The following is a 115343-nucleotide window of genomic DNA, read 5'->3' on the forward strand; positions in this document are numbered from 1 at the left end:
GCTGGTTGTCCGGCACGGCGATGCGCAGCTTGCCGAGGCCGATCAGCCCGGCCTGCTGCCTGAGCTCGTCGACGGTGGGTGGTGTCGGATCGTCCGGCGGCCCGTTGGAGCAGCCGCCGGCGGCGAGGCCGAGGATGAGAAGAAGGACGAGGTGACGGCGAAAGTCTAGGCGCACCGGTGACCCCCGAATGTCCCGGGAAGCGTGATGCCCAGGGTATCAGCCAGTGACGAGTGTCGAAATCAGCCGACGGTGACGGAACCGGTCAGGTGGGGGCGCCGGGAGGTCAGGGCGAAGCGCCAGCCGTCGCCCTCGCGGGCGGCCTGGAAACGGACCCGGGCCGGCAGCGGCACCGGCTGTTTGAAGGCGACCTCCACGGTGTACGCCTCCGGCAGCCGTCCCTCCAGCGCGGCCAGGGCTCGCGCCTTCGTCCACATGCCGTGGGCGATCGGTCGCGGGAACCCGAACAGCCGGGCGCCCAGCGCCGACGTGTGGATCGGGTTGCGGTCGCCGGAGACGGCCGCGTAGGCACCGCCGACGCCGGCGGGCACCCGCCACACCGCGTTCGACGGGAACGACGCGTCCGCGACGGGCGGCGGCGTGGTCGTGCCCGGCGACGGCCGGGTGATCCGCAGGTAGGTGGAGACGCTCTCCCAGACCGGAACCCCGTCCACCGAGGCGCTCACCACCAGGTCGAACTGCCGTCCGCGTGGATGATCCCGCAGGTCCACCGCCCGGACCGCGAGATCGAGCGGTGAGGCCGCGCCGACCGGGCGCCGCACGGTGATCCGGTTGGCCACGTGCACCAGACCGACCAGCGGCAGCGGGAACCCGGGTGTGGTCATCAGGCGCATGGCCAGCGGGAACGCCAGCACATGCGGATAGGTCGCCGGCAGCACGTCGCCGAGGCGGAACCCGCACACCCGGTCGTACGCGGCCAGGTGCTCCCGGTCCACCACGACCGCCTGCCGGGTAGCCGCGCCGTCGGGCAGCGCCGCCCCGCGCGCCCGGCCCGGCAGCGATCCGAGCGCCGCCCGTACGTAGGACGAACCGGTGGTCATGTCAGGCCCCCAGCAGGCTCTGTCCGCACACCCGGACCACGTTGCCGGTGATCGCCGCGGAGCCCGGTGAGGCCAGCCAGGCGATCGTCTCCGCCACGTCGATCGGCAGCCCGCCCTGGGACAGGCTGTTGAGGCGGCGGCCGGCCTCGCGGAGCCCGGCCGGCATCCTCGCGGTCATCGCCGTCTCGATGAAGCCGGGCGCCACCGCGTTGATCGTGACGCCGCGGCCGGTGAGCAGCGGGGCGTGCGACTGGACCAGGCCGATGACCCCGGCCTTGCTGGTGGCGTAGTTGGTCTGGCCCCGGTTGCCGGCGATGCCCGCGATCGACGCGACGCCGACGATCCGCCCGCCCGGCGGGATCAGCCCGCGTTCCAGGAGGAGTTCGTTGACGCGTTCCGGTGCGGTCAGGTTGACGCCGAGCACCGCGTCCCAGCGGTCCTCGGACATCCGGGCGATGGTCTTGTCGCGGGTGATGCCGGCGTTGTGGACCAGGATGTCGATCCCGGCGCGTGGGCCGGCCGCCAGGTATCCGGCGAGGCGTCCGGCGGCGTCCGCGGCGGTCAGGTCGAGTTGCAGGGCCCGGCCCCGGGTCTCGTTGGCCACCCCGGCCAGGGCGTCGCCGGCGGCCGGCACGTCCAGCGCGATCACGTCGGCGCCGTCGCGGGCCAGGGTCCGGGCGATGGCCGCGCCGATGCCCCGGGCCGCCCCGGTGACCAGGGCGAGTTTGCCGTCCAGCGGGCGTTCCCAGTCGGCCGGGACGGGTGCGGTGCCCGAGCCGATCCGGATCACCTGGCCGGAGACGTAGGCGGACCGCCCGCTCAGCAGGAACCGCAGCGTCGACTCGACGGCCGTCTCGCCGCCCGCCTCGACGTAGACCAGCTGGGCGGTCACCCCACGCCCGAACTCCTTGCCGATGCTGCGGGTCAGGCCCTCCAGGCTCCGCTGCGCGGTCGCCTCCTGCGGCCCGGCGGTGGCTTGCGGTGGGGTGCCCAGCACGATCACGCGGCCGGAGGACTGCAGTGCTCTCGCGTACGGATGGAAGAAGTCGAAAAGAGCCCGCAGGCCGGAGGTCCGGGTGATCCCGGTCGCGTCGAAGATCAGCGCCCCGGCGCCGGTGACCTCGCCCTCCGGGTCGACGACCGTGACACCGGCGGCGTCCAGGAGTTTGCGGACCGGTTCGGCGAGACGGCCGCCGGGGGCCGCGCCGAGCAGGACCGGTCCGGTGGTGAGCGGGTCGCCGGGCCGGTGCCGCCGCAGCCGGGGCGGATCAGGCAGACCGAGCCGCTTGACCACGGTCCGGCCGAGACCGGAGTTGGCGAAGTTCGCGTACCTGTCAGCCATACGGGTAGCCTACCGGTGAGTAGCTTTCGGTCGATGCCTGCGTGCTGAACTATCTGGAGGACAACGTGCCTGACGCACGCCGTGTGGCGATCCTCGGCGGAAACCGGATCCCGTTCGCCCGGTCCAACAGCCGTTATGCCGACGCGTCGAACCAGGACATGCTGACCGCGGCACTGGACGGCCTGGTCGCGCGGTTCGGCCTGGCCGGCGAGCAGCTCGGCGAGGTGGCCGCGGGCGCGGTCCTCAAACACTCGCGGGACTTCAACCTGACCCGTGAGGTGGTGCTCGGGTCCCGCCTCGACCCGCGCACCCCGGCCTACGACGTGCAGCAGGCCTGCGGCACCGGGCTGGAGACCGCGATCCTGGTCGGCAACAAGATCGCGCTCGGGCAGATCGACGCCGGGGTGGCCGGCGGCGTGGACACCACGTCGGACGCGCCCCTGCAGCTCAACGAGCAGATGCGCCGCACACTGCTGGAACTCGGCCGGGCCCGCTCGTTCGGCGCCCGGGCCAAGGCGGCCGGCAAGCTGCGCCCCCAGCACGCGTTCCAGCCGGAGCTTCCGCGCAACTCCGAGCCGCGGACCGGCCTGTCGATGGGTGAGCACGCGGCCCTGACCGCGCTGAAGTGGGACATCGGCCGGGGCGAGCAGGACGAACTCGCCCACACGTCACATCAGCGGCTCGCGGCGGCGTACGAGAGAGGCTTCTTCGACGATCTTCTGACGCCGTTCCTGGGGCTGACCCGGGACCAGAACCTGCGTCCCGACACCACGCTGGAGAAGCTGGCGTCGCTGAAGACGGTCTACGGCAGCGACGAGCCGACGATGACGGCGGGCAACTCCACCCCGCTGACCGACGGCGCCGCCACGGTCCTGCTGGCCTCCGAGGAGTGGGCGGCGTCGCGTTCGCTCACCCCGCTCGCGTTCCTCACCGATTCGCAGACCGCCGCCGTCGACTACGTGCACGGCGACGAGGGCCTGCTGATGGCGCCCGCCTACGCGGTGCCCCGGCTGCTCGCGCGCAACGGCCTGACCCTGCAGGACTTCGACTTCTACGAGATCCACGAGGCGTTCGCGTCGCAGGTGCTGTCGACCCTGGCGGCCTGGGAGTCCACCGAGTTCTGCAAGACGCGGCTCGGTCTGGACGGCCCGCTCGGCGCGATCGACCGGTCCAGGCTGAACGTCAACGGCTCCTCGCTGGCGGCGGGCCACCCGTTCGCCGCGACCGGCGGCCGGATCGTCGCCACCCTGGCCAAGCTGCTGGCGGAGAAGGGCTCGGGCCGCGGCCTGATCTCCATCTGCGCGGCCGGCGGCCAGGGCGTGGTCGCCATCCTGGAGCGCTGATCAGGGCAGGTTCGGGTTGTGCTGGGCCGGGACGTGCGGCAGCGCCGGGCCCAGCACCAGCGTGTCGTCGTCGTCCCCGGGCGGCACCATGAACCGGGACGGGTCGTGCCGGGCGGCGGACAACTGCTGCTGCCGCCAGCGCTGCATCACCGTGGACGCCACCTGCCGCTGCACCTCGACCACCTCCTGCACGTACGCGTCGACGGACGCCCGTTCCGCTGCCTGCCGCGCCTGCCGTTCGTAGGCGGCCAGGTCCTCCTCCGCACCCATCTCCCCGGCCACCCGGTCGTGCACCAGTTCGTCCTTGCGGTCACGCAGCCGGTCGTAGACGCTCGGCACCCCCGCCCCCAGAAGAATCTTGAAGACCACCGGGAGTACCTCGAACGCGGCCAGGAACAGGATCAGCACCAGGTGCGCCAGGCCCATGGTGAGGTCCTTGTCGCCGAGCCGGCCCAGCGCGTTCATCCGGGCGAGCAGGCCGCTGTTCTCCTGTTCGGAGGCGCCGAACTCCTGCTGTGCGGCCTCCTTGGCGGCGACCGCCGCGGCCAGCGTCTCCCGGGTGGCGGCCAGGTCGGCGCGCATCCGGGTGAGGGTGCCGGCCCGGGTGCCGTGCGCGGTCTTCTCGGCCGCCGCCAGCACCTCCCGGCTCTCGGTCTTCTCCTGCGCGAGACGGTTCCGCTCCCGGACCTTCGCCTGGTACGACGGCCCGGTGCCGCGCTGCCTGCTGCCGCACCGGCCGTCCTGTTCGCAGAGCACGGCGTCGGCCGCCTCCTGGTGGGCCTTGCTCGCCGCCTGGTAGGCGGTCCGGGCCTGCGCCACCGCCGGGTCGCCGCTCACGTCCGGCCCTCGGTCCAGGTCGGCCTGCATGGTCTGCACGGTCTCGCTGAGCGCCGGTATCCGGGTGAACCGGGCGTCGGAGGCGAGCAGCCGCGCGAACGAGTCCTGCGCCTCCCGCTGCATCACCCGCAGCTCGGCGTTGATCTCGTCCTGGAACACGCGCAGCGTCAGCGGCGTGGACACCACCAGCCCGATCAGCACGCCGAGCAGCACCCGGGGCGCGGCGAGCAGCATGTTCTGCCGCAGCGTCGCGTGCCGCTGCGTCCCGGAGATCAGCCAGCGGTCCAGGTTCATGATCGCCGCACCCCAGGCCAGCGCGAGCAGCACACAGAGCGGGATCGGCAGGTCCATCGCCATGTTCAGGGCGAAGCCGCAGGAGAGCGCGCTCAGCATCGAGGTGGTGAGCACCGCGCCACCGAGGCCGGCGTACTTGACCCGCTCCCCGTGCGGACAGGCCCGGAGGAGCTCCGGGTCCGCGCCGGACAGCCAGATCAGAGGTTGTGACGTCAAGGATCGTGCCTTTCGAGGTCGCTGCGGCGGGGGAAGGCCGGGCAGGTGGGGCGCGGCGGGGCGGTGGACGGGGGCCGGGCCGGTGGGACGTGGCGGCCGGGCATCGGCGGCGGCGCGTGGTGCCGCATCACCGGCGGTGCGGCGGCCCGCAGACGGCTGTCGCCCGGCTCGCCGCCGCCGGGGGTGAACGCGAGCGGGAACCGCACGTCGGGCATCGGCATCGGCGCCACCCGGACCACCTCGATGCGGCCGGTCGCGGCCTCGATCGCGCCGCACGGGCCGATCGCGCGCAGCAGCACCCGGCGGGGCCGGTCCACGACCACCTCGACACTTCCCGCGGCGGCGCCGGACTCCCGGCCGTCGATCAGGATCCGGTGGGCGAACCGGGTCTGCCAGGAGACCGTGACGGTGTCGCCGGCGAGCACACAGCCCCGGTCGGCGTGCAGGGCGACGATCGCCGGCTGCCCGATCCAGGAGGCCAGCACGGCGAGCCACTCGGCCGCCGCCGGCCGGGCCCGTGGATCGTCGCGGCCCTGCTGGAAGGCCCGGGCGAACAGGGTGACCAGGTCGCCGGGCAGGGCCTGCAGCGCCGCCGAGTAGGCGACGGCGAACGGGGCGAAAGCCGCCAGGCGGTGCTGGGGCCAGGTGTGCGCGGCGAGATACTCGTCGATGGTGCGCGGGCTCAGATCGGCGAGGAAATGGTACGGGTGAAAGCCCGTCAGCAGCAGATGGACCGTCACGGCGAGCGACCACCGGTCGGCGTACGCGGTGATCGCCTCCGGGTGCTCGCCGAGACCGTCGTACGCCTCGGGCGCCAGATGACCGGCGGCCACCCCGGCGGCCAGCGGGGACCGGCCGGGCCGCACCGTCACCGATTCGGTCTCGGCGATCCGCACCCCGCGGTCGGTGACCCGCAGCAGCACGGTGGACGCGTTCAGCCCGCCGAACGCCGCGCCCGCGTCGTGCAGGTCCCGGACGGCGCCGGCCACCGCGTACGCCAGTTCGAGCCGGATCCGCGGCGGCATCCCGTCGAGCAGCGTGTCGTGCAGGGTGCGGAAGCCGTCCGCGTACGGGTCGGGCGCCAGCATCACCGAGCGGGTCCGCCCGTCCGGCAGGTCCACCTCACCGTGCCAGACCGCGGCGGCCGCGAACCCCGCCGGCAGCGGCCCGGTCCGGCCGTCCAGCGCCCGGTGCAGGTCCTCGACGTGGTCGCCGGAGCGGTCACCGGGCACCGGGAAGCCGACCAGCAGCGGCGGGGCCGTCGCGCCGTCCACGGTCTCCAGCTCGTACTGGTAGGTGCCGAGACCGGCCGGCCGGAACCGGAAACCGAGCGTCGCGCCCGGTCCGGGTAGTCCCACACCCCGGCTGGTGCGCACGGACCGGACCCGGGCGTACCGGGTGGTGAGTGCGTTCACCCCAGCAGCTCGATCCGCCGTCGCCCGGCACGCAGCCCGGCGAGCCCCGTCCACCAGCATTCGGCCAGGTCGTCGCCGGGTTCCGCGGCGGTCAACCCGATCCGCAGGTCGTCCGGGCACTCCGGTCGCCCGCCCGGCGCGACCAGGGCCAGCACGTCGACGCTGCCGGGCAGGCCGGCCGGGACCGTGGCCAGGAACTCGGCGGCCAGCCCGGCCAGCGCGACGGTGACACCGTCCGGGTCCGGCCGTCCCGGGCCGGCCGCGCGCAGGTCCCACGGGACGGGTGTGCCGACCGGGATCAGCCGGATCTCGTGTTCGCCGGCGACGACGGCGGCGTACCGGTGGTCGGTGCCACCCGGACCGGCGGCGAGCCGGGCCATCACGGCGCCGGCCGCGTCGGACGCCTGCCGCCGGATCGCCGGGACGGCCGTCAGCGTGCCGTCGAACGCGAACACGACCAGGCGGAACGCGGACGCCGGAACCGGACGGGCCCGCGGGTCAGGCGGGAATCCAGCCATCCGGGCCGCGCCTCCATCCCGTCTCGCGTGACCCGTCGCCGGGCGGCCCCGGGACGGTGCCGGGCAGCGCCGGCATCGGCCGGTAGCCGAGCAGGCCGCGCAGGTGGAACAGCCAGGTCCGGGCCGCGGGACGGCCCTGCGGCGCGCCGTCCAGGGACAGCCGCAGCAGCGCGAGGCCACCCGGGTCGAGCACCCCCGCGGCGGTCTGCCAGTCCCGGTTCAGCGACGCACCGGGGCCGGGGAGCAGACAGCGCAGCACGAAGAGGCCGAGCTTGTAGCGGTCGGTGGCGGCGCTCTGCCCACCGGTCTCCGGCGGGTTCCAGTCCGGGCTGTGCAGCTGCCGGTTCACCGCGGAACTGCCGCTCATCCGGGTCGCGTCGCAGTCCACCAGGAACACCGACGGGTACGGCCGCAGCCGGTACAGCACGTTGCGGGTGGAGACGTCCCCGTAGACGATCCGCGCGCCGTGCAGCAGCGACAAGGCGAACGCGAACCGCTCGCAGATCCGCAGCCGGGTCGTCAGGTCGCCGTCGGCCGGTACGTCCACCCGGTGCCGGCGGGCCCGCGCCGGGTCGGCGATCAGGTGCTGCACCTCCCGGGCCACCCGTTTGCGGGCGCCGGACGGCAGCGTCATCTCCTCGAAGTAGTCGTCCGGGATCAGCCGCATCAGCACCCCCGCCGCCTGCCCGGCCGTGCCGGTCACCACGTGCAGCGGCCACGCCGCCAGCTCGTCCAGGGCGGCCCGGCGCTGCGCCACCATCCGCTGCCGGACACCGACCAGCTTCACCAGGCCACCGAGCGACACGGCCGGTCCGGCCGGCCGGTACTCCTTGAAGACCAGATCTCCGGGTACGCCCGGAAGCCGGAACGCCTCGAGCCGGCGGATCACCCCGTTCGCCCCGGAACTCAGCGTGCTCATCGGTCCGAGCACCGAGGCGTCGACGACCGTGTTCACCCGGGGTCCCGCGCGCCGGACGGCCAGACCGCGACCACCGTCCGGTCGTCGTCGTAACTGCGCCTGCCGAAACCGACCTGCTCGGTGAAGAGCAGCGGCGGGGGCGGGCGCCGCCACCAGCCGGCCAGCCGGGCCGCCACCTCACCCTGCCCCGGGCCGAGCGGGTCGCCGGTGCCGTCGGTCATCACCAGCAGCGTCCAGTCGTCCGGCACCGGGCAGCAGGCGTGCGGCAGGTCGGCCGGGTCCCGGGGGACCTGCGGGAGCGCGACCACACCGGACGAGCCGACCTCCTCACCGAACCCCTTGATCGCGGACAGGTTGTGCCAGCCACCGGCCGGGTCCAGCGCCCAGACCGGCGAGTCGCCGAGCCACGCGACCTGCACCTCCCGGACCGCACCGAGCGCCGGTCCGACCGGGCACACGAGGAACGTCGCCGTGGTGGCCATCGCCGCGGCGACCTCCTCCTCGGACGGGGCGGTCGCGGCGTACCGGGCGGGTTCGGCACGGCACAGGCTGCGGGCGCCCTCGGCGATGATGGTCCCGGCCAGCGCGGTGAAGATCTCCGGCCAGGGCAGGCTCCCCGGCGCGACACCGGAGTCCAGCCGCCGGGCGACGTCGCGGGGGCCGCGCCGGGCCACGAACGAGGCGGCCACGTGCGACAGCGGTCCGGCCGAGACGCCGTCGGCGACGGCCACGATCAGGAACCGCTCGTCGGCGGTGACGGCCAGGCCGTACGCGTCCTGCCGGGGTGCACCGGATTCGCGGTGCGACAGGCCGCGGACGCTCGCCGCCCGCACGTCCAGCGCGCCGGCCGTGCCGTGGTCGCTCACCGTGTCCGGTGGCTGCGACGGGTCGGCGCGCAGGCGGGGGCGCACCTCGGCGTGTGCCCGTCCGGGGTCGCCGATCGTCGAGGGCGGGCGTGACGCGTCCGGGTCGGCGGGCCGGTGCTTGTCGGGGAGCAGCACCGGCCAGATCTCGGCCGTCTCGGCCGGCTCGACGCTCTGCCCGGCCTTCTCGCCCGTCGCGCCGGGACCGGGTGCCGCATGCCGGGGCGGCTCGGATGCCGCGTGGCGGGGCGGGGAGTCCCACGGGCCGGGCCGTGACACGCTGAGGTCGGCCATCAGTCCAGCCAGTCGTCGTCGACGTCGATGCCGGACGGCAGCCGGCTCGCGTCGGGCAGGACGAACCCGGACTCGCCGTCGACCGCGCTCTGCCCGGAGGCCAGCACCGACGAGATCAGCACCTCGGCCATCGCCTTGATCGCCTCGGCCGCGTCGGCGCCGTTGCTCATCATGTACAGCTTGCTCTTGCCGTACGGGTGCACCAGCCGGCGCATCGTGTCCCGCCCGGCGTCGCCGACCCCGCACGGCACCACCACCGGATACCACTGGAAACCGGTGCGGGTGGTCCGGTCGTACGCGGTCAGCGCGGTGAAGTCGGCCTCCCAGCCGTGGCGCGGCTCGCCGTCGCTGAGGAAGAACACGGCCGGCCGGTGCACCTTGAAACCGTCCGCGCGCAACTGGCCCACGTCCTGCTGGATCCGCTCGCGCAGGGTCCGGAACGCGGCGCCGAAGTCGGTGCCGCCGCGCACGGTCAGTTTCGGCAGCACGTCCTCGCCGGCCATGTCGGAGAGCGGCAGCACCACCTGCGCGTCGTCGGAGAAGTCGAGCACGCCGAAACGGACCTTGTCCGACAGGATCGGGGCCTGGGCGAGGGCGTCGGCGACCGCCGGAAGTATCAGGTTCGCCTGGTCGATCCGGTGGCCGGACATCGAGTACGAGACATCGACGACCAGGTAGAACGGCAGAAGGATTCCCTTGTCGGGCACGGCGGAAGCTCCTCGGCGGGCGAGGTCGTGATGGTCATGGACGGGCACGAAACCCTTCGTGGATGCGCTCGTTGATTGAACGTCAACCGTAGAAACGGTCTGGCGCAGCTATGGCGCACACGCATCAGGGGAACGGGTGGCGGTGACCGACGAACCGGGACGGCAGTCGATCTGTGCGTCCCATCTGCGTGACCTGCTGACGGGTCCGTACCGGCATGTCTGGCTGCGGATGGTCGACCGGGAGGGGCCCGCGGAGATCCATTTCAGCGCGGTGGCGAAGGTGCTGGCCCGGACCGCGGAGCGGGACAGTCCCGACGGCGCTCACCATCGTGGACTGCGCGACCGGGTGCGGCGGGCGCTCGCCCAGGACCGGCTCAGCGCGTCCACGCTGGACCTGTTCATCCGCGGGTTCGGCATCCGCGGTCCGGAGGCGGCCCGGCTCTGGCAGCTGCTGCTGGGCGGCCCGGCCGAGATTCCCGCCCCACGCCCGGCACCCGAACAGGCCCGGGTGCGGTGATCTCAGGTTCCCGACGCGATCTGCCGCTGCGGTGATCTCAGGTTCCTGGCACGATCTGCCGCTGCGGCGTCGCAGGTCCGCTGCCGGGCCTGGGTGCCGGTGCACGTCACCGGCTTCACCAGGGAACTCCGGGCACCGGGCAGGGTGCGCCGGTGCCCGGAGGCTCCACCACGTGAGGGGTCAGGCGGGGGTGCAGGTGGGGGTGGTGCCGGGTGCGGTGCCGGTGCCCTGGAAGCCGAACTCGGTGCTGCCGCCCGCCGTGAGCCGCCCGTTGTAGGAGGCGTTCGTGAACGTCACCGTGCCGCTCGTGCCGGCGGCCGTCGCGTTCCAGGTGCTCGTCACGGCGCTCCCGCCGGGCAGCGTCGCCGCGACCCGCCAGCCGGTGATCGCGGCGGTGCCCGCGGTCACCTTCACCGTGGCGACGAAACCGCCGGTCCAGGCGTTCACCGAGACCGTCGCCGAGCAGGCGCCGGCCGGCACCGAGGTGGACGGGGTCGGTGATGTGACCGGCGGCGACGAGACCGGCGGCGACGACGGGGTGACCGTGCCGCCCAGGGCGTTCAGGACCGCGGTGTACGCCGCCTTCGGGTTCCCGTTGCCGTCGAAGAGCAGGGGGGTGCCGCTGGCTCGCCACGAATCGGTGTCCCGGATGCCCCAGACGGTGATGCCGTTGCAGCGGGTCACCGCGAGGCAGGCGCGGGTCACCGCCGCGAAGCTGTCCGCCTGTGCGGTGCCGGAGCCCTCGATGTCGAGTTCGGTGATCTGCACGTCGACGCCCAGGTTCGCGAAGCGCTGCAGGTTGGCCTGGTAGTCCGCGGGCAGCGGGGACGCCGCGTTGAAGTGCGACTGGAAGCCGACGCAGTCGATCGGCACGCCGCGGGCCTTGAAGTCCTGGACCAGCGCGTACACCGCGTTGCTCTTCGCGTTCTGGCCGTCGGTGTTGTAGTCGTTGTAGCAGAGTTTCGCGGCCGGGTCGGCGGCCCGCGCGGTGCGGAACGCCACCTCGATCCAGTCGTTGCCGGTCCGTTGCAGGTTGGAGTCGCGGCGGGCGCCGGTCGAGCCGTCGGCGAACGCCTCGTTGACCACGTCCCACGAGTCGATCTTGCCGCGGTAGTGGGTGGCGACCTGGTTGACGTGGTTGACCATGGCGTTGCGCAGCGCGGTGCCGCTCAGGTTCTGCGCCCAGGCCGGCTGCTGCGAGTGCCAGGCCAGAGCGTGTCCACGGATCTTCTGGCCGTTGGCGATCGCCCGGTTCACGATCGTGTCGGCCGAGGTGTAGCTGAACGTGCCCTGGGACGGCTCGGTGGCGTCCCACTTCATCTCGTTCTCCGGTGTGACCGAGGTGAACTCGCGGTCGAGGATCCCGGCGTAGACCGTGTCGGACAGTTTGTAGGCGGCGACCGCGGTGCCGAAGTAGCGGCCCTGTGCGGCGGCGGCCGCGCCGAGGGTGGTGGCCGCGTCGGCGGTGGGGGTGAGGGCGGCGAACGTGCCCGCCGCGACCAGCCCGGAGGCCAGCGCGGCGAACACGGTGCGGGGACGGGTCATGAGGTTCTCCAGCGGGGGTCTGGAAGCGCCGACAGGCCATCGACGTTTGTCGAAACGCTACCGACATGTTCCGGAAACCTCAACCGGTTCAGTCATGATCGTCCCAGCTCAGCGGCACCGAAAGTTTCGGACCCGGATCAGGAGGCGGCGGACAGCACGGCGGCCACCGCCGCGGCGGCAGCGGCCGCGTCGTCGCCGGTGGCGTGCACGACGACCGTCGTCCCGGCGAGCGCGCCCAGCGCCATCAGCCGCAGAGCGCTGCGGGCGTCGGCGGAACGCTCACCGTGGCGTACCTCCAGAAGAGCCTGGAAGCGGGCCGCGGCCCGGACCACCTCCCCGGCCGGACGGGCGTGCAACGCGGCCGGCAGCACCACCGGGATCTCAGAACTTGCCGACATCGCGGGCCTCCCTCGCGGCCGCGGCGACCGTCTCGAGATCCGCGCCGGTGGAGGCCAGCACCGCCGCGGCGACCGCGCCCTCCACGAACGGCGCGTCCACCAGCACCGGGCCGGGCGGCAGATCCTCCAGAACCGTGCGGGTGGTCAGCACCGCACTGCCCAGATCGGCGAGGATCACCACCCCGGCCCCGGTCTCCGCACGCCGGACCGCGGCGGCGATCAACGACGAACTGGTCCCGAGACCACCGTCGTCGGTGCCTCCGGCCGGCTCCACGCGCACCTCATCGGTCGCGACCTGCGCGAGCAGATCACCGACACCCTCCGCGAGACGGGGGCTGTGCGACACCAGAACGATCCCAACGAGCGCCATGCCACGCAATGGTATTGGCCTGATCGCCCGGCGCGACCATGCTGCAGGGAAAGCATGCTCCACGAGAAGGAGAGGCGCCGACTGTGAAGAAGTTCATCAATGACCCCGCCGACGTGGTCGCCGAGGCGCTGACCGGGCTCGCCGCCGCCCATCCCGAACTGCGCGTCGACCTGACCGAACGGTTCATCACCCGGGCCGGCGCGCCGCGGGCGGGACAGGTCGCGCTGGTCTCCGGCGGCGGCTCCGGGCACGAGCCCCTGCACGGCGGATTCGTCGGCCCCGGCATGCTCGACGCGGCCTGCCCCGGCGAGATCTTCACCTCGCCGGTGCCGGACCAGATCATCGCGGCCACCCGGGCGGTCGACGGCGGCGCGGGCGTGGTGCACGTGGTCAAGAACTACACCGGCGACGTGATGAACTTCCAGCTCGCCGCGGAACTCGCCGCCGACGAGGGGATCGCCGTCGAGACCGTGCTGGTCGACGACGACGTGGCGGTGCGGGACTCGACCTGGACGGCCGGGCGCCGCGGCACCGGCGCCACCCTGCTGGTGGAGAAGATCGCCGGCGCCCGTGCCGCCGAGGGCGCGGACCTGGCCGCGGTGGCGGCGGTCGGACGCGCGGTCAATGCCGCTTCGGCCTCTTTCGCGTACGCGCTGAGCGCCGGAACCACCCCCGCCGCCGGCCGTCCCGGATTCGACCTGCCGGACGACGAGATCGAGGCCGGGGTCGGAATCCACGGCGAACCGGGGCGCCGCCGGGAGAAGCTGCGGCCCGCACGGGCACTGGTGCACGACGCCCTGGACGCCATCCTGGACGCGAAGGAGTTCCCGGACCGGGTGATCGTGCTGGTCAACGGCCTCGGGGCGACCCCGCTGATCGAGCTTTACCTGGTCTACGGCGAGGTCGCCGCGGTCCTGGCCGACCGGGGCGTGACGATTGCCCGCCGGCTGGTCGGCAACTACGTGACCAGCCTGGACATGGCCGGCCTGTCGATCACCCTGACCGCCGTGGACGACGAGATGCTGCGGCTCTGGGACGCCCCGGTGAACACCCCCGGCCTGCGGTGGGGTGCCTGATGGACGTCGCCCTCGCCTGCGCCTGGCTGCGCGCCACGGCCGGTGCCGTCACCGCCGAAGCCGACCGCCTGACCCGCCTGGACGCCGCGATCGGCGACGGCGACCACGGGGTGAACCTGACCCGGGGTTTCGCCGCGGTCATCTCCGGACTGGACGGCACCCCACCGGCAACCGTCGCCGAGGTGCTGGTCAAGGCCGGCTCGACGCTGATCTCGAAGGTGGGCGGCGCGTCCGGCCCGCTGTACGGCTCCGCCCTGCGGGCCCTCGGCAAGGCGCTCCCGTCCGGCACCACGGTGACACCCGAAGAACTCCTGACCGGCCTGCACGCGGGACTCGACGCGGTGCGCGCACTGGGCGGGGCCGCGCCGGGGGACAAGACCATCGTGGACGCGTACGCCCCGGCGCTGGAGGCCTTCGCCGCCGCGGTGGCCGCCGGATCCGGTCTGGCGCAGGCGACCGCGGCCGCGGCCCGGGCCGCGGAGGAGGGCGCGGCGGCCACCACCGCGATGACGGCACGCAAGGGACGCGCATCCTATCTGGGCGAACGCAGCGTCGGACACCAGGATCCGGGCGCCACCTCGACCGCGTTGATCTTCCGGGCTCTGGCCGGGGTCGCCGAGGGCTAAACCACGCCACCCCGGTGCCGATTCATCCCGCCGAGTCGTACGGATGATCTGAGGGGCGAACATATGGGTCTGGGTGGGTTGTTCGACAACCGCTCTCTGCGGACGAAGATCGGTGCTGCGGCGCTCACGGCGGCCGTCAGCGGAGCGATCGTCGGCACGGTGGCGATCTCCACGGTCTTCCGCCTGAACAGCGATGCGGCTCAGGCCCAGCGCCAGACGATGGCGATCGAACAGGCGGTGGGCTCGTTCAGCAAGAACATCGAGTCGTACGTCGGCAACTCGAACTCGATCAAGCTGTACCCGGACCTGGCATCCGACCTCAAGAAGCTGATGACGCAGAACGAGAAGGCCGTCGACGCGGCCCTCGCCTCGCTGGGCACCACCCTGCCGGGCGACGCGACGGTGGCCGGGGCGAAGAAGCACTGGGCGAGCTTCACCGAGCTGGTGGCCACCGACCGGACCGGCGCGAGCGCGGCGGAGCTGACCCAGGCGCTGACCGACTACGTCGCGCTGCACGACGCGCTCACCGCCGACCAGACCGCCCTGCAGGAGAGCGCCACCGCGATCTCCGACCAGAACATCAAGGACGCGGATGCGGCGGGACGGCAGGCCGCGTACCTGATCGGTGGTCTGCTCCTGGCCGGTGTGCTGCTCAGCCTGGCGCTGAGCTGGCGGGTGGCGAAGGTCGTCGGCGACACGGTGCACGGGGTGTCCCGGCTGGCCGAGGGGCTCGCCGAAGGCGACCTGACCCGCACCTCCGGGGTCCGCACCCAGGACGAGATCGGCCGGATGGCCGCCTCCCTGGACCGCGGCATCGCCCGGCTCCGCGAGGACGTCGTGCGACTCGCCGGCAACGTCAGCACGGTCCAGTCGGCGGCCGGGCAGCTCAGCTCGGTCGCGGTGGCCGTCGACTCGGCCGCCAACGACTCGTCGCAGCAGGCCGGCAACGTCGCGCAGGCGGCCGAGGTGGTCAACAACAACCTGCAGGTGGTCTCGGCCGGCTCGCAGGAGATGGGCTCGGCGATCCGCGACATCAGCGCCTCGACCGCCGCGGCGACCGAGGTGGCCGCCCAGGCCGTGCAGGTGGCCTCGGCGACCAACGAGATCGTGGCCCGGCTCGGCTCCTCGTCCGAGGAGATCGCCACCGTGGTCAAGGTGATCACCAGCATCGCCGAGCAGACCAACCTGCTCGCCCTCAACGCGACCATCGAGGCGGCCCGGGCCGGCGAGGTGGGCAAGGGCTTCGCGGTCGTCGCCGGCGAGGTCAAGGACCTGGCCCAGGAGACGGCGAAGGCGACCGAGGACATCTCGCAGCGGGTGCAGACCATCCAGGCGGACACCTCCGGCGCGGTCACCGCGATCGGCGAGATCTCGGCGATCATCGAGCGGATCAACAGCCTGCAGCTGACCATCGCCTCCGCGGTGGAGGAGCAGACCGCGACCACGCAGGAGATGAACCGGACCCTCTCCACGGCCGCGGTCGGCGCCGGCGAGATCCAGAAGACGATCACCGGCCTCAACCAGGCGGCCCGCCGGACCACCGACACCGTCGGCGACACCCGGCACGCGGCCGAGGAGCTGACCACGACGGCGGCCCAGCTGCAGGCGGTGGTCTCCCGCTTCCGCTACTGAGCCTGGCGTAACGACGCTTGTGGATGTCAAGGTGAAGGCATGTACCCGCCTGAGCCTTGGCATCTGCGCGGTCAGATGTACCTCTCGATCTTCCTGGTCCCCCGGGCGGCGCTCCCCGCGCTGCCCGCGGTCCTGAACGCGACGGTCTCCCCGGTGACCGTCGCGGGCCGGGCCGCCGTCGGCGCCGCCTGGGTTCACTACGAACCCGGCGGCGTTCTGCATTACCGGGAACTCCTCAGCGCCGTGCTGGTCCACGAGCGCGGCCGGCCCCGGGTCAGCATCACCGACATCTGGGTGGACAGCATGGCCTCCCGGGAGGGCGGCCGGCGACTGTGGGGCATCCCCAAGGAGATGGCCGAGCTGCAGATCTCCTCCTCGGCGGCGGCGGTGTCCGCCTTCGCCTCCGCCGCGTCCGCGCCCATCGGCTCCGCGACGGTCCGGCTCGGGCGGCAGCTGCCCGGCCGGGTCCCGGTGGCCTTCTCCGTCGCCCAGGCGCTCGGCGGTCAGGTCCGGCGCACACCGGTGCGAGGCCGTGCCGGATTGCGTACGGGGAAAGCGGCGTGGCGTCCCGATCCGGCCGGGCCCCTCGGCTACCTGGCCGGACGGCGTCCCGTACTGACCCTCGCGGTCACCGACTTCTATCTGGTGTTCGGCCGGACCGCCCGGGAGCGCGCCGCCGCCCGGGAGCGCTTCACCCCCTGAACAGGGCCCGCGGGTACGGTTCGGCAGGACAGACCGCCGCCGACCGCGACCGAGGAGCACCATGACCGCCGGCCACGACCACCATCACCATGCCCCGGGCCGGTCGCCGGTCCTCCCACACGCCCGCCGGCTCACACTGTTCCTGCTGATCCCGGCGGTGCTGCTCACCGCGCTGGGCATGCTGCTGCTCTGGCCGCACGACACCCCGCAGGCCACCGAGGGCGACGGTCCGCTGCGGGTCACCGGCGAGGTCGTCCGGGTCGTGGCGCAGGAGTGCGCCCCGGTGCCCGAAGGCGACACCCCGGAGGAGAACTGCGGCACGGTCACCGTCCGGGTCACCAGCGGCGTCGACGACGGCAAAGAGATCACCACCGACGTCCCGAGCGGCCCGGGCGCGCCGGAGGTCGAGGCCGGCGACGAGGTGACCATGCTGGCCCTGGAGAGCGACGACGGCGGCTACCAGTACTCGATCTCCGACCACGAACGGTCCCGCGAACTGTGGCTGCTCGGCGCCGCGTTCGCCCTGGCGGTGGTGGCGTTCGGCCGATGGCGGGGGCTGACCGCGCTGGCCGGGCTGGCGGTAACCTTCGTCATCCTGCTCTTCTTCATCGTCCCGGCGATCCTGGACGGCCGGTCGCCGATCATGGTGGCGGTGGTCGGCTCCGCCGCGATCATGCTGATCGTGCTGTACCTGACACACGGCCTCAGCACCACCACACACATCGCGGTCGCCGGCACCCTGGCCAGCCTGGCGATCACGACGGTGCTGGCCGAGGTGGCCACCGGGGCGGTGACCCTCTCCGGGGTGGCGGACGAGACCTCGAACTACCTGACCATCACCCAGTCCGAGGTGAACATGCGCGGCCTGCTGCTGGCCGGCATCGTGATCGGCTCACTGGGGGTGCTCGACGACGTGACGGTCACCCAGTCGGCGACGGTCACCGAACTCGCCATCGCCAATCCGGCGTACGGTTTCCGCCGCCTCTACGGTGCGGCGACCCGGATCGGCCGCGCCCACATCGCCTCGGTGATCAATACGATCGTGCTGGCGTACGCGGGCGCCTCCCTGCCGTTGATGTTGCTCTTCGCGGCGGGCAACACCCCGGTCGGCGAACTCCTCACCTCCCAGATGATCGCCCAGGAACTGGTCCGGAGTGCGGTCGGCACGATCGGCCTGGTCGCCGCGGTCCCGATCACCACGGCCCTGGCCGCCTTCGTGGCGTCCCGCGAGCCCCTCCCGGCCGCCGCCAGCACCGCCGCCGACGCCCCCGCCACCGGTGGCATCGCGGCGGATGACGCCTCCTCGGCCGAGGTCACACCGGCCGCCGAGGGGAACGGCCGCAGACCGCCCACCGAGGACCCGTGGGCGGCCTTCGTCGACCGCGACCGCTGACGCTGCTTCGATACATGCATCAGTCCATGCCGGTCTTTGGTGAGCTCGTCGCGGCGGTTCCAGCCCCGGTCGCGGACCAGGTGGGAGCGGATCGCCCCGGACGCCGACCGCGACCGCACTGCTGATCGGGCCGCTGTTCTTCTGAGTGCTCAGCGGACGCGACCCGGCCCGCCTCGACCTGGCCCGCCTCGACCTGGCCCGCCTCGACCTGGCCCGCCTCGACCTGGCCCGCCTCTACCCGGCAGAGCCGGCCCGCGTCTTCCTGGCGGAGATCGGCCGGAGCCCGCGGCCGGGTGAAGAACGGGGCTTTCGTCGTCGCCCGGGTGCCGCCGACGGCCCCTCAACGATGATCTGAGAGACGGCACTCAGGCGAGAGCGGCCAGCACCGACTTAGTGGTTTCGGCGATCAGGGCGTCGGCGGAGCCGGCGTTCTCGGCGGTACGGCGGGAGAGGACGGCCAGAACGATCGGGCTGCCGGCCGGCGGGTGGAGGACGGCGATGTCGTTGCGGGTCCCGTACCCGCCCGCCCCGGTCTTGTCGGCCGCCGTCCAGCCGTCCGGGAGGCCCGCCCGGATGTACGGCCCGCCGGTCGTGTTGGCCCGCATCCACCCGTCCAACAGCCGCCGGCGGTCGGGGGTCAGGGCGTCGCCGAGCAGCAGGCTCTGCAGGTCGGCGGCGAGGGCCCGGGCGGTGCTGGTGTCCCGGGTGTCGCCGGGCGCGGCCTCGTTCAGGTCCGGTTCGATCCGGTCGACGCTGGTGGTGGTGTCGCCGAGAGCGCGGAGTTCCCGTTCCAGGCCGTCCGGGCCGTCGATCGTGGCGAAGAGCAGGTTCGCGGCGGTGTTGTCGCTGTACCGCAGGGACGCGTCGAGCAGGTCCCGCACCGTCATGCCGGTGGCCACATGCTTCTCGGTGATCGGAGCGTGGGCCAGCAGATCCCGCTTCCGGTACGTGACCACCCGGTCCAGGTCGGCGTCCGAGGCGATTCGCAGCACCACCCCGGCCTGCAGCGCCTTGAACGTGGAGGCGTGGGCGAAACGCTCGTCCGCCCGATGGGTGACGACCCGGCCGGTGCCGGTGTCCACGGCGTAGACGCCGAGGCGGGCCCCGTAGCGTTCCTCCACCGTACCGAGATCGACAGTGACCGGGCTTGCCGTGACCGGGCTTGCCGTGACCGGGACTCCGGCGGACGGGGCCGTGAAGTCCCGACCGGACACGACCGGCGCCGGTTCGGACGGGGAGTCCGGGGTGGCACATCCGGCCGCAGCGAGTGGGAGGGCGAGGGCCAGAGCGGGGAGCAGGACGGCGTGGCGCATGCCCCGAGCATCTGACGATCACCGGTCGTCGTCAAAACGAGGGCGATCACCGGCCGTCGTTGAACGAGGGGCGCCCACCGGCCGCGACAGAAGGAGGCCCCGGAACAGGGCGCCCGATGCCGCTCAGCTTAATTTGATCAACGCCGTCGCCAGTAGCCATGCGATCCACTTCGCCGCGGCGCCTCGTCGGCCGTTGACAGTGGCAGTCACATCAGGGCAGCTCAGCCGCCTGTCGCAGCGCGGGGTCGCATCCAAGGTCAACGTAAGCTGAGTGGCATCGCGCAATCGCCGGCCGTCGTCCGTGGTCGTTGTCGGTTCGCGGGTGGACCGTTGTCGACGGCTGTGCTGGTCGGGCCGTCGACTGCGGTTGTTCGGGTGGGCGGGAATCAGCTGTGGGTGACGGCTCGGGGTGTCCCGGCCGTCGTCCGTGGTCGTTGTCGGTTCGCGGGTGGACCGTTGTCGACGGCTGTGCTGGTCGGGCCGTCGACTGCGGTTGTTCGGGTGGGCGGGAATCAGCCGTGGGTGACGGCTCGGGTGACCCAGCCGTCGACCACGGTCGCTCTCGACTCGCGGACGGACCATGACCGACGGCCGGGGGTGGCCAACGGCTGGGATGACCGACGGCTGGGATGACCGACGGCTGGGATGACCGACGGCCGGGGTGGACCGACGGCCGGGGGTGGCCGGAACACCACTCGACCTCTTCCGATCTCGGCGACGGCCCCGGGGGAGGCCGCGAGTGACTTCAACGGCGCCGACGCGCGAGGTGACCGGAGACGGCGCTCGGAGACGGCGACCGGAGACGCGACCGGAGACGGCGCTCGGCAGACGTGAAGAGACGTGATGGCTGCCGCAGCGAAGTCGACGGTCAAAATCATGATCAACCTAAGGGGGAGTGACGTCGACAGGGTGCCCGCCGGTGGCCGGCCCGCGCCGGCCACCTTTTCGCGAGTGGTCAGCACTTCTTCCAGGCGACCCGGTAAAGGGTGTTGATGGCGGCGTCGGTGGCGTCCATCGAAAGGAAGCTCAGCTCGCTGCGGGTGTCCGATGAACCGCGGTTGACCCGCAATTCCGTGTTGATGTTCAGGAAACGGCGTTCGCCGCAGTTCAGGTAACTCAGGCTGGTGATCCCGACGCTGTCGGTGTGCTGCCAGTTCCGCTCCATCGGGCCGCGGAAGTCGTGCGCGATCCGGGTGCTCTGGGAATGGCCCTGGAAGTAGTAGTTGGCGGCCGACTGCCCGTATGAGCCGCGCTGCAGACTGGCGAATCCACGGTAGTCGGCGCTGGCGATGGCGAACGTGAATCCGGACGGCACCTTGATGTCCAGGGCGAGTTGGCAGTTCTTGCGGAAGTCGAGCGGTTTGGCGCCCGGGCCGACCTGGGCCGTGTACTCCGAGTAGGTCACGGTGAAGGCCCGGTTGTCCGGCGAGACCGTGATCTGGGCGGTGTTGTCCGGGCAGCCGGAGCCGTTCGCGGACACCACGTCGATGATCATCATCTCGTTCGGTGTCGGGTCGGCCGGGGCCGCCTGGACCGGTGCGGACATCGCCAGAGTGGACAGAAGGGCCGCGCCGGTGGTCAGTGCACGCAACATGAGAATTACCCCCGTGTTTCTCGTGAATCGCTTTTGTGGATGTGAATACTCTTCGAAAAGAACAATCATTTCCACGACTCACCCTAGCGATCCGGGCAACCGGTGTGACGGGTGCCGGAAACAGCCGTACTCCCGTTGCGCAAAGGCGGCCATTCGGTCTGATTTCCCGAATGGCCGCCCAGCTCACGAGGATATGTGCTATCCGGCGTTCTCCGCGGCGAAGTCGGTCGCCTGCTGGATGAACTTGTTGTAGTCCAGGTGCGCGGCGAGACTGGTGCCGCCCTGGCAGAACCGGTCGTTGCGGTTGCAGAACGACCGGGTCCGGTCGGCGACCGCGTCGAGGCTGCCGGCCCGCCGGGCGAAGATGCCCGACCGGTTGCCGTCGGTCACGTTGAAGTCCTCGCCGGCGGTGAAGGTCGGGTCGCCGAACAGGATCACCGACGAGATCTTTCCGACCAGTTCGTCGGAGAGTTCGCCGGTGATCGCGTCACCGACCACGTCGGCGCCCTGGGAGTACCCGGCGAGGACGAACGTCGTCTGTGGACAGGCCGCCGCGGTGTCCTCCATCTTCTCGGTCAGGTCGGTGACGCCCTGGCGGACGCTGGCGTTGTAGTTGAAGTTCGCCGGGTAGTCGACCGGGGTGGCGCGCACGGTCTGCGGCAGGTCGCTCACGATCCGGTCGGCGAGCGGCCCGATCAGTACCCCGAAGCCGGGGCGTTCGGTGGTGCCCCGGGCGCCGAGGAGTTGTACGTCGGCGCATTCGTTGCGGGGTGCCTCGGCGGCGAAGGTGAGCGGGGCGACCGCGAGGCCGCCGACCGTCACCGCACCCGCCGCCACCAGGGTAGCCATCTTGCGCTTGCGCATCTGGACGTCCTTCCGTGGATGACCGACAGTTCTTGCACTCGGTACGCAAAAACTCGGCGCCACGGATCGGTGGTTCACCCGGACGGGTATCCCGATCGATACGCCGGTCCCGATCCGGCGAGGCGGGCAGCAATGGTGCATAAGTGGACGCTTATCCGCGTACCCCTAGAGGGAAAGGCGCTGCGTGAGCGTGGTGTGGCGTCTCCCCGCACCGACCGTGCGCACCGCGGCGGCGAGGGCCCGGCGCGACCCCACCAGCACGACCAATCGTTTGGCCCGGGTGATCGCGGTGTAGAGCAGGTTGCGCTGCAGCATCATCCACGCGCTGGTGGTGATCGGGATGACCACGGCGGGGTACTCCGAGCCCTGCGACCGGTGAATGGTGATCGCATAGGCGTGTACCAGTTCGTCGAGCTCGTCGAAGTCGTAGTCGATGATCTCGTCCTCGTCGGTACGCACGGTGAGCGTCTGCTCCTCCGGCGACAGTGCCGTCACCACGCCCACCGTCCCGTTGAAGACCCCCGCGGCGCCCTTGTCGTAGTTGTTGCGGATCTGGGTGACCTTGTCGCCGACCCGGAACACCCGGCCGCCGAACCGTTTCTCCGGCAGGCCCTCCCGGCCGGGGGTGAGCTGCTGCTGGAGCAGGGTGTTGAGCGCTCCGGCCCCGGCCGGCCCGCGGTGCATCGGGGCGAGGATCTGCACGTCCCGGCGTGGGTCGAGGCCGAACTTGCGGGGGATGCGGGTGCACGCGACGTCCACGGTGAGGCCGGCGGTCGCCTCGGTGTCGTCGCTGGCGAACAGGAAGAAGTCCTGCATGCCGTCGAGCAGCGGCGGCCGGCCCCGGTTGACCCGGTGTGCGTTGGTGACCACGCCGCTCTCCGCGGCCTGCCGGAAGATCTGGGTGAGCCGGACCCGGGGGATCGCGTCGGCGGCCAGCAGGTCGCGCAGCACCTCACCGGCGCCCACCGACGGCAGCTGGTCGACGTCACCGACCAGCAGCAGGTGCGCGCCCGGCGGGATCGCCTTGACCAGCTTGTTCGCCAGGATCAGGTCGAGCATGCTGGCCTCGTCGACGACCAGCAGATCGGCGTCGAGCGGGTTGTCCCGGTCATAGGTGGCGTCGCCGCCGGGCTGGAGTTTGAGCAGCCGGTGCACGGTGGCGGCGGGGTGTCCGGTGAGTTCGGCGAGGCGTTTGGCGGCACGGCCGGTCGGGGCGACGAGCTGGATCTTCGCTTTCTTGGCGGCGGCGAGTTCGACGATCGAGCGGACGGTGAAGCTCTTGCCGCAGCCGGGGCCGCCGGTCAGGACGGCGACCTTCCTGGTGAGGGCGAGTTTGACGGCCTCTTCTTGACCTTCGGCGAGCGAGTTGCCGGTTCGCTGGTGGAGCCAGGCGAGGGCTTTGGCCCAGTCGACGTCGTGGAAGTGCGGCATCCTGTCCGATTCATCGGACAGAAGTTTCAACAAGCTGCTGGAGAGCGACAATTCAGCACGGTGGAACGGCACCAGGTAGACGGCGTCGTCCTCGCGGATCACGCCCTCCTCCTCGACCAGCGAAGCCAGGCACGACGGCACCAGTCCGCCGGGAACATCGAGGATCTTGGCGGCCTCGGCGATCAGGTCGTCGGCCGGCAGGAAACAGTGCCCGTTGTCGGTGGCCTGCGACAGGGTGTACTGCAGACCGGCTTTCACCCGTTGGGGACTGTCGTGCGGGATGCCGACCGCCTGCGCGATGGTGTCCGCGGTCTTGAAACCGATTCCCCAGACGTCCGAGGCCAGCTTGTACGGTTCGTTGCGCACCACCGAGATGCTGGCGTCGCCGTACTTCTTGTAGATCCGGACCGCGATCGAGGTGGACACGCCCACCCCCTGGAGGAAGACCATCACCTCCTTGATCGCCTTCTGCTCGGCCCAGGCCGCGGTGATCTTCGCGGTACGTTTCGGGCCCAGGCCGGCGACCTCGATCAGCCGGTCCGGGGCGTCCTCGATGATGTCCAGGGTGTCCAGTCCGAAGTGGTCCACGATCCTCTCGGCGAAGACCGGGCCGATCCCCTTGACCAGTCCCGATCCCAGGTAACGCCGGATGCCCTGCACCGTCGCGGGCAGGATCGTGGTGTACGAGATCACCTCGAACTGCCGCCCGTACTGCGGATGCGACGACCACCAGCCGGACAGCCGCAGGCTCTCGCCGGGCTGGGCCCCGAGCAGCGCGCCGACCACGGTGAGCAGGTCGTCGCCGCGGCCGGTGGCGACCCGGGCGACGGTGTACCCGGTCTCCTCGTTCACATAGGTCAGGCGTTCCAGCACCGCTTCCAGAACGTGCGGGTCCTTCTGTGGTCGTCCGGGCACACAGCCATCGTCTCGCGAGGTCTGGAATGACGGCGCGGCAGGGCCTAGCGTGATCGGGTATGGCGCTCTTTGACCTTCCGCTTCCCGAGCTGCGCACGTACCGGTCGGCCGGCGTCGAGCCCGACGGGTTCGGCGACTTCTGGACCGGCACCCTCGCCGCGGCACGCCGGGCCGCCACCGCGGCGAAGGTGACCGAGGTGGTCACGCCGTTGCGCGGCATCACCACCTACGACGTGACCTTCAGCGGGTACGCCGGCCAGCCGGTCAAGGCCTGGCTGAACCGTCCGGCCTCGGCGTCCGGCCCGCTGCCGGTCGTGGTCGAGTTCATCGGTTACGGCGGTGGCCGTGGCCTGCCGATCGACTGGCTGACCTGGGCCAGCGCCGGGTACGCCCACCTGGTGATGGACACCCGCGGACAGGGCGGCTCGTGGCGGTCGGGGGACACCCCGGACCCGGACGAGTCGGGCGGCGGACCGTCCTCGCCGGGGTTCATGACCCGCGGTGTGCGGTCGCCGGAGACGTACTACTACCGGCGGCTGTTCACCGACGCGGCGCGGGCGGTGGAGGTCGCGGCGGAGTTGCCGGGAGTGGACGCCTCGCGTCTGGTCGTCACCGGCAAGAGCCAGGGCGGCGGGTTGTCGCTGGCAGCCGCCGGTCTGGTGCCGGATCTGGTGTCCGCGGTGGTGTCCGGGGTCCCGTTCCTCTGTGACATCCGCCGGGCGATCACGATCACCGACAGCCACCCGTTCGGTGAGGTGACCCAGTTCCTGCGGGCCAATCCGCATCTGGCGCGGGAGACCCTGGAAACGCTCGATCACATCGACGTCGTCCACTTCGCCAAGCGGATCACCGCCCCGACGATCGTCTCGGTGGCCCTGATGGACGCGGTCTGCCCGCCGTCGACGGTCTTCGCGGCGTACAACGCGGTCGCCGCACCGAAGCAGATCGAGGTCTACGAGTGGGACGGCCACGAGGGTGGCCGGGGCTTCTTCGACATCGCGGCCCTGGAGTTCGTCGAGGACCGGTTGTCCTGAAAAGATCGGGCCGGCCTCGGCAGAGGCCGGCCCGTCACAGGACTCAGATGATCGTCCGGATGATCCCGATGCCGAGGAACAGGACGATGAACGCCAGGTCGATCGCGAAGCCGCCGACCCGCAGCGGCGGCAGCACCTTACGGATCGGTGCCAGCATCGGCTCGGTGACCGAGTAGACACCGCTCAGCGCCCGGGAGCGGAACGAACCCGGCATGGCCGGCCCGGCCAGGGTCACGCTCCAGTCCAGCACCATGCGGGCGACCAGCAGCAACTGGACGAGCAGCAAAGCCAGATCTATGAGGTAGAACATCGGATCCTCCTGGAGCGGTGACGTGTCTCAACTATGGGGCCGCATCCTGTGCGGTTGCTGTAGCCCTGCTGAGACGATCACTACTAATTGAAGTGGTCCGGATGCGGACCGGTACGCCCATCGCGCTCCAGCGCGTCGATCGCTGCCAGTTCGTCCCCGGACAGCTCGAAGTCGAAGATCCTCAGGTTCTCCCGGATCCGGTCCGGTGTGACCGATTTCGGAATCACCACCCGCCCCTGCTGCACATGCCAGCGCAGCACCACCTGTGCCGGCGACCGGCCGTGCTGCCCGGCGATCGACGACACCACGTCCTCGTTCAGCACCGCCGCCTGCGCCAACGGGCTCCACGCCTCGGTGACCACGCCCAACTCGGCGTTGGCCTCCTGGGCGGCCCGCTGCTGCAGGTGCGGGTGCAGCTCGATCTGGTTCACCGCCGGGATCACGCCACCCCGGTCGGCGATCGCCCGCAGGTGCTCGGGCAGGAAGTTCGAGACGCCGATCGCCCGGGTCCGCCCGGTGTTCTGCAACTCCTCCAGGGCCCGCCAGGTGTCCAGGTACCTGCCGTGCTTCGGGGTCGGCCAGTGGATCAGGTACAGGTCGAGGGTGTCCACCCCGAGCCGGGCCACGCTGGCGTCGAAGGCGCGCAGGGTCTCGTCGTACCCCTGATCGGCGTTCCAGACCTTGGTGGTGAGGAAGAGCTCGTCGCGGGGGATGCCGGCCGCCTTCAGGGCGGCACCCACCCCCGCCTCGTTGTGGTAGATCGCTGCCGTGTCGATGCTGCGGTACCCGGCTTCGAGTGCGGCGGTCACCGCCTCAGCGGTCTCCGCCTCGGGGATCTGGTAGACGCCGAAGCCGATCTGCGGGATGGTGACGCCGTTGTTGAGAGTGATACGTGGCGTTTCGGCCATGGCGTGTCGGTCTCCTCGGAGCGATGCGGGCACACCGGGCCACCCGGCCGGGCGTCGGTGTGCGGACGTATCTACATCTACCCCGAGAGATGGGGGATCAGCACCGAACGTGATGAATCCAGCCCGCACAGCGAACTCCGACCCCTTCCGGGGTGGGCGGGTCGGAACTGTCCGTCATTCTTCCGTCGTGTGGCGCCCGGCCGGGGCCGGGCGCCAGGTGGTGGGCGGGCCGGGTGTCCCGGGGACATCAGGGGGTTGCGGTCCGCGGTTCGCCGCCGGCTCTCTTCTCTGGTACGGGGCTGAGCCTGCCCGTGGTGACACCGGCTCTCCGCGTTCCGCTCCGCCACTGTGTCCCGAAGTGGCGGGGTGTCCCGGTGTGCCGGGGTATCTCGGTGTGACGAGGTGTCCCGGCGTGACGAGGTGTCCCGGTGCGGCCGGGTGTCCCGGTGTTGCGAGGTTGTTTCCGTCCGGCGAACCGTCCCGCGCCCGGCGGCCTTCTCGTGCACGATGGCGAGGGCGGCCGGGCCGAGGGCCGCGAACCGGGGGCGGGCCCTGCGCCGCGTGTGTCCCACGGTTCTCCCGGGGTGCGGGCTGTCGCATGTGGTCCGCGCCGGCGTGCGGAGGGCCGTCGCGGTCGGCCGCTCGCTCACAGCCCCACCAGCCTGCGTGTGGTGGCGGCTCCGCGCCGTAGCGGTGGTGTGCGCACCACAGCGGTGGACGGTTCCCCGTCGTTGTTGCCGTCGTTGTTGCCGTTGCCGTCGCTGCTGCCGCCGTTGCCGTCGCTGCGGCCGGTGCCGGTCGCCGTCTCCGGCCGGTGCTCCGGGTCGGTGAACGGGTCCGGCGTTTGTCCGGCGTTCGCTCCCGGAATGCGTGATGCGGTGTGACTGTGCCTATTCGGGGCCGGTGGCCGGATTCTCAGCATCTGGTCGCCCGGCTCGGCTCCGGAACCACCCGGTGCCGGCGCCCGCAGCCGGAGCGCGTGCCCGCCCGGTCCGGGCGATCCGCCCGCCCGGCCGGCTCCGGAGTGTGGCGGGCCGGCCGGCGGGACGGGTCTGTGCTGGCCAAGGGGTGGATCAGGGGATGGTGGGGGTGGCGCCGGTGGCGAGTCGGCGGGGGGCTCGGTCGTGCTCCGGGATCCGTCGACCGGTATCGCCTCGGCTCGATTCATGGCGCTCATTATTGATGAGCGTGCATTTAACGCAAGCCTCTCGGACGGGCGTTTACCGCACGGAAACAACTTTTCCCTAGAAGGGGTACCCCGGCAGTCGGTCGCGGACGGTGACCCAGCGCGTCTCGGTGAACGCCGCGACGTTGGCCGCCGCACCACCGAACCGGGAACCCGTTCCGGACGCCGCGACCCCGCCGAACGGGCTGTTCGCCTCGTCGCTGACGGTCTGGTCGTTGATGTGCACGATCCCGGTCGGGATCCGGTCGGCCAGGGCGAGACCGTGCATCACGTCGCGGGTGACGATGCCGAGCGACAGGCCGTACTCGCCGGCCCCGGCGAGCCGCACGGCCTCCTCGGCGTCGGCGAACCGCACCACCGGCGCGACCGGCCCGAAGATCTCCTCGGCGAACGCCGGAGTGTCGCCCCGGACGTCGGCGAGCACCGTCGGCGCGTAGAACAGGTCCCGGTACGTGCCGCCGGCCGCCACCCGTGCCCCCGCGCCGGACGAGCGGGTCACCACGTCGTGGATCCGGTCCCGTTGTGTGGCGTCGATGACCGGGCCGAGGGCCACCTGCTCGCGGGCCGGGTCGCCGACCGCCAGTGCCGCGGCCTTGGCGGCCAGCCGGTCCACGAACTCGTCGTACCGGGAGGTGTGCACCAGGTGCCGTCCGGTGGTCATGCAGATCTGCCCCTGGTGGAACCAGGAACCGAAGGAGGCGGCGTCGACCGCCGCGGCCACGTCGGCGTCGTCCAGCACGATCATCGCGGAGTTGCCGCCCAGTTCCAGGTGGGCCCGTTTGAGGTGTTCCCCGGCGAGCGCGCCGACCCGGCGCCCGGCCCGGGTCGAACCGGTGAACGAGACCACCCGCACGTGCGGATCGGTGATCATCGCCTCGCCGACGTCCACGCCGCCGGGCAGTACCTGCAGCACCCCGGGCGGCAGTCCGGCCTCCTCGAAGATCCGGGCGAGCGTCACCCCGCCGGTCACGGCGGTCCGCGGATCCGGCTTCAGCAGGACGGCGTTGCCCAGGGCGAGTGCCGGGGCGACCGACCGGATGGCCAGGATGATCGGCACGTTGAACGGGGCGATCACGGTGACCACGCCCGCCGGGACCCGCCGGGCCATCGAGAGGCGCGGTTCCTCGCTGGCGAGCAGTTCGCCGTAGGGCCGGCTGGGCAGCGCGGCGGCCTCCCAGCACTCCTGTTCCGCGACGTGCAGTGCGAACCCGGCCATCGGCGGGATCGCGCCGACCTCCCGGACGTTCCATCCGGAGATCTCCTCGGCGTGCTCCGCCCAGAGTTGCGCCGCCCGCCGCAGCACCGCGGACCGTCGCGGGTGTGGGGTGGCGGCCCACTCCCGCCCGGCCTCGGCCGCGATCCGCCCGGCCTCGGCCACGTCCTCCGGTGCGGCCAGGCCGGCGCGGCCGAGCACCGCCCCGGTGGCCGGTTCGACGACGTCACGGGTGCCGCCCCGGCCGGGACGCCACTCTCCGCCGATGAAGACGGCGCCGGTCCAGGACTTCTCGTCGAGCAGCATGGTGCCTCCCGTAGGGGCGGGCCGGCCCGCTCCGGGGGCCGACGGCGGCCAGGTGAGGCTGACCGTAGACCGGTGTTACCGGCAGATCAACGGGATGTTCCGGAAAGGGCGTGCGGGCGACGGGGGATCGCACCGCGCGCCTACACAATATGTCCTGTTTGTAGGGTTAAGCTGACTTCGCGCCGAGCCCCACCATCGGGCTGCCGTCCACCTGACACAGTGGGCGGCAGCCCGAGACTCGGGCCCGCGGGTCAGGCGGCCGCCGCGGAGTCCTGGGCCCGCCACATCGTGAGGATCACGGTCATCACGAAGACCTGCAGCGGCAGCGGCAGACCGGGCAGCTCGGCGGAGGCCTCGTTGCGCCACGCGCTGGTGCGCCTGATCAGGCCCACCGGGGTGTCACCGTCCATCAGCTCCTGGTCGTGGCGCCAGAACGACGGGCGGCGGAACGCATAGGTGCGGCCGTCGGCGAGCACGGTCCAGGTCTTGCGGCCGACCCGTTCGGCCTCGGCGACCCGGATGTCGAGCTCGTCGGTCATGGTGAACCTGGTGCCCCAGGCGTTGCTCCGGACCTGGTAGGCGCGTCCTGCCAGCTCGAACCGGCCGCCGGACTTCCAGACGGACGGATCCCAGACCGCGATCGGTGTCCCGTCCTGGGACAGGTCGTACCGTCCTCGCCAGACACTGGTCTGCTTCGCTGTCAGCATGCCCCCAGCCTAGGTAACCCGGGCGACCGCCGCTCAGCGGAGCAGGGGGACGTCGAGCCCCTCCGGGCCGGGACCGGCGGGCGGCATGGCAGGTTGGTGTCATGGACTACCGCCGTACCTACCGCTCCGCCGCCATCGCCTTCGCCGACCTGGTGTCACGGATCCCGCCCGACCGGCTCGACGGTCCCGGCCTCGGCGACTGGACGCTGCGGGACCTGCTCGGGCACACGGTCGGTTCCGGGCTGCGCCAGGTGCCCGCGGCCCTCGGGGCACCGCGGGCACCGGCACTGGTGGTGCCGGCCCCGGAGGCGTACTTCGGAATGGCCCGGACCGCCCCGCCGGCGCTGGTCGCGGCGCATCAGGCGGGGGCGGCCGAGGACGCGCGGGCCACCGGCGTGGAACTGGGCGACGACCCCGCGGACGCGGTCAGCGGGCACATCGGGCGGGCCACCGCGGCGCTGGCCGGCGTCGGCGACGACGAGCTGGTGGTCACCCCGGCCGGTGGCATGCGACTGGCGGACTGGCTGCCGACCCGGACGTTCGAGCTCGTCGTGCACGGTTCCGACGCGGCCGCGGCGACCGGTCTGCCGATCATGCTGGACCCGGAGACGATCGCCGAGTCGCTGGCGATCGCCGCCCGGGTGGCCGCCGCGATCGGCCACGGCCTGCCCACGCTGCGCGCGCTGACAGGCCGCGGCACACTTCCCGACGGCTTCTCGGTGGTCTGACGTACCCCTAAAGCACTTCCCGGACCAGCGGCAGAGGGTTCCCGAACCGGTGGGCGGTGATGCTGATCGCCTGCTCGCGCAGGAACGGCAGCATCTCCACGCGCCCGGCCTCGGTCACCGGACCGGCCCAGACGGCCAGGTCGGGACGCCCGCCGGTGGCCTGCGCCACCGCCTGCGCCGCGGCCCTGGTCGCGAGCCCCGCCGGGGAGACGACCGCGGTCGCGCCCGTCGCCCCGATCGTGACCTGGTCCGATGCGGACCGGCCGGCGATCAGGCGGACCCGGCCCGCGGTCAGCCCGGCGGCGAACGCCGCGTCGTCCTCGACCACCAGGCCGGGGCAGCGGGCGGCGAGTTCCTCCGGCAGCGGCTCCGCGCTGGACACCGTGACCGGCGCACCGGCCAGCATGCCCGCGGCCAGCACCCGTACCAGGTCGGCGACGGTGCCGTCCGCGGTCAGGCGCACGGTCACCGGGCACGGCAGGTACCGCAGCACGTTGCGTTCCGCCGCCAGCGCGGACACGTCCGACGCTCCGATGTCGAACGCCGCGTCGCTGCGGGCCGCGCGCTGCACCGACGCGTATTCCTCGTCGGTCAGCACCGGACGGGCCGCGTTCAGCAGCACCCGCACACCGGGGTGGCTGATCTCCGCGCCGGATTCGGCCGGGCGGGGCGCCCAGTCGCTCAGGCCGATCAGGTAGTTCGGTCCGCCGGCCTTGGTGCCCGGTCCGACCGCTGACCGCTTCCAGCCACCGAACGGCTGCCGCCGCACGATCGCCCCGGTGATGCCGCGGTTGACGTAGAGGTTGCCGGCCCGGACCCGGTCCAGCCAGGTGCGGATCTCGTCGGCGTCGAGCGAGTGCAGACCCGACGTCAGGCCGTAGTCCACCTCATCGACCAGGTCGATCGCCTCGTCCAGGGTGTCCGCGGTCATGATGCCGAGGATCGGTCCGAAGTACTCGGTGAGGTGGTACGCCGACCCGCGCCGCACTCCGTCCCGGATGCCCGGCGTCCACGATCTGCCGGACTCGTCACGCTGCGAGGGTTCCAGCAGCCAGCGCTCGCCGGGGCCGAGAGTGGTCAGGCCGTCGAGCAGCTTGCCGGACGCCGGCTCGACCAGCGGGCCCACCTGGGTACGCGGATCCGACGGGTAACCGACCTCGAGCGACGACACCGCGTCCAGCAGCTGGGTACGGAACCGCTGCGACCGGGCGACGCTGCCGACCAGTACCACCAGCGACGCCGCCGAGCACTTCTGGCCGGCGTGCCCGAACGCCGAGGACACCACGTCCTTGACGGCCAGGTCCAGGTCCGCGCTCGGGGTCACGATGATCGCGTTCTTGCCGCTGGTCTCGGCGAGCAGCGGCAGGTCGGCGCGGAACGACCGGAACAGCTCGGCCGTCTCGTAGGCGCCGGTCAGGATCACCCGGTCCACCGACCGGTGCGCGATCAGTTCCCGGCCCAGGCCGGCCTCGTCCACCTGCACCAGCGTGACCAGGTCCGGGTCCACGTCCTCGGCCGCCAGCGCGTCCCGGACGACACCGGCGAGCACCGCACCGCAGCGCTCCGCGGGACCGGCCGGCTTGATCGCGACGGCGGAACCGGCGGCCAGGGCGGCCAGCATCGAACCGGCCGGGATCGCCACCGGGAAGTTCCACGGCGGCGTGACCAGGGTCAGCGTGGCCGGCACCCGGATGGCGCCGTCCACCTCCTCGGTGGCCAGCTCGCCGTAGTAGTGGGCGAAGTCGATCGCCTCGGAGACCTCCGGGTCGGCCTGGTCCAGCGTCTTGCCGGCCTCCGCCGCCATCACCTCGAGCAGGGTGGTCCGGTGCGACTCCAGCCTCTCGCCGACCCGGTGCAGCACCCGGCCCCGCTCGGTGGCCGGCAGCGCCTGCCAGGCGGCGGCGGCCGCGGCGGCCCGGGACAGGGTCGCGTCGAGCACGGACTGCTCGGTGATCCGGGCCGCGTCGATCGCGGCGACGCCGAGCTCGCTCCCCTCGGCGATCACGGCGCGCAGGGCGGCCCGGTTGACGGCCACGGCCGGATCGGTGTCCGGGGTGTTGACGAACCGGCCGGGCTCGGGACGCTCCACGGCGGCGAACCGGTCGGCCACCCGGTGCGTGCCCGGGACGGTGTCGTCCAGGTCGGCCAGCGATGCCAGGAAACGCGCCTTCTCCCGCTCGAACAGCGCCTCGCTCGTGTGCAGCTCGAAGACGGCGGACATGAAGTTGTCCGAGCTGGCACCCTCCTCGAGGCGGCGGATCAGGTACGCGATCGCCACGTCGAACTGCTCGGGGCGTACCACCGGGGTGTAGAGCAACAGGCCGCCGACCTCGCGCCGGACCGCCTCCGCCTGGCCCTCGGCCATGCCCAGCAGCATCTCGAACTCGACACCCGCACGCACGCCGCGCCGGCCGGCCAGCAGCCAGGCGTACGCGACGTCGAACAGGTTGTGCCCGGCGACGCCCAGCCGTACGTTGCCGATCCGGTCCGGGTGCAGCGCGTAGTCCAGCACCCGCTTGTAGTTGGTGTCGGTCGCCTGCTTGCTGTCGCAGGTGGCCACCGGCCAGCCGTGCAGCTCCGCCTCGACCTGCTCCATCGGCAGGTTCGCGCCCTTGACCAGGCGCACCTTGATGCCCGCGCCGCCGCGTTCGCGCCGCGACGCCGACCAGATCTGCAGCCGCATCATGGCGCTCAGCGCGTCCGGGAGGTACGCCTGCAGCACGATGCCGGCCTCGAGCTTGAGCATCTCCGGCCGGTCCAGCAGCCGGGTGAAGACCGCGATCGTCAGGTCGAGGTCCTTGTACTCCTCCATGTCCAGGTTCACGAACTTGCCGGTGTCGGCGGCCAGCGTGAACAGGGGAGTGAGCTCGGCGACGATGTCGTCGACGGCCTCGTCGAACGCCCACGGGTTGTGCGGGGCGACCGTCGACGACACCTTGATCGACACGTAGTCGACGTCCGGCCGGGCCAGCAGCTTCTCGGTGCTGGTCAGGCGCTTGGTGGCCTCGCCGCGGCCCAGGACGGCCTCGCCGAGCAGGTTGACGTTCAGGCGGACGCCGCGCTGCCGGATCCGGGTGATCGCCCGGCCCAGGCGGGCGTCGGAGGCGTCCACGATCAGGTGGCCGACCATCTGGCGCAGGGCGCGGCGGGCGATCGGGACGACCACACCGGGCATCATCGGCGCGAGCGTGCCACCGAGCTTGACAGCCGCGCGCAGGTGCACGGGCAGGAAGCCGGGCACGTCGGCGGAGAGGTCCTTCAGGGCGCGGGCGCTGACCCGCGGGTCCTCGGGACGGACCACGCCGTCCACGAAGCCGACGGCGAAGGCGAGCCCCTTCGGGTCGCGCAGCACACCGGCGAGCTGCGCGGCGGAACCGCCGACCTTGACGGTCGACGCCTCGTGCAGCCACCTCCGGACGAGGGCGATCGTCTCGTCAGCGATCTCGGACATCAGGGGTACTCCTTCCGTATACGGCCACAGTCTGTGGTCCCGAATCCGGTTAGGAAAAGCAATGCTTTGTGACCGGTAATCTTCAGTTCAGCTAACGTGTGCGCGTGCTGGAGATCCGCCGTCTGATCCTGCTCCGCGAACTCGCCGTCCGGGGCACACTCGCCGCCGTCGCCGAGGCCCTCAACTTCACCCCGTCCGCGGTCAGCCAGCAGCTCAGCCTGCTGGAGAAGGAGACCGGCACGCAGCTGCTGCGCAAGTCCGGCCGCCGCGTCCAGCTCACCCCGCAGGCTCTGGTCCTGGTCGACTCCGTCGGCGAAGTCCTCGACACCCTCGAACGCGCCGAAGCCCGGCTGCAGGCGGCCGCCACCCGCGTCACCGGCCGGGTCCGGGTGGCCGTGTTCCAGTCGGCGGCGCTCGCCTTCATGCCGGCCACCCTGCGATCCATGGCCTCGGCCCACCCCGACGTACGCGTCGAGATGGTGCAGCGCGAGCCCGAGGAAGCGCTCCGCGAGACCTGGGCGCGCGACTTCGACATGGTCATCGCCGAGCAGTACCCGGCACACGCCGCACCACACCATCCCGGACTCGACCGCCGCGACCTGACCACCGACGCGATCCGGCTCGCCCTGCCCCCGACGTCGCTGTCCCTGCACCCCGTCGACTCCCTCGACACGGCCCGGCACATGCCGTGGGTGATGGAGCCGCGCGGCGCCGCCTCCCGCCACTTCGCCGAACAGGCGTGCCGCCGGGCCGGTTTCGAACCGGACGTCCGCTACGAGACGGCCGACCTGCAGGCCCACATGCGCCTGGTCGAGTCCGGCAACGCGGTCGCCCTGATCCCGGACCTGGTGTGGGCGGGCCGCCCGACCTCCTGCCGCCTCCTGGACCTGGACGAACTGCCCCGCCGCACGATCTTCACGGCGCAGCGGACGGCGGGGGCGGCGTCACCGGCCGCCCGGGCGTTCCGCGAGATCCTGTCCCGGGCGGCCGCCTCATAGCCGCCCGCTCGGAGGGTGCGCTGACCACGGGAGCGGCTCATCCCGCCGGGCGACCACGATCAAGCGGGGCAGGCGGGGAATTCCGATCGGGCGCCGACGGTGAAGCGGCAACCGAAACCGGGGGCGGCCACGGCCCGGCGGTCCAGGATCGCGTCGCCGGCCGGGCGCCTGCCCGTCTGCGTCCAGCGGACCAGGTCGTCGAAGCCGCGCTGCAGTTCGGCCTGCGTGAAACCGCAGTGGGTCACGTCCCGGACGGCCCGGGAGACGAACAGGTGGGAGCGGCCGTTGTGCTGGGCCTCGCGGGCGTACTGCTGTTCCATCGAGAACGGGACGAACAGGTCGCCGATGCCGTGCAGGGACAGGACCGGGATCGACGGCCGGCCGTCGACGCGCGGAACGCCGCCGAGGCCCGGGTCGGCCGTCGCGGTGCGGGCCACGCGCAGGACGTCCGTGTTGAGCCGCTTCTCGGCGGCGGTGAGGCGGCGCGAGTCGCCGATCCGGTAGACGGTGTGCCGGTTGTCGGTCAGGTTGCCGGGGGCGATCCCGGCGGTGCCGCCGCTCAGCCCCGGCCAGAGGCTCTGCAGGAACGGCAGCCCGTCGGAGGTCACCGCGCTCCAGAAGGCGAACGCGGCGTCGAAGCCGGGACGCTCACCACCGGTGCGGCGTTCCAGCACGTCCGACCAGGTGCCCTCGTCGAGACCGGTCATGATCTGCTGGACCTGGGCCGCCCACCGGTCCGGATAGTCCGCATCGGGCCGCAGCGGGAACGCGATGTCCACATCGGCCAGTGCGGCGGCGCTCACGTTCGCGTCCAGAAAGTAGTCGAACAGCTCGACGTCGCCGAGCACCCCGCAGGTCGGCATCGCCCCGGCGAACGAGCGGGGGAACTCCTCGATCGCCACCGCGGTGATGTGCCCGCCCATCGACTCGCCGGTCATGAACACCTGGCGTGCCGCCCGCCCGGTCAGGTCGCGGAACAGGCCGATCAGCGCGTGCGAGTCCCGGACGCCCTGCCCGACGTCGTAGCCGTTCGTCGCATAGCTGGAGGCGGCCCACGCGAAGCCGTTGCGGACGTAGTGTTCGCGCAGGTCAGGGGAGTCGACCAGCACCGTCGTGCCGCTGCCGCGGTAGCCGTGCGCCCACAGCACGAGCTTGCCGTTCCATTGGCGAGGGATCTCGACCCGGTAGGCGGCGTCGCGCAGGATGCCGGTCCGGACCGTCGCGCCGGGCAGGGCGGTGAAGTCCGAGCCGTCCGCCTCGCAGTCCGGGTCGCCGATCAGGTAACCGGGCTGGGACACGCTCGGCGTCGGCGCGCCGCAGGTGGGCGCGGCCTGCGCGGCACCCACCGGGCTCAGCGAGCCGAGGACCATCAGCGCCACCACTGCGGCACGACGAACGATCATGGCGTTACCTCCCGGTAACATCCAATGATTTACCCACGTCCATGTCAAGGCGGGCGGCGGGTCGCTCTTCCTCATCGGGTACGAGCAAGCCGGGAGCCCCCGGACCCGCGGCGGACGGCCCGGCTGCCACACCGGGCCGTCGCCGGGCGCACGCTCATGTGCGCCCCGGAACGGGACTCAGCGACTGGTGTAGATGAAGCCGACCTTGTCCACCTCGTCACCCGCGCGGCCGTGGAAGCCGGCGATCTGCCAGCCGCTGGGTGCCGTCCGCGTGACACAGTCCGATGTGGTGGTGCCGCCGGCGATGCTGCGTCCCAGGTTGGTGGTGAACTTCGTGTAGAAGATCCGGGTGTGCGAGTCGTACTGTCCGCGGCACAGGGTGCCCGCGGTCACGTACTCCGACGAGGAGAGCGTGAGCGACTGGGCCGTGCCGCCGGTGCCGCCGTGGGTGAGGGTGCCGGTGGCCGACGTCGCCGAGATCTGGTCGACCCGGGAGCCCGCGCGCAGGCCGATCGAGGTCAGCCGACCGGCGGCCGGGACCGCGTCGATGTCGGTGAAGTAGTCGCCGTGCGGGCCGCCGAACTGTTCGCTGAGCTGGTACGACGAGTTGGCCGTCCAGCTCATCGCGGTGCTGATCGGGAAGTGGTCGGAGAGCATCAGGCCGTCGCTGGTGATGAACCCGGCGTGTTCGTTGTGGTAGTCGGTGGCGGTCAGGGTGACGAACCGGCTGCTCCGGTACAGGATCTTGTCGACCACCTCGCAGGTGTCGGTGATCGCCGCCGCGTCGCAGAGCAGCGCGTCCGAGCCGGCCGCCGGGGCGCTGCCGCCGCGTTCCAGCTCGACCCAGGCGTCGGTGAGGCCGTTGGCGCTGACGAAGGTGCGGATCGTGTCGGCCGCCCGGGTGTAGCGGGTGTTGGTGTCACCCATCACGATCACCGCGTTGCCCCGCGAGTGGGACGCGATGAAGGTGGTCAGCTGGGCGAGGTTGTCGGCGCGGGAGGTCTGGTCGCCGTCGCTGGTGCCCGCGTTGGTGTGCAGGTTGTAGAAGTCGACGTAGACACCGTCGGCCAGCCGGTGCCGGGCGAACGTGAAGCCTTTCGGGGTGAGACAGTCGCCGGAGTCCCACTGGCAGGAGTTCCAGCGGACCCGTTCGAAGTCGTCGGTGTCGTACGCCGGTTTGGACAGCGTGTTGAGCCCGTCGCCGATGCCCGCGCCACCGCTGGTCGGGGTGCGGTACGCATGACTCGTGTCGGACGCGTACAGATAGGCGTGGTAGTTGAAGTCCTCCTGCACCTGGACCACGTCGTAGGACGAGATCCGCTGGCCGATCGCGGTGTGCGCGCTCTGCCGGTCGGTCTCGGCGCTGGAGATGATGTCCGGCAGCCCGGCGACGTTGTAGGTGAGCAGGCGGAAGGTGCCGCTGGGGGCGGCCGAGGCGGGAGTGGGGACGGCCAGGACGGCCACCGCGGCGACCGAGGCCGCGACAAGAGATCGAAGCATGGGGGTGCTCCTCCATCGGGGGTTACTGGACAGTAGGACTCGGCCGGTCCGAAGAGAAGGCCCGTTCGAGGAGTGTTCACGTGCACAGCACGGTCAGTTGGCCGGGTTGTCGCAGGCCGCACCGAAGCTGGGCCGCGATCTCACCCCCCTGAAAAGAGTTCTCACGATGGCATTGAGCCGCCGGTCCCTCCTGAAAGTCTCCGCCGGATCCGCCGGCCTGATCGCCATCGGTGGCGCCCCGGCCGCCGCGTCCGCTGCGACGACGTCGACGACGGCAACGGCCTTCGTCGATGCCTATCGGACGAACACCACGGCCAACCTGACCGTGGACACCAACGCCGCGGTCCGGATCCTCTCCGGCATGCAGCAGTTGTGGACCACCGGCACGGCCTGGAACACCGGCACCGCCCTGGACCGCGCCTTCCTGCGCGCCAACGTCCGCTACTGCGTGCAGACCACCACGCACCGGACCGCCGCGCAGGCCGACCGCGCGTTCGTCGTGGACCGCCAGCACCAGAGCTACTCGGTGATCGCCGGCCTGGGCCCGCTCGCCGACGTCTACAAGGCCGGCGCGCTCGCCGTCACCGGCATCACCTCGGCGCCGTCCACCACCCCGGCGACCACGGTCAGCGACGCGGTGCCCGCCGACGCCCCGGCCGGTTCCGCGCTCGGCGCCGGCTCCGCCACGTCCGAGCTGGGCAAGGTAGTCACCCTGGTGAACACGCTGCGCGGCAACTGGTCGTCCGGCAACCCGAGCAAGTTCTCCTTCCAGTACCCGCGCCCGTGGCGGATGACCGCGGACAGCCGGGTCGTGGACACCGGCACGGTGGACGCGTTCGGCTACCCGGTCTACGACGCTGACACCGTGGTCGTACCCACCCTGCTGCGTCAGCGCAGCAACACCCCGGCCGAGGACGGCGGCTACGTCAGCGGCCACACCAACGCGCTGTTCCTGGCGTCGCTGGCATTCGCGTACGCGGTGCCGGAACGTTTCCAGGAGATGGTCGCCGCCGCCTACGACCTGGCCGAGACCCGGATCATCGCGGGCATGCACTCACCGGCCGACGTGATCGGCGGGCGGATCCTGGGCACCGCACTGGCCGCCGCCATCCTGGGCGACGCGGACAACGCGACCCTCAAGGCCGAGGCGCGCGCCCAGGCCGCCGCATACTTCCAGGCCAAGGTGGGTGGCGACGTCTTCGTCTTCGCGCACTCCCAGAGCAAGGCCCTCGACGGGTACGCGGACCGCACCGTCAACGCCGCGAGCGTCCGGGCGAAGCAGACGTACGGCCTGCCCGGTCGCCGGTCGACGGCGAAGGTGAGCGTGCCGAAGGGTGCCGAGGTGCTGCTCGAGACCCGTCTGCCCTATCTGGACGCCGCCCAGCGCCGTGAGGTGCTCCGGACCACCGGCCTGGCCGCCGGCAACCCGCTCCTGGACGGCCCCGAGCAGTGGGGCCGGCTCGACCTGTTCACCGCGGCGGACGGCTACGGCACGTTCGACGCGACCGTGGCGGTGACGATGGACGGCGCCGCCGGCGGTTTCCACGCCGCGGACAACTGGCGCAACGACATCGACGGCCGGGGCGGGCTGGTCAAGCTGGGCACCGGCACGCTGACCCTGAGCGGCGACAACACGTACCGCGGCGGCACCACCGTCGCGGCCGGCACCCTGGTCGCGGACGGCCGGCACGCGCTCGGCGACGGCGACGTCACGGTCACCGGCGGCACGCTGCGCCTGGCGTCCGCGGCGGTCCGGGTCGGCGGCCGGTTCCGCCAGACGTCGGGCAGGCTCTCTCTGGGGGTACGCGCGGAGTCCGCCGCCGCCCTCACGGTGGACGAGGAGGCGACGCTGGGTGCGGGCGCGACCGTGGAGCTCACGGTGGAGCCGTCGAAGCGGGGCTACCGCGCGGCCGTCCCGCTGCTCAAGGCCCGCCGGATCAAGGGCGGCCTGCCCCGGGTGGCCGTGACGACGCCGGGCTACCGCGCGTCCCTGTTCCTGTCCGGCGGCACCCTGTACGCCCGCATCGCCGGTTGACCCTTTCCGGGCCGGGCCGGCCGGCGTTCAGCGGTTGATGACGGAGCCCTTCTGCACACCCTGTGCGATCGCGTTTGTCCCGACCGCGTCGATCTCGGCCGCGAGGCTGTCGCGCCGGGCGGTGACGCGAGTGGTCCGATTCGCGTCACCGCCCGGCCGCCATCGGCCGAGGCTCTCGCGTGTTGCTGTACCTACGCCGAGAACTGGAACGCCGCCTGCGGCGCCAGAGCCATGGTGATCTCCCGGCGCGAGGACGGCGCCGGAAGCTGCGGAAGTGTTACCGAAGCCCCATGCGACAGTGCGGCATCTGCGGCCGCACCCGCAAGGCCGCGGTCCGCGCCACCGCGACCAGCCCGGACCTATGCCCTACGTGCTCCCAGGCCTCAGCCCATGCACGGCGGTCTGCGCCTCTGGAGATTCGCTAGACACCTTCGCAGTCAGGGTCTGCCTCTGTGGTGATTTCGGGCGCTCAGCACGCCCGTATTCACCACACCCACAACAGCGTGGTGATTTCGGGCGTCCAGCGCGCCCGTATTCACCACACCACCAGGGGTGTGGTGAATTGGGGCGTCCAGCGCGCCCGAAATCACCACGCGGATGGGCTTCGCACCCTGACCACGAAACGTGTCTCTAGAGGCCGAGTCGGACCGGCCGATCCGGAATTCCTGCAGTGAGCAGCGCTGTCAAGGGTGTAGTGAGGTCGCGGGGCGAGAACAGCTCAGGTCCCGTATGGCCGGCGATCTCCGAGAGCTGCCACCAGCGGAACCCGCCCAGATTCTCCTCGGCAGCGAGTCGGTCGTCCGTCAGGTCGCCGCGTGGCTGGAAGTTGTCTGCGCGGATGAGGAAGTAGTCGTTGACGATGCCGCCGGAGGCCCGCGGATGGTCGACGGCCGAGATTTCCTGGTGCCAGATGTGCGGTGGATCGGCGGTGATCGCCAGACCGGTTTCCTCACGCAGTTCACGGCGCAGAGCCGTCAGCGAGTCCTCGCCGGGCTCGATGCCGCCGCCTGGCGCCGCCCAGACCGCCTTCGCTTGCTCGGGTACCGCTGGGTGAGGAAAGTCGAACCGGCAGAGCAGGATGCGGTCGTCCTCATCAAGGATGACCGCGCGGACAGCGCGGCGCAGGTTGGGCGTCATGGCACATCGGACGCGGTAGCGAGGCGGATGATCGGCACCGCCGGAGACTATCAACCGAGAGATCGAGCGATGACTCTGAAAGAAGATCTCGGCTGAGGAAGATCGACGGGAATACGGTGGCGTCTGGATTCGTCGTGAGGCGGCGCGTTGACGGTCAAACGCGAGCGCTCCACATGGCTTCCATCAGCGCCGTGCGTACGGGTCCTGCTGCTACCTGCACGCCGAGTTCCTCGTGCACCTTCCTGGGCGAGCGCAGCCAGCTCCGTCTCGCCGCGATCCGCATCGGCGACCCCTTCGCCCGGCGATGAACCTCCCCTACGCGGCGCACATGAGCGTGCGCCCAGCGACGGCCCGGTGTGGCAGCCGGGCCGTCCGCCGCGGGTTCGGGGACTCCCGGCTTGCTCGTACCCGATGAGGAGAGTGACGGCGGACGCAGAACGGTGTCTCACTCATCGGCCTCGGCTGGCTGCTGCGGGTGTGCCACCGCGCCGGCCGGGAGGCGACGGTGGTCCTCTGGCGGATCCCGAACGTCGGCTGAGCCAGGTGCCCGGAACTGGACCGCGACATGGCGGTCCGGTCCGGCCCACAATCTGATCATGGACCGTTTCCTGGCCGACGACCTGGCCGACCTGCCCGGCCTGCTGCAGGCCACCCGTGACGAAGCCGTGCGGGTGCTCGCCGGCCTGGCCGACCGGCCGGTCGCGGCAGCCCCGGCCGTCCCCGCCCCGGCGCCGCTTCCGGAACGGGGTGTGGGGACGGCCGGGGCACTGGAGATCTTCAGCGAGCGGTGGGCGCCCGGCTTCTCCGGCAGCGCGGGACCCCGGTACCTCGGGTTCGTCACCGGCGGCGCCACCCCGGCGGCCCTCGCCGGGGACTGGCTGACCGGCACCTTCGACCAGAACGGCTCGAACCGGACCGGGTCGTCGGCCGGCGCCCTCGAGGACGAGACGGTCGGCTGGCTGCGGGAGATGTTCGGGCTGACGCCCGCGTTCGGTGGGGCGTTCGTCAGCGGCGCCACCCAGTCCAACCTGGTCGGACTGGCGATCGCCCGGCAGTGGCTCGGCGAGCAGCGCGGCGTCGACGTGGCGGAGCAGGGCGCGGCGGCGCTCGGACCGGTCACGGTACTGTCCGGTTCGGCCCACTCCAGCGTGGTCAAGGCGCTGGCCGTGCTCGGGCTGGGCCGGGGTTCGCTGCAGCCGGTGCCCACGCTGCCCGGCCGGGAAGCCGTCGACGTGCGCGCCCTCGAGGAGGCGCTCGCCGCGCAGGACGGCCGGCCGGTGATCGTGGTGGCCAACGCCGGAACGGTCAACACCGTCGACTTCGACGACCTGCGGGCCGTCGCGGCACTGCGCGAGCGCTACCGGTTCTGGCTGCACGTGGATGCGGCGTTCGGCGGCTTCGCGGCCCTGTCCCCGGCGCACGCCCACCTCGTCGACGGACTGTCCGACGCCGACTCGGTCTGCGTCGACCTGCACAAATGGCTCAACGTGCCGTACGACGCGGCAGTCCAGTTCACCCGGCGGCGGGACCTGCAGATCGCGGTCTTCCGCAACACCGCGCCCTACCTGGGTGTGCCCGAGGACAACCCGGACTTCGTGCACCTCACCCCGGAGAACTCGCGCCGCCTCCGTGCTCTGGCCAGCTGGTTCACGCTCACCGCGTACGGCAGAGAGGGCCATGCCGAGATCGTCACCCGGACCACCGCCGCGGCGCACCGGCTGGGCGATCTCCTCGCCACGCTGCCCGGCGTCCGGCTGCTCGCCCCGGTGCGCCTGAACGTCGTCTGCTTCAGCGTTCCCGACGTGCCGGCGACCGTCCAGGCCGTCGCCGACTCCGGCGAGACGTTCCTGACCCCGACGGTCTACCAGGGGGCGCCCGCGTTGCGTGCCGCTTTCAGCAACTGGCGTACCGCCGACACCGACGTCGACCGGATCTTCGAGGCTCTGCGCCGGGTCGTCTGAATTCACCTGCCGGGGTACGCCGAAAGCCGCAACCGTGGACATCATGGATGCCGACGGCTTCGTCCGGCTTCGGGGCACGGTCCCGGCCGCCGCGGATGTCGACGGCTTCGTCCGGACGGCGGACCAGGTGCTTGCTCTGTGTCGGCTGCCATCGCGTCTGCCGAGAGTCACGTCCGGTCGCTTCATCCGTCGGCGCCGGTCAGTCGCGCGCTGCCTCCTGGACCGTCGCCAAGATCAAAATATGACGGGCGGCATTCTCGGGGCAGCTCGGCCGTCGGTCATGGTTGGTCTGTGGGTCGAGGGTGGCCTTGTTCGACGGCTGGTGGTCGTGAGCCGTCGCTGGTGGCTGGTTTCGTCTTCCTGGCCAGCCGTGGTCGACGGCTTGACTGGCTCGGCCGTCGGTCATGGTTCGTCCGTGAGCCGAGAACGGCCGTGGGCGACGGCTGGGCGCTCTCGAGCCGTTGTTGAGGGCTGGTTTCGTCCTTCCGGGTGGCCGTGGTCGACGGCTTGACTGGCTCGGCCGTCGGTCATGGTTCGTCCGTGAGCCGAAAACGGCCGCGGGCGACGGCTGGCGGTTGCGGGCCGTCATCGGTGGCTGACCGGCGTCACGGGCAGAGCCGCGGGCGACGGCCGGCTGTGGTCTGGCTTCCGTGTGGCAGCCGCGGGCGACGGCGGGCCGGCTTGTGGGGTGGCTCCCGAGCCGCGCGTCGCCCGCGGCGCAGTGTTGATCGATCGCCCGCCGTGTCGGCTGGGGCGACGCTGTGGGACTGCGGGTCCGGGGTGCGGATATCGCCGTCGAGCACGTTCCGCTGGACGTGGAGGCCACGGAACGCCTGATCGGTCTGCGGGACGATCCGATGGAGAGTGGCGAGGTCGGGGCGGCTGCTTTTGCGCGTACGAGAAAAGGAGAAGGCGCCGACGGGGAGTCGGCGCCTTCAGGCGGGGTTGTCAGGCGGTGATGTTCCACTGCTGGCAGGTGTTGCCGAGGGAGGACCATTGGCGGACCGCGGTGCCGTCGGTGGTGGCGCAGTTCGTCACGTCGAGGACCAGGCCGTTGCCGCGGTTGGCGATCAGGTAGCCGCCGTTGATCGGGGTGAGGCTCCACTCCTGGCAGGCGTTGCCGAGGCTGGCCCACAGGTTGAGGGCGGTGCCGCTGGCGGTGCCGCAGTTCACCGAGTCGAGGACGGTGCCGCTGTTGGCGTTGGTGATGCGGTAGTAGTTCGCGGTCGTCTTCGTGAAGGTCCACTGCTGGCAGGCGTTGCCCAGGGACGTCCACTGCTGGATGGCGGTGCCGTTGGCGGTGCCGCAGTTCTGGGCGTCGAGGACCTTGCCGCTGTTCTGGTTGACGATGCGATAGCGGGTGCCGGCGACCGGGAAGGACACCGTGCCGCCGGGGTCGCCGGCGGGGGCGGTCAATGACGCTGTCAGGGCGTCGGGGGTGCCCAGGTTGGGGGTGCCGTCGGAGTTCCAGGTGACCTTCTTCAGCCGGGTGGTGCGGGTGGCGCCGCAGCCCTGCGCGGTGGTCTCGTTGGCGTGGTAGGCCATCCACGTCTCGGTGCCGTCCGGAGACGTGAAGAACGAGTGGTGGCCGGGGCCGAAGACGCTGTTGGCGTCGCTGCGCTGGAAGAGCGGGGTGGACTTCTTGGTCCAGCTGGACGCGGACAGCGGGTTGGTGCCGGTCAGGGTCAGCATGCCGATCTTGTAGTCGGGGGTGTTGCAGGAGCTGGCGGAGAAGGTCAGGAAGGTCTGCCCGTTGCGTTGCAGGATGTACGGGCCCTCCTCGGTGTTCCCGCCGACCTTCTCCCAGTCGTAGGTGGGGTACGAGATCCGCGTGCCGTACGCCGACACCGTCCACGGGTTGGTCATCGGCGCGATGAACAGGCTCTGCAGGTCACCGACCCACGACGAGTAGAGGAAGTAGTTCGCCCCGTTGATGGTGGCGACACTGCCGTCGATGGCCCAGCCGTTGCCGGCCTGCACGTTCAGCTGGCCCTTGAAGGTGTACGGCCCGAGCGGGTTGTCGCCGGAGCTCTCCAGCACGAACGAGCGTTGCCCGTCGCAGCAGGCGGCGGTGCCGGCGCTGTAGTACAGGTACCACCGGGTGCCGTTCGGGCCGGTCAGCCGGTGCATCGACGGCGCCCACACGTTGCAGCAGCTGGCGGTGGCGGTGCCGGTGTAGACGACGTTCTCGCCTGCGCCGGGTAGGGCGGCGACCGAGGTGGCCCGCTTGATCACGACCTGCGAGTTCCAGGTGGTGGCGGCCAGGTAGTAGTAGCCGTTGTAGTAGCCGACCCACGGGTCGGCGCCGTAGGGGGCGGCGGCAACCGGGTTGGTGAACGTGGTGGCCGCCTGGGCGGGTGCGCTGCGGGGGAGGACGACCGCGAGGACGGATGCGGTGGCGAGCAGGACGAGAGCGGCGGCCACGTGCGCGAGGCGCAGGGCCGTCGGCCGGTTCCTGGACATGACGCTCCTTAACGGGGATGGGGGCACCGCGGGGACGGTGGAGGTAAGCATCGTGTTACGTCTATGTTAACGCTCACATAAGGGGTGTCAAGGTTGTCGATTCCCCAGTGGGCTCAGCGGGGGCTCACGCGGTGCCGATGAGAACGGTGTGGCCGCATCCGAGTCCCGCTGGAGGCGCATGCCGCGCTGGCGGCGCCGTCTGATCGTCGCCTTCGCGCTGATCGCGCTGGCCCTCGGTCCGTTCGTGGTCACCAGCGGGGTCCTGGCGTACCGGTTCAACCGGGCGGTGGAACGCGACGACGTGCTCGCCGAGGCGTCCGCGCTGCCCCGGATCACGGTCCGGCCGGAGTACACCGCGTCGCCGTGGAGCCTGGTCGCACCCGGGGCGGGCAGCGCGCAGAACCTGCTCATCCTGGGCGTGGACACCCGCAAGGGCTGGACCGCGGCGGAGTCCCGGTCCGACACGATCATGCTGGTGCACCTGGACGCCGACCGCACCGCGGCGACCGTGGTCTCCTTCCCCCGGGACTCCTACGTCTACGTCCCGCCGGTCCCCGGCAAGTGGTCCGGCGGCAAGACGAAGATCAATGCCGCGTACGCGTGGGGCGGCGCGCCCCTGGTCGTCCAGGTGGTCAGCCACCTCACCGGGCTGAGCGTCGACCACGTGATCCGGGCCGACTTCGCGGCGATCCGGGCCGTCACCGACGCGGTCGGGGGCGTCGAGGTGCGGATCGACCGGACCGTCCGGGACGGGCGTACCGGCTTCGTCTTCCGGGCCGGGCGGCAGGTGCTCGACGGCAGACGGGCCGAGATCTACGTGCGCCAGCGGTACGGGCTCCCGGACGGCGACTTCGACCGGGTCCGGCGCCAGCAGCAGTACCTGCGGGCGCTGGCGGCCAAGGTCACGTCCCCGGCGGTGCTGGCGAACCCGCTCAAACTGAACAGCCTGATCATGACGGCCGGCGGTGCTCTCGTGATCGACCAGGGGCTCGACCTGGCGACCATGGCGGGGGAGCTGTCCGGGCTGCGGGCCGACGACCTGTACTTCACGACCATCCCGTCGGACGGGTTCGTGTCGTCGGCGTCGGGGACCGCCAACCGGCTCTCCGAGAGCGGCTGCGCGGAGCTGTTCACCGCGTTGCAGACCGACGAGATGGCGGAGTACTTCACCCGGCACGAGTCGTTCAGCGGGCTGACCGGGCGCTGAACGCGGCGCGTACCCCGGACGGGGTGGTCAGTCGTTGCCCATCCGGGCCAGGTGGTTTTCGATGTTCTGGCGGACCTGCTCCGGCATGTCGTGGAAGTGCAGGCCGATCTCGGCGTGGTCGTCGCGCAGCCGGCGGCGCATCACGCGGGCCTCGGACGAGCCGGTGAGACCGTTCACCGAGAACTCGGCCCGCACCGCGTCGCCGACCGCGAGCGGTGTGTCGGCCGGCACCGCGCAGCCCAGGCCCTCGGCGCTGAGGTCGAGCATCCGCGCGGTGATCGGCTGGGAACGCCCCACCGCGCGCAGCGTCGCCGTGCCCTCCACGTCGAGCCGGTCGTGCCGGCGGCGTTCCAGGCGTTCGGCGACGTCGGAGAGGTCGCCGATCTGTTCCATCGTCGCGTCCACGCTGTGGTGCAGCTGCAGGACGATGCTCTGCTGCCGGTCGGCGATCTGGTCGAGCTGGCGCATCGCGTCCTCGATGTCGCCGACGTCCGTGATGATCGCGGTGAGCGTGGCGCTCATCTGGGCGACGTCCGCCTCGAGGGTGGCGATCGTGCTGGTGATCTGCTCGGTCGAGTCGGCGGTGGTGTCGGCCAGGCCCTTCACCTCGTCGGCGACCACCGCGAAACCGCTGCCCGCGGCGCCGGCCCGGACCGCCTCGATGGTGGCGTTCAGCGCGAGCAGCCGGGTCTGCGAGGCGATCCCGGAGATCACCCCGGCGATCCCGGCGACCTGCCGCAGGCTGGCGTTCAGCGCGGTGGCCGCCTCCTCGGCGCTGTGTGCGCGCCGGACCAGGGCGGCGGCGGCCTCGTTGGTGGCGCTGACCCGTTCGTGGGTGGCGGTGGCCGACTCGCGGGCCTCGCCGACCTGCACCACCACGTCCTCGAGCTTGCCGCCGATCACCGCGGCGGTGCCGTCGATCGCCTCCTTGGCACGGCGGCGCAGACGGTGGTTGAGCTGGCGCTGCTCGGCCTGGGCGTCCTGGACGCCGGCCTCGACGTCGTCACGGAGCTGGGCGAGCTCGTCGTCGCGTTGCCGGACGGTCTCGGTGAGGGTGGCGATGATCTGGCGGGCGTCCGCCGCGGCGCCGGGGCCGGTTCGGCCGTTCCTGCGGTGCCAGAGGAGGAGGGCGACGGCTGCTGTGGCGACGAGCACAGCGCTGGCCAGTAGGAATATCACGCCAGGACCGCATCCGGGAGCGCCACAATCCCTCCCCGAATCGGGCACGTGGTGGTGTCTCTGACGCTACCGCGCCGGGCGGCCCCACGAAGGCGGTTCGCCCGGCGCTCGGCGTCACTTCAGAAGCTCGTCGATCTGGCCCATGGCCTGGCTCATGCCCTCCAGCATGCCCATCGCGACCATCCGCTCCAGCTGCTCGGCGCTGGTGAACGTGGACACCGTGGTCATCCGGGTCCCGGCGCCGGCCGCCTCCAGGGTCACCACGCCGCGGGTGATGTCGGTGAGGTCGACCGGGTCGCCGTTGTCGTCGGCGAACCCGTCGTCGAACTCCAGCCGGTGCGGCGCATCGATCGCGGTGATCGTCCACCAGCCGCGGGCCTTCTCGCCATCCGGGCCGGTCATGTGGTACCTGACCTGGCCGCCGGGGGTGAAGTCGTAGCTGTCGAAGGTGGCCGGCCAGGTCGGCGGGCCCCACCAGCGCTCCAGCTTGCGGGGGTCGGCCCAGACCTGCCAGACCCGGTCCACCGGGGCGGTGAACTCGGCGACGAACGTGAGGGTCAAGGCCTCGACGTCCTTGGTCGTGCTGATCACGGTCATTTTTCTACCCTTTCGTCGTCTTCTTCGAGTATTGCGGTGATCTGGTCGGTTCGTTGGCGCCAGAGGTCCTCGTAGGCGTCCAGTAGGCGCGCGATCCGTCGCAGGGTCTCGTGCTCGGCGTGGACCATCTGCTCACGTCCGCGGCGTTCCTTGCCGACCAGGGCGGCCTTCTCCAGGACGGCCACGTGTTTCTGCACCGCGGCGAAGCTCATCGGGTAGTGCCGGGCCAGGGCGGAGACGGACTGCTCGGAACGGATCACCCGGATCAGGATGTCGCGCCGGGTGGCGTCGGCCAGCGCGTGGAAGACCCGGTCGGCGTCCGCGGCGGTCAGATGACCTACAACCATGTTGTTGTACGTTAGCCGCCGCCCCGACAATGTGCAACCGTTTGGTTGTAGGTTGCTTCCGGGTTGCTGATCTTGGATTTCCTGACGGGACGGGTGGGACGGCCGATAGGGCGAGTCCCCGAAACGCCACGGTCCCCAGGGAGCAGCCATGATCAGCATCGGCACGTCGACGCCGGCCACCACCCGCAACACCCACGCTGCCTGGCTGCGCCGCCGCGAGGACGCCGCTCTGCGCTTCACCGCCGCCGTCACCGCACACCGGGAGGCCGCCGCGCGGGAGAGCCGGCCGGTGGCCGTCGCCCTGCCGGCGTGAACCCCGCCGTCAGCCGGCCGGCAGGATCGCGGCCGTCACCGGGCCCAGCCGCAGAACACCGTCGTCCAGGGGGACGCAGCGGATCCCCCCGTGCCCGCGCAGGGCCCGCATCGCCCCTGGACCGACCGTCACGTCCATCCACCCGCACGGGTTGGCCGGTCGCCGCGCGTGCAGCCGCACCGGCCCGTCGCCCGAGTCCAGCACCAGGATCCGGCCCACCAGGTCGTCCACCGCGATGCCACTGACCAGCACGTTGCGACGTACCTGGGCGAGGCCGGTCCCCGGCGGCAGCGACTCGGCCGCGATCACCGTGATGCTCGCGTCCTTGTGGGCCGGATGACCGAAGTACCGGTCGCCGGTGATGCCCAGGCCGGCCCGGATGTGGATCGCCGGCACCAGTTCGCCCTCGGGCGCCGGAGCGGGACCGTCCGACGGCCGCCCCTCGAACCGGTGGATCGGTGACGCCAGCATTTCCAGAATCTCCGGCATGACCGGAGTCTAGGGGCTCAGTGGAGTGTGGCGAGTGCCTCGGCGAGCACGTCGGTCGCGTCCGCGACGTCCACCTCGATCTTCTGCAGAGGGCCGCCGGGTTCGGTGAGCCAGGCGGCGTGTGCGCCGCCCGCGTAGAACGGGGCGAACCCCAGGTCCCGGATGATCTGCGAGGCGAGGGTCCGGGCGTCGGTCTCGTCCGTGCAGACGAACTCGGCGAGCAGCGGGTCGTGCCCGCGCCGCCGGGACAGCACGTCGGCCGGGATGGTGTTGAACGCCTTCACCCAGTGCGCCTCGGGTGCCCACTCGATCAGGGTCTCGAGCCCGCTCTTGCCACCACTGTCGTGTCCGGCGCCGCCGGAGAACGCGCCGGTCCCGTGGTACGCGTCGCCGTCGCCGGACCGGTCGTCCGGGTTGGTGGTGTCGATGACCACCTTGCCGGCGAGCTCCGCCCGGGTCACCTCGACCGCCTCCCGCGCCGAGCACCAGTTCGGCGCGAACACCAACAGGTCGCCGAAGGCCGCGGCCTGCGGCACCGACATGACGCGCAGCTGCGCGCCGGACCGGTCGGCCAGGTCCTGCAACCGGTCCGGGTGGCGCGACGTCACCGCCACCTCGTGTCCACTCTCGGCGCACCACGTCGCCAGCGTGCCGCCGAGCCGGCCTGCCCCAATGACACCGATCCGCATGCCACCAGGGTGCAAGAAGTGTCAGGCGCGTGCGGCGGGAATCGGGAAATCCCCGTAGAGCATCCGCAGTTCGACGACGACCAGGTCGTCGACCGCGGCCTCCGGGTCGGTGGCGGCGGCGAAGGTGGCGCTGCGCAGGTCGTCGATCATCCCGGCCAGCACGGTGGAGTCCGGCCCCGGCGGCGCGGTCCCGGCGGCCCGGTCCCGGTCGATGCGGGCGGCCAGCCGGGTCACGTGGGCGTCGCGCAGGGCGGAGCGCCAGGCGGCGATCGGCGGGCAGCCGGGGGCGGCGGCCAGTGCGCCGGCGATCAGGCGGCCGTGGCTGCGCCAGAGCCCGGCGAGGCCGGCGAGCGAGCGGCGCAGGGCCGGCGCGTCCGGCCCCTGACCGTCCAGCCAGGGACCGGAGTCGACGACCAGCTCGCCGGTCAGGTCGTGCAGGAGCGCCACCACCACCGCCGTCTTGGAGTCGAAGTAGAAGTAGAAGCTGGACCGGCTGATCTCGGCCCCGGCGGCCAGCTCGTCGATGGTGATCCCGGCGAGCGGTTTGCGGGCCAGCAGATCCCGGGCGGTGGCCAGGATCGCCTTCTCCCGCAGGTCGCCCTTGCTGGGCGCGCGGCGGCGTCCGGCCGGCGGTGGTGGGGTCATGCGGCAACGGTAACGCGGCTAACACCGCGTAATCGACACTGTGTCGAGTTTTTCGACATACTGTCGATCACACGCTTCCAGAGGAGAACCACTGTGCAAGAGATCCGGCTCGCATCCCGTCCCACCGGCTGGCCCACCGCCGACAACTTCGAGCTCGCCGAGACCACGACACCCGAACCCGGCGACGGCCAGGTGCTGGTGCGCAACCTGTTCATGTCGGTCGACCCGTACATGCGGGGGCGGATGAACGACACCAAGTCGTACGTGGCGCCGTTCGCGGTGGGGGAGCCGCTCGACGGCGGCGCGATCGGCGAGGTCGTCGCGTCGAACAGCCCGGACGTACCCGTCGGGGCGCACGTCACGCACGCCCTCGGCTGGCGGGAGTTCTCGGTGCTGGACGCCGCCCGCGTCCGCGTGGTCGACCCGGCCGCCGCGCCGTCGCTCTCGGCGTACCTCGGAGTGCTCGGCATGACCGGGCTCACCGCGTACGTCGGGCTGCTGGACATCGCGCGGTTCCGCGAGGGTGACACGGTGTTCGTCTCCGGTGCGGCGGGCGCGGTCGGCAGCATCGTCGGCCAGATCGCCCGGCTCAAGGGCGCCAAACGGGTGATCGGCAGCGCCGGTTCGGCGGAGAAGGCCCGCCGGCTGGTCGAGGAGTTCGGCTTCGACGCCGCCTTCAACTACAAGGACGCTCCGGTACGCGAGCAGCTGTCCGCCGCCGCGCCGGACGGCATCGACGTGTACTTCGACAACGTCGGCGGCGAGCACCTGGAGGCGGCCATCGCGTCGCTGACCAAGTTCGGCCGGATCGCGCTCTGCGGCGCCATCGCCCAGTACAACGACACCGCCCCGCCGGCCGCCCCGCGCAACATGGCGTCGGCGATCGGCAAGGAGCTCAACCTGCGCGGCTTCATCGTCGGCAACCACTTCCACCGGATGCCCGACTTCCTGGCCGAGGCGGCCCCGTGGCTGCGTGACGGCAGCCTGGCCGCCCGGGAGACCGTCGTGGACGGTCTGGCGAACGCGCCGGAGGCCTTCCTGGGCCTTCTGCGCGGCGAGAACATCGGAAAGATGATCGTTCGCCTGTGATCGCGGGGTGATGTCCGGCGACCACCCGTGGCATCCGTTTCGGGGCTTCTAGGTGGTGGTCGCCAGGTATCTCCGATACTGAACGATCATTAATAGCGCGCCGCTGAGCACGCGAATACGGAACGTACGGATGATCGTCATCATCCGTATGGACGAGGTCACTGACGGAAAGCAGACACTAGCGTTCCCGTGTGGCAAATCGGTTCCCCCTCTGGGGACAAGCGGGTTGGGCAAGTGCCGAGGTCGTCGGCGAGACGCACTACGCGAAGGCGATACGTGCGCTCTTCGGCACGAACTTCAACCCGCAGGGAACCGACATAACCATCCCGGTCACGCTGATACCGGACGCCAAGAACAAGCACGACCGCAACGCCGTGGGCGTCTGGTCGGACGCCGGACTCATCGGTCACCTGCCACGTGCCGAGGCCGCCCGGTACGTCCAGGTCCTCGCCGCCCTCAGCAAGCGGGGACTGCAACCCGAGGTCACCGCCCGGATCCAGGGCCGCGAGTGGGGCGAGTACGACGGACGGCCCCCGGCCTTCGACGCGAGCGTGCGACTCGACCTGGCCGAGCCGCACATGCTCGTCCCGGCGAACCAGGCCCCGGGGCAGGACCACCGGCTGCTGCCCAGCGGCTCCGCCGTCCAGGTCAACGACCAGCAGCAGTCCGTCCCGGCGCTGCAGGCCCTGGTGCCGCCGCAGGGCGAGTGCTGGGCGTACGTCACGCTGCACGAGATGGCCGGTCACCTGGTCGAGGTGCGGGTCGGCGACACCCGGGTCGGTGACCTCAGCCCCAAGATGAGCGAGGTCCTGCTGCCGATCCTGCGACACCTCGCCGAGCAGGGCCTGGTCACCGCGGCACGCGCGATCGTCAAGGGCAACGGCGGCAAGACCGAGGTGATGCTCTACATCGCCCGGGTGCAGGACCTTCCGGAGGACTGGCGCGGCGCACCGGCCCGGCAGGCCGCACCGGTGTCGCCCCCGGCGCCGGCGCCCGCGCCGCCACCCCAGGCGCCGCCGTCGTCCGGCCGGGGCACCGCCAGCGTGCCGGCCTCCGGCCCGGTCACTCCGGGCGGCGCCGCACCGGTCGGCGCCATCGAGCCGAACTGGACCACCCCGGTCGAATCGATGCCGGCCACCAGCGGGACGCTCACCAGCACCAGCAGCATCAACGACGCCGAGTGGACCGCCCCCGGCGTGGGGGCACGTGCCGGTATCGCCGCGATGATGAGCAACGCCGCCGCCCGTCCGGTGTCCGGCGGTTCCGCACCGGTCTCGCCGGGTGGTCCCCCGCCCGCGGGCACGTCCGCCGGGACGGTCTCCGGCAGCTTCCCGGTCACCACCCCGGCGAGCCCCGCCGCCGGCACCCCGAGCTGGACCACCACGCCGGACGCGACGCCGAGCTGGGCGGTGCCCGGTGAGCCGCTGCCGAGCTGGGCGACCGCCGGCGAGGTGACCCCGAGCTGGAGCCCGCCGGCCGACCCGGCGCCGAGCTGGAGCACCCCGGAATCGGCCGCCACCTGGACCCCGCAGGCCGAGCAGACGCCCAGCTGGGCCACGCCGCCCGCTGAGCGGGCCGCGGCCTGGGCCCCGCCCGCCGACGCGACGCCGAGCTGGGCCGAGCCGGGCCCGCCGATGCCGAGCTGGGACGACCCGGGAGCGGCGGTGCCGAGCTGGGTGTCGCCCAGCGGTGGCACCCCGAGCTGGGCCGAGCCGAGTTCCGCACTGCCCGGCGCCGGTCTGCCGACACTGCCCTCGACCGGGTCGCTGCCGGGCGGTTCGATGCCGCGCCTGGACCCGCCCGGTGTCGCCGCGGCGGTGTCGCCGCCGGCCACCACCCCGGTGACGCCGGTCTCGTCGTCCCCCGGCGACCCGTCGTCCCCGGAGCTCAGCGGTGACCAGCCGGCCGACGCGCTCGCCGCATCCCCGGTGTCGGGCGCGCCCGGCACCCCGGTCTCCACGGTGCCGTTCGTCAGCGAGCCGGACCCGCTGACCGACCCGCTCGCGGATCCGCTGGGTGGCACCTTCGGCGCCCCGGTCAGCCCGGCACCGACCGACGAGAACATCACCGAGACCACGGTCATCCCGGCGCTGGCCGCCGTGGTGCAGCTCAACGCGGCCGCCATCGCCGCGGCGGGGCCGGTCTCGCCGGCCGCCGCCGACCCGGTGTCGGGTGCGCCCGCCGAGGGCAACCCGCATCCGGCGATCCCGGGTGCGCCCACCGGCATCCGGTTCGCGGTGCCGCCGGGCTGGCCGGTGCCGCCGGACGGGTGGTACCCGCCGTCCGGCTGGCGGCCCGACGCGGACTGGCCGCTGGCGCCCGAGGGCTGGCAGTGGTGGGTTCCGACCTGGGACTGATCCACGGCGGGACCGCGCGGTTGCGTACCATAAATGCGCTTTTGTCGGTATTTGGGACCGGGTTCTGTCCGGAACGTCGGATTAACCCGGAAAAGCGCCACGTGAACCCCCTTCCAATTGCTGAAATGTCCCAATGCGGTGGGATGATGCGGACGGGCTGACCAGGCGGCCGGATGCTCGGGTACGGGGCGTCGTCGAGACCTGGCGAGACAGCCTGCTCGACCTCTCCGGCGACAACCCGCTCATCGACGTACGCCGGGCGGCCGGTGACGTCGTCCCCGTGCTCAGCCCGTCCCCGCGCAGCGTCGTGGAGGCTCTCCAGCAGGGCCGTGAGTGCGGCTTCCTCGGCATCGAGGAGCAGGCCGAGGGTCCGCGGCCGCGCGCCGCCAACGTGTTCCAGACGCCGATGACCGACGCGGCGATGGACGCCACCCTGCACTCGCTGCGCCGAGCCGCCCGCCGCGACCACTCCGAACACGGCCTCGGCACGCTCTACCTGGCCCTCGGCACCTTGCACTGGCGCGACCACCGCCGCGAGTACGCCAGCCCGATCCTGCTGCTCCCGGTCGACCTGGCCATCCCGAACCCGCTCGACTACCCGCGCCTGCGGGCCCGGCTCGACGACCCGATCGTCAACCCGGCACTGGCCGTGGCGCTGCGCGAGTACGGCGTCGAACTCCCCACCGTCGAAGGCCTCGGCAGCCTGGACGTCACCGTCTTCTGGGCCCGTCTGGACGCCGCGATCAGCGACCACCCGGAGTGGCGGACCGACGAGGCGATCCTGCTGGCCCGCCTCACCGTGCACCGCGAGCTGATGTACGCCGACCTGGTCGGCAACGAGCGCCAGATCTTCGCCCACCCGGTTGTCCGCGCCCTGGCCACCGATCCGAAGACACAGGTCACCGCGTTCCGGTTCGACCCGGTTCCGCCCCGGCGTATCGACGCGACGGCCTCCCCCGACGACGTGCCGCTGGTGCTGGACGCCGACGCGGCCCAGCGGTCCTGCATCGCCGCCGCCGTCGCCGGCCGCACGTTCGTGATGCGCGGCGCCCCCGGCACCGGCAAGTCGCAGACCGTCGCCAACATGATCGGGTGCCTGCTGCACGCCGGGAAACGTGTCCTGCTGGTCTCCGACAAGGCCGCCGCCCTGGACACCGTCCGGGAACGCCTGTCCGGTGCGGGACTCGACGACTACCTGCTGGAACTGCACAGCGACCGGACCGGCCGGGCCCAGGTCGCGGTGACCCTGGCCGCCGCGCTCGACCACATCCCGCTGCCGCCGCCGAGCCTGTCCACCGACGAACGCGAGGAGCTCCGCGACCACCGGCGGCGCCTGAACGCGTACGCGGAGGCGATGAACGAGGTCCGCGAGCCCCTCGGGCACCGGCTGCACGACGTCATCGGGATGTGCGCGCAGATGACCGACGTGCCGGCCGCCCCGGTGCCGGAGACACTGCCGGTGCCGCTGACCACCCAGTCGCTGCAACGGGTCCGGGACGCGGCCGAACGCCTGGCGCACGCCTGGCGGCCGGCGTGCGAGGGCGAGGCGTTCCTGTGGCGCGACGTGATCGACCAGAACCGGCTGGACTCCCGCCTGCACCAGGCGCAGCTCGCCCTGGAACACCTGGTCGAGACAGCCGCGCAGGACCCGCTGACCGCGGCGTTCGAGACGCACAGCCTGGCCGAACTGATCAACCTGACCGGTCTGGTCGGGCACGCCGCACGCCGCCCGCCGGAGACCCCGGACGAGTGGCTGACACTACCCAACCTGGAACCGGTGGCCCGCGCCGCCGAGACCCTGCTCGGGCACCTCAAGACGCTGCACAAGGCCGAGCAGGCGGTCCGCAACCGGGCCGGGGTGACCTGGACCGCGCTGCCGTCGCCGGGGAAGCTGCCGATCGTTCCCGGCCTGCGCCTGGACCCGCCGCCGATCGAGATGCTGCCGCTGACCGCCGCACAGGCCCGCGGACTGGCCCGCCGGTTCGCCGACGAGGCCGACCGGCTGGAGCAGCACGAACACAGCCTGGACCGGGTGACCGCCCGGCTCGGCCTGCCGAACGTGGTCGCGTTCACCGACATCGGCCGGCTCGCCGCCATCGTCGAACTGCTGTCCCGGCTCGACAAGCCGGAACCGGCCTGGTTCGGGCCGAACGGGATCGCCAACGCCCGGGCGGCGGCCCGCGTCCTGCAGCACTCGGTCGACGTGGCCCGGCTGGCCGAGACCCGGGCCCGGCAGAACTTCACCGACGCCGCCCTGGCCGAACCGCTCGACGAACTGATCGAGCGGTTCGCCACCACACACCGCGGATTCGGGCGGCTGCGGGCGGCGTACCGGCGGGACCGGCGGGCGGTGGGGGAGATGGCCCGCCCCGGGGTGGGCCGCACCAAGGCGGTCAGCCACCTGCCCGACGCGGTCGCCTGGAAACACGCCCTGGACGAGCTGGACCAGGCCGAACGCGAGTACGCCGGCATCCTCGGCCACCACTGGAAGCGCCTGGACACCGACTTCGACGCGATCCACACCGCGCTGAAGACCGCCGAGGACGTGCAGGAGGTGACCCCGCCGGAGGCGCTGCCCGGCGTCATCGAACGGGTCTGCGCCGCGCACCCGAACAACGCGATCATCCGGATCGTCACCGAAGCGGGCCGTGACTTCGAACGGTGGACCGCCGCGCTGCGCCCACCGCCCGAACCCGCACCCCGGCCGGAACTGGCCAAGGGCACCGTCGTGGACGCGATCAGCTGGCTGCGCGCGCACGTCGAGCCGCTCAGCGCGGCGGCGGAGCTCGCGCAGGCGTACAGCGCGGCGGCGGGACGCGACTTCTCACTCGCCGAGTCGGCCGCGATCGGCATGCTCCGTGAGGGTGCCGCCGACGCGGCGACCTCGCTCGCCAAGAACGCCACCCAGCACGCCAAGATCCTCGGGGACGTCTACCGGGGCGAACAGACCGACGTCGAGGGCCTGGACACCGCGATGGCCTGGGCCTCCGAGGCGCGCCGCATCCGGACCGGCTCGGACGTGGCGTTCAGCGCGGTGCAGGCCGAGGTGCTCTGCCGGATCAGCCCGGACGATCCGCTGCCGGCCCGGGCCGCCGAGTGGAAGGCGGCCCGCGACTGGATCCTGCGGGCCTTCGCGCAGCGCCGGCACCCGGCGCTGACCGCCACCCTGGACGACTACGAGAGCGCCCGCGACCTGCTGCACGCGCTGCTCGCCGACACCCAGGGGCAGCAGGACTGGTTCGAGTACGAGACGGCCCGCACCGTCCTGGCCGAACACGGCCTGGACGAGGTGGTCGACTTCTGCGCCCGGGAGAACCTGGCGGTCGAGCAGATCCTGCCGGTCCTCGGCCGGGCACTCTTCCAGTCGTGGGTGGACTCGGTGATCCGCGACGACGACCGGCTCAAGCCGCTCGACACCCCGGCCCGGGACCTGCTGGTGCAGGAGTTCCGCGGCTGGGACGCACGCCTGGAACGGGCCGCCGCCGCGGACGTGATGAACGCCGTCGACGAGCTGCAGCCGTCCGGGAGCGCCGCCGGGGAGGCCGCCCAGCTGCGTGCCGCCGCCTCCCAACAGTCCCGGAGGCTGCCGGTCCGCGACCTGATCGGCAAGACCCGCAACGCCACCCTCGCCGTCAAACCCTGCTTCGTCACCGTGCCCGCCGACGTCAGCCGGCTGCTCCCGCCGGACCTGTACTTCGACGTGGTGATCGTGGAGGAGGCGTCCCGGGTGCCGATCGCCGACGCGATCGCCGCGATCTACCGGGGCGGATCGCTGGTGGTGGCCGGCGACGACCGGCAGCTGACCGCGGCCGCGCTGCCCGGCGGCACCGGACCGTCGGTGCTGGACCTGGCCGTCCACTGCGGCGCGTTCACCGTCCTGGACCTGACCACGCACTACCGCAGCCGGCACGAGTCGCTGATCGCGTTCGCCAACCACACGTTCTACCAGGGGATGCTCAACACGTTCCCGGCCGCGATGCCGGCCGGACCGGACGCCGGGGTGCAGCTCTTCCCGGCCACCGCGGACACCTCGCTCGTCGAACTGGTCGCCGGCCGGGTGGCCCACCACTTCGTCACCCGTCCGGAACTGACCCTCGGTGTGGTCGCCTGCACCCCGGAACTGGCCGGGGAGATCGAGTCCCGGGTGTCCGACATGGTCAAGGCGCCCGGCGACGACCGGCTGCGCGGCTTCTTCGTCAAGGACCTGGACACCGTGCAGGGCGACGAGCGGGACGTGGTGATCCTGGCGATCGGGCCGAAGCTCGGGGGCCTGGACAGCCCGGACGGCTGGCGGCGGCTCAACGTGGCCACCACCTGCGCCGCCCGCCGGGTGGAAGTGGTCTCCGCGGTCCGCTCCCGGGACCTGCCCGGCACCGACCACCTGCGACCACTGGCCGCATACCTGGACTACGCGGTCCGGGGCGAGACCGCGCTCGGCATCGAGGAGGAGTCCGGGGGCGAGTCGCAGACGCCGTTCGAGGACTCGGTCAGCGAGGTGATCCGCGGCTGGGGTTATCGCGTGCGGACCCGGGTCGGCACCGGCGCCTTCCGGATCGACCTGGCCGTCCGCGTCTCGGCCCGGCGCAACGCGCCCTACGTCCTCGGCATCGAGTGCGACGGCACCACGTACGATTCGGCGCCCGCAGCCCGGGACCGGGACCGGCTGCGCGAACAGGTCCTCCAAGGGCTGGGATGGCGACTGCACCGGATCTGGGGTACCGCGTGGTACTCCGCCCGGGAGCAGGAGGAGGAACGACTCCGCTACGCCATCGAGGAGGCCTTCGCCGGGATTCCCCCCGAACCGGCGCCCGAGCTGACGGTGACCGCGGAGGCGGCGCCGGTGTCGGCCATCCCGGTGTCGGTGGTGCCGGTCTCGGCCGTCCCGGTGTCGAGCGAACCGCTCCTCGAAGAGGTCGGACTGTCGGCGGACGACACCGCCGAGTTCGAGTTCGTGCCGTACTTCGCCGCCGTCGAGTCTGAAATTGATCAGGAGCCCGTGTACGTGAACGGGTTCGGCGCGAACCACCACGAGCCGGCCGCGGCCGAGGCGGACGCGTACCTCGCCGGGATGCACGACTACGACGATCACCTCGTCACGGCGGCCGCGGAGGACCTCGAGCCGGAGATGTTCGCTTCACTCGTACCCCCGGAAGAGGAGGAGCCGCACGAGGAGGAGGTCGCGGGCCCCACCGTGCGCGCCGGTGGCGTGCGTAAACCGCCGACCGAGGTGTACGCCGACGCCGAGGAGCCGGTGACCGCGGTCGTCGAGGCGGAACACTTCGTCAAGGACTGGTCGAAGCCGTACCGTCGGGCGAAACTGCCCACCGTGGGGGCCGGCGCACACCTGGGCGACCCGGAGATCCACCAGAAGCTGCTCGCCGCGGTCCGCAAGATCGCCCAGGTGGAGGGCCCGGTGCACATCGACGTCGCGCTGCAGCGCCTGCGCGAGCAGTGGGACCTCACCCGGGTCACCCGGCAGGGCCGGCACATCGTCGAGGAGGCGATCGAGGAGGCCGGCGTCGGCTGGGACGGGGTGTTCCTGCGCGACCCGGAACAGGAGCCGCTGGTGACCGTGCGTTACCGTGCCGACAACGTCGGGCGCAAGGCCGAGCAGGTCTGCGACGACGAGGTCCGGATCGCCATGGAACACCTGGTGCACGACGGTGGCGTGCTCACCCTGGCCGAGGTGCTGGCCGCGACCTGCCGGCTGTTCGGCTGGTCCAGCCGGCACGCCGACGAGCTCGACGACCGGCTGGCCGGACTCGTCGCCGACCTGGTGGCCGAAGGGCATCTGATCCGGCAGGCGGACGGTCTCGCCGCCGCGCACGGGCTGCCCGACCCGCTGTCGCTGCCGCACCACGACGCCGCTCCGCGCCGCACGTCGCGCCGCCGCCGGTCGCTCCAGTAATTTCCGGGGTACAGCCGGCGAATGCTTCCCGGCTACACCCTGTATCCGGCCGCCTTGGCAGGACCGGACTGGAGGTACGGTGCGGGCGACGACCGGGCTGCCCCCGGCGGGCTGCCCCGGGCGGGCCGTCCCGGGCGGGGACCGGTCGGCGCGGCAGCCATCGGGTGGCGGCCGCGGTGGCCAGGGAAGACGGGCCGACGAGAACCTCCGGCTGACGTTCGGGAACGGTTCGTATCCGCTGGTCATGTCACCTACGAGGTGGTCTGCCGGACCGGGACACCGGAGATCGCCCGCAGTTTCCTGGCCATCGCGCGCAGTTTCCTGGCCATCGCGGCGAGCCCGGCGGGTCGGCAGGTGGCCGCCGGTGCCGGATACGCGCCGCTCCCGGAGGACCTGCGGGCCGAGGTGGCGGCGACGATCGCCGGCCTGCGCTGATCAGGCTTGCGGTCCTCGGTCTTTCGGCTCTGTGGCGGCGCGTAACACGTCCGTTATGGTTAGCGCTAACATTTTGGTGAGGAGTGACTGACGTGACCTACGGTTCCAAGGCGCTGCGTACGGCCGTTCTGGAAGCCAACCTGGTGATCCCCAAGGCCGGGCTCGCCCAGCTGACCTGGGGAAACGTCAGCGGCGTCGACCGTGACGGCGGCTTTTACCTGATCAAGCCGTCGGGCGTGCCCTACGACCGTCTCACCGAGGACGACCTGGTCCCCGTCGACCTCGCCACCGGCAAGGTGCTCGACGGCGAGCTGCGGCCCTCCGTCGACAGCGAGAGCCACCGGGCGTTCTACTTGGCGTGGCCGTCGATCGGTGGCGTCACCCACACGCACTCGACGAACGCGGTCGCCTTCGCCCAAGCGAACCTGGATATCCCGGTCCTGGGCACGACGCATGCCGACACGTTCGACGGGCCGGTGCCGGTCACCCGCGGCCTCACCGCCGAGGAGTGCGCCACCGACTACGAGCTGAACACCGGCCGCGTGATCATCGAAACGATCGGCGACGACGACGCGGCGATGGGCCGGCCGGCCGCCCTGGTCGCCAATCACGGCCCGTTCACGTGGGGTGCCACTCCTGGTAAATCGGTCGAAAACGGGATTATTTGCGAGGCTGTGGCGGAGATGGCGCTGAAGACGCTGGCACTGAACCCGGCAGCGACGACGCCGGCCCACCTGCAGGAGCGGCACTTCAAGCGGAAGCACGGACCGGGCGCCTACTACGGCAACCCGAAGCGCTGACAGCCTGTCTCGTTCAGCCCGTCACCGGGTCCTCGTAGCTCTCCCGGCCGGCCCCCGATCCGCCGCATGATCTCTTCGGTGGGCCGGTGGGCCGGTGGGCCGGTGGGCCGGTGGGCCGGTGGGCCGGTGGGCCGGTGGGCCGGTGGGCCGGTGGGCCGGTGGGCCGGTGGGCCGGTGGGCCGGTGGGCCGGTGGGCCGGTGCTTGCCGTCCCGCTGTTCTCTGTTGGGTGCGCTTACTGTCTTGGCGGGGTGGGCGGGCAGGGCGGGCAGGGCGGGTTGGGTTGGGTTGGGTGCGCTTACCGTCTGGGTTGGGTTTCGTGGGGTGGTGGGCGTACCCGAAGTGTTGATCGGGTGCTCCTGCCCTCCCGTATGCGACGGTCGTTGCACCCGTTGACATGATCGGGTGGGTTCGCCGCTCTCGGGATGTTGATCGGGTGCGTTCGCCGCCTTTGGGGCGTTGATCGGGTGCCTCTGCCATCTTCGGGATGCTGATCGGGTGCGTCTGCGGTCTCTGGGATGCTGATCGGGTGCGTTCGCCGTCTCTGGACGCTGATCGGCGCGCCATTCTGGGGTGTGGAGGATCTGAGCGGGAGACCGGGCCCGGTGACCCTCGATCGACAAAGGCCGAGCCGCGTGGATCGGAACGTCGCCGTGAGGGCCTCCCGCGTCTTGGGTTCATCACGTTCGATCCCCGTCGGACTGCGGGCCCGGTGATCGGTCGCTCCCTGGCGTGCCGCGGCCGGGTCGGGGCAGCTTTTCGGATCGGGGCGGGCTTACAGTCGCCTACTGTGACGGATTCTGTGATTGCTGTGGCTACTCCGGCTGACCGGGAACGGGTGCTTGGGACGCTCGTGCCGGCGTTTGTCGAGGACCCGGTTCTTCGGTACATGTTTCCGGATGACGCGGACTATCCGGTGCAGGCTGCGGCGTTCTTCGGGCATCTCTTCGACAAGAGGGTAGGCCGGCGGGCGATCTGGATCGTTGACGGCGGCTCGTCGGTGGCTATCTGGGAACCGCCTCCCACGGCTGGGGCTCTGCCTCCCACGGCTGGGGCTCTGCCTCCCACGGCTGGGGCCCTGCCTGCCTCGTCGGTCCGTGTCCGGTCTGCTGATCCGATCTCGAGTGCCGGGTCGGCCCCGGATGCGGTGTCCGAGCCGGACGCCGGGTTTGCGGGGGTGTTCTCGGGGGCGGCTCTGGGCCGGGTGCTGGCCTACGACTCGGCGGTGCATGCGGTCATGCCGGTGGGGCCGTACTGGTATCTGGGTGTGCTCGGCACCCGGCCGGAACAGACCGGGCGTGGCTGGGGCCGGGCGGTCATGGCGGAGGGGCTGCGGCGGGCTGCGGCAGACGGGCTGCCCGCCGTTCTGGAGACGAGCAAGCCGGCCAATGTCGAGTTCTACGAGCGGGCGGGGTGGCGGGTCGTCGGGGTCGCCGCATCGCCGGTGCCCACCTGGGTCATGCAGCAGGGGCCGGCCGCCGGATCGTGAACCGGCACGTGACCATGAGATGGGCACCTGCTCGGCAGTATCGCCGGTAACGGCGCGCCCCTCGTGGGCTGGTCTGGCCGGCGGCGACCTATGACGGAAAGAACCCTCAGTCACGTGCTCGACCGATTCTGATCAAGGTGTGCCGGGCCGGTGCCGGAAAGGCACCGGCCATCGGCGGCGGTCTTCGGTGTACGGGACGAGTGCGGTACTGCGGTGGGTCAGTGGCGGGCGGACTGGGTCATCACCCGTAGGGCGTTGCGGAAGCGGCGGGTCAGTGGCGGGCGGACTGGGTCATCACCCGTAGGGCGTTGCGGAAGCGGCGGGTCAGTGGCGGGCGGACTGGGTCATCACCCGTAGGGCGTTGCGGAAGCGGCGGGTCAGGCCGGCCGGCTCGGAGCGGGCGTTGCCTGTCCAGCCGGGTGGGGTGCGGCGGTTGCCGGTGTGGCCGGGGAACTGCCGGGGGATTCGGGCGTCGGGAGGTGTGGCGGCCGGGTGGTGCCAGGTGAAGTCGACGCCGGAGAGGCGTACGGTGCGGCCCGGTTCGCAGAGGCCCGTCTCGCGGTTGCCGAGGACGCCGTCGCGGCCGTAGCAGATCATCAGGCTGATGATGTCGCGTTCCGGGGTGGTGTGGACGGCCCACACGTTGCCCTGACCGGTCAGGCCGGTGCCGTCGGGGGCGGCTGTGGTGTCCAAGGAGGTGCCCCGGCCGCGCAGCGACACCACGGTTTCGTGGCCGGCGGCGTCGATCAGGTGCAGAGTGCCGGAGAGTCGAGGATGCCTACGCCGGCGCAGCCATCCGCTGAAGGAGTTTTCCATCGCTCACCGTCCCTTCGCCGGGCCCGGGTGCCGGGCCGTGAGCTGGACAGGCCCGGATCGTGCCGGGCCCGAGGCCGACCCGGATCACTCCGGGCCTGAGCGGCCCGGGCACAGCCGGGCCGTTGGCCGACCCGGATGACACCGGGTCGCCGGCCGGCCCGGAAGGAGACCGGACCGGGGCAGAGGCAGAGGCAGAGGGCGACGTCGGGCAGGTCTGCGGCCGAGGGGCCCGGCAAAGCCCTCGGCTCGTCTGGCGGGTGTGGCGCGGGAGATCGGGTGACCGAGTCCGTGCGCCACGATCGAGCACCTTTCGGACTGTAATGGCACATGGCCACTCTGCGGCGATCGTTCACCGGCCAGAGTGAGCCGCCCGCTGTCGGATAGTGGACCGACGCGGGGCGGGTGTGACTACGCGGTGATCGTAAGCGCTTCGATGGATACCGTGGGTAGCGGGATGTTCGGCAACGGACGATCACTGACGGGAACGACGGGAGCCGGGCGGCGGAGCGGAGCTCGCCCGCGTGATCAGACGGGGCGCCACGACCACGTCCTCCGGCGGTGTCTCCCCGTCAGCCCGTCCCATGTGACGCAACAGCAGCGCCAGCGCCCGCCGCCCCATCTCCGCGAAATCCTGGTGCACCGTCGTCAGTGGCGGCAGGAAGTACCCGGAGTCCGGCATGTCGTCGAATCCGGCCACGCTCACCTCGTCCGGCACCCGGCGGCCCGCCTCGTGCAGGGCGCGGAGCACCCCGAGCGCGATCCGGTCGTTGGCGCAGAAGATCGCGGTCACGTCCGGGTCGGCGGCCAGGCGGCGCCCCTGCTCGTATCCGGCGGCCGCGTCCCACCAGCCGGCGCTGACCGCCGGGACGACCGCCCCGGCCTCGTAGAGGGTTTCCCGCCAGCCGTCGACCCGGGACTGTGCCTCGGGCCAGTCGGGCGGTCCGGCCACGTGGTGCACGGTGGCGTGTCCGAGGTCGAGCAGGTGCCGGGTGACGAGGCGGGCCCCGGTGTCGTTGTCGACGCGTACCCGGGGGAAGGGATCTGAGCCGGCGCCGGAACCGCCCACCGCGACGCAGATGAGCCCGCCGGGGGCGTGCGTGAGCGCGGTGGTGACCGCCGGTTTGGGGGCGATGGCGATGATGCCGTCGACGTCGTGCTGGGCGAGCCGGTCGACGGCTTCGAGCACGGTGCGGTGGGTGAGTTCCCGGACGGTGGCGACGCTGACGAGATATCCGGCGGCGCGGGCGGCGCTCTCGATGCCGTAGAGCATGGATTCCGGCCCGAACAGGGTGGTTTCGAAGCCGATGATGCCGAGGGTGTGCGACTCGCGGGTGGCGAGGGTGCGGGCGGCCAGGTTGCGCCGGTAGTTGAGCGACCGCATCGCGGCGAGCACGCGTTCACGGGTCTCGGCGCGGACGTTCGGGTGTTCATTGATCACTCGCGACACGGTCTGGTGGGAGACCCCGGCGAGCTTGGCGACGTCGCGCATGACGGTGCCGCGCTCCTTGCCGGGTCGCGGCCGGAGCGCGGGGAGTCGCTGGTAGGCGACCGGATCGTGGTCCGGCGCCGGTTCGGGTGTCGCCATTGGACGGGTCTATCAGGTGACGGCGTGATGACCGTGGGCGATTGCGGCGTTCTTGCAATCTCTCTGAAACAACGACGATGATCTCTTGACGATCACGTTGAGAACGGTAACACTCACGAAACGTAAGTTGTGACGCCGGTCGCAGCTAACCGACTATCTCCGCGGTGACAGGCAGTTCGTGCCGCCCGCTGGCCATTTGTGAACGGTAACAGTTTCGGGAGGTTATGGTGCGCAGGAATCTGTCCGCGGCCGTGCTGAGCGGTGTCCTCGCCGTCTCCGCGCTCGCCGGCTGTGGCGGCGGTGACGGCGACAGCGGCACGGCGTCCGGTGATGACAAGATCACGCTGGGATTCTCTCAGGTCGGCGCCGAGAGTGGTTGGCGCACGGCGAACACCAAGTCCATTCAGGAGTCGGCCGCCGCGGCCGGCATCGACCTGAAGTTCTCCGACGCGCAGGGCAAGCAGGAGAACCAGATCTCCGCGATCCGCGGCTTCATCACCCAGGGCGTCGACGTGATCGCCTTCTCGCCGGTGGTCACCTCCGGCTGGGACGCGGTGCTGCAGGAGGCCAAGGACGCCGACATCCCGGTGATCCTGACCGACCGCGCGGTCGACTCGCAGGACACCTCGCTCTACAAGACCTTCATCGGCTCGGACTTCGTCGAGGAGGGCAAGAAGGCCGGCGACTGGCTGGTCAAGGAGTACGAGGGCAAGTCCGAGCCGGTCAACATCGTGGAGCTGCAGGGCACCACGGGATCGGCGCCGGCCAACGACCGGCAGAAGGGTTTCGCCGACGCCATCGCGGCGAACACCAACTTCAAGATCGTGAAGTCGCAGACCGGTGACTTCAAGCGCGCCGACGGCAAGACGGTCATGGAGACCTTCCTGCAGTCCACCCCGGACATCGACGTGCTGTACGCGCACAACGACGACATGGGTCTGGGTGCGATCGAGGCGATCGAGGCGGCCGGCAAGAAGCCCGGTACCGACATCAAGATCATCACGGTGGACGCGGTCAAGGACGGCATGACGGCACTGGCCGACGGCAAGATCAACTACATCGTCGAGTGCAGCCCGCTCCTCGGCCCGCAGCTGATGGACCTGGCCAAGAAGGTCGACGCCGGCGAGGAGATCCCGAACCGGGTCCTCACCGAGGAGACCACCTTCACCCAGGAGCAGGCGAAGACCGAGCTCCCCAACCGCAAGTACTGACGCGGGACGCCGCGCCGGCCCGGGCCCGGGCCGGCGCGGCACGCGGTGGAAACGGAGCAAGGTCATGGCTGAGCAGTCCCCGGTCCTCGAGATGACCGGGATCCGAAAGGTCTTCCCCGGCGTCGTCGCCCTCGACGGCGTCGATTTCCGGTTGTACCCCGGTGAGATCCACGCCCTGATGGGCGAGAACGGCGCCGGGAAATCCACCCTGATCAAGGTGCTGACCGGGGTGTACGACATCGACGGCGGCGACATCACGCTGGCCGGCGCGCCGGTGCGGATCAACGGTCCACTGCAGGCGCAGCAGGCCGGGATCAGCACGGTCTATCAGGAGGTCAACCTCTGCACCAACCTGTCGGTGGCGGAGAACATCTTCATCGGCCGTGAGCCGCGGCGCTTCGGGCGGATCCAGTGGGGCCTGATGCGGCGGCGCGCGGCCGAGCTGCTCGCCCGGCTCGACCTGGACCTGGACGTGTCGGCGCCGCTGAGCACGTACTCGCTGGCGATTCAGCAGATGGTGGCGATCGCCCGGGCCGTCGACATCTCCGCGCGGGTGCTGATCCTGGACGAACCCACGTCCAGTCTGGACACGTCCGAGGTGGCGCAGCTGTTCGCCGTCATGCGGAGGCTTAAGGACGAGGGCGTGGCGATCCTGTTCGTCTCGCACTTCCTCGACCAGATCTACGAGGTCTCCGACCGGCTGACCGTGCTGCGCAACGGCCAGCTCATCGGCGAGTACCGGACGGCGGCCCTCCCGCAGGTCCAGCTGGTCGAGAAGATGATCGGCAAGGAGCTGGCGGTCCTCTCCGACGTCGAGGACGAGGCGCAGAGCTCCCGGGAGAAGGCGGCGGAGGCCAGCCCGGTGATCGAGGCCCGAGGGCTGGGCCGGTCCGGGGCCATCGCGCCGTTCGACCTGACCATCCACGCCGGCGAAGTGGTGGGCCTGGCCGGCCTGCTCGGCTCCGGCCGCACCGAACTGGCCCGGCTGCTCTTCGGCGCCGACCGCGCCGACCAGGGCGAGCTGAGCATCGACGGCAGACCGGTCACCCTGCGCAGCCCGCAGCTGGCCATGAAGAAGGGCATCGCGTTCTCCTCGGAGAACCGGCGCACCGAGGGCATCATCGGCGACCTCAGCGTCCGGGAGAACATCATCCTGGCGTTGCAGGCCTCCCGCGGCTGGACCCGGCCGATCCCGCGCCGACGGCAGGACGAGATCGTCGAGAAGTACATCAAGGCACTGCAGATCCGGCCCGCCGACCCGGAGCGCCCGGTCCGCAACCTGTCCGGCGGCAACCAGCAGAAGGTGCTGCTGGCCCGCTGGCTGATCACCGAACCCCGGCTGCTGATCATCGACGAGCCGACCCGGGGCATCGACGTCGGCGCCAAGGCGGAGATCCAGAAGCTGGTCGCCGAGCTGTCCGGCGGTGGCATGGCGGTGCTCTTCGTCAGCGCCGAGCTGGAGGAGGTCCTCCGGCTCAGTCACAAGATCGAGGTGCTCCGGGACCGCCGCCTGGTCGAGGAGCTGGAGAACACCGACGGCGTCGACGCCGACCGCATCATGCAGACCATCGCCAGCGGAGCCACCTCATGACGTCCATCCTGAAGAACCGGCTGTTCTGGCCCGCGGCGATCCTGGTGGTGCTGCTGGCCGTCAACGTGTTCACCTCCAACCAGTTCATCACGATCCGCGACGGCCACCTGTTCGGCACCCTGATCGACATCCTCCGGGGCAGCGCACCGCTGATCCTGGTCGCGCTCGGGATGACCCTGGTGATCGCGACCGGGGGCATCGACCTCTCGGTCGGCTCGGTGATGGCGATCTCCGGCGCGGTGGCCTGCCTGCTGATCAGCGATCTCGGCGACCAGAACGCGGTCGGCCCGGTGCTGCTGATCATCGCGGCGTCGATCGGCATCTCGGTGCTGTTCGGACTCTGGAACGGCGCGCTGGTCGCGATCGTCGGCATTCAGCCGATCATCGCGACCCTGATCCTGATGGTGGCCGGGCGCGGTGTGGCCCAGCTGATCACCGACGGTCAGATCATCAACGTCCAGTCCGGGCCGTACGCGACGATCGCCTCCGGCTTCCTGCTCGCGGTCCCGGTGGCGTTCCTGATCGCCGTCGCGGCGGTGGCCCTGATCGTGCTGCTGACCCGGCGCACCGCGCTCGGCCTGCTGCTCGAGTCGGTGGGTGGCAGCCCGACCGCCAGCCGTCTGGCCGGCATCGGCGCCAAGCGGATCACCGTGATGGTCTACATGGTGGCCGGTGGCTTCGCCGGACTGGCCGGCCTGATCTACAGCGCCAACATCAAGAGTGCCGACAGCATCTCGGCCGGCAACCTGATCGAGCTGGACGCCATCCTGGCCGTGGTGATCGGCGGTACCGCGCTGATCGGCGGGCGGTTCTCCATCGCCGGCACCGTCCTCGGCGCGATCCTCATCCAGACGCTCGGCGTGACCGTCGTGGCCGTCGGCGTGCCCGCGCAGGCGACGCTGCTGTTCAAGGCGATCGTCGTGGTCGCGCTCTGCCTGTCCCAGTCCCCGGCCTTCCGGGAGAAGGTCTTCGGGCGCCTCAAGCCGCGCCCCGCACTGCGAGCCGAGGTTGCTCAATGACCACCACCGATACCCCACCGGCGGCCGGCGCGACGAGCGCGGCGTCGCTCAACCCCCGTCGCCGGACCTTCAAGCCGAACACCCGGCACATCCCGGTCCTGGCCACCCTCGTCCTGCTGGCGCTGATGTACGGCGGCGGCATCGCCAACTACGAGAAGTTCGGCCAGCCCAGCGTCTTCGTCAACCTGTTCCGTGACAACGCGGTGCTGCTCGTCGTCGCGGTCGGCATGACCTTCGTGATCATCACGGGCGGCATCGACCTGTCGGTCGGCGCGGTCATCTCGCTGACCACCACGCTGACCGCCACCCTGCTCCAGGGCGGGTGGCCGCCGCTGGTGGTGCTGGTCCTGGTGCTGCTGCTCGGTTCGCTGATCGGCGCCGGACAGGGCGCGGTGATCCACTTCTTCAAGGTGGAACCCTTCATCGCCACCCTGGCCGGGTTGTTCCTGGCCCGGGGCCTGGCGCTGTTCATCAATCAGAGCTCGATCCCGATCCGGGACGAGACCTGGAAGGCGATCTCGCAGTACCGGATCCCGCTGGCCGACGGCGTGGTCACCAAGCCGATCGCCCTGATCGCCATCGCGGCGGTACTGATCGCCGCGGCGGTGCTGGCCTGGACCCGGTTCGGCCGCAACGTCTACGCGATCGGCGGCAACGCCGACTCGGCCCTGCTGATGGGCCTGCCGGTGGGCCGGACCCGGATCGCGGTCTACACGCTGAGCGGGTTCTGCGCGGCGCTCGGTGGCGTGCTGTTCAGCATCAACTCCACCTCCGGCTGGGCGTTGCAGGGCAGCGGCCTGGAACTGGACGCCATCGCCGCCTGCGTGATCGGCGGCGTGCTGCTCACCGGCGGGTCCGGCTACGTGTTCGGCGCGCTGCTCGGCGTGCTGGTCACCGGACTGATTCAGACGATCATCAACTTCCAGGGTGACCTCAACCCGGCCTGGACCCGGATCATCGTCGGCGTCCTGCTCTTCGGCTTCATCGTCATGCAGCGGCTCGTCACGAGGAGGGCCAAATAGTCATGCAGCGGCTCGTCACGAGGAAGACCGAATGGACATGCGGCGGCTCGTCACCAGAAAGGTCGAATAGATGACCGACGGGCAGATCTGGTTCCTCACCGGCAGCCAGGGACTGTACGGGCCGGAGACCCTGGACCAGGTCGCCGCCCAGTCCCGGGAGATCGCCGCCCGGCTGGACGAGCGACTGGACGCCGACGTCGTCTGGCAGCCGGTGCTCACCACGCCGGAGCAGATCCTCGACGTCTGCCGCCGGGCATCGTCCACCCCGGGCGTCCTCGGCGTGATCACCTGGATGCACACGTTCTCCCCGGCCAAGATGTGGATCGCCGGACTGGACGCGCTGCGGGCTCCGCTGCTGCACCTGCACACGCAGCACAATGTGGAGCTGCCCTGGTCCGAGATCGACATGGACTTCATGAACCTGAACCAGGCCGCGCACGGCGACCGGGAGTTCGGGTTCATCGAGAGCCGTCTCGGCGTACCCCGCAAGACGGTGGCCGGGCACGTCACCAACCCGGCGGTGATCGCCAGGATCGCCACCTGGGTCCGCGCGGCGCGCGGCCGTGCCGCCATGCGCACCCTCAAGCTGGCGAGGTTCGGCGACAACATGCGCGACGTCGCGGTCACCGAGGGGGACAAGGTCGAGGCGCAGCTGCGGTTCGGCGTCTCGGTCAACACCTACGGGGTGAACGACCTGGTCACGGTGGTGGATCAGGTGACCGACGCGGAGATCGACAAGCTGGTGTCGGAGTATTCCGACATCTACGAAATCTCGCCTGAGCTGCTCAGCGAGCGCAACGCCGAACTCCGGTACGGGGCGAGGATCGAGCTCGGCCTCCGGCAGTTCCTCACCGACGGCGGTTTCAAGGCTTTCACCAGCAACTTCGAGGACCTCGGGGGCCTGCGGCAACTCCCGGGCCTCGCCGTGCAACGACTGATGGCCGACGGGTACGGCTTCGGCGGCGAAGGTGACTGGAAGACGTCGGTGCTCGTCCACACCCTCAAGGCGATGGCCCCCGGTGGCGCCACCTCCTTCATGGAGGACTACACCTACGACCTGACCCCGGGCAACGAGGTCATCCTCGGCGCGCACATGCTCGAGGTCTGCCCGTCGATCGCGGCCGGCACACCCAAGCTGGAGATCCACCCGCTCGGCATCGGCGGCCGGGAGGACCCGGTCCGTCTGGTCTTCGACGCCGCGCCCGGCCCGGCCGTCGTGCTCGGGCTGGCCGATCTGGGCGACCGGTTCCGGCTGGTGGCCAACGAGATCGAGGTGGTGGCGCCGACCGCCCCGCTGCCGAGGCTGCCGGTGGCCCGGGCGGTGTGGAAACCGGCGCCGTCGCTCGCCACCTCGGCCGAATGCTGGCTGACCGCGGGCGGGCCGCACCACACCGTGCTGTCGTCGTCGGTCGGCACCGAGGAACTGGCCGACCTGGCCGAGATGCTCGGCACCGAGCTGCTGGTGATCGACCGGGACACCACCACCCGGCAGTTCGCCAAGGAGGTGCGCTGGAACCAGGCCTACCATCGGCTGGCACGCGGGTTCGGGCGGTAGGGATTTAATGGCGGTATGGCCGACCTCCTCTTCACCGGCGGGCCGATCTTCGCCCCCGGATCCGCCACCTCGCTCGCCGTCCGGGACGGCCGGATCCTCGCCGTCGGCCACGACGAGGTCCGGGACCTGGCCGGGCCGGCCACCGAGGTCGTCGACCTGCGCGGCCGGCTGCTGATCCCCGGTTTCCAGGACGCGCACGTGCACGCCGTGATGGGTGGTGTCGAACTCGGCCAGTGCGATCTGACCGGCACCGTCGATCCGGAGGAATACCTTCGCCGGGTACGCGGATACGCCGACGCCCACCCGGACGCGGCGTGGATCGCCGGGGGCGGCTGGGCGATGGAGAGCTTCCCCGGCGGGGTGCCCGGCCGTGAGCTGCTCGACCGGGTCGTCCCCGACCGGCCGGTCTTCCTGATCAACCGGGATCACCACGGCGCCTGGGTGAACAGCCGGGCCCTGGAGCTGGCCGGGATCACCGCGGACACCCCCGACCCGGTGGACGGGCGCATCGACCGGCTGCCGGACGGCACCCCGGCCGGTGGCCTGCAGGAGGGCGCGATCCGGCTGGTCGAGTCGCTGATCCCGGCGGTCACCCCGGCCGACCGGCTGGCCGGCCTGCTGCGGGCCCAGGAACTCCTGCATTCGCTGGGTGTGACGGCCTGGCAGGACGCGATGGTCTGCGCCACCAACGGCTATCCGGACGTCTCCGACGCGTACCTCGCCGCCGCCACCGACGGCAGCCTGACCGCGACCGTGAACGGTGCCCTCTGGTGGGACCGGGACCGCGACGCGAGCCAGATCGAGGAGCTGGTCGCGAAACGGGACCGGTTCACCACCGGCCGACTGCGCTGCGACAGCGTGAAACTGATGCTGGACGGCGTCGCGGAGAACTTCACCGCCGCGATGACCGCGTCCTACCAGGACGGATGCGGGTGCGCCACCGGCAACCGGGGACTGTCCTTCATCGACCCGCCGGCATTGGCGCGGTACGTGACCGCCCTCGACGCCCTGGACTTCCAGACCCACTTCCACGCCCTCGGCGACCGTGCCGTCCGCGACGCGCTCGACGCGGTGGCCGCGGCTCGGGCGGCCAACGGGTTCCGGGACACCCGCCCCCACCTGGCCCATCTGCAGGTGGTGCACCCGGACGACGTGCCACGGTTCCGGGCGCTGGGTGCGACGGCGAACCTGCAGGCGTACTGGGCGTCGCACGAACCGCAGATGGACGACCTGACGATCCCGTTCCTGGACCCGGCGCTGGCGGCCCGGCAGTACCCGTTCGGCGACCTGCGGCGGGCCGGTGCGCACCTGGCGGCCGGCAGCGACTGGCCGGTCACCACGCCGGACCCGTTGCAGGCGATCCACGTGGCGGTGAACCGGTCCCATCACGGCAGCGGACGCCCGGCGTTCCTGCCGGGGCAGGAGCTTGATCTGGGTACGGCGCTGACCGCGTACACCGCGGGGTCCGCCTATGTGAACCGGCGGGACGACAGCGGGACGATCCGCCCGGGTCACCGGGCGGACCTGGTGGTGCTGGACCGGGACCCGTTCGCCGGGCCGGCCGCGGAGATCGGGGACACCGGGGTGGCGTACACCTACGTCGACGGGACGCAGGTGTACGCAGCCGGTTAGCCTTGCTGGTTCTCCGGCCCGGCGCGGCTGTACGCCGCCGGTCAGCCCTGCTGGTTCTCCGGCCCGGGACGCGGGTGCCGCGGCGCCATGGCCTGGCCGGGCTCCTCGACGGTCGGTTCGTCGTCCACCGACTCGGCGTCGATGATCTCCGGCGTGACCTTGGGGGCCTCGGCCCACAACGCCCGCAGCTGGCCCTGCATGAAGGCGGTGAGGCGCCCGCGGTACTCCCGGTCGAACTGCTCGAGCGACTCGATCTGCTGCTGCAGACCCTCGCGCTTCGCGCCGAGGCTGCCGACGACGTCGTCGTACCGCTGCTGGGCCTGGAGTTTCAGCTGCTCGGCGCCGGCGTGCGCGTCCGCGCCGACCGTCTCGGCCCGGGCCCGGGCGTCGTTGACGATCCGCTCGGCGGTGCGGCGGGCCTCCTCGGCGCGGGCCTGGGCGTCACGGGCCATCTGTTCGGCGCCGGCGCGCGCCTCGGCGAGGATCCGGTCGGCCTCGCGGCGCACGTTGTTGGCGTGGGCCTGGGCGTCCCGGGCGATCTGCTCGGCGGCGGCCAGCGCATCCGTGCGGATCTTGTCCGCGTGGTGCTGGGCGCTCGCCACGTGCTCCTCGGCGGTGCGCTGGGCGAGGGCCAGAACCTGCAGCGCCTGGTTCGGCAGGCCGGGGTTGGGGGCGATCACTGACTGCTCCGAAGTCTGACCTTCTGTCCCATTGAGAAGCACGTCGACACGATCCTTATCTGGTTGTCAGGCTGCCGCTGTCATGTCCCCGGCCGGAACACAGGGCCATGATCGGCGGATGCTACCAAGCAGAACCGGCCGACTGCGAGAGAGCGAACGTGAAGATGCGATCACGCTCCGGAGCCGTTTTCTGCAACAGTGTATAAACCGAACAACTGCCCCATTAAGCTCGATTCGGTCCGTAGCCCGACACCCCTCGAGGAAGTGCCATGGGATACCGCCGCGCACTCGCCACCCTGCTCGCCACCACCACCCTCCTGAGCGGCGCAGACCCGGCGACGGCGGCCGGATGGTCCGGTTACGAGGTGGCCTACTGGCCGATGGACGAGGTGTACGGCGCCACCCGGATGGTCGACACCGCCGGTCGCGGACATCACGGCGAGATCGGCCCGGAGGTGGAGACCGGAGTCACCCTGGGCGGCGACATCGGGTACCGGTTCGAACGACTCGAACCCGACACCCCGCCCACCCGTCCGGGCCATCTGGTCATCGTCGCGCACCATCCGGACCTCGATCCCGGCGACAACGACTACGCCGTCACGCTGCGCCTGCGGACCACCGGGAAGTTCGGCAACATCATCCAGAAGGGCCAGGCCACCGTCCCGGGCGGCAACTTCAAGATGCAGATCCCGAGCGGCAAGGTGCAGTGCTCCTTCCGCGGCACCCGGGGTCTGCTCGAGGTCTTCGCCCCCTTCACGATCAACGACGGTGTCTGGCACGTCGTCCGCTGCCTGCGGGTCCAGGCCGGGGTGGCGCTGATCATCGACGGCGTGCAGGTCGCCCAGCGGCCCGGCTACACCGGGCCGATCGCCAACGACTGGCCGATCACCATCGGCGGGAAGCTGCAGTGCGATCAGATCCTGGTCGGATGCGACTACTACGTCGGCGATCTGGACCAGGTGACGATCGAGTCGGCGCCGCCGGCGTCATGGCCAGCAGGATGAGACCGAGCGCCGCGCCGAGCACCGGCCGGCGCAGACCGGCGCCGAGCAGCGCACCGTAGGCCAGCGGGAGACCACGCCACCACCAGCGACCGGGGATCGTGGCGAGCAGCAGGACGGTGCACACCGCGACCGGGGTCCAGTAGTAGCGCAGGGCCACCGGATCGGTGCCGGCTCGCACCAGGGCGGCGGCCGTCAGCGCCTGCACGCCGTCGCGGCGCCGCAGGGCGATCCCGGCACAGCAGCCGGCCACCAGCACTCCCTGTACCAGGCGCATCGGCCAGGTGACGGTCTCCGCGGCGGGCAGGAGCAGCGCCGCCAGGGTGTGGTCGGCGATCGGCCAGACATGGGCGAACATCCGGAAACGCCCGGTCGCCACGAACGGCAGATAGGCGGCCACCCCGATCACGGCCCCCGACAGCGCGGTCACCACCGCACGCCGCGGCCGCTCCACGGCCAGCAGGCAGGGGAAACCGAGCAGCGCCCACGGCGCGATCATCACCGCGACCCCGAGGGCCAGGACCCGGGCGGTCCGCCGGCGGCTCTTCACGGTGTACGCCCAGAGCACCGGTACCGCCGCTTCCACGGGGTGACCGTCCCAGGGCAGCGGCACCGCAAGCCAGAGCACGACCAGCAGACCGGTCGCGATCTCCCTTCCCGGGTGCCGGCGGTCGCACCGGGACATCGCCGTCAGGACCAGGGCGGCGTTCACGGTCGCGATCAGGACCGGATGCGGGCCGGTGATCAGAAGCAGCCGGCTCAGGACCAGTTGGAGCGGGCCGGCCTGCATCCAGCCGTCGTCGTAGACCTGCCCCGGGTGGCCGTCGAGGAGGCGGGCGCCCGCCGCGGCGAAGTCGGCCAGGTCCGGCGGATCCACCGGGACGACCAGTCCGAGGACCGCGGCCGCCCCGGCCAGCACCGGGCGACGCCACGTCACGGTCCGCGGCGTCGTCACGTCGCCGGGCGTCATGTCGCCGGGCGTCACGGTGCCGAGTGCCGGGGTATCGACCGTCGCGGTGCCGTCAGCAGGGCCGTCAGGAGCAGCAACTCGGCCAGGACCAGCCAGGTCTGACCGGTGGTCTGGTGACCCAGAACGAGCGGGACGTACGGGCCGGGCAGAGCGAGCAGGGCGATGCCGGGGGCGAACGGGAGCCAGTCCCGCCACGGCTGCGGGGCCAGCATCACGAGCACCATGGCCAGCACGACCAGCAGGTAGTGGACCTCGGAGATGCTGCTCGCGAGCAGCGTGGTCAGCAGGAGGGCGGCGCTCAGGGCCGCCGGGTCGGGGCGGACCGCTGTGACGCGTACCAGGAAGAAGACGACCACCGCCGCGGCCGCGGCAGTCCCGGCGAGCGACGGCAGGGCATGCGCCTCGGCCCAGCCCCGCAGTGAGAGGTTGTTGACCGCGTTGCTGCCGTGCAGATTGGTGCCCTGGGCTACATAGTGGAGGATCGCCGGATATCGGGTACCGCCGGGGATCAGCAGCATCGCGGCGAAGAGCAGCGCGGCGGCCGGCAGCATGGTGTGGGCGAGCGGACGCCAGCGCCGGTGGGCCGCCGGGACCAGCACCAGGGGCGCCAGCAGCGGCTTCACCAGCAGTGTCGCGGCCAGGAGCGCGCACCCCGGAGTCCAGTGACCGCGACGGAAGGCCACCAGGATCCCCACCGCGGCCGGCGCCAGGAACACCGTCAGGTTGCCCAGCGAGATCGACCGGGCGGCGGCGACCCCACCCAGCATGCCGAGCAGGGCCAGCGCGGTCACCAGCGCCCGGCGACGCGGCGGAGCCTGCCGGCCGACCATCCAGGCGGCGGCGGCCAGGGCGGCCACCCCGGCGGCGACCCAGCAGACGAACGCGGTCCGGACGCTGCCGAGCACGGTGGGCAGCAGCAGGGGGACGGCGGTCGGGGGATAGACGAAGTACGGATCGCTGAACACCGAATCACCGCGGAGCAGGGCGGAGGCGGCGTTGCGCACCGGCTCGAAGTCCACCCCCATGTCCCGCACCTGCAGCAGACGGGCGATCTCCGACGCCGCGGGGAGCAGCGCGAGAGCCGTCGCGGCGATCCCGGCCCAGCGGGGCGGCCCGCCCCGGGCCGGGAGGCCGGTGTCGGTGGTCCCGTCCGGCCGCGAACTGGTCGTCCCGTCCCGGGGCGCGTGCTCCACACCTCCCCGTTCGGCACGTTCCCCCGGTCCGTGAGTGCGCGGATCCACCGCGGCCCGGCGCGTCCGGCCCGCCCGGCGCGACGGTATCGATGGAGTGGAAAGGTCTGCGGGGGACTGGCCGGATCGGTGCGGAGGGTGTTCGCTTCGACAGGCGTGAGTCGAGCGCCGCCGCCGGAAGCGTGCCGGACCGCCGGCGGGAGATCGACAGTGAACGGGACTTTTGTGGGAGCGCGACCACGGGCGGATGACGGTGGGGCGGTGTTTGTGGGTGCGCGCCGGGCGCAACTATGGTGAGCTGATGGCGTCGACTCCCGTCGATCTCCATCGTGGTGACCGGGACCCGGCACTGCGATCCGGTGGATCGGCTTCCGCTTCGCGTGCCCGTTCCCGCAGCGACGGATTCCTCGATGCGCTGGAGGAGGCGGTCCGTGCGGGCCACGAGATCGACGCGGCGGAGAGGGCCCCGGCCCGGTACGCGACGATGACGTCCCGGCCGGGCATGACCCGGGCGCTTCCCGGGGGCGGCAGCCTCGACGAGCGGGTCCAGCAGGACGCCGTCATCCGGTTGCGGGCCGGCGCGGTCGCGAACCCGGGTCTGCTGGCGCTGCTCGCTGACGACTACGCCCTGCTCACTGACGATCAAGCGCGGCCTGCCGGGGATGAGGCCGACGGCGCCGAGGATGAGGACGGAGCCGGCGTCGACGGCTCGCCGGAGCCTGCCGCCTGCGGGGAGATCTCGCCGAACGACGAGGAGATCTCCCCGCAGGCGATCGAGGGGCGACCCGCTGCCGCATCGACGGTCGGGGACGGCGAAGTGACCGGGGCGGAGAGTGGGGACGACGTGGCGCAGCCGGAGCACGATGAGCCGTCGCACGAGGTGGTCGCCTCGGTGGAGGAGGCCGTCCGGGTGGTGCTGGGGGCGCCCGACCTCGCCTGCCTGATCACGCCGCCGGGCGCCCGGCTGAACGCGGTGGGCGCCCTGGTCCGGGCCGCCGCGGCACGCGGTGAGCGGGTGCTGATCGCGGCGCCCGCGTCCGCGGACCTGGATGCCCTGGTGGCGTGTCTGCCCGCCGGGCCCTCGGTGATCCGTACCGATCGCAGCGGCATGGAACCGGGCACGCTCGCCGCCGGGGCCGCCGCCGTGCAGCAGCAGATCCTGGCGCGGTCGCAGGAGTTCGCCGGCAATCTGGAACGCTGGGGCGGGGATCCGTCTCCGGCCATGGGCTGGCTCTGCCGCCTGCGGTCGGCGCTGCGGGAGGCCGGGGAGGCGCGGCAGGCCGCCGACGAGGCGGCGGTCCGGCGCAACGCCGTCGTCGCCGCCACCCGCGCCCGGCTGGGATCGGCGGTCCGGGAGAGGAAGCTTGCCGTCCACCTCGCCGCCCGGCGGCCCGCCACGAGCCGCCGCTGGTGGCGGTGGGGTGGCGGCGCGGTGCGTGAAGACCTGCGCGAGGTCCTCGACCGGGCGGTGCGGGACTACGAGGAGAGCGTCGCCGCCCTGGACGCGGCGGTGGAGCAGGACAGCGCCGTGCGGGCGGCGGCGGACCGGGCGGCGTTCGCCCGGATCGCGGCCGAACGGACGGTGGAGAGCGCGGAACGCTCCGCTCTGCAACTGAGCCGCTGGCTGACCGGGATCGGCCCTGTCCCGGCGGCGGGCGACGACGGTGACCTGTGGGAATGGACCGCGGATGTGGCCGGGCTGACGCGGTTCGCCGAGCGGATCGAGCGGGTGGAGCCGACGCTGCGGGCGCGGGCCGGCCTGATGCGGGAGTGGCGGCAGCGCGCGGCGCGGCCCAGCCGGCAGCTGCACGCCGAGTTGCTGCGCTATGCGGACGTCGTCGCGACCACCTGTCTCGGGGCGGGCCGCCCGGAGTACGGGGATCACGAATTCGACCTGGTCATCCTGCCGGACGCGGCGCGGGTGCCGGTGCCGGTCGCGCTGGTACCGATGGTCCGCGCGCGCCGTGCGGTGCTGGTCGGCGAGCCGGGGCGTACCCCGTTGCGGGACGGGCGCAAGGTCGGGGAGTGGCTGCGCGGGCGGGGCCGGCTGGTGGCGGATCCGGCCGAGGTGGCGTCGCTGCTGACCGAGAGTGTTCTGGACCGGCTGGCCGGGCGGGCGCCGGCCGGCCGCCGGGTGCGGATCGGGGCGCCGGAGCGATGACCGGGCCGGCCCATCTGCCTGAGCGGGAGGTGGCCCGCCGGGCGGACGCGCTGCCCGGGGTGCGGCCGCTGCGGATCCACCCGCTGCTGGTGCCGATGTGGGCCGCGGAGGTGACCGCGACGGTCCGGGAGGCGCACCCGTACGAGGTCTTCGACCGTTTCCTGGCCCGGGCGGTGGCGGAGGCGGGGCTCCGGAGCACGCCGGAGCTGGCGGAGTTCCTGGGGGTGGAGCCGGCGCTGGTGGCGCGGGCGCTGGATTTCCTGATCGGGCTGGGCCATCTGGAACGGGACGGCGACCGGGTGACGCTGACCGAACTGGGTCGCCGGTCGGTGGCGGACGGCCGGCGGTACGTGCTGGCACCGCACCGCCGGATGGTGTTGCGGTTCGACGGGCTGGACGGGGCGCCCGTGCCGTACGGGCATGTGACCCGCTCGATCTGGCTCGGTGATCCGGAGTTGACGCTTGCGGACGGCACCCGGTTCCGGGTGATGCCGGGTGCGGGGGCGCTTCCCGACGATGCCGTGGCGGCGTTGCTGAGCCGCCGGGACGTGGGGGACTTCAGCGGGCCGATGGTGCCGGTGGCCGCGGAGACGACCGTGGTGCGGCCGGTGTGGCTGCCGGTCTACCTGGTCGAGTGCGTGGAGGAGCCGCTGGTGTTCGGGCGGGCCGTGGACGGGCCGGACCCGTACCTCGGTGCTCTGCTCGCCCCGTGGGTGAGCGACGTCGTCAAGGGCGTTTGACCCGCCGGGTGGCGGGCATCAGGCCCTACGGGGCGACGCGAATGTGTGGACCGCCACGGTCCCCGACGGACCAGGTTGGTCCATAACCGTCTACCGTGGTCCCCATGCCCCGTCCCACCAAGCAGCAGATCGACGACGAGATCCTCGACGCCGCCGCCAGCCTCTTCGCCCGGCACGGCTTCAAGGAGACGTCGGTGCAGCGCATCGCCGACTCGGTGGGCTACTCCAAGACCGGCCTTCTGCACCGCTTCCCCTCCAAGGAGGCGCTGCAGGAGGCCGTCGTCGCGCGCTGTGCCACCCAGCTGCGCGACACCGCCTCCGGTGTCGCCGGGCTCACCCCCGGCCCCGAGCGGGACCGAGCGGTCGTCACCGCCGTCGCCGAGCTCGCCCTGGCTCAGCCCGGTGTGGTGGCGTTGGTCCTGTCCTCCCTGCTCAGCAAGCCGGAAAGCGAGGTGGGCGCGGCGCTGGAGAAGATCGGCGAGGCGATCGCCGCGGCGTTCGGCGACGAGTTCCTCTGCGATCACATCCGGGCGATCCGGGTCACCGGCGCGCTCGGCGCGATCGCGGTGGCCAGCGTCGCCCTCCGGGACCAGATCTCTCCCGGCGCGCTGGCCGCCCTCATCGAGGTGGGCTACGACGCGCTCGGGCACCCCCGTTCCACACACTGAACTCAAGGGAACCCCTCATGGCAACGTTGTTGCACCGACTAGGGCTGGCGTCAGTCCGCCATCGACTGGCCGTGACGATCGCGTGGCTGGTGGCGCTGGTCGCCGTCGCCGCCGGCGCGGTCACCCTCTCCGGCTCCACCACGAACACCTTCAGCATTCCCGGCCAGGAGTCGACCACCGCGCTCGACCTGATGAAGGACAAGTTCGGTGCGGCGTCGGCCGGCGCGACCGTGCAGGTGGTGTTCCAGGCCCCCGACGGTCAGAAGATCACCGATCCGCAGAACGCGGCGCAGGTCGCACAGACCGTGGCCTCGCTGGGCACCCTGCCCGGCGTGGTGTCCGCGAGCAACCCCCTCGACCAGGCCCAGCCGACCGTCTCGCCGGACCTGGCGGCGGCGTACAGCTCGGTGACCTACGCGGTGACGCCGTCCGAGGTGACCGACGACCAGCGGGCCGCGGTGCTGAGCGCGCTGGACCCGGCGCGTGCCGGTGGCCTGACCGTCGAGGCCCGCGGTGAGGCGCTGAGCAACCCGGCCGACATCGGCGGCGCGTCCGAGATCCTCGGTGTCGTGGTGGCCCTGATCGTGCTGGCCCTGACGTACGGTTCGCTGGTCGCGGCGGGGATGAACCTGCTGACCGCGGTGGCCGGCGTCGGCATCGGCGCGGCCGGGCTGGTCACCCTCACCGGTTTCATGGACCTGCAGTCGACCACCCCGATCCTGGCGGTGATGCTGGGCCTGGCGGTCGGCATCGACTACGCCCTGTTCATCGTCACCCGGCACCGGCACGAACTGCGCCGGGGCCTGCCGGTCGAGGCGGCCGCCGCGATGGCGGTCGGCACCGCCGGTGCGGCCGTGGTCACCGCCGGCCTGACCGTGGTGATCGCCCTGGTCGGCCTCTCCGTGGTGGGTGTCCCGTTCCTCAGTGAGATGGGCATCGCGGCCGCCGCCACCATCGTCATCGCGGTGCTCGTCGCGATCACCCTGGTCCCGGCGATCCTCGGCTTCATCAAGCTGAAGGCCCTGCCGAAGAAGCAGCGCGACCTTCCGCCGGCGACCGGCGGCGAGGAACTGCCCGACGGGCGCGGCTTCATCAAGGGCTGGGCCAACCTGGTCGCCAAGCAGCGGGTGCTCAGCCTGATCGTGGCGATCGGTGTCCTGGCCGTCATCGCGATCCCGTTCTTCTCCATGGAGACCACGCTCAACCAGCGGCCGGCCGAGGGCACCACCCAGGCCCGCGCCCAGGCGATCATGGATGCCCGGTTCGGTGAGGGCGTCAGCAACCCGCTGCTGGTCCTGATCGACGGGCCGAACGCGGTGGCGCACGCCGCCACCGTGCAGCCGAAGGTCGCCGGGCTGGCGGACGTCGCCCTGGCCACTCCGGCACAGCCGAACCAGGACGGGACGGCGGCACTGATCACGATCATCCCGTCGTCCGGTGCGGAGGACCAGAAGACCATCGACCTGGTGCACACGATCCGGGACACGGTCGACGACGCGGACGGCGCCGAGGTGTACGTGACCGGCAGCACCGCGGTCAGCATCGACGTGTCGCAGAAGCTGAACGACGCACTCCCGGTCTACCTGGCCCTGGTCGTCGGCCTGGCGTTCGTGCTGCTGGTGCTGGTCTTCCGGTCGCTGCTGGTGCCGGTCGTGGGCGTGCTCGGCTTCCTGCTCACCATCGGCGCGGCGTTCGGTGCGACGGTCGCGGTCTTCCAGTGGGGCTGGGCCGCCGACGCGGTCAACGCTGGTTCCACCGGGCCGATCCTCAGTCTGGCGCCGATCATCATCGTCGGCATCCTGTTCGGCCTGGCCATGGACTACCAGGTGTTCCTGGTGTCCCGGATGCACGAGGCACACGCCCACGGCGCCGAGCCGCGGCAGGCGATCATCACCGGGTTCCGGCAGGCGGCGCCGGTGGTCACCGCGGCGGCCACCATCATGTTCGCGGTCTTCGCCGCGTTCGTGCCGGAGGGCAACGACACGATCAAGCCGATCGGTTTCGCGCTGGCGGTGGGCATCGCGTTCGACGCGTTCATCGTCCGCATGATCGCGGTGCCGGCCGCGCTGGCGCTGATGGGCAAGGCGGCCTGGTGGCTGCCGAGCTGGCTGCGCTGGCTGCCGGAACTGGACGTGGAGGGCGCGGCCCTGGAGCGCAGGGCGCCGCAGGCGGAGCCGGTCTCCGTCTGACCCGACAGAGGTGAATGTGCCGGGCGCTACACCAGCGCCCGGCACTTTTCTGTTCACGATCAGGGGCCGTGGCCGATAGCGGATGCCGTGCAGACATTCGATCGGCGACGTTTCCTCATGGCGGCGGGCGCGGGCGCGGTCGCCGCGGCCCTTCCGGCGGTTCCGGCACTCGCGGCGGCGACGCCCGTGACCAGCTCGGGCAAGGACCTGACCGGCTGGACCACCGTGCTCGGCGACGGACTCTACGCCTCGGCGGGACAGGCCGCGGTCAACCTGGCCGACGTGGCCACCGAGAACAAGGGCACCTATTCGCGGCTGCGGGCGAACGTCGCCGAACGCGGGGTGATGGCGCATGTCATCGCGTACAGGAAAATCGCCGGGAGCGGGCAGCTCAGGCTGACCCATCGGGGGTCCTATTCGTTCCGGCTGCCGTTCCTGCCGTCCACGACGAGCGGGGCGCGCAATGCGCAGACCGTCGAGGGTGGGTTGTTCATCTGGAACGGCGACGTCGATTACGGCACGGCGTTCCAGTGGGTGCTCAACCCGTGGCAGGACGACTTCGGCGCGATCCAGGTGTGGACCGGCGACGACTGGGAGTCGGCGGGCTACCTCAAACCGGACACCTCCTGGCACAGGATCGCGTTGACCGTGGAGCCCACCAAGGGGCGGGTGGCGATCGCGCTGGACGGGCGGAACATCCCCGCGCCGTGGACGGTGACCGAGAAGGACGAGCCGAGCACCGACCCTTCGGTCCGGCTGCAGGCCGAGGCGATCTCGCTTTATCCGGGTACGAACGCCACCTGGGCGCCGCAGCACGAGGTTCAGGTCCGCGACTGGTCCTGGACCCGCGGATAGGTGAGAAAAGAACCTTATTGAGCGTTTCGTCCCGCATTTTGAAACGCAAGGAGTCGCGATTCGCCTACTTTGCGTATCAGTCCGTCGTGATCACGCGGCGGGCTCGATATGCGACATGGGGGAAGTGACATGCAGACCTTGCGTTCCCGGATCGGCCGCGTCATCGCGGCGACCGCGCTTGCTGCCACCGGTGGAATGCTCGCCGTGCCCGCCGCCGCGCAGGCGGTGAACACGGCCCCGACCGTGGCGATCCAGGCGGCGGAAAGCGCCCTGTTCGAGTTCACCGACACCAATGGGCAGAACAGGTTCGTCATCCAGCTGACAGACCAGGCGAAGATCGACCACGCCCGGCGGATCCTCTCCGGCGAGGAGAAGAACCGGATCCACCCGCATGGCCGGATCATCAAGCGGGCGGTGCCCTACAACCCGGGGTGGAGTTACCACCTGGACCCGGCCACGATCGACTTCTTCGAGGTCGCGATCGAGGTCTGTGACGCGTCGATCGTGTACACCGAGGACCACCTCGACGAGGCCGGCGGGCCGTTCCTGCCCGGCGGGCACTGGTGCCCGTGGTCGTCGAGGCTGACCCGCGAGATCAAGTAAGGCCCGGCAGGTCCACTGACCGGCCCTGGAGGCCCCACGACCGCACCGAGGAGGAGGTCGCGCGGGCGGCGGCGTTCCCGGCGTTCGATGCCACCGGCAACACCGGCACGGAGCCGGCCGTGGACGGCGGCGCGGCGCAGCTGTAGGGGGCTGCGCCGCGCCTCAACCTGCTAGGCGGTCCACCTCAGGTTGGGGTTGACGTTCCCCGTCCAGTCGAAGGTCGCCATGTTGTCCCAGCCGTCGCCGGTGCCGTTGATGTTCGCCGGGTCCCAGCCGTTGCCCTTGACGGCATACCAGGTGGGTTCCCAGTAGAAGACGCCGATGGCGCCGGCGTTGCGGGCGGTGTTCTGCACGTACGCGAACTGGGTCGCCTGACCGGTCCAGCTGGCCGGCTGGCCGTCGCAGAGCACCGTGCCCGGGATCGAGTTGGCGGTGGAGTCGGCGTCCGCGGTGGTGAACTGGTACGCCGTCTCCGCGATCACCACCGGCTTGCCGTACCGGGACTTCACGTCGGCGATCACGTTGTACAGGTTCGCCAGCGTGCCGTGCCACATGCAGTAGTACGACAGTGCCGTGACGTCCCAGGTCACCCCGGCGTTCTTGATCCCGTCGTAGAACCAGCGTGCGTTGCTCATGCTGTCCGCGTCCGCTGTGTGGATCATGACCTGGGTGGAGCTGTTGCACGCCTTGGTCGCGTTGTAGCCCTGCTTGAGCAGGCTCGCCAGCGGCGCGAAGTCGCTGTTGACCACCTGGCCCCGCGGCCACAGCATGCCGACGTTGATCTCGTTGCCGATCTGCACGCTGTCCGGCGTGGTGCCCTGCGCCTTCAGGGAGTTGCAGACGTCGTACGTGTAGTTGTAGACGTCGGTCTGCAACTGGGTGAGCGAGTGCGAGGCCCAGGCCGCCGGCGGGTACTGCTTGCCCGGGTCGGCCCAGGTGTCCGAGTAGTGGAAGTCGATCAGGAGCTTGAGCCCCTTGGCCTTGATCGCCTTCGCCTGCTGGAGGACCTTGGCCTTGTTGTTGTAGCCGCTGGCCGGGTTGTTCCACACGCGCAGCCGCATGTAGTTCGCGCCGGCCGACTTGAGGATGTCGTACGGATCGGCGGCCGTGCCGTTCTGGTAGTACTTAGCGCCGAGGTCGAGGCTGCGCTGCAGCGACGAGACGTCGGCACCGAGCATCGTCAGTGACGCGGCCTGGGCGGGGGCGGGGTTGAGCACCACGGCGACCGCGAGGACGGCGGTCGTGACCATGGCGCGCAGGGACGGTTTCATCGCGCTCCTTCAGGGGATGGTGAGGAACGGAACCTGTGCCGGGGAGTGGTCAGCGCCGCCAGCGGACGTACGGGTTGATCCGTCCGCCGTCGTCGAAGGTGGCCATGTTCTCCCAGGCGTTACCGGAGTGCTCGATGTCCTCGGTGTCCCACCCGTTGCCCTCGATGGCGGTCCAGGTGGGCTCCCAGTAGAAGACGCCGATCGCTCCGGCGCTGCGGGCGGTGTCCTGCACCGCGGTGAACTGCTCGGCCTGCCCCTGCGGGCTGGCCGGGATCCCGTCGCACGGGGCTGCGGACAGGATGATGTTCTCGAGGTGGTCGAAGTTCTCGGTGGTCCACGGGTACGCGGTCTCGGCGATCACGACGGGCTTGCCGTACCGGGTCTTCACGTCGCCGATCACGGTGGCCAGGTTGGCGAGCGTGCCGTGCCACATGCAGTAGTACGACAGTGCGGTGATGTCCCATTTCGCCCCGGCGGCCTTCACGCCGTCGTAGAACCAGTGCGCCGCGTCGATGTTGCCGGCCAGCGCGGTGTGCACCATGACCTGCGTCGACCGGTGGCACGCCTTGGTGGCGTCGTACCCGGCGTTCAGCAGCTTGGCGAGCGGCCCGAAGTCACTGTCGGTGATCTGACCGGTGGGCCAGAGCATGCCGCCGTTGATCTCGTTGCCGATCTGCACGCTGTCCGGGACGGTGCCCTGGCGCTTGAGCGAGGTGCAGACGTCGTACGTGTAGTCGTAGACGTCTTTCGTGAGCTGGTCGATGTCGTGGCCCGCCCAGTCCGCCGGGACGAACTGCTTGCCCGGGTCTGCCCAGGTGTCCGAGTAGTGGAAGTCGACGAGGAGCTTGAGCCCCTTGGCCTTGATCTCCCGGGCCTGCCGGAGCACCGCCGCCTTGTTGCTGTACCCGCTGGTCGGGTCGTTCCAGATGCGCAGCCGCATGTAGTCGGCGCCCGCGGTCTTCAGGATGTCGTACGGGTTGTCCCGCTTGCCGCGGACGTCGTAGAACTTCTGGCCGAGTTCCTGGGAGCGGGGGAGCGTGGAGACGTCGGCGCCGAGCATGGTCAGGCGGTCGGGCTTCCCCACCGCCTGCGCCGGGGATGCGATGAGCGTAAATGCTACGACAAGAGCGAATAGACGCTTCATGATTCTCCTATGTGGACCAATAGGACAATTTTTGGGGTGCCGACCCGGGCCAAAGAGGAGGAAGACCGGGGCCGGCACCCGTGGTGGTGACCGGCGAGCTAGCTAGCGGGCGAAGACTCGCGGGTCACCAGGCTGGTGGGGACGGTGATGGAGAGCGGGGTCCGCCCGGCGATCACATCGGTGAGGAGCCGGACCATCTCCTCGCTGATGCGTTCCAGCGGCTGCCGCACGGTGGTCATCGGCGGCTCGGTGGTCAGCGCCAGGCCCGAGTCGTCGAACCCGACGACCCGCACGTCACCCGGCACGTCCCGGCCGTGCTCGCGCAACACCGGCAGAGTGGCCGCGGCGATGGCGTCCGAGGCGCCGAACACCGCGTCCAGGTCCGGGACCCGGTCGAGCAGGGTGCGGATCCCGTCGGCGCCGGTCTGCCGCCGCCAGTCACCGTGCACGATCATGTCCGGGTCGACCGGGATGCCGTGCGCCATCAGGGCGTCGGTGTACCCGGCCAGGCGATCCACCCCGCCGGACGTGTCCATCGGCCCGGTGATGGTGGCGATCCGGCGGGCACCCTGGGCGATCAGGTGCTCCACCGCGCTGCGCGCCCCGGCACGGTCGTCGGCCGACACCGAGCTGATGGTGTCCTCGAAGCCCAGCACCCGGCCGCAGGCCACGATCGGCACCCCGGCCTGGACCAGTTGCTGGAGAAGCGGGTCGCCGGAGTGCGGCGAGACCAGCAGCACCCCGTCGACGTGGCCGCCGGAGAGGAACGCCACCGTCCGGCTGCGTTCCTCGGGCGTCGACGCGATCATCAGTATCAGCGTCAGCTGCCGCTCGGAGAGGGCCTGCGCCACCCCACGCAGCAGCACCGAGAAGTTCGGGTCCTCGAAGAGCAGGTGCTGCGGCTCGGTGAGCAGGAACGCGATCGAGCCGGACCGGCCGGTCGCCAGGGACCGGGCGTGCTGGTTGGCCGTGTAGCCGGTCCGGGAGATGGCGTCACGCACCGACCGGACCGCCTCGGGACTCACCCAGTCGCGGCCGTTGAGCACCCGGGAGACGGTGGCGTAGGAGACCCCGGCCTCGCGAGCGACGTCGCGGATGGTGGGGCGCTTACGCCCCGGACCCGGGGTGGTCGGCACGGTCGGGATCATATCGGGCGCCGCCTCTCAGGCCTTCACGCCACCGGCGGCCAGGTCGACCTGCCAGTACCGCTGCAACGTCAGGAACAGCGCGATCAGCGGGACGATCGAGATGAGCGCGCCGGTGATCACCGAGGTGTACATGGCCGGCTGGCTGGCACCCTGGTTGAGCAGGCCGTTGAGGCCCACCGTGATCGGGTACAGCTTGTCGTCCCCGAGCATGATGTACGGCAGCATGAAGTTGTTCCAGATCGCGACGAACTGGAACAGGAACACCGTCACCAGGCCGGTCCGCATCATCGGCAGGACCACCTTGGCGAACGTGCGCCAGTCGCCGGCGCCGTCGATCCGCGACGCCTCCAGGATCTCGGTGGGCACCGCGGCGGCCGCGAAGATCCGGGCGAGATAGATGCCGTACGGGCTGATGAAGCTGGGCAGCAGCACCGCCCAGTACGTGTTGGTCATCCCGAGCTTGGCGAGCAGGAGGTACTGCGGGATCGCCAGGATGACGCCGGGCACCAGGACACCGGCCAGGATGATGTTGAAGATCGTGCCCTTGCCGGGGAAGTCGAACTTCGCCAGGGCGTACCCGGCCATCGCGGAGATCAGCGTGGAGGCGGCCGCGCCGACGCCGGCGTAGAGGGCGGTGTTCGCCATCCAGCGCCAGTACAGCCCGTCGCGGTAACCGCTCAGCTCGGCGATGTTGTCGAACAGGTGCGTGCTGGGCGCCAGGGTGAACGTGGAGAACAGCTCACCGGCGCTCTTGCTCGACGCGATCAGCACCCACAGCACGGGCAGCAGGCAGTACGCGGCACCGAGCAGCAGCAGGGTCGTCGCGACGGCGCTGCGGTTCCGGCCGGGTTTCCTGGTGGGCAGGGAGACCGTGGTCATGGATCAGTCCTCCTGGTTGAAGGCCCGGCGTCCGACGACCTTGAGGAAGCCGAAGGACAGGATGAACGTGGCGAGCGCGATGATCACCGAGGTGGCGGCCGCCGAGTAGATGTCGTTGCGGGTGAAGGCGTCCCGGTAGACCTTCATCAGCGGGGTCCACGTGGTGGAGATGGTGTTGGCCAGCGGCCGCAGCGTCATCGGCTCGGCGAACACCTGCAGCGTCGCGATCAGCGAGAAGACGAACGTCATCACCAGCGACGGCATCACGATCGGGATCTTGATCTTCCAGGCGATCATCATCTCCGAAGCGCCGTCGATGCGGGCGGACTCGTACAGGCTGGTCGGCACGGACCGCAGCGCGGTGTAGATGACGATCATGTTGAAGCCGGTGCCGCCCCAGATCGCGATGTTCGCGACCGCCCACATGGTTCCGGACGAGGAGAGCATGTTCGGAGCGGTGAGGCCGACCGCCTCGAAGAGATCGGTGATCGGGCTGACCCGCGGCAGGTAGAGGAAGCCCCAGAGCAGGGAGGCGACCACGGCGGGGACCGCGTACGGCAGGAAGATCGAGATCCGGGCGAACTTGCCGATCGACTCGCGGGTCCGGTCGGCGTCCAGCAGCAGGGCCATCAGCAGCGCCAGGCCCAGCATGGTCGGGACCACGATCAGGCCGTACGCCCCGACGCGCGTGACGCTGGGCAGGAACTCGGGGTCGGTCAGCGAGCGGGTGTAGTTGTCCAGTCCGGCCCAGATCTCGGTGCGGGACTTGGCGCCCAGGCCCAGGCCGCTGACCTTCACCTTGCGCAGGCTCAGCCAGCCGGCGTACACGATCGGCGCGGCCAGGAAGGCGGCGAACAGGACCAGTGCGGGGGCGAGGAAGGCGTACGGGACGCCGGACCGTTTGTTCGCCGACCGGGCCCGCGGCGCCGGCGCGGGCTTCGCCGGTGCGGCGGCGGTGGTAGTCGGAGCGGGGGTGGTCAGCGACATCGCCGGACCTTCCTTTCGTACGGGGCTCCGGGCGGGACGCGGGGGCCACGCCCCGCCCGGAGTGGCACTAACCGGCGACGTTGAAGCCGGCCTTCTTCAGGTCGTCGACGGTGGTCTGCTGCATGGTGGTCAGCGCCTCGGTGAAGGCGGAGGCCTTCTTCGCCTCGGCGGCCTTGGCGAAGGCGTCGTTGAACGAGCTGTAGGCGACGTTCACGTTCGGGCCGTAGGTGAACGGCTTGGCGGCCTTCGCGGCCTCGGCGGCGATGGCGTAGTAGTCGGCCTGCTCCGACAGGAACGCCGGCGGCTCGGTGAGCAGCGCGGTGGCGTCGGTCGAGGCCGGGTAGACGTTGGCGGTGTTCGCCAGCAGCTTGAGCGCCTCGGGGTCGGTGTTGAGCCAGGAGACGAACTCGGCGGCCTGCTTCGGGTGCTTGCTCTGGGTGGTCACGCTGGTGGCCGAGCCACCCCAGTTGCCGGTGGCCGGAGCCGCGGCGTCCCACTGCGGCATGGCCGCGACCTTCCACTTGCCCTTGGTGTCCGCGGCGCTGCCCTCGAGCACGCCCGGCGCCCAGACGGCGCTGACCCAGCCGACCTGCGTGCCGTCGTTGAGCGCGGCGTTCCAGTCCGGCGTGTACATCGGCTTGTTGTCGACGACGCCCTTCTCCACCAGGCCACCCCAGTACGCGGCGACCTTCTGGGTGGCGGGCTCGTTGATGTTGACGCTCCACGCGTCGCCGTTCACGCCCCACCAGGAGGCGCCGGCCTGCTGCGCGAGGCCGGTGAAGAGGCCCGCGTCGGTGGCCGAGAAGGTGCCGATGTACTGCTTCGGGTCCGCCTTGTGGATCTTCTCGGCGGCCGCCGCGTAGTCGTCCCAGGTCTTCGGCGCCTCGAGGCCGTTCTTCTCGAAGACGTCGGAGCGGTAGAAGAACATCAGCGGGGCGGAGTCCTGCGGGACGCCGTAGACCGCGTCGGAGCCCAGGGTGACACCGTTCCAGACGCCGTCCGGGAACTTCGCCTTGAGGTCGCCGACCTCCGCGGAGATGTCGGCGATCGCGTCCGCGGAGACCAGGGTCGGCACCTTCTGGTACTCGGCCTGCATGATGTCCGGCGCGCCGGAACCGGCCTGGATCGCGGTCAGCAGCTTGGTGACCGCGGGGTCACCGCCGTCCTGCTTGTTGACCACGATCTGGATGTTCGGGTTCTTCGCGTTCCAGGCGTCGACGACCTTGTCCATGTTCGGAGTCCAGGACCAGTAGGTCAGCGACACCGGTTCGTCGCTGGACCCGCTGTCGGAGTCGTCCGAGCTGCTGCAGGCGGTGACGGAAAGCAGAGCCGCCGCGGTCAGTGCAGCCGCGAACGGTACGAATTTCTTATTCATCGATCCTCCTTGATCGGCTTGGCCGGGAACGGGAAGCCGTGGACGGGTGCCATCCGGGGAGCGCTTGCTTCGGACGGTGCCTGTGACCGGTTACAGTGCTGCTGTTACGGGCTTGTGTCAAGCCCTTGCGCTTAACCCGTTACGCCTGTGTATCGTTCGGGCTCACCGGCCTGTGACCGGTTACAGTCAAGTTGCAAGGAGGGGTTCTCGTGCCCACTGATTCCGCCTCGTGGCCCGAGCCGCTCTCCGCGCGCCACCACGCCTGGTCGACACCGCCCCGCCGACCGCGGATGGCCAACGACGAGGACGTCCGCCCGGGCATCGCGCTGAACAGCCGCTACCTCAGCCGTGACGGCGTCCCGGTCATCCCGGTCTCCGGCGAGATGCACTACAGCCGGGTGCCGCGCGCCCGGTGGGCGGAGCGTCTGCGCCAGATGAAGGCCGGCGGCGTGACCGTGGTGGCCAGCTACCTGTTCTGGCTGCACCACGCGCCCACCCGCGACCAGGTGAGCTTCGAGGGCAACCTCGACGTGGCCGCCTTCGTCGACCTGGCCGTCGAGACCGGCCTGGACGTGGTGCTGCGGATCGGCCCCTGGTGCCACGGCGAGAGCCGCAACGGCGGGTTCCCCGACTGGGTGCAGCAGGCCCCGGTCCGGCACCGCACCGACGACCCCGGCTACCTGGAGCTGGTCGCCGAGTGGTTCGCGCAGATCGGCGCGCAGCTCGCGGGCCGTGCCTCGGCGGACGGCCCGGTCCTCGGCATCCAGCTGGAGAACGAGCTCTACGACCAGCCGCAGCACCTGGTCACGCTCAAGCGCCTGGCCCGGGAGGCCGGGATGTCCGCCCCGATCTGGACCGCGACCGCCTGGGGTGGCGCGGACCTGCCCGACGGCGAGGTGCTGCCCCTCTACGGCGGCTACGGCGACGGTTTCTGGGTGGACGCCGACGCCCCGTGGGATCCGACATTCCGCGACCACTACTTCTTCTCCCACATCTGGGATGATGCAGGCATCGGCGCCGACGTGCGGCGGGCTCAGGCGATCGAGGCGGCGTCCGGCGGTCCGCGCACCCCGTCCGAGGAGTTCCCGGCGGCCACCTGCGAACTGGCCGGTGGCATGGCGACGGCGTACCACCGGCGGCCGCACCCCAGCGCCCTCGACGTCGCCACCATCGCGCACTGCAAGATCGGCAACGGGTCGGCCTGGCAGGGCTACTACATGTACACCGGCGGCACCAACCCGGAGAGCGCCGACGGCATGCACGAATCGCACGCCACCGGCTACCCCAACGACATCACGCCACGCGGCTACGACTTCCACTCGCCGATCGGCGAGGCCGGCACGCTCGCGCCCAGCCACGCCGAGCTGCGCCGCCAGCACGCGTTCCTGGCGGCGTTCGGCGACCGTCTGGCCACCATGCCGTCCAGCCTGCCGGACGTGCGCCCCAGCGGCATCGAGGACGACCGCACCCTGCGCTGGGCCCTGCGCAGCGACGGGACCAGCGGTTTCGTCTTCGTCGCCTGGCACCAGCCGCACTTCCCGCTGGCCGCCTACCGGGGGGCGCGCTTCACCGTCACCCTCGACGACAGTGAGATCACCTTCCCGTCCCGGCCGGTCGACGTGCCGCCGGGCACCCTGGCGCGCTGGCCGGTCGGCCTGACCGCCGGTGACGTCACCATCGCCTGGGCCACCGCGTCCGCACTCACCCTGCTGCCCGGCGGGACCCCGACCCTGGTGCTGCTCGCCGAAGCGGGCATCGCGCCGGAACTGGCGGTCCGCGCCGCGGACGGCACGGTCGAGGTGCACGCGGTGACGCCGGGCCTGGAACCCCTCGGACTGGGCGGCCTCGACGTGCTCGTCCTGCCGGCCGAGACCGCCGGATCGGTCTGGGTGGCCGAGGACGGCGGTCGCCGCCTGCTCCTCAGCGAGGACGAACTGCAGTGGGACGCTTCCGGCACGGTGACGGTCAAGGCCGTCAAGACCTCGGGGGTACGCGTCTACGACCCGTCCCGCCGAGCGTTCGGCGAGCCGGCCGGCCCGACCCCGCCGCCGGCCGTGGTGCTCGCATCCGCGGAGCAGATCCGGTCCGCCGCCGGCACGGTCCCGGTCGCCTACGGCAAGTACGACGGCCGCCAGTCCGCGCCCACCCCGGACGTGTTCGAGGAACTGGCCGCCGTGTACCGCCTCGGCCTGCCGGACCGGGCCGCCGACCCGGCCGCCGACACGCTGCTGCACATCTACTGGGCCGGCGACATCGGTGAGCTGCGCGTCGACGGCCGGATCGTCACCGACCGCTACTGGGACGGCAGCCGCTGGACGGTCAACCTGACCGACATCGGGTACCGCGCCGGGGCGGATCTCACCCTGCACCTGCTGCCGCTGGCCTCCGGGTCGACCGTCTCGCTCCCCGGCGAGGCGGCCGACCGGCTCGCCGCCACCGACACGCAGCTGCTGGCCATCGACCGTATCGAGGTGGTGGCCAGAGCGACCGCCACGCTCTGACCATCGCGAACAGGCGCCGGGTGGCTCTCCTCGAGAGCCACCCGGCGCTTTATCGTCTACGAGTGTGGCGCCGATCACACCTGATGGTGAACCTGCCTCTCCCGGGGGCGGCGTCTTACCGGACGTGAGACGAAGCCTGGACGCGGCCGACGAGGGGGAACTCGTGCGCCGCATCGCCCGCGGCGACCGGCGGGCGTTCGACGAGCTGTACCGGCGGACCGCGCCATGGCTCGAGATCCGCCTGCGCCGCCGGTGCGCCGACCCCGACATGGTCGCCGACGTCCTGCAGGAGACCTACCTCGCCGTCTGGCGTGCCGCGGCCGGGTTCGCCGGCAAGGAGGTCCAGGGCAGTGCGGTCGGCTGGCTCTGGACGATCGCCGCGCACCGCCTGGTCGACGCCTTCCGTCGCCGTGCCCGGCAGGCCCGGGTGCCGCAGGCCGCCCTGCTCGAGACCGCCGCACCGGCCGCCGAGGACGAGGTGATGGCCGCCCGGATCGGCCAGGACCTGGAACAGGCCCTGATGACACTCACCCCCGAGGTCCGCCAGGTGCTGCGGGCCACGGTCCTCGACGGATTCTCGGTCCGCGAGGCCTCCGTCCTGCTGGGGATTCCCGAGAACACCGTCAAAACGCGGGTACGCCGTGCCCGGATCGCCCTGCGGGAGGCGCTGTCATGACCACCCACCCCAGCCTCACCGTGATCGACCGCTACGCCGGTGGGGACGCCACGCTCGACGAGGCCACCGTCTGGAGTCTCGAAGTGCACCTGGAGGACTGCGCGGACTGCCGCGCCCGCCTCGCCGGAAGCAGCACCGACGCCAGTCGTACCCTCATCTCCGCTGTCGCCGTCGAGCTGGACCGGGAGATCGCCGCCGGACCGGCACCCACCCGGCCGTTCCGGCTCTCGGCGGCCTGGCGGCGGGCCTTCATCGGGCCCCTGGCCCCCTGGATGCTGATGTCGCTCGGGGCCGTCGGCTGCGCGGCGCTGCTCACCCACGTCCAGTCGAGCTGGCCGTCGGTGGTGCTGCTGGTCGCGCCGCTGGCCCCGCTGCCCGGTGTGGCCGCGGCCTGGAACCGGCGCAGCGACCCGGCCTGGGAACTGGTCGCCGCCACTCCGGCCTCCGGTCTGACCATGCTGCTGCGGCGGTCCGCGGCCGTGCTGGTCGTGATCATCCCGGCGCTCGTGCTGGCCGGCGCGGGCACCGGCACGTCGCTGGCGCTGATGCTGCTGCCCTGCCTCGCGTTCACCGCGGCCACCCTCGTGCTGGGCAGCGCCGTCGGCATGCAGCGCGCCGCCGTCGGCCTGATGGCGGCCTGGACCGCCGCGGTGATCGCGCCCAGCCTGGCCCTCGCCGAGACGCCGGTGCTGCTGCGCCCGGACAGCGCCGGCGTCTGGGCCCTCGTCACCGTCACCCTGGCCGCCCTGGTGGCGGCCCGCTCCGACGCCTTCCGGCGTCTCCCCAGCCTCTGACCCTTCCTTCCCCTCTTCCCTGGAACCCAGGAGTTGATCATGCGTGCGGTGAGCACGAGCGAGACCACTGCGACCACGAACCCGTGGGCCGTGCACGCCGAGGACCTGCGGGTCCGCGCCGGACGGCACCTCGCCGTCGACGGCCTCGACCTGACCCTCGGCACCGGCGTGCACGGGCTGCTCGGACCCAACGGCGCCGGCAAGACCACCCTGATGCGGTCCCTGGCGACCGTGATCAAGCCGTCCGGCGGGCGTCTCACCCTGCTCGGCCAGGACGCCGGCGGCCACGGCGACCTGCGCGAGGTCCGCCGCAACCTGGGCTACCTGCCCCAGCAGTTCGGCTTCTACCCACGCTTCACCGTGCGCGAGTTCGTCGAATACATGGCCTGGCTCAAGGAGATGCCGAAAGCCGGCCTCGCCGCCGCGGTCCAGCGCGCCATCGACCGGGTCGGGCTGACCGCCAAGGCCGACGCCCGCCTCAAGACCCTCTCCGGCGGCATGCTGCGCCGCGCCGGCATCGCCCAGGCCGTCGTCAACGACCCCCGGCTGCTGCTGCTCGACGAACCGACCGTCGGCCTCGACCCGGAACAGCGCCTCGAATTCCGCGAGCTGCTGCGCGACCTCGGCACCGACAGCTGCGTACTCGTCTCCACCCACCTGGTCGAGGACGTGGTGGCCGCCTGCACCGAGGTGGTGCTGGTCAACGAAGGTCGCCTGCTGCACCGGGGCACCCCGGACTCGCTGATCGCCGAAGGCGACGACCGCGACCCGGGCGACAGCCCGGCCGAACGGGGCTACTCCGCGATCCTGCGCAAGCACCGCACGGCGGTGGCCCGATGAGCCGCATCCTGGGCATCGAACTGCGCCGCTCGGCGGCCCTCGGAACCCTCGCGATCCTGCTGACCATCGCCGCCGTCATGCTCTACTCCGCCACCCAGGGCTGGTCCGAGGGCTGGAACGGGCTGTCCCTCGCCATCCGCGACAACCTGATGCTGATCTGGCCGCTCGCCCTGGCCGCCGGAGCCTGGCAGGGCCGCCGCGAACACCGGGCCGGCGTCGGCGAACTGTTCACCACGGTGCCCCGCCCGTACGCCCGCCGGATGCTCCCGGTCCTGATCGCGATGAGCGTCGCCGCCGTGACGGCGTACGTGCTCACCATCGCCGTCGCCGCGCCGTGGATCGCCGGGTCGTCGTCGTACCTGCCGGCCGAGGCCGTGGTGGCCACCCTGGTCGGCGTCCTCGCCCTGGTCGCCGCGGTCGCCCTCGGCCTCGGCGTGGGCCGGCTGCTGCCGTACCTGGCGACCGCGCCCGCCCTGGCGGTGGCCGCCGCCGCGTACGTGCTGTTCGGACTCTTCCGCTTCACCGGCGAGCTGGCCTGGATCGGGGCCGCCCTCACCCCGCTCTCCGGGATCTTCCAGATGTACGACTTCCAGGTCGTCGACCTGCGGGTCAGCGCCGCCCAGGCGGTCGCCATGCTCGCCCTCGCGGTCACCGGCGGGATCCTGTTCCTGATCCGGGGACGGCTCGCCCTGGTCGCCCTGATCCCGCTGATCCTCGGCACCGGGCTGGCCCTCGCCGTCGTCCCCACCGACGAGGACATCCTCGACGGGCCGATCGACCCGGCCGCCCAGGCGCTGGTCTGCACCGACGACGCGCCGAAGGTGTGCGTCAGCCGGGTACACGCCGGAGTGCTCGACGACCTGGTCCCGCACGCCCGCAAAGCCGTGGAACTGCTGTCCCGCCTGCCGCAGGCGCCGGCCACCGTCGCCGAGGACACCCACATCTACACCGAACTGGAGACCCCGCGGCCCCGTGCCGACACGCTGACGGTCCAGATCGAGATCGACAAGCGGGGCGGTCTGGCGTACCCGGGGTCGCTGCTGCCGATGATGCTGGACGGCGCCGGCGTCAGCACGGTGGCCTGCGGCGGGAGCCAGGGCACGGCGGTGGCCCGGGCGGCCGCGTTCTACCTGCTCGGGCAGGAGCCGCTGTCGGCCGAGAAGTACGTCCCCCACACGACCTACGAGAGCCCGGAGGCCAACGAGGAGGCCGTGAAACTCTGGAAGGGCCTGCGCGCCCTGCCCGAGGCCGACGCCCTCGCCAAGGTGGGCGCGGTCCGCACCGCCTCGCTGGCCTGCCAGGACACCGACGGCCTGCTGTCATGATCCTCTACCTCCGGTCGCGGCAGGTGCCGGCGGCCTGCGCGGCGGCGGCCGGCCTGGCCGCGGTCATGTGGACCCTCTGGCTGACCCTCTCCCGGGAGACGACCGCCGACCTGTTCCTGGTCGTGCTGACCGTCCTGCTGATGGTCGCCCTGCTGACGGTGACCCTGGCCGGCCCGGACGGCGACCTGGACCGCACCGCCGCCCTGCGCTGGCCGCCCCGCCGGGCAGCCCACCTGCTCGCCGCCCTCGCCCTGATCACCGGCATCCTGGCGGCGACCCGGCTGACCGGCGCCGCCTTCGCACCGACCGCGGTGGTGCTGCGCGACGCCGCCGGGCTGCTCGGCCTGACCGCCCTCGGCGCCGCCACGATCGGCGTGGCCAAGTCCTGGTTCGCGCCGCTGGGCTGGACCCTGGCCGCGATCCTGTTCCGCCAGGAGAACGACACCGTGGGCGAGATCCTCACCTGGCAGTCCCAGCAGGCCGGCAGCCGTCCGGCCGCCCTCACCGCTCTCGCGCTCGCCCTGACCGGCCTGGTCGCCTACGCCATCGCCGGCCCCGCCACCCGCACCACCTGAACCACCCGGCGGGCGTCATCGGCCGCGGGTGTCGGTCTGTTTCGGGTGTCCCGCGCCGGCTCGTGTGATCCATAGCGTGCGGGTGTCGTCGTCGATGGCATACCAGATGCGGCCGGCGCCGGTCACCTCGTATTGCCACTGCTCGAGGGTTGCCCCGCCGACCTTGACAACGCCGAGCTGTCCTTTCAGGGGGTGCTGGCGCTGGTCGACGTGGCGGGGTCGCCGGTCAAGGCGGTCCAGGCCCGGTCGAGGTTGTCCGGCACCGCGGCCAGCAGTCGCTGCCAGCCCTGGTGTGCCTGGCGGTCCGCTGCCCGCACGGTCCACGGCCGGGGGCGGGGGATCTCCGCGCCGCGTCCGCTCATGCGAGGTCTCCGCCGGGCCGGTCGATGACGGGACCGTCGCCGTCGAACGGGCCCTGCAGGTCGCGGGCGAGCTGCGGGTCGGACCACGCCTCGGCGGTGGACCGCCACGAGGCGAGGTTGCGGGCGAAGGGGACGAGGAGTCCCGTGTCGGCTCCGGCCATCAGGTCCGCGAGCAGCTCGCGGACGCACGTGACGCGATCCTCGGCCGGGAGCCAGGTCAGCCAGGGCAGTTCCTCGGCGAATGCTTCCTCGGCCAGGTCGCGGTGGCGGCGGGCGAGGATGGACAGCGATCGCGCCGCGAAGCGGAGGCCGGTGGCCGTGGCCTCGAATCGCTCCGCCCGGGTGAGGATGAGGTTCTCCTCGTCGCGTCGCTCGAGGATGACGTCGGCGTCGGTGAGCGACGGCAGGACCTGCGAAGGCCCTCGGAGGAACGAGCTGTAGGAAAAGCTCTGCACGGACATGCACCAAGTCTATCTGAACTAGTTCAGATAGAGAGGGTCCTGGAGCGTGTCCGTCATCCGTCGGACACGGGAGCGTCACGGAAGGCGGGCGACATAGTACTGTCCGTTGCATGGGTGAAGATCGATCTCTGATGGTGCAGGGGACGCCACCCGCGGTGCACTACGACGAGGAGGAACGGCCTGCCCGGGAGCTGTCCGGGTGGGCCGGCCGGCTCGTCGCCGGCGTCGCGTTCGGGATCGCGCTGCTCGTGCTCTGGCAGGTGTTCCGGCCGCTCGCCCGGGGCAGCCAGTTCTACCTGATCATCTTTCTGGCCGGGACGCTGCCGCTGGTCTTCCTCGCGTACCGGGCGCGGGCCGGCCGTGACGAGAAGCCCGGCTGGCCGGACCGGATCCTGGCGGTGGCGGCTCTCGCCGTCTGCCTCTACCCGGTGGTCACCGGCTACGACGCGTTCCTCGACCGGCAGGCTCTGCTCGCGCCCGCCGACATCGCGTTCGGGGCGGTGCTGCTGGTCATGGTGATCGAGGCGGCGCGGCGTACCACCGGCCTTGCTCTTCCGATCGTCTGTCTCGCTTTTCTGGGGTACGCCTACTACGGCGGCCTGCTGCCCCAGAGCTGGCCGGTCGCGCACGCCGGACTCGATTTCGCCCAGATCGTCGACGCGCTCTACAACTCGGGAAGCGGGTTCTACGGGACGCCGCTCGACGTCGCCGCCAGCTACATCGTGCTGTTCACCATCTACGGTGCGGTGCTCGACCTCTCCGGGGCCAGCCGGTTCTTCGTCGACCTGTCGGTGGCCGCGTTCCGGCGGTCGCGCAGCGCGGCCGGGCGCACCGCGGTGGCCGCCGGTTTCCTGCTCGGCACGGTCTCCGGGTCGGGCACCGCGACCGCGGTCAGCGTCGGCGCGGTGACCTGGCCGATGCTGCGGCGGGCCGGGTATCCGCCGGAGCAGGCCGGCGGGATGCTCGCCGCCGCGGGTGTCGGCGCCATCCTGTCGCCGCCCACGCTCGGCGCCGCCGCGTTCATCGTCGCCGAATACCTCAACGTGTCCTATCTGACCGTCCTCGGCTGGGCGACGATCCCGACCCTGCTGTACTACCTGGGCATCCTGCTCGCCGTCGAGATCGACGTGCGGCGGCACGGTGTGCGGGCGGTGGAGGCGCCGCAGGTGAGCGCGGGGCGGCTGCTCCTGCGGTACGGCTACCACTTCTCCTCGCTGATCCTGATCGTGGTGCTGCTCGCGCTGGGGCAGAGCGCCACCCGGGCCGTCGTGTACGCCACGATCCTCGCCGCGGCACTGTCGTTCCTGGACTCCGGCACCCGGCTCACCCCGCGGCGGGCGTTCACCGCCCTCGCCGCCGGTGTCCGCGGCGTGCTCCCGGTGGTGGCCGTCTGCGCCGCCGCCGGCGTGATCACCGCGACGACCACCAAGACCGGCCTCGGCGCTCAGCTGGCGTCGCTGCTGGTCAACGGCGCGCGGGCGATCTCCGACGAGCCGGGCGTGGTGCTGGCGCTGACCGTCGTGCTGGCCGCCGTCGCGCTCGCCCTGCTCGGGCTGGCCGTGCCGGTGACCGCCAGCTTCATCATCGGCTGGGTGATCATCGGGCCGGCGTTGCTGGCGCTCGGGGTGCCCGCCCCGGCCGCGGCGATGTTCGTCTTCTACTACTCGGTGCTCTCCGAGGTCACCCCGCCGACCGCGCTCGCCGCCGTCGGCGCCGCCGCGATCACCGGTGGCCGGGCGGTACCCACCATGTGGCAGGCCCTGAAATACGCGCTGCCCGCCTTCCTCGCCCCGATCGCCTTCGTGCTGACCGCCAACGGCGAACACCTGCTGGCCCGCGGCCCGGCCCTCGGTGTGCTGTGGACGTCGCTGGCCGCCGCGGTGGCGGTGGCCGCGCTGGCGGTGGCGACCGGAGCCTGGGTGCCGGGGGTGGGCCCGGCCGGGCCGGCCAGCCGGGTGCTCGCCGCCGTGGCGGGACTGCTGCTGCTCTACCTGGAGCCGGTCGTGATCGCCGCGGGGGCGGTCGCGCTGCTGTCGGCCGTACTCATCACGATCATCAAGAAACCCACGGAGAGGGACCGGAGACCGGCATGAGAAGGCTTGTGGGCACCACCCTGGTCGGCGCGCTCGCGGTCGCCGCCGGCGGCTGTGGAGGGCGACAGGACAGCGCCGCGACCGACGCCGGCGGCGAGGTGACCTGCCAGGTCACCACGGCCACCCGGGTCGGTATCGCGACCGGCAACAGCACCGGCGTCTATTTCGCGGTGGGTAACGCGTACGCGGAGCAGATCAACGCGGCGGGCGGGAAGGTGCAGGCGACCGCCGCCGAGACCGGTGCCTCCGTGCAGAACATCCAGCAGTTGGTCGCCGGCACCTACGACGTGGCGTTCTCGCTCGCCGACACGGCCGCCGACGCGGTCGGCGGGACCGGCGCGTTCGCCGCGACGCAGCCGGTCGCGGCGCTGGCCCGGATCCACACCAACTACACGCAGGTGATCGTCCGCAAAGCCGCCGGGATCAAGGACGTAGCCGGGATGCGGGGCAAGCGGGTGTCGACCGGCTCGCCCAAGTCCGGCACCGAGGTGATCGCCAACCGGGTGCTGACCGCGGCCGGCCTCGACCCGGCAGCCGACGTGCAGGCGCAGAAGCTGGACCTGACCAAGACGGTCGACGGGATGAAGGAGGGCACGATCGACGCGCTCTTCTGGTCCGGCGGCCTGCCCACCCCCGGCATCACCGACCTGCTGACCACGTCCCGGGACGCGGTCGAGTTCCTGAGCATCACGCCGCTGCTCCCCGCGATGCAGAAGATCAACCCGGTGTACGTGGAGGGCGTGATCCCGGCCGCCGCCTACGGAACCCCGTCCGACATCACCACGATCATCGTGCCGAACGTGCTGCTGGTCCGGCAGGACCTCGACCCGAACGTCGCGTGTGTGCTGACGAAGACGCTGTTCGACCGGCAGCCGCAGCTCGCCCAGGCCAACGCGGCGGCCGCGGAGATCTCGGTGGAGAACTCCCGCCTGACCGATCCGGTGCCGCTGCACCGGGGCGCGGTGAAGGCCCTCGACGATCTGGGGGCGCCGCAGTAGCGAGGTGATGGCAGGGGCGGCGGCGGGCCGCCCGGCGTTTCGTGTGAACCAGACAGTGACCGTTCGGGTACACCGGGTAGACAGCTGTTCCGTGCAGGGGAGACCGGGATGATCGCCGTGACCCACCCGCAGATCCGCACCGCCCGCCGCCGCCTCCGACCGTCCGCCCGTCTCGTGGCGGCCACCTTCCTCGTCGTCAACGTCGCCGCCGTCCACCTGCTGTTCGTCCTGGCCGGCCCGGCGAACAACACGTTCGGGTCACTGGGCCGGCTCCTCGGCCTGTACCTGGCGTTCGCCCTCGCCGTCCAGCTCCTGCTGATCGCCCGCCTCCCGTTGCTCGACCGGGGCATCGGCATGGACCGGCTCACCGGCTGGCACCGCTGGACCGGCTTCGTGATCTTCTGGTGCGCCGTCCTGCACCCCACGTTCGTGATCCTCGGGTTCGCCCGCTACGACGGCGTCCCGTTCCTCCGCACCGCCCTGACCCTCTTCGGTCAGCTGCCGGTGCTACTCGGACTGATCGCGGCCGGCCTGATCGTGCTGATCGTGGCACTGTCGGTCCGGATCGCCCGGCGTCGCCTCTCCTACGAGACCTGGCACGCCGTCCACCTGCTGATGTACGCCGTGGTCACCCTCGGCGTGATCCACCAGGTGTACGAGGGCACCGCCTTCACCGTCACCGTCGGGGCACAGGTCTACTGGTGGGGGCTGTGGGCGTTCGCCGTCGGCGCCCTGGTCACCGGCCGCCTGATCGTCCCGCTGGCCCGCAACGCCCGCCACCGGCTGCGGGTCGCCGCGGTGGTGCCGGAGGCCGACGACGTGGTGTCGGTCCACGTCACCGGCCGTGACCTGCACCGGCTCGACGTGCGGGCGGGCCAGTTCTTCCTGTGGCGGTTCCCCGGCCACAACCGGTGGTGGCAGGTCAACCCGTTCTCGCTGTCGGCCGCCCCGAACGGCCGGTCGCTGCGCCTGACCGCGAAGGGCATCGGCACGACCAGCGCGGGCCTGCGTGACCTGCCGGTCGGCGCGAAGGTGTTCGCCGAGGGACCGTACGGCGCGTTCACCCTGGACCACCGCCGCGGCACGGGCACGCTGCTGATCGCCGGCGGCATCGGGATCACCCCGATCCGCTCCCTGCTGGAGGACCCGGCACTCGGGCCCGACGCGGTGGTGATCTATCGGGTGCGCCGGGCCGCGGACGCCGTCCTGCTGGGCGAGCTGCGCAACCTGGCCCGCGCGAACGGCGCCCGGCTGCACCTGCTGACCGGCCGCACGGGCGGCGCGAACCAGCCGTTCCTCCCCGCCAACCTGCAGAAACTCGTCCCGGACGTGACGTCGCGGGACGTCTTCGTCTGCGGTCCGGCGCCGTTGACCACGGCGGTCCTGGACTGTCTGCGCAAACTCAAGGTCCCGCCCCGCCAGATCCACGCCGAACTCTTCCGCCTCGCCGCCTGACCCCCCGGGGGTCGCATCATCGGTTGCCGTAGTGGTACTTACACGCGGCGATCTCGACGTCACCGTTCTTGATTCGATAGTGGGGCCGGTGTTCCTGGTCGATCCGCCGTGATCATCGGCCGGACAATTCACTACGAAGCGATTCGGGCTTGCCGATGCCTTCGTAACCGTCGCGCATGACATCCGCAATCAGATCGTTGATGCGCTTGATCAGTTTCCACGGGAAGTGCAGAAAACTGTACTTCACGACTTCGGCCTTCCGGCCGTTCACCGGCTAGACACCTAATCGCAGTCAGGGTCTGCCTCTGTGTTGATTTGGGGTGTCCAGTGCGCCCGTATTCACCACACCGGCAGGGGTGTGTTGATTTGGGGTGTCCAGTGCGCCCGTATTCACCACACCGCCACGGGTGTGGTGACTTCGGGCGTCCAGTGCGCCCGAAATCACCACGCGGATGGGCTTCGCACCCTGACCACGAAACGTGTCTAGGTGGGGATGTCGTGGACTTCGAGGAGTCGGGTGGTGGGGGCGGCGTCGCCCGCGGCCGCGCGCAGGGCCAGCCGATCCGGATCGGTCATGAAGGCGTCCAGGCCGGCGCGCCGAAGGAAGCTGATCACGTGAACCTCGGTGGCGCCGGTGACATCGCGGGTGCGGCGTTGCAGGGTGCCGCCGTGGCGGGGGAGCAGGGCCAGCACGGCGTCCTCGTAACGCCGGCCGGCCTCGGCGTGACCCTCGGCCATCTCCACCACGGCGACCAGGAGCAGCTTGTCGGCGGTCATGGATGGATTATGCGGCACTGAGCAGGCGGCGCTCGGCCAGGGCGAGGAGCGTGTCGCTGAGTTTGCCGAGCACGGCCAGCAGGATGACGGCCAGCAGCATCACGTCGGTGCGCCCGGTGTTCTGGCTGTCGATCAGCAGGAAGCCCAGGCCCATCGAGGAGGCGATCAGCTCGGCGGCGACCAGGAACAGCCAGCCCTGGGCCAGGCCCAGCCGCAGGCCGGAGAGGATCGCCGGGGTGGCGGCCGGGACCAGGATCGTGGTGAGCAGGCTCAGGCCGGATCGTCCGTAGGCGCGGCCCACCTCGATCAGGTGCGGGTCGATGTGGGCGAGTGCCGCCGCGACCGTGGTGTAGACCGGGAAGAACGCGCCGATCGCCACCAGAACGATCTTCGGGGTTTCGCCGATGCCCAGCCAGAGCAGCAGCAGCGGCACCCAGGCCAGCGACGGCACGGCCCGGATCGCCTGCACGGTGGGGGAGAGGACCGCACCGGCCGTGCGGGAGAGGCCCACCAGGCTGCCCAGGGCCAGGCCGAGCGCGGAACCGGCCGCGAAGCCGATCAGTACACGCTGGGTGCTGATCGCCAGGTGGTGCCAGAGTTCGCCGCGGCGGATCAGTTCGGCGAGGGCGGCCAGCACCTCGCCCGGGGGCGGGAGTTGTGCGGGCGACCAGATGCCGCTGCCCGCCGCCAGGTGCCAGGCGGCGAGCAGGACGATCGGGAGGACGGCGCCCAGGGCGGGGGTCGTCCGGGTCCGCAGGAGGGTCGTCACGAGACGCTGCGGGCGGTGGCGTACTTCGGTTCGAACAGGGTGTCGATCGCGGCGCGCGCGTCCGCCTCGCTCTTCACGTTCGCGTCGGCGACCAGGACCGGCAGGATCTTTTCGAACACCGCGCGCTGGGCCGCGCCGGGGACGGGATCGACATCGATTTTTGTACGCTCCGTGAGCACCGCGGTCGCCACCTGCTCGGAGATCTTCGCCTCGCGGGCGTACAGGGCGACCGCCTCCGCCGGATTGTCCTTGATCCACTGGCGGGCCTTCTCGTAGGCGTTCACCACCGCCTGGGCGAGGTCGGGGTGCTCCGCCAGGAACGCCTCCCGCGCGTTGAGCACGCCGTACGAGTTGAACGCCACGTTGCGGTAGATCAGCTTCGACCCGGCGTCCCGCTCGGACGTGGCCATCAGCGGGTCGAGTCCGGCCCAGGCGTCCACGTCGCCGCGTTCCAGGGCGGTCTTCCCGTCGGCGTGCTGCAGGTTGGTGACGGTGATGTCGCCGGGTTTCAGTCCCGCCTCGTCCAGGGCCTGGAGTAGGAAGAAGTACGGGTCGGTGCCCTTGGTCGCGGCCACCTTCGTGCCCTTGAGCGCCGCGACGCCGGTGATCGGGGAGTCCTTCGGCACCACGATGGCCGCCCATTCCGGCTGGCTGAAGACCTCGATCGTCTTGATCGGCGCGCCGTTGGCCCGGGCCACGAGAGCGGCCGCACCGGCGGTGGAGCCGACGTCGATCGCCTCCGCGCGCAGCGCCTCGTTGGCCTTGTTGCTGCCGGCCGACAGCTGCCAGCTGACCGTGACGCCCTTCGGCTGCAGCTCGTTCTCCAGCCATTTCTGTTCGCGCAGGACGAGGCTGGCCGGGTTGTAGTACGCGTAGTCCAGCCGCAGCGCGACGGCGTCCCCGCCGCCGGGTGCCTCGGCAGGGCTGTCCTCGCCCTGAACACAACCGGTCAGCAGTGCGGTGCTGACCGCCGCCGCGACCACCGCGCGCATGATCCTCATCTCGGGGTGCTTCCTTCCAGATCGGTGTGTACGCCGAGGTCGGCGAGGATGTCGGCGCGTCGTGCGGCGAGTCCGGCGTCGCCCCGGTCGCGGGGCCGCCCGCCCGGCACGTCCCGGATCCACCGCACGGTCGACGCGCCGGAGGAGAGCAGGCCGGAGGCGTCCGTCCCGGAGGAGAGCGGGCCGGAGGCGTCCGTCCCGGAGGAGAGCGCCCCGGAGGTGGGGGAGAGCGCGGCGGCCGGGGAGGGCGCGGGCGTGCCGAGGAGGACGATGCGGTCGGCCAGGTGCAGGGCCTCGTCGACGTCGTGGGTCACCAGCAGCACGGTCGTTCCGGCCGCACGCTGCACCTCGGCCAGCAGGTCCTGCATGCGCAACCGGGTCAGGGCGTCCAGCGCCGCGAACGGCTCGTCGAGCAGCAGGACACCCGGTCGCCGGGCCAGTGCCCGGGCCAGGGCGGCGCGCTGGGCCATGCCGCCGGAGACCTGGCGCGGCCGGTGGTGGGCGAACTCGGTCAGCCCGACGACGTCGAGCCACCGCGCGACCTCGCTGCGGGCCTGGTCGCGGGTGGTGCCGCGGGGCAGCCCGTACGCCACGTTGCCGGCCAGGGTCCGCCACGGCAGCAGGCGCGGCTCCTGGAACACCACCGCGCACCGGGGTTCGACGCCGGTGACCGCGCGACCGTCGACCCGGATGCTGCCGGTGGTCGGCGTGTCCAGCCCGGCGGCCAGGCGCAGCAGCGTCGACTTGCCGCACCCGGACGGCCCGAGCAGGGCGACCACCTCGCCGGCCGCCACCTCCAGGTCGACGCCGGACAGCACCGCCCGCCGCCGTCCGCCGGCGGTGAACTCCCGGCCGGCGCCGGAGATGCTCAGGGGTACGGCCGTCATGGCGCGCAGCGTACCCACAATTCCTATGTGTTTACTAGAGTCGAAGATCGACGACGGGAAAATCGCTGGCCGGGGCGGTCGCCGACGGTCATGATCGTCGGCATGAGTGCTCGGCTACGTGGAATCGCCAAGGAGACCGTCACCATCGTGGACCGCGGTGGCTACGACGGCGTCCGGATCGCGGACGAGGTGGCGCGTGCGGTTGCGGGCACCCGGTTGTACCTGCCGGACGACACGCTGCCCGAGCCGTCCGTGGTGGACGGACCGCCCGCGATCGAGGTGACCGGCGAGTCCAGCCTGGCCGCGGCGCGACGCCTCGGCGACGGCGTGGCCTGCCTCAACTTCGCCTCGGCCCGCAACCCCGGCGGTGGGTTCCTCAACGGCGCCCAGGCGCAGGAGGAGAGCCTGGCCCGCAGTTCGGCGTTGTACCCGTGCCTGCGGGCGGCCGGCGACTTCTACGCCCACCACCGGGCCGAGCCGAGCCTGCTCTACTCCGACCGGATCATCCACGCCCCCGACGTACCGGTGTTCCGGGACGATCGCGGTGCTCTGCTGACGGAGGCGTACCCCGTCTCGTTTCTGGTCTCGGCCGCGCCCAACCGCTCGGCGCTGGCCCGGCAGCAGCCCGAACTCCTCCCTCGGGTCCCGGAGGTTCTGGCCCGCAGGGCGGCCCGGGTGTTGCGGGTCGCCGGGGCGCACGGGCACCGCAAGCTGGTGCTCGGCGCGTGGGGCTGCGGCGTGTTCGGCAATGATCCAGCGATGGTCGCGGATGCCTTCGCCGGTGCGCTGAGCGTGAGTCCGTGGTTCGAGCGGGTCACGTTCGCGGTGATGGACCGCCGCGACGATGTCCGGAAGGCGTTCCGCGCCCGATTGTGCTGACGGCACTCCCGTGGGGCCCGGCGCCGGTAGGGTGAACGAGCGCCGGGGGGAGAACCATGACGACTGGTTCCGATGACGTGCTGGTCCGCTTCGGGCGATGGGCCCTGATCAAGGTCTGGTTCGGTGGCCTGGTCTCGGGCGCCTGGGCGCTCGGCCGGCACTACCACTGGCCCGAGGCCTTCCTGACGGCTGCCGCCGTGCTCGGCGCGGTCGCGCTCGCGCTGGTGGCGTCGTTCCTTCCGATCTGGACCCGGCAGCGGCCCAGTGGCATCCCGGTGGTCGACATCGGCCTGCGCGTCATGGTCTGGGGCGGCCTGGCGGTGTCGGTTCTCGCGCTCCTCGCGGCGATGCCCGCGATCGGCATGGTGGCCGGGGCGCTGCTGCTGAACGCGGCGGCCCGCACGTTCGGCGATCCGTTCCTGCCGCTGCTGCGCCGCCTCCGGATCCATCCGCCGGTGGTGCACCGGTCCTGGTCGGGCGCCCGGGACCGGCCGCGGCCCCGGCCGGAACGCGCTGGTGCCCCGCGGCGTCCGCGGGCCCGGGTGCGGCATCCGGAACCGGTGCCGCCCTCAGCGCAGCCGGTGCCCTCAGTGCAGCCGGTGCCCTCGGTGCCCTCGGCGCAGTCGGCGCGGGAGACGATGGAGCGCACCGTGCGCCTCACGCCGGAGGCGCCGCCCCGCCGGCCCTCACCGCGTCCGCAGAAACCGCCTGACCGCCGCGTCCGCAGAAACCGCCTGACCGGCGGCGCGACGTGATCAGGGACGCATTGGCTGGAAATAGGTATGCCGTCATACCTAATAATGGGTCGCATGAGCGATGACGACCAGACCGCGGTGGACCTGATGCTGCTGGCGCACCAGTTGCACCGGAGCCTCGACCGCCGGGCCCAGGTCGACTTCGCGCACCCCAAACCGCCGGAGCTGCACCTCGTGGCGCTCTGGCACGTGCACGAGAACCCGGGTTGCACGGTCCGGCAGCTCGCCGACGCGCTGCAGCTCAAACCGAACAACGCCAGCGCCCTGGTCACCGCGATGGTCAACGACGGCATGCTGCGCCGGGAACCGGACGCGGACGACCGCCGGGTGGTACGCCTGCACACGACCCCGCAGGCCGCCGGCCGGATGACCCAGGTGCAGGCGCTGTTCACCGGGTACGTGCTGGACGCCATGGCACGGCTCGACGCCCGCCAGCGGACGGCCATCCGGGCCGCGCTGCCGGCCCTCACGGAACTGTCGCGGCTGCTGCGCGACGGCGGTCACTGAGCTTTCACCCGTACCCTCCCCGGGCTTTCCACCAGATGGAGTAACGCATGACCGTGACCGAAATACATCAGAGCACGCCGGTGGCCGAAGGCCGCCGCGGCAAGCCCTGGTGGTCGTTGATCGCCGTCGCCTTCGGCCTCTTCATGGTCGGCCTGGACGGTAGCGTCGTCTCGATCGCCAACCCGGAGATCGGCCGGGATCTGGGCGCCAGCACGGCCGAGCTGCAGTGGGTGACCAATTCCTATCTGCTGGCGCTGGCCGCCGCGCTGATCCTGGGCGGCAAGCTCGGTGACCGTTTCGGACGGCGGCGCTACTACCTGATCGGCGTCGCCGGGTTCACCGTCGCGTCGGTGGCGATCGGGCTGGCCGGCTCGATCGAGGGCGTGATCGTCTTCCGGGCCGCGCAGGGTCTGTTCGGCGCCCTGCTGATGCCGAACACGCTGGGCATCCTCCGCTCGGTCTTCCCGCCGCACCGGTTCGGCATGGCGGTCGGCATCTGGGCGATGGTCTCGTCGGTGTCGACCGCGCTCGGGCCGATCGTCGGCGGACTTCTGGTCCAGCACGTCAACTGGGAGTCGGTCTTCTACATCAACGCGCCGATCGGTGTGCTGGCCCTGATCGTCAGCTCGCTGGTGCTGGCCGAGAGCAGGAACTCGACCGGTAAGCACCGCTTCGACGTGCCCGGCGTCGTGCTCCTCGCGGCCGGCCTGCTGGTCCTGGTCTTCGGCGTGGTCAAGGGCGAGACGTGGGGCTGGGGCTCGGCGGCGACCCTGGGCACCATCGCCGGTGGCCTGGCGATCCTGATCGTCTTCGGACTCTTCGAGAGTCGTCAGGAGCACCCGCTGCTGCCGATGCGGTTGTTCCGGAGCCCGGCGCTGACGATCGGCGCGATCATCACGTCGATCAACTTCTTCACGCTGCTCGGCTCGATCTTCTACATCATGCTCTACCTGCAGAACGTCCGCGGCTACACGCCGGTGACGGCCGGTGTGCTGACCCTGCCGCTGAGCCTGTCGTCGGTGGTGGCATCCCCGCTCGGCGCGGCGCTCACCGACCGTTTCGGCCCGCGGTTCACCATGCCGCTCGGCATGCTGCTGCAGGGTGCGGCGTCCTTCGGGCTGATGGCGCTGGGGACCGATTCCGGATACATCGCGATGTGGCCGTCCTTCGTCGGCCTGGGTCTCGGCGTCGGCATGGTGATGTCCGCGTCCTCCGAGGCGATCGTCGGCAACGCCCCGGTCAAGGACGCCGGGGTGGCCGGCGGACTGCAGGCCACCATGCTGCAGATCGGTGGCGCCCTCGGCACCTCGGTGCTGATTTCGATCATCGCGGGGCGGGTCGGCACGACGCTGACCGGCGAGCTGACCACCGCCGGCGTGCCGGCGCCGATGGCGCAGGGCCTCGTCGAGGCGAAGGACGCGGTGGCCATGGGAGTCGCCCCGGTCTCTGCCGAGATGACCGATTCTGTACGCGCTGCCGTCGTCCAGGGCGCGAGCGAGGCGTTCCTGAACGGCGTGCACACCGCGGCGCTGACCGCCGGCGTCCTGTGCCTGATCGGGGCACTCGTCGCGGCGACCGGGATCCGCCGGGTCACGCCCGCCGCATAGACGGATGATCCCCTCCGGCCCGGTAAGGCCACGCTTCCCGCTCAGCCGGACCGCCTCCGGTGCCGACGTGAGTAGTGCGGGACAGCAGGCACCGGAGGGGATCACGTCGTGACCACGATGACCAGGGAGACGGCCGCGGTCGCACCACGCGCCGCCGGCGGCCGGGGGCTCTGGGCCGACCTCAGCGTCAGCGTCAAGATCATGGTGGCGGTGTGTGTGGCCGCCGCCGTCGCGCTGCTGATCGGCGTGCTCGGGTTACGGGCCCTCGGGACGGCCAGCGACTCGGCCCAGTGGATCTACAAGAGCAACGTGGCGGCCACCGCCGCGCTGGGCGAACTCTCCACCGCGATGACCCAGACCCGGGTCGACCTGCTCAACCACGTCGTCTACCAGGACACCACCAGCAAGTCGAAGTACGCCGCCGCGTTCGAGGACGACCTGGACGAGGTCGACAAGGCCTTCGACGCGTACACCGGTGGCACCCCCGCCGCGTCCGCCGCAATGATCACCGACATGCGGGAGAACTGGGACGACTACGTGTCGATCGCCAAGCAGAAGTTGATCCCAGCCTCCGAGGCGAACAGCCTCGCCCTCTGGGCGAAGATCCGCACCGAGCAGGCGCAGCCGCTGGTCACCGTCGTCAAGGATCACCTCGGCGAGATGGGCGCGGCGGAGACCGCGGCCGCCGCCCGGGCCGCCGACGAGGCCCGCAGCAGCTACGAGCACAGCCGGATCGAGTCGGTGCTGCTGCTGGCCGCCGGTCTGCTCGCCGCCCTCGGACTCGGCATGATCGTGGCGAAGGGGATCGTCCGGTCGCTGGCCCGGGTCACCACCGTCTGCGAGGGCCTCGCCCAGGGCGACCTGACCCAGAGCGCCGGCCTGACCTCCCGCGACGAACCGGGCCGGATGGGCCGCGCCCTGGATGCGGCGATCCTGCGGCTGCGGGACGCGGTCGGCACCATCGGCGGATCGGCGGCCACCCTGGCGGGTGCTTCCGAGGAACTCTCCGCGGTCAGCACCCAGCTGCAGAGCGGCGCCACCGACGTGGCCGCCAAAGCCGGTGCGGCCAGCGCCGCCAGCGAGAACGTCAACACCGGCGTGCTGTCGATCGCGGCCGGCGCCGAACAGATGAGCGCCTCGATCACCGAGATCGCCTCGAACGCCGCCGACGCCGCCCGGGTCGCCCAGGAGGGCATGGCGGTCGCCGAGAAGACCAACAACCAGGTCGCCGAACTGGGTACGGCCAGCGCCGAGGTCGGCGACGTGGTCCGGTTGATCACGAGCATCGCCGAGCAGACCAACCTGCTCGCCCTGAACGCGACCATCGAGGCGGCCCGCGCCGGGGAACTGGGCAAGGGCTTCGCGGTGGTGGCCGGCGAGGTCAAGGAACTGGCGCAGCAGACCGCCAAGGCGACCGAGGAGATCACCGAACGGATCGGGGCCATCCAGGACTCGAGCAACTCGGCGGCCGCCGCGATCGGCGAGATCACCCAGGTGATCCAGCGGATCGGCGACTACACCACGACCATCGCGTCAGCGGTGGAACAACAGACCGCGACCACCGGCGAGATGAGCCGGTCGGTCGCCGACGCGGCCACCAGCAGCGGAAACGTGGCACGCACCGTATCCGGTGTCGCCGAGGTCGCGGCGGCGACCGCCGAGGGGGCGCGGGCCACCCAGCAGGCCGCCACCGACCTCACCCGGCTCGCCGGTGACCTGACCCTCCTGGTGAACGGGTTCCGGCACTGATGGACGCCCCCTACGGACTCACCCACCCGACGGTCGAGGACGCGCGCGACGCGGTGTTCCGGGTGCACGGCGCCGACGCGGCGTCGATCTGGGACACGCTGCTGCGAACCGCCGGGGTTACCTCCGCCGCAGCCGCCGAGGGTTCCGGCGCGGGCCCCGGATCGGTCGACACGTTCAGCCGGCTGCTCACGGTGATGGAGGCCGCCGACCCGGTGACCGGGCTCTGCGCGCTGGCGTTGCGGATCCGGCTCACCTCGTACACCCATCTCTCCGCGGCACACAGGAGTCTGACGTGAGGAGCGACCTGTTCACCCGGCTCGGCGAACCCGGCCGGATCAAGGAGATAGCCGGGTACGACCTGCACGACGCCGCCCTGCGGACCGGCCTGGACGAGCTGGCCCGGCGCAGCGCGAGTCTGCTGGAGGCGCCGGTGTCGCTGGTGTCGGTGCTGCTGGACAGCTCCGAGTTCATCCTCGGCTCGTACGGGGTGACCGGCTGGGTGGCCGAGGCGCAGGGGATACCGGCGGAGTGGGCGATGTGTACGCACACGGTGCTGGAGGGCACGCCGTACTGCGTGTCGGACGGCTGGGAGGACCCGCGGCACGCGGACAACCCGTTCCTGGAGATGACCCGGCTGCGCAGCTATCTCGGGGTGCCGCTGGTCGGCGAGGGCGGGCACAACCTGGGCGCGCACTGCGTGATCGACTCCCGCCGGCGAATGTTCACCGATGTGGACACGGCCCTTCTGACCGACGCGGCGGAGAAGGCGATGCGGCTGCTCGAGGCACATCGACTCTGAGCTGATCCTCCTGGTGGAGGGGGCGATGCGGCTGCTTCGATCCGGGTCGATCGGTGTCGCGGAGGGGGCGATGCGGTTGCTCGGATCCGGGTCGATCGGTGCCGCGGAGAGGGTGATGCGGCTGCTCCGGGCGCATCGGTGCGGAAAAGTGTCGTACCCCGGCGGCATCATCGGTCCATGGGAGAACCAGCGACACCGATCCGCAGGCGGCTCGAGCTGACCGTGGCCGAGGCGCGCCTGCGATTCCAGCAACTGGTCCGGGTCACCGGGCTCACCAACCAGGTCACCGTGATCGTCGACGGCGGGCGGCCGATCGCCGCCATCGTTCCGGTCGGTGACGTCGCCGACTTCGAGTCCGGCCCGCGATCCGGTGCGGTCCCATCCGGCCGCCCGAGCCCGCCGTCCGCTCCACCCGCACGCCCGGGGGCCGCGTCCTCTGCGGGCGCGCCGCATTCCCGTTCCTCGTCGGCGCCGGAGTCCCGGCCGTTGTCGGCGCCGCATTCCCGCTCCTTGTCGGCGCCGGAGTCCCGGCCGTTGTCGGCGCCGCCTGTCCGTCCGGCGGCTCCGCCCGCGCCGGCGGCCTCGTCGGCGGGCTGGTTGCAGCGGATCGAGCGGGTGCGGGAGGACGTCCGGCGGCAGCACGCCGGACGGATCCGCGAGCTGTCCGGTGCCCTCGAGGAGGCGTGGCGGCTGATCGACGCGACCCGCCCGCCGGGCACCGACCGGGCGGCGGACACCCTGCGTGCGGCGCACGCCGACCTGCGCCGAGCCGGGTGATCATTCACCACGGGTCCGATGGGGATGAGGATAGGATCGGACGATGGCTGGACAGCTCGACCTGTTCGTTCCGGGGGTGGTCTACCTCGACGTCATCTTCACCGGGCTCCGTGAGCTGCCACAGCCCGGCGCCGAGGTGTGGGCGTCGGGGATGGGCTCGTGTCCCGGCGGCGTGGCCAACCTGGCGGTCGCGGCGAGCCGGCTCGGCCTGCACACGGGTCTCGGCACGGCGCTGAGTTCGGACGCCTACGGCGAGTTCTGCCACCAGGTGCTCAGCCGGCAGGAGGGCATCGACCTGTCCGCCTCGATCCGGGTCGACGACTGGCACTCGCCGGTGACCGTCAGCCTGGCCTACGGGCGGGACCGCAGCATGATCACCCACGGGCATCCGCTGCCGGCTGGACCGGACGGTCTGGTCAACGGCCTGCCGCAGGCCCGCGGGGCGGCGGTCAGCCTGGGCGGCCCGAGTCTCGGCTGGCTGCCCGAGGCGCGCGCCGCCGGCACCCTGATCTTCGCGGACGTGGGGTGGGACGAGACCGAGCAGTGGTCCTGCGACGTGCTGGCCGCGCTCGCCGACTGTCACGCGTTCCTGCCCAACGCCGTCGAGGCGATGCGCTACACCCGCACCGACGAGCCCGGCCAGGCCCTGGAGAAACTCTCCGCCATGGCACCGGTCGTGGTCGTCACGTGCGGTGGCGACGGTGCCCTGGCGATCGACGCGACCACCGGCGAGCGGGCCGACGTGCCGGTCGTGCCGGTGCAGGCACTCGACCCGACCGGCGCCGGTGACGTCTTCACCGCCGGCTTCATCACCGGCACGCTGGGCGGCTGGCCGTTGGCCGAGCGGGTCGCCTTCGCCAACCTGGTCGCCGCCCTGTCCGTGCAGCACTTCGGCGGTTCACTGTCGGCGCCCGGCTGGGGCGACATCGCCGACTGGTGGCAGGAGACCCGGCGGACCGCCACGGCACACCACGACGACTCCGCCGAGGCGCAGCTGGCCCGCCGTTACGGCTTCCTCGACGACGTGATCCCACCCGGGCGGCGCACCGCGGTGCACCGGGCCACCGCCACCATCGCCCGGCTCTCCGACGCAGGGAACGACCACTGAGCCCGGTTTCTCAACGCCGGGTTCGACCGCTGAGCCCGGTTCTTCAACGCCGGGTTCGACCGCTGAGCCCGGTTTCTCAACGCCGGGTTCGACCGCTGAGTCCGGCTTTTCGGTGCCGGCACGACCACTGAGGACACCATGCGTCTGACCATCCTGGGCGGCGGCGGTTTCCGGGTTCCGCTCGTCTACCGGGCACTGCTCGCCGACCACCGCACCGGCATCACCGAGGTGGCCCTGCACGACGTCGACGCCGGCCGGCTGTCCGCGATCGGCGGGGTGCTGACCGCGCTG

102 protein-coding genes and 1 pseudogene (2 of these 103 cut by a window edge) are annotated in these 115343 nt (G+C 71.6%); 53 read left to right on the forward strand and 50 right to left on the reverse strand.

The genetic code is table 11. From position 1 onward, the window contains the following. From QSK32_RS01250 to QSK32_RS01260, 3 genes are all read right to left on the reverse strand, one after another. A protein-coding gene (locus tag QSK32_RS01250) for a transporter substrate-binding domain-containing protein (protein ID WP_285470985.1) crosses the window boundary here: on the reverse strand, window positions 1–175 show its beginning. 752 nt of this gene lie to the left of the window's left edge; 175 of the gene's 927 nt are visible here — the first part of the coding sequence; the start codon lies at window positions 173–175; the stop codon falls past the left edge of the window. Window positions 176–240: 65 nt separating this feature from the next. Beyond that, a complete protein-coding gene (locus QSK32_RS01255; RefSeq protein WP_285470986.1) occupies window positions 241–1059 on the reverse strand; it encodes a MaoC family dehydratase in 819 nt (272 codons plus the stop codon). A 1-nt stretch (window position 1060) separates the two neighbouring features. Further along, window positions 1061–2401, reverse strand: coding sequence for a 3-oxoacyl-ACP reductase (locus QSK32_RS01260; RefSeq protein ID WP_045744171.1), 1341 nt, complete (start codon window positions 2399–2401; stop codon window positions 1061–1063). 65 nt (window positions 2402–2466) lie between these two features. Between QSK32_RS01260 and QSK32_RS01265 the strand changes: the two genes are divergently transcribed. Further along, the gene (locus tag QSK32_RS01265) at window positions 2467–3744 is read left to right on the forward strand and encodes an acetyl-CoA C-acetyltransferase (protein WP_045744206.1); all 1278 of its coding nucleotides are present in this window, start codon (window positions 2467–2469) and stop codon (window positions 3742–3744) included. On the opposite strand, the gene QSK32_RS01270 is transcribed toward QSK32_RS01265, so the two are convergent. From QSK32_RS01270 to QSK32_RS01295, 6 genes are read right to left on the reverse strand one after another with little or no spacing between them, the layout of a single operon-like run. Next, window positions 3745–5091: a DUF4407 domain-containing protein gene (locus QSK32_RS01270; protein WP_285470987.1), complete on the reverse strand. Its 1347-nt coding sequence runs from the start codon at window positions 5089–5091 to the stop codon at window positions 3745–3747. Continuing rightward, window positions 5088–6506 carry a hypothetical protein gene (locus tag QSK32_RS01275; protein ID WP_285470988.1) on the reverse strand — a complete coding sequence of 473 codons (1419 nt, stop codon included), beginning with the start codon at window positions 6504–6506 and terminating at the stop codon, window positions 5088–5090. The genes QSK32_RS01270 and QSK32_RS01275 overlap by 4 nt, the downstream gene beginning before the upstream one ends. Continuing rightward, on the reverse strand, window positions 6503–7024 hold the full coding sequence (locus QSK32_RS01280; RefSeq protein WP_285470989.1) for a hypothetical protein: 522 nt from the start codon (window positions 7022–7024) through the stop codon (window positions 6503–6505). The genes QSK32_RS01275 and QSK32_RS01280 overlap by 4 nt, the downstream gene beginning before the upstream one ends. Beyond that, entirely contained in the window at window positions 7005–7979 is a 975-nt protein-coding gene (locus QSK32_RS01285) for a protein kinase family protein (RefSeq protein WP_285470990.1), read from the reverse strand. Before QSK32_RS01285 ends, QSK32_RS01280 begins: the two co-directional genes overlap by 20 nt. Next, window positions 7976–9100, reverse strand: a complete 1125-nt coding sequence (locus QSK32_RS01290; protein ID WP_285470991.1) for a protein phosphatase 2C domain-containing protein — start codon at window positions 9098–9100, stop codon at window positions 7976–7978. The genes QSK32_RS01285 and QSK32_RS01290 overlap by 4 nt, the downstream gene beginning before the upstream one ends. Next, window positions 9100–9807 (reverse strand): vWA domain-containing protein, encoded by a 708-nt coding sequence (locus QSK32_RS01295; protein ID WP_045744165.1) that lies wholly within the window; start codon window positions 9805–9807, stop codon window positions 9100–9102. Before QSK32_RS01295 ends, QSK32_RS01290 begins: the two co-directional genes overlap by 1 nt. Before the next feature lie 142 nt (window positions 9808–9949). Between QSK32_RS01295 and QSK32_RS01300 the strand changes: the two genes are divergently transcribed. Beyond that, window positions 9950–10324, forward strand: coding sequence for a hypothetical protein (locus QSK32_RS01300; protein WP_157411188.1), 375 nt, complete (start codon window positions 9950–9952; stop codon window positions 10322–10324). Window positions 10325–10504: 180 nt separating this feature from the next. Here the strand turns inward: QSK32_RS01300 and QSK32_RS01305 are convergent, their stop codons facing one another. The 3 genes from QSK32_RS01305 to dhaM form a co-directional block, all read right to left on the reverse strand. After that, window positions 10505–11869, reverse strand: a complete 1365-nt coding sequence (locus QSK32_RS01305) for a glycoside hydrolase family 10 protein (protein ID WP_285470992.1) — start codon at window positions 11867–11869, stop codon at window positions 10505–10507. Window positions 11870–12006: 137 nt separating this feature from the next. Further along, entirely contained in the window at window positions 12007–12267 is a 261-nt protein-coding gene (locus QSK32_RS01310; protein WP_045744162.1) for an HPr family phosphocarrier protein, read from the reverse strand. After that, window positions 12251–12637, reverse strand: coding sequence for a dihydroxyacetone kinase phosphoryl donor subunit DhaM (gene dhaM, locus QSK32_RS01315; protein ID WP_045744161.1), 387 nt, complete (start codon window positions 12635–12637; stop codon window positions 12251–12253). Before dhaM ends, QSK32_RS01310 begins: the two co-directional genes overlap by 17 nt. Window positions 12638–12720: 83 nt before the next feature. On the opposite strand from dhaM, the gene dhaK reads away from it, so the two are divergent. From dhaK to QSK32_RS01345, 6 genes are all read left to right on the forward strand, one after another. Further along, on the forward strand, window positions 12721–13713 hold the full coding sequence (dhaK, locus tag QSK32_RS01320) for a dihydroxyacetone kinase subunit DhaK (RefSeq protein WP_285470993.1): 993 nt from the start codon (window positions 12721–12723) through the stop codon (window positions 13711–13713). Then, window positions 13713–14339 carry a dihydroxyacetone kinase subunit DhaL gene (dhaL, locus tag QSK32_RS01325; protein WP_045744159.1) on the forward strand — a complete coding sequence of 209 codons (627 nt, stop codon included), beginning with the start codon at window positions 13713–13715 and terminating at the stop codon, window positions 14337–14339. Before dhaK ends, dhaL begins: the two co-directional genes overlap by 1 nt. Window positions 14340–14402: 63 nt before the next feature. After that, a complete protein-coding gene (locus QSK32_RS01330) occupies window positions 14403–15971 on the forward strand; it encodes a methyl-accepting chemotaxis protein (RefSeq protein WP_045744158.1) in 1569 nt (522 codons plus the stop codon). A 39-nt stretch (window positions 15972–16010) separates the two neighbouring features. Further along, window positions 16011–16673, forward strand: coding sequence for an acetoacetate decarboxylase family protein (locus tag QSK32_RS01335; RefSeq protein ID WP_285470994.1), 663 nt, complete (start codon window positions 16011–16013; stop codon window positions 16671–16673). A 61-nt stretch (window positions 16674–16734) separates the two neighbouring features. Continuing rightward, complete coding sequence (locus QSK32_RS01340) at window positions 16735–18066, forward strand: YibE/F family protein (RefSeq protein ID WP_045744156.1); 1332 nt, start codon at window positions 16735–16737, stop codon at window positions 18064–18066. Window positions 18067–18211: 145 nt separating this feature from the next. Further along, window positions 18212–18421, forward strand: coding sequence for a hypothetical protein (locus QSK32_RS01345; RefSeq protein WP_285470995.1), 210 nt, complete (start codon window positions 18212–18214; stop codon window positions 18419–18421). Window positions 18422–18431: 10 nt separating this feature from the next. On the opposite strand, the gene bla is transcribed toward QSK32_RS01345, so the two are convergent. The 4 genes from bla to recD2 form a co-directional block, all read right to left on the reverse strand. After that, window positions 18432–19379 carry a class A beta-lactamase gene (bla, locus tag QSK32_RS01350; protein WP_285470996.1) on the reverse strand — a complete coding sequence of 316 codons (948 nt, stop codon included), beginning with the start codon at window positions 19377–19379 and terminating at the stop codon, window positions 18432–18434. Between the two features lie 955 nt (window positions 19380–20334). Then, complete coding sequence (locus tag QSK32_RS01355) at window positions 20335–20973, reverse strand: DUF4360 domain-containing protein (RefSeq protein WP_045744154.1); 639 nt, start codon at window positions 20971–20973, stop codon at window positions 20335–20337. Between the two features lie 198 nt (window positions 20974–21171). After that, the gene (locus tag QSK32_RS01360; RefSeq protein WP_285470997.1) at window positions 21172–21837 is read right to left on the reverse strand and encodes a cutinase family protein; all 666 of its coding nucleotides are present in this window, start codon (window positions 21835–21837) and stop codon (window positions 21172–21174) included. A gap of 165 nt (window positions 21838–22002) precedes the next feature. Then, complete coding sequence (recD2, locus tag QSK32_RS01365) at window positions 22003–24183, reverse strand: SF1B family DNA helicase RecD2 (protein ID WP_045744153.1); 2181 nt, start codon at window positions 24181–24183, stop codon at window positions 22003–22005. Between the two features lie 59 nt (window positions 24184–24242). Here recD2 and QSK32_RS01370 point away from each other — a divergent pair, with 59 nt between their 5' ends. Continuing rightward, window positions 24243–25217: an acetylxylan esterase gene (locus tag QSK32_RS01370; RefSeq protein WP_045744152.1), complete on the forward strand. Its 975-nt coding sequence runs from the start codon at window positions 24243–24245 to the stop codon at window positions 25215–25217. A 43-nt stretch (window positions 25218–25260) separates the two neighbouring features. On the opposite strand, the gene QSK32_RS01375 is transcribed toward QSK32_RS01370, so the two are convergent. The 5 genes from QSK32_RS01375 to QSK32_RS01395 form a co-directional block, all read right to left on the reverse strand. Beyond that, a complete protein-coding gene (locus QSK32_RS01375; protein ID WP_045744151.1) occupies window positions 25261–25527 on the reverse strand; it encodes a YggT family protein in 267 nt (88 codons plus the stop codon). Window positions 25528–25610: 83 nt separating this feature from the next. Then, a complete protein-coding gene (locus QSK32_RS01380) occupies window positions 25611–26435 on the reverse strand; it encodes an aldo/keto reductase (RefSeq protein WP_045744150.1) in 825 nt (274 codons plus the stop codon). Window positions 26436–27081: 646 nt separating this feature from the next. Continuing rightward, entirely contained in the window at window positions 27082–27357 is a 276-nt protein-coding gene (locus tag QSK32_RS01385; RefSeq protein WP_045744149.1) for a hypothetical protein, read from the reverse strand. A 322-nt stretch (window positions 27358–27679) separates the two neighbouring features. Beyond that, window positions 27680–29140, reverse strand: a complete 1461-nt coding sequence (locus QSK32_RS01390; RefSeq protein WP_045744148.1) for an aldehyde dehydrogenase family protein — start codon at window positions 29138–29140, stop codon at window positions 27680–27682. 251 nt (window positions 29141–29391) lie between these two features. Then, entirely contained in the window at window positions 29392–29847 is a 456-nt protein-coding gene (locus QSK32_RS01395; RefSeq protein ID WP_045744147.1) for a hypothetical protein, read from the reverse strand. Window positions 29848–29948: 101 nt separating this feature from the next. On the opposite strand from QSK32_RS01395, the gene QSK32_RS01400 reads away from it, so the two are divergent. Next, window positions 29949–30575, forward strand: coding sequence for a maleylpyruvate isomerase N-terminal domain-containing protein (locus tag QSK32_RS01400; RefSeq protein ID WP_045744146.1), 627 nt, complete (start codon window positions 29949–29951; stop codon window positions 30573–30575). Between the two features lie 7 nt (window positions 30576–30582). On the opposite strand, the gene QSK32_RS01405 is transcribed toward QSK32_RS01400, so the two are convergent. Next, a complete protein-coding gene (locus QSK32_RS01405; protein ID WP_285470998.1) occupies window positions 30583–34026 on the reverse strand; it encodes a bifunctional proline dehydrogenase/L-glutamate gamma-semialdehyde dehydrogenase in 3444 nt (1147 codons plus the stop codon). Between the two features lie 104 nt (window positions 34027–34130). Between QSK32_RS01405 and QSK32_RS01410 the strand changes: the two genes are divergently transcribed. Then, on the forward strand, window positions 34131–35024 hold the full coding sequence (locus QSK32_RS01410) for a LysR family transcriptional regulator (RefSeq protein ID WP_045744204.1): 894 nt from the start codon (window positions 34131–34133) through the stop codon (window positions 35022–35024). Between the two features lie 59 nt (window positions 35025–35083). Here QSK32_RS01410 and QSK32_RS01415 read toward each other — a convergent pair whose 3' ends face one another. Then, on the reverse strand, window positions 35084–36427 hold the full coding sequence (locus tag QSK32_RS01415; RefSeq protein ID WP_285470999.1) for a phthalyl amidase: 1344 nt from the start codon (window positions 36425–36427) through the stop codon (window positions 35084–35086). Between the two features lie 177 nt (window positions 36428–36604). Beyond that, window positions 36605–37927, reverse strand: coding sequence for a jacalin-like lectin (locus QSK32_RS01420; RefSeq protein WP_285471000.1), 1323 nt, complete (start codon window positions 37925–37927; stop codon window positions 36605–36607). Between the two features lie 166 nt (window positions 37928–38093). Here QSK32_RS01420 and QSK32_RS01425 point away from each other — a divergent pair, with 166 nt between their 5' ends. Next, window positions 38094–39962 carry a phosphatase PAP2 family protein gene (locus QSK32_RS01425; protein ID WP_285471001.1) on the forward strand — a complete coding sequence of 623 codons (1869 nt, stop codon included), beginning with the start codon at window positions 38094–38096 and terminating at the stop codon, window positions 39960–39962. Between the two features lie 630 nt (window positions 39963–40592). On the opposite strand, the gene QSK32_RS01430 is transcribed toward QSK32_RS01425, so the two are convergent. Then, window positions 40593–41099, reverse strand: a complete 507-nt coding sequence (locus QSK32_RS01430) for an NUDIX domain-containing protein (protein ID WP_285471002.1) — start codon at window positions 41097–41099, stop codon at window positions 40593–40595. A 596-nt stretch (window positions 41100–41695) separates the two neighbouring features. Between QSK32_RS01430 and QSK32_RS01435 the strand changes: the two genes are divergently transcribed. Continuing rightward, window positions 41696–43060, forward strand: a complete 1365-nt coding sequence (locus tag QSK32_RS01435; RefSeq protein ID WP_285471003.1) for a pyridoxal phosphate-dependent decarboxylase family protein — start codon at window positions 41696–41698, stop codon at window positions 43058–43060. A 948-nt stretch (window positions 43061–44008) separates the two neighbouring features. On the opposite strand, the gene QSK32_RS01440 is transcribed toward QSK32_RS01435, so the two are convergent. Continuing rightward, window positions 44009–45523, reverse strand: a complete 1515-nt coding sequence (locus QSK32_RS01440) for a family 43 glycosylhydrolase (RefSeq protein WP_285471004.1) — start codon at window positions 45521–45523, stop codon at window positions 44009–44011. A 178-nt stretch (window positions 45524–45701) separates the two neighbouring features. Between QSK32_RS01440 and QSK32_RS01445 the strand changes: the two genes are divergently transcribed. After that, the gene (locus QSK32_RS01445) at window positions 45702–46730 is read left to right on the forward strand and encodes an LCP family protein (protein ID WP_045747984.1); all 1029 of its coding nucleotides are present in this window, start codon (window positions 45702–45704) and stop codon (window positions 46728–46730) included. Window positions 46731–46757: 27 nt separating this feature from the next. On the opposite strand, the gene QSK32_RS01450 is transcribed toward QSK32_RS01445, so the two are convergent. From QSK32_RS01450 to QSK32_RS01460, 3 genes are all read right to left on the reverse strand, one after another. Further along, on the reverse strand, window positions 46758–47909 hold the full coding sequence (locus QSK32_RS01450) for a methyl-accepting chemotaxis protein (RefSeq protein WP_285471005.1): 1152 nt from the start codon (window positions 47907–47909) through the stop codon (window positions 46758–46760). A 114-nt stretch (window positions 47910–48023) separates the two neighbouring features. After that, window positions 48024–48506, reverse strand: coding sequence for an SRPBCC family protein (locus QSK32_RS01455; protein WP_045747986.1), 483 nt, complete (start codon window positions 48504–48506; stop codon window positions 48024–48026). After that, complete coding sequence (locus QSK32_RS01460) at window positions 48503–48853, reverse strand: ArsR/SmtB family transcription factor (protein ID WP_285471006.1); 351 nt, start codon at window positions 48851–48853, stop codon at window positions 48503–48505. The genes QSK32_RS01455 and QSK32_RS01460 overlap by 4 nt, the downstream gene beginning before the upstream one ends. Before the next feature lie 148 nt (window positions 48854–49001). Here QSK32_RS01460 and QSK32_RS01465 point away from each other — a divergent pair, with 148 nt between their 5' ends. Next, window positions 49002–49166, forward strand: coding sequence for a hypothetical protein (locus tag QSK32_RS01465; RefSeq protein WP_157411585.1), 165 nt, complete (start codon window positions 49002–49004; stop codon window positions 49164–49166). A 9-nt stretch (window positions 49167–49175) separates the two neighbouring features. Here QSK32_RS01465 and QSK32_RS01470 read toward each other — a convergent pair whose 3' ends face one another. The 3 genes from QSK32_RS01470 to QSK32_RS01480 are packed head-to-tail and all read right to left on the reverse strand — an operon-like array spanning window position 49176 to window position 50989. Then, window positions 49176–49655 (reverse strand): molybdenum cofactor biosysynthesis protein, encoded by a 480-nt coding sequence (locus tag QSK32_RS01470; protein WP_285471007.1) that lies wholly within the window; start codon window positions 49653–49655, stop codon window positions 49176–49178. A 17-nt stretch (window positions 49656–49672) separates the two neighbouring features. Beyond that, the gene (locus QSK32_RS01475; protein ID WP_045747989.1) at window positions 49673–50344 is read right to left on the reverse strand and encodes an NADPH-dependent F420 reductase; all 672 of its coding nucleotides are present in this window, start codon (window positions 50342–50344) and stop codon (window positions 49673–49675) included. Between the two features lie 21 nt (window positions 50345–50365). Then, entirely contained in the window at window positions 50366–50989 is a 624-nt protein-coding gene (locus tag QSK32_RS01480) for a TetR/AcrR family transcriptional regulator (protein ID WP_045747990.1), read from the reverse strand. A 93-nt stretch (window positions 50990–51082) separates the two neighbouring features. Here QSK32_RS01480 and QSK32_RS01485 point away from each other — a divergent pair, with 93 nt between their 5' ends. From QSK32_RS01485 to QSK32_RS45690, 6 genes are all read left to right on the forward strand, one after another. Next, window positions 51083–52078, forward strand: coding sequence for an NADP-dependent oxidoreductase (locus QSK32_RS01485; RefSeq protein WP_045747991.1), 996 nt, complete (start codon window positions 51083–51085; stop codon window positions 52076–52078). A gap of 191 nt (window positions 52079–52269) precedes the next feature. Then, window positions 52270–54435, forward strand: coding sequence for a hypothetical protein (locus QSK32_RS01490; protein WP_285471008.1), 2166 nt, complete (start codon window positions 52270–52272; stop codon window positions 54433–54435). A gap of 133 nt (window positions 54436–54568) precedes the next feature. Further along, entirely contained in the window at window positions 54569–60343 is a 5775-nt protein-coding gene (locus tag QSK32_RS01495) for a DUF3320 domain-containing protein (protein WP_285471009.1), read from the forward strand. 258 nt (window positions 60344–60601) lie between these two features. Continuing rightward, a complete protein-coding gene (locus QSK32_RS01500) occupies window positions 60602–60778 on the forward strand; it encodes a hypothetical protein (protein WP_285471010.1) in 177 nt (58 codons plus the stop codon). Window positions 60779–60870: 92 nt separating this feature from the next. Continuing rightward, a complete protein-coding gene (araD, locus tag QSK32_RS01505; protein WP_045747995.1) occupies window positions 60871–61578 on the forward strand; it encodes an L-ribulose-5-phosphate 4-epimerase AraD in 708 nt (235 codons plus the stop codon). A gap of 1145 nt (window positions 61579–62723) precedes the next feature. Next, window positions 62724–63065: a GNAT family N-acetyltransferase gene (locus QSK32_RS45690; protein WP_425394687.1), complete on the forward strand. Its 342-nt coding sequence runs from the start codon at window positions 62724–62726 to the stop codon at window positions 63063–63065. Window positions 63066–63389: 324 nt separating this feature from the next. Here the strand turns inward: QSK32_RS45690 and QSK32_RS01515 are convergent, their stop codons facing one another. Beyond that, window positions 63390–63881, reverse strand: coding sequence for a hypothetical protein (locus tag QSK32_RS01515; protein WP_157411449.1), 492 nt, complete (start codon window positions 63879–63881; stop codon window positions 63390–63392). A 472-nt stretch (window positions 63882–64353) separates the two neighbouring features. Beyond that, the gene (locus QSK32_RS01520) at window positions 64354–65370 is read right to left on the reverse strand and encodes a LacI family DNA-binding transcriptional regulator (RefSeq protein ID WP_045746787.1); all 1017 of its coding nucleotides are present in this window, start codon (window positions 65368–65370) and stop codon (window positions 64354–64356) included. A 320-nt stretch (window positions 65371–65690) separates the two neighbouring features. Here QSK32_RS01520 and QSK32_RS01525 point away from each other — a divergent pair, with 320 nt between their 5' ends. The 6 genes from QSK32_RS01525 (at window position 65691) to QSK32_RS01550 (ending at window position 73496) form a co-directional block, all read left to right on the forward strand. Next, entirely contained in the window at window positions 65691–66677 is a 987-nt protein-coding gene (locus QSK32_RS01525) for an ABC transporter substrate-binding protein (RefSeq protein ID WP_045746755.1), read from the forward strand. Between the two features lie 64 nt (window positions 66678–66741). Continuing rightward, window positions 66742–68268 carry a sugar ABC transporter ATP-binding protein gene (locus tag QSK32_RS01530; protein WP_045746756.1) on the forward strand — a complete coding sequence of 509 codons (1527 nt, stop codon included), beginning with the start codon at window positions 66742–66744 and terminating at the stop codon, window positions 68266–68268. Next, window positions 68265–69287, forward strand: a complete 1023-nt coding sequence (locus tag QSK32_RS01535) for an ABC transporter permease (RefSeq protein ID WP_045746757.1) — start codon at window positions 68265–68267, stop codon at window positions 69285–69287. The genes QSK32_RS01530 and QSK32_RS01535 overlap by 4 nt, the downstream gene beginning before the upstream one ends. Next, window positions 69284–70309, forward strand: a complete 1026-nt coding sequence (gene yjfF / locus QSK32_RS01540) for a galactofuranose ABC transporter, permease protein YjfF (protein ID WP_045746758.1) — start codon at window positions 69284–69286, stop codon at window positions 70307–70309. The genes QSK32_RS01535 and yjfF overlap by 4 nt, the downstream gene beginning before the upstream one ends. Window positions 70310–70379: 70 nt before the next feature. Beyond that, window positions 70380–71864 carry an L-arabinose isomerase gene (araA, locus tag QSK32_RS01545; RefSeq protein WP_045746759.1) on the forward strand — a complete coding sequence of 495 codons (1485 nt, stop codon included), beginning with the start codon at window positions 70380–70382 and terminating at the stop codon, window positions 71862–71864. A gap of 15 nt (window positions 71865–71879) precedes the next feature. Next, entirely contained in the window at window positions 71880–73496 is a 1617-nt protein-coding gene (locus QSK32_RS01550; RefSeq protein ID WP_285471011.1) for an amidohydrolase, read from the forward strand. Window positions 73497–73537: 41 nt separating this feature from the next. Here the strand turns inward: QSK32_RS01550 and QSK32_RS01555 are convergent, their stop codons facing one another. After that, a complete protein-coding gene (locus QSK32_RS01555; protein WP_245674248.1) occupies window positions 73538–74176 on the reverse strand; it encodes a hypothetical protein in 639 nt (212 codons plus the stop codon). Between the two features lie 269 nt (window positions 74177–74445). Between QSK32_RS01555 and QSK32_RS01560 the strand changes: the two genes are divergently transcribed. After that, window positions 74446–75180: a LamG-like jellyroll fold domain-containing protein gene (locus tag QSK32_RS01560; RefSeq protein ID WP_083449537.1), complete on the forward strand. Its 735-nt coding sequence runs from the start codon at window positions 74446–74448 to the stop codon at window positions 75178–75180. Here the strand turns inward: QSK32_RS01560 and QSK32_RS01565 are convergent. After that, window positions 75062–76147, reverse strand: a complete 1086-nt coding sequence (locus QSK32_RS01565; protein ID WP_285471012.1) for a hypothetical protein — start codon at window positions 76145–76147, stop codon at window positions 75062–75064. The genes QSK32_RS01560 and QSK32_RS01565 overlap by 119 nt on opposite strands. 11 nt (window positions 76148–76158) lie before the next feature. After that, on the reverse strand, window positions 76159–77340 hold the full coding sequence (locus QSK32_RS01570; protein WP_285471013.1) for a glycosyltransferase family 87 protein: 1182 nt from the start codon (window positions 77338–77340) through the stop codon (window positions 76159–76161). Window positions 77341–77638: 298 nt separating this feature from the next. Between QSK32_RS01570 and QSK32_RS01575 the strand changes: the two genes are divergently transcribed. From QSK32_RS01575 to QSK32_RS01600, 6 genes are all read left to right on the forward strand, one after another. Continuing rightward, window positions 77639–79498 carry an AAA domain-containing protein gene (locus tag QSK32_RS01575; protein WP_285471014.1) on the forward strand — a complete coding sequence of 620 codons (1860 nt, stop codon included), beginning with the start codon at window positions 77639–77641 and terminating at the stop codon, window positions 79496–79498. Continuing rightward, window positions 79495–80238, forward strand: a complete 744-nt coding sequence (locus QSK32_RS01580; protein WP_285471015.1) for a helix-turn-helix domain-containing protein — start codon at window positions 79495–79497, stop codon at window positions 80236–80238. Before QSK32_RS01575 ends, QSK32_RS01580 begins: the two co-directional genes overlap by 4 nt. Before the next feature lie 104 nt (window positions 80239–80342). Next, on the forward strand, window positions 80343–80906 hold the full coding sequence (locus QSK32_RS01585) for a TetR/AcrR family transcriptional regulator (protein WP_045746766.1): 564 nt from the start codon (window positions 80343–80345) through the stop codon (window positions 80904–80906). A gap of 71 nt (window positions 80907–80977) precedes the next feature. After that, entirely contained in the window at window positions 80978–83095 is a 2118-nt protein-coding gene (locus tag QSK32_RS01590) for an MMPL family transporter (RefSeq protein WP_342669819.1), read from the forward strand. Window positions 83096–83182: 87 nt separating this feature from the next. Next, window positions 83183–83950 (forward strand): hypothetical protein, encoded by a 768-nt coding sequence (locus QSK32_RS01595; protein ID WP_285471016.1) that lies wholly within the window; start codon window positions 83183–83185, stop codon window positions 83948–83950. Window positions 83951–84079: 129 nt separating this feature from the next. Then, window positions 84080–84553, forward strand: a complete 474-nt coding sequence (locus QSK32_RS01600; protein ID WP_285471017.1) for a BP74-related protein — start codon at window positions 84080–84082, stop codon at window positions 84551–84553. A gap of 170 nt (window positions 84554–84723) precedes the next feature. On the opposite strand, the gene QSK32_RS01605 is transcribed toward QSK32_RS01600, so the two are convergent. The 6 genes from QSK32_RS01605 to QSK32_RS01630 form a co-directional block, all read right to left on the reverse strand. Beyond that, the gene (locus QSK32_RS01605; RefSeq protein ID WP_285471018.1) at window positions 84724–85824 is read right to left on the reverse strand and encodes a glycoside hydrolase family 53 protein; all 1101 of its coding nucleotides are present in this window, start codon (window positions 85822–85824) and stop codon (window positions 84724–84726) included. 49 nt (window positions 85825–85873) lie between these two features. Further along, window positions 85874–86968: a glycoside hydrolase family 53 protein gene (locus tag QSK32_RS01610; RefSeq protein WP_502872490.1), complete on the reverse strand. Its 1095-nt coding sequence runs from the start codon at window positions 86966–86968 to the stop codon at window positions 85874–85876. 98 nt (window positions 86969–87066) lie between these two features. Then, entirely contained in the window at window positions 87067–88104 is a 1038-nt protein-coding gene (locus QSK32_RS01615; protein WP_245674249.1) for a LacI family DNA-binding transcriptional regulator, read from the reverse strand. A gap of 27 nt (window positions 88105–88131) precedes the next feature. Further along, complete coding sequence (locus QSK32_RS01620; RefSeq protein ID WP_045746772.1) at window positions 88132–88995, reverse strand: carbohydrate ABC transporter permease; 864 nt, start codon at window positions 88993–88995, stop codon at window positions 88132–88134. A 3-nt stretch (window positions 88996–88998) separates the two neighbouring features. Further along, window positions 88999–89982: a carbohydrate ABC transporter permease gene (locus QSK32_RS01625; RefSeq protein ID WP_045746773.1), complete on the reverse strand. Its 984-nt coding sequence runs from the start codon at window positions 89980–89982 to the stop codon at window positions 88999–89001. A 67-nt stretch (window positions 89983–90049) separates the two neighbouring features. Next, a complete protein-coding gene (locus QSK32_RS01630; protein ID WP_045746774.1) occupies window positions 90050–91357 on the reverse strand; it encodes an ABC transporter substrate-binding protein in 1308 nt (435 codons plus the stop codon). 209 nt (window positions 91358–91566) lie between these two features. On the opposite strand from QSK32_RS01630, the gene QSK32_RS01635 reads away from it, so the two are divergent. The 6 genes from QSK32_RS01635 (at window position 91567) to QSK32_RS01660 (ending at window position 98068) form a co-directional block, all read left to right on the forward strand. Then, complete coding sequence (locus tag QSK32_RS01635; protein ID WP_285471019.1) at window positions 91567–93858, forward strand: beta-galactosidase; 2292 nt, start codon at window positions 91567–91569, stop codon at window positions 93856–93858. Between the two features lie 124 nt (window positions 93859–93982). Beyond that, a complete protein-coding gene (locus QSK32_RS01640) occupies window positions 93983–94534 on the forward strand; it encodes an RNA polymerase sigma factor (protein WP_285471020.1) in 552 nt (183 codons plus the stop codon). Further along, window positions 94531–95328, forward strand: a complete 798-nt coding sequence (locus QSK32_RS01645) for a hypothetical protein (RefSeq protein ID WP_285471021.1) — start codon at window positions 94531–94533, stop codon at window positions 95326–95328. The genes QSK32_RS01640 and QSK32_RS01645 overlap by 4 nt, the downstream gene beginning before the upstream one ends. A 39-nt stretch (window positions 95329–95367) precedes the next feature. Continuing rightward, entirely contained in the window at window positions 95368–96168 is an 801-nt protein-coding gene (locus tag QSK32_RS01650) for an ABC transporter ATP-binding protein (RefSeq protein WP_045746778.1), read from the forward strand. Then, window positions 96165–97493, forward strand: a complete 1329-nt coding sequence (locus tag QSK32_RS01655; RefSeq protein WP_045746779.1) for a hypothetical protein — start codon at window positions 96165–96167, stop codon at window positions 97491–97493. Before QSK32_RS01650 ends, QSK32_RS01655 begins: the two co-directional genes overlap by 4 nt. Continuing rightward, the gene (locus QSK32_RS01660; protein WP_045746780.1) at window positions 97490–98068 is read left to right on the forward strand and encodes a hypothetical protein; all 579 of its coding nucleotides are present in this window, start codon (window positions 97490–97492) and stop codon (window positions 98066–98068) included. The genes QSK32_RS01655 and QSK32_RS01660 overlap by 4 nt, the downstream gene beginning before the upstream one ends. 185 nt (window positions 98069–98253) lie before the next feature. On the opposite strand, the gene QSK32_RS01665 is transcribed toward QSK32_RS01660, so the two are convergent. Further along, window positions 98254–98430 (reverse strand): hypothetical protein, encoded by a 177-nt coding sequence (locus tag QSK32_RS01665; RefSeq protein ID WP_285471022.1) that lies wholly within the window; start codon window positions 98428–98430, stop codon window positions 98254–98256. Further along, window positions 98427–98891 (reverse strand): hypothetical protein, encoded by a 465-nt coding sequence (locus QSK32_RS01670; protein ID WP_285471023.1) that lies wholly within the window; start codon window positions 98889–98891, stop codon window positions 98427–98429. The genes QSK32_RS01665 and QSK32_RS01670 overlap by 4 nt, the downstream gene beginning before the upstream one ends. Window positions 98892–99001: 110 nt before the next feature. On the opposite strand from QSK32_RS01670, the gene QSK32_RS01675 reads away from it, so the two are divergent. The 3 genes from QSK32_RS01675 (at window position 99002) to QSK32_RS01685 (ending at window position 103437) form a co-directional block, all read left to right on the forward strand. Then, window positions 99002–100984, forward strand: a complete 1983-nt coding sequence (locus QSK32_RS01675) for a TRAP transporter permease (protein WP_285471024.1) — start codon at window positions 99002–99004, stop codon at window positions 100982–100984. Next, window positions 100981–101982: a TAXI family TRAP transporter solute-binding subunit gene (locus tag QSK32_RS01680; protein WP_285471025.1), complete on the forward strand. Its 1002-nt coding sequence runs from the start codon at window positions 100981–100983 to the stop codon at window positions 101980–101982. The genes QSK32_RS01675 and QSK32_RS01680 overlap by 4 nt, the downstream gene beginning before the upstream one ends. Before the next feature lie 108 nt (window positions 101983–102090). After that, window positions 102091–103437: a ferredoxin reductase family protein gene (locus QSK32_RS01685; RefSeq protein ID WP_285471026.1), complete on the forward strand. Its 1347-nt coding sequence runs from the start codon at window positions 102091–102093 to the stop codon at window positions 103435–103437. 16 nt (window positions 103438–103453) lie between these two features. Here QSK32_RS01685 and QSK32_RS01690 read toward each other — a convergent pair. From QSK32_RS01690 to QSK32_RS01710, 5 genes and pseudogenes are all read right to left on the reverse strand, one after another. Further along, window positions 103454–103708 (reverse strand): annotated as a pseudogene (locus QSK32_RS01690) (Txe/YoeB family addiction module toxin). A gap of 212 nt (window positions 103709–103920) precedes the next feature. Next, window positions 103921–104214: a hypothetical protein gene (locus QSK32_RS01695; protein ID WP_045746998.1), complete on the reverse strand. Its 294-nt coding sequence runs from the start codon at window positions 104212–104214 to the stop codon at window positions 103921–103923. A gap of 7 nt (window positions 104215–104221) precedes the next feature. After that, entirely contained in the window at window positions 104222–104983 is a 762-nt protein-coding gene (locus QSK32_RS01700) for an ABC transporter permease (protein WP_285471027.1), read from the reverse strand. Further along, window positions 104980–105984, reverse strand: a complete 1005-nt coding sequence (locus QSK32_RS01705) for an aliphatic sulfonate ABC transporter substrate-binding protein (protein WP_285471028.1) — start codon at window positions 105982–105984, stop codon at window positions 104980–104982. Before QSK32_RS01705 ends, QSK32_RS01700 begins: the two co-directional genes overlap by 4 nt. Beyond that, window positions 105981–106871: an ABC transporter ATP-binding protein gene (locus QSK32_RS01710; RefSeq protein WP_285471029.1), complete on the reverse strand. Its 891-nt coding sequence runs from the start codon at window positions 106869–106871 to the stop codon at window positions 105981–105983. The genes QSK32_RS01705 and QSK32_RS01710 overlap by 4 nt, the downstream gene beginning before the upstream one ends. A 102-nt stretch (window positions 106872–106973) precedes the next feature. Between QSK32_RS01710 and QSK32_RS01715 the strand changes: the two genes are divergently transcribed. From QSK32_RS01715 to QSK32_RS01760, 10 genes are all read left to right on the forward strand, one after another. Further along, the gene (locus tag QSK32_RS01715) at window positions 106974–107750 is read left to right on the forward strand and encodes a TIGR02452 family protein (protein WP_045747000.1); all 777 of its coding nucleotides are present in this window, start codon (window positions 106974–106976) and stop codon (window positions 107748–107750) included. Window positions 107751–107806: 56 nt separating this feature from the next. Beyond that, the gene (locus QSK32_RS01720; RefSeq protein WP_285471030.1) at window positions 107807–108505 is read left to right on the forward strand and encodes a hypothetical protein; all 699 of its coding nucleotides are present in this window, start codon (window positions 107807–107809) and stop codon (window positions 108503–108505) included. 54 nt (window positions 108506–108559) lie between these two features. Next, on the forward strand, window positions 108560–109012 hold the full coding sequence (locus QSK32_RS01725) for a MarR family winged helix-turn-helix transcriptional regulator (RefSeq protein ID WP_052721102.1): 453 nt from the start codon (window positions 108560–108562) through the stop codon (window positions 109010–109012). Window positions 109013–109059: 47 nt separating this feature from the next. Beyond that, window positions 109060–110619 (forward strand): MFS transporter, encoded by a 1560-nt coding sequence (locus QSK32_RS01730; RefSeq protein WP_285471031.1) that lies wholly within the window; start codon window positions 109060–109062, stop codon window positions 110617–110619. 117 nt (window positions 110620–110736) lie between these two features. Then, window positions 110737–112368 carry a methyl-accepting chemotaxis protein gene (locus QSK32_RS01735; RefSeq protein ID WP_285471332.1) on the forward strand — a complete coding sequence of 544 codons (1632 nt, stop codon included), beginning with the start codon at window positions 110737–110739 and terminating at the stop codon, window positions 112366–112368. Beyond that, on the forward strand, window positions 112368–112664 hold the full coding sequence (locus QSK32_RS01740) for a hypothetical protein (RefSeq protein ID WP_285471032.1): 297 nt from the start codon (window positions 112368–112370) through the stop codon (window positions 112662–112664). The genes QSK32_RS01735 and QSK32_RS01740 overlap by 1 nt, the downstream gene beginning before the upstream one ends. Continuing rightward, window positions 112661–113167 (forward strand): GAF domain-containing protein, encoded by a 507-nt coding sequence (locus QSK32_RS01745; protein ID WP_045747005.1) that lies wholly within the window; start codon window positions 112661–112663, stop codon window positions 113165–113167. Before QSK32_RS01740 ends, QSK32_RS01745 begins: the two co-directional genes overlap by 4 nt. A gap of 177 nt (window positions 113168–113344) precedes the next feature. Next, window positions 113345–113944 carry a hypothetical protein gene (locus QSK32_RS01750; protein WP_285471033.1) on the forward strand — a complete coding sequence of 200 codons (600 nt, stop codon included), beginning with the start codon at window positions 113345–113347 and terminating at the stop codon, window positions 113942–113944. A gap of 43 nt (window positions 113945–113987) precedes the next feature. Further along, window positions 113988–115052 (forward strand): PfkB family carbohydrate kinase, encoded by a 1065-nt coding sequence (locus QSK32_RS01755; protein ID WP_045747007.1) that lies wholly within the window; start codon window positions 113988–113990, stop codon window positions 115050–115052. A 138-nt stretch (window positions 115053–115190) separates the two neighbouring features. Further along, window positions 115191–115343, forward strand: the 5' portion of a protein-coding gene (locus QSK32_RS01760; RefSeq protein ID WP_045747008.1) for a family 4 glycosyl hydrolase. The gene runs 1251 nt beyond the window's last position; the window shows 153 of its 1404 coding nt (coding positions 1–153); it begins with the start codon at window positions 115191–115193; its stop codon lies beyond the right edge, outside the window.

The organism is Actinoplanes sp. NBRC 101535, assembly GCF_030269225.1.
GTDB lineage: Bacteria > Actinomycetota > Actinomycetes > Mycobacteriales > Micromonosporaceae > Actinoplanes > Actinoplanes rectilineatus.

Coding starts and splice junctions, on each gene's coding strand:
- QSK32_RS01305 (WP_285470992.1), bottom strand. CDS start 11,869: ATGACCCGTCCCCGCACCGTGTTCGCCGCGCTGGCCTCCGGGCTGGTC.
- QSK32_RS01645 (WP_285471021.1), top strand. CDS start 94,531: ATGACCACCCACCCCAGCCTCACCGTGATCGACCGCTACGCCGGTGGG.
- QSK32_RS01360 (WP_285470997.1), bottom strand. CDS start 21,837: ATGCGCAAGCGCAAGATGGCTACCCTGGTGGCGGCGGGTGCGGTGACG.
- QSK32_RS01605 (WP_285471018.1), bottom strand. CDS start 85,824: ATGAAACCGTCCCTGCGCGCCATGGTCACGACCGCCGTCCTCGCGGTC.
- QSK32_RS01460 (WP_285471006.1), bottom strand. CDS start 48,853: ATGGTTGTAGGTCATCTGACCGCCGCGGACGCCGACCGGGTCTTCCAC.
- QSK32_RS01720 (WP_285471030.1), top strand. CDS start 107,807: ATGACGACTGGTTCCGATGACGTGCTGGTCCGCTTCGGGCGATGGGCC.
- QSK32_RS01585 (WP_045746766.1), top strand. CDS start 80,343: ATGCCCCGTCCCACCAAGCAGCAGATCGACGACGAGATCCTCGACGCC.
- QSK32_RS01630 (WP_045746774.1), bottom strand. CDS start 91,357: ATGAATAAGAAATTCGTACCGTTCGCGGCTGCACTGACCGCGGCGGCT.
- QSK32_RS01330 (WP_045744158.1), top strand. CDS start 14,403: ATGGGTCTGGGTGGGTTGTTCGACAACCGCTCTCTGCGGACGAAGATC.
- QSK32_RS01395 (WP_045744147.1), bottom strand. CDS start 29,847: ATGCTGACAGCGAAGCAGACCAGTGTCTGGCGAGGACGGTACGACCTG.
- QSK32_RS01710 (WP_285471029.1), bottom strand. CDS start 106,871: ATGACGGCCGTACCCCTGAGCATCTCCGGCGCCGGCCGGGAGTTCACC.
- QSK32_RS01415 (WP_285470999.1), bottom strand. CDS start 36,427: ATGATCGTTCGTCGTGCCGCAGTGGTGGCGCTGATGGTCCTCGGCTCG.
- QSK32_RS01400 (WP_045744146.1), top strand. CDS start 29,949: ATGGACTACCGCCGTACCTACCGCTCCGCCGCCATCGCCTTCGCCGAC.
- QSK32_RS01715 (WP_045747000.1), top strand. CDS start 106,974: ATGAGTGCTCGGCTACGTGGAATCGCCAAGGAGACCGTCACCATCGTG.
- QSK32_RS01705 (WP_285471028.1), bottom strand. CDS start 105,984: ATGAGGATCATGCGCGCGGTGGTCGCGGCGGCGGTCAGCACCGCACTG.
- QSK32_RS01370 (WP_045744152.1), top strand. CDS start 24,243: ATGGCGCTCTTTGACCTTCCGCTTCCCGAGCTGCGCACGTACCGGTCG.
- QSK32_RS01695 (WP_045746998.1), bottom strand. CDS start 104,214: ATGACCGCCGACAAGCTGCTCCTGGTCGCCGTGGTGGAGATGGCCGAG.
- QSK32_RS01375 (WP_045744151.1), bottom strand. CDS start 25,527: ATGTTCTACCTCATAGATCTGGCTTTGCTGCTCGTCCAGTTGCTGCTG.
- QSK32_RS01755 (WP_045747007.1), top strand. CDS start 113,988: ATGGCTGGACAGCTCGACCTGTTCGTTCCGGGGGTGGTCTACCTCGAC.
- QSK32_RS01725 (WP_052721102.1), top strand. CDS start 108,560: ATGAGCGATGACGACCAGACCGCGGTGGACCTGATGCTGCTGGCGCAC.
- QSK32_RS01735 (WP_285471332.1), top strand. CDS start 110,737: ATGACCAGGGAGACGGCCGCGGTCGCACCACGCGCCGCCGGCGGCCGG.
- QSK32_RS01650 (WP_045746778.1), top strand. CDS start 95,368: ATGCGTGCGGTGAGCACGAGCGAGACCACTGCGACCACGAACCCGTGG.
- QSK32_RS01665 (WP_285471022.1), bottom strand. CDS start 98,430: ATGAGCGGACGCGGCGCGGAGATCCCCCGCCCCCGGCCGTGGACCGTG.
- QSK32_RS01655 (WP_045746779.1), top strand. CDS start 96,165: ATGAGCCGCATCCTGGGCATCGAACTGCGCCGCTCGGCGGCCCTCGGA.
- QSK32_RS01535 (WP_045746757.1), top strand. CDS start 68,265: ATGACGTCCATCCTGAAGAACCGGCTGTTCTGGCCCGCGGCGATCCTG.
- QSK32_RS01750 (WP_285471033.1), top strand. CDS start 113,345: ATGGGAGAACCAGCGACACCGATCCGCAGGCGGCTCGAGCTGACCGTG.
- QSK32_RS01625 (WP_045746773.1), bottom strand. CDS start 89,982: ATGTCGCTGACCACCCCCGCTCCGACTACCACCGCCGCCGCACCGGCG.
- QSK32_RS01335 (WP_285470994.1), top strand. CDS start 16,011: ATGTACCCGCCTGAGCCTTGGCATCTGCGCGGTCAGATGTACCTCTCG.
- QSK32_RS01385 (WP_045744149.1), bottom strand. CDS start 27,357: ATGCTGAGAATCCGGCCACCGGCCCCGAATAGGCACAGTCACACCGCA.
- QSK32_RS01440 (WP_285471004.1), bottom strand. CDS start 45,523: ATGTCCAGGAACCGGCCGACGGCCCTGCGCCTCGCGCACGTGGCCGCC.
- QSK32_RS01520 (WP_045746787.1), bottom strand. CDS start 65,370: ATGCGCGACGTCGCCAAGCTCGCCGGGGTCTCCCACCAGACCGTGTCG.
- QSK32_RS01475 (WP_045747989.1), bottom strand. CDS start 50,344: ATGCGGATCGGTGTCATTGGGGCAGGCCGGCTCGGCGGCACGCTGGCG.
- QSK32_RS01420 (WP_285471000.1), bottom strand. CDS start 37,927: ATGCTTCGATCTCTTGTCGCGGCCTCGGTCGCCGCGGTGGCCGTCCTG.
- QSK32_RS01390 (WP_045744148.1), bottom strand. CDS start 29,140: ATGCTGCTCGACGAGAAGTCCTGGACCGGCGCCGTCTTCATCGGCGGA.
- QSK32_RS01600 (WP_285471017.1), top strand. CDS start 84,080: ATGCAGACCTTGCGTTCCCGGATCGGCCGCGTCATCGCGGCGACCGCG.
- QSK32_RS01730 (WP_285471031.1), top strand. CDS start 109,060: ATGACCGTGACCGAAATACATCAGAGCACGCCGGTGGCCGAAGGCCGC.
- QSK32_RS01565 (WP_285471012.1), bottom strand. CDS start 76,147: ATGACGCCCGGCGACGTGACGACGCCGCGGACCGTGACGTGGCGTCGC.
- QSK32_RS01660 (WP_045746780.1), top strand. CDS start 97,490: ATGATCCTCTACCTCCGGTCGCGGCAGGTGCCGGCGGCCTGCGCGGCG.
- dhaM (WP_045744161.1), bottom strand. CDS start 12,637: ATGGCGCTCGTTGGGATCGTTCTGGTGTCGCACAGCCCCCGTCTCGCG.
- QSK32_RS01525 (WP_045746755.1), top strand. CDS start 65,691: ATGGTGCGCAGGAATCTGTCCGCGGCCGTGCTGAGCGGTGTCCTCGCC.
- QSK32_RS01740 (WP_285471032.1), top strand. CDS start 112,368: ATGGACGCCCCCTACGGACTCACCCACCCGACGGTCGAGGACGCGCGC.
- yjfF (WP_045746758.1), top strand. CDS start 69,284: ATGACCACCACCGATACCCCACCGGCGGCCGGCGCGACGAGCGCGGCG.
- QSK32_RS01445 (WP_045747984.1), top strand. CDS start 45,702: ATGCCGCGCTGGCGGCGCCGTCTGATCGTCGCCTTCGCGCTGATCGCG.
- QSK32_RS01560 (WP_083449537.1), top strand. CDS start 74,446: ATGGGATACCGCCGCGCACTCGCCACCCTGCTCGCCACCACCACCCTC.
- QSK32_RS01435 (WP_285471003.1), top strand. CDS start 41,696: ATGGACCGTTTCCTGGCCGACGACCTGGCCGACCTGCCCGGCCTGCTG.
- QSK32_RS01675 (WP_285471024.1), top strand. CDS start 99,002: ATGGGTGAAGATCGATCTCTGATGGTGCAGGGGACGCCACCCGCGGTG.
- QSK32_RS01610 (WP_502872490.1), bottom strand. CDS start 86,968: ATGAAGCGTCTATTCGCTCTTGTCGTAGCATTTACGCTCATCGCATCC.
- QSK32_RS01470 (WP_285471007.1), bottom strand. CDS start 49,655: ATGCCGGAGATTCTGGAAATGCTGGCGTCACCGATCCACCGGTTCGAG.
- QSK32_RS01620 (WP_045746772.1), bottom strand. CDS start 88,995: ATGACCACGGTCTCCCTGCCCACCAGGAAACCCGGCCGGAACCGCAGC.
- QSK32_RS01340 (WP_045744156.1), top strand. CDS start 16,735: ATGACCGCCGGCCACGACCACCATCACCATGCCCCGGGCCGGTCGCCG.
- QSK32_RS01290 (WP_285470991.1), bottom strand. CDS start 9,100: ATGGCCGACCTCAGCGTGTCACGGCCCGGCCCGTGGGACTCCCCGCCC.
- QSK32_RS01455 (WP_045747986.1), bottom strand. CDS start 48,506: ATGACCGTGATCAGCACGACCAAGGACGTCGAGGCCTTGACCCTCACG.
- QSK32_RS01465 (WP_157411585.1), top strand. CDS start 49,002: ATGATCAGCATCGGCACGTCGACGCCGGCCACCACCCGCAACACCCAC.
- QSK32_RS01575 (WP_285471014.1), top strand. CDS start 77,639: ATGGCGTCGACTCCCGTCGATCTCCATCGTGGTGACCGGGACCCGGCA.
- QSK32_RS01260 (WP_045744171.1), bottom strand. CDS start 2,401: ATGGCTGACAGGTACGCGAACTTCGCCAACTCCGGTCTCGGCCGGACC.
- araA (WP_045746759.1), top strand. CDS start 70,380: ATGACCGACGGGCAGATCTGGTTCCTCACCGGCAGCCAGGGACTGTAC.
- QSK32_RS01380 (WP_045744150.1), bottom strand. CDS start 26,435: ATGGCCGAAACGCCACGTATCACTCTCAACAACGGCGTCACCATCCCG.
- bla (WP_285470996.1), bottom strand. CDS start 19,379: ATGCGCCACGCCGTCCTGCTCCCCGCTCTGGCCCTCGCCCTCCCACTC.
- QSK32_RS01355 (WP_045744154.1), bottom strand. CDS start 20,973: ATGTTGCGTGCACTGACCACCGGCGCGGCCCTTCTGTCCACTCTGGCG.
- QSK32_RS01550 (WP_285471011.1), top strand. CDS start 71,880: ATGGCCGACCTCCTCTTCACCGGCGGGCCGATCTTCGCCCCCGGATCC.
- QSK32_RS01670 (WP_285471023.1), bottom strand. CDS start 98,891: ATGTCCGTGCAGAGCTTTTCCTACAGCTCGTTCCTCCGAGGGCCTTCG.
- QSK32_RS01530 (WP_045746756.1), top strand. CDS start 66,742: ATGGCTGAGCAGTCCCCGGTCCTCGAGATGACCGGGATCCGAAAGGTC.
- QSK32_RS01310 (WP_045744162.1), bottom strand. CDS start 12,267: ATGTCGGCAAGTTCTGAGATCCCGGTGGTGCTGCCGGCCGCGTTGCAC.
- QSK32_RS01480 (WP_045747990.1), bottom strand. CDS start 50,989: ATGACCCCACCACCGCCGGCCGGACGCCGCCGCGCGCCCAGCAAGGGC.
- QSK32_RS01405 (WP_285470998.1), bottom strand. CDS start 34,026: ATGTCCGAGATCGCTGACGAGACGATCGCCCTCGTCCGGAGGTGGCTG.
- QSK32_RS01580 (WP_285471015.1), top strand. CDS start 79,495: ATGACCGGGCCGGCCCATCTGCCTGAGCGGGAGGTGGCCCGCCGGGCG.
- QSK32_RS01280 (WP_285470989.1), bottom strand. CDS start 7,024: ATGGCTGGATTCCCGCCTGACCCGCGGGCCCGTCCGGTTCCGGCGTCC.
- QSK32_RS01495 (WP_285471009.1), top strand. CDS start 54,569: ATGCGGTGGGATGATGCGGACGGGCTGACCAGGCGGCCGGATGCTCGG.
- QSK32_RS01515 (WP_157411449.1), bottom strand. CDS start 63,881: ATGGAAAACTCCTTCAGCGGATGGCTGCGCCGGCGTAGGCATCCTCGA.
- QSK32_RS01680 (WP_285471025.1), top strand. CDS start 100,981: ATGAGAAGGCTTGTGGGCACCACCCTGGTCGGCGCGCTCGCGGTCGCC.
- dhaL (WP_045744159.1), top strand. CDS start 13,713: ATGGACGTCGCCCTCGCCTGCGCCTGGCTGCGCGCCACGGCCGGTGCC.
- QSK32_RS01430 (WP_285471002.1), bottom strand. CDS start 41,099: ATGACGCCCAACCTGCGCCGCGCTGTCCGCGCGGTCATCCTTGATGAG.
- QSK32_RS01685 (WP_285471026.1), top strand. CDS start 102,091: ATGATCGCCGTGACCCACCCGCAGATCCGCACCGCCCGCCGCCGCCTC.
- QSK32_RS01255 (WP_285470986.1), bottom strand. CDS start 1,059: ATGACCACCGGTTCGTCCTACGTACGGGCGGCGCTCGGATCGCTGCCG.
- QSK32_RS01425 (WP_285471001.1), top strand. CDS start 38,094: ATGGCATTGAGCCGCCGGTCCCTCCTGAAAGTCTCCGCCGGATCCGCC.